The organism is Streptomyces sp. NPDC054975, from assembly GCF_053609105.1.
The window spans coordinates 88,766-203,834 of the sequence record NZ_JBSGWV010000004.1 but is presented as its reverse complement, the minus strand read 5'-3'; the positions used below and the strand labels follow the sequence as shown (position 1 = coordinate 203,834).

General features: G+C 71.7%; 95 protein-coding genes, 4 tRNA genes and 1 pseudogene (1 of these 100 only partly in view). 52 read left to right on the top strand and 48 right to left on the bottom strand.

The window, feature by feature from the left end; all coding sequences use genetic code 11:
* From ACWF79_RS07425 to ACWF79_RS07410, 4 genes are all read left to right on the top strand, one after another.
* Nucleotides 1-215, top strand: partial view of an ABC transporter ATP-binding protein gene (locus ACWF79_RS07425; RefSeq protein WP_453727085.1) — the 3' end only. The gene continues 1,519 nt to the left of window position 1, outside the view; 215 of the gene's 1,734 nt are visible here — the last part of the coding sequence; its start codon lies off the left edge, out of view; its stop codon occupies nt 213-215.
* Complete coding sequence (locus tag ACWF79_RS07420) at nt 212-2,164, top strand: ABC transporter ATP-binding protein (protein WP_453727084.1); 1,953 nt, start codon at nt 212-214, stop codon at nt 2,162-2,164. Before ACWF79_RS07425 ends, ACWF79_RS07420 begins: the two co-directional genes overlap by 4 nt.
* Before the next feature lie 81 nt (nt 2,165-2,245).
* Nucleotides 2,246-2,590 (top strand): divalent-cation tolerance protein CutA, encoded by a 345-nt coding sequence (cutA, locus tag ACWF79_RS07415; protein ID WP_453727083.1) that lies wholly within the window; start codon nt 2,246-2,248, stop codon nt 2,588-2,590.
* Nucleotides 2,587-2,982 (top strand): gamma-glutamylcyclotransferase family protein, encoded by a 396-nt coding sequence (locus tag ACWF79_RS07410; RefSeq protein WP_453727082.1) that lies wholly within the window; start codon nt 2,587-2,589, stop codon nt 2,980-2,982. Before cutA ends, ACWF79_RS07410 begins: the two co-directional genes overlap by 4 nt.
* Here ACWF79_RS07410 and ACWF79_RS07405 read toward each other — a convergent pair.
* The 3 genes from ACWF79_RS07405 to ACWF79_RS07395 all read right to left on the bottom strand — a co-directional run bounded on the left by ACWF79_RS07405 (nt 2,936) and on the right by ACWF79_RS07395 (nt 6,811).
* The gene (locus tag ACWF79_RS07405; protein WP_453727081.1) at nt 2,936-5,161 is read right to left on the bottom strand and encodes a molybdopterin oxidoreductase family protein; all 2,226 of its coding nucleotides are present in this window, start codon (nt 5,159-5,161) and stop codon (nt 2,936-2,938) included. The genes ACWF79_RS07410 and ACWF79_RS07405 overlap by 47 nt on opposite strands.
* Nucleotides 5,162-5,313: 152 nt before the next feature.
* A complete protein-coding gene (locus ACWF79_RS07400) occupies nt 5,314-6,051 on the bottom strand; it encodes a SanA/YdcF family protein (RefSeq protein WP_453727080.1) in 738 nt (245 codons plus the stop codon).
* A gap of 31 nt (nt 6,052-6,082) precedes the next feature.
* Nucleotides 6,083-6,811, bottom strand: a complete 729-nt coding sequence (locus ACWF79_RS07395; protein ID WP_453727079.1) for an aquaporin — start codon at nt 6,809-6,811, stop codon at nt 6,083-6,085.
* Nucleotides 6,812-6,877: 66 nt separating this feature from the next.
* Between ACWF79_RS07395 and ACWF79_RS07390 the strand changes: the two genes are divergently transcribed.
* From ACWF79_RS07390 to ACWF79_RS07365, 6 genes are all read left to right on the top strand, one after another.
* Nucleotides 6,878-7,570 (top strand): hypothetical protein, encoded by a 693-nt coding sequence (locus ACWF79_RS07390; protein ID WP_453727078.1) that lies wholly within the window; start codon nt 6,878-6,880, stop codon nt 7,568-7,570.
* An 89-nt stretch (nt 7,571-7,659) separates the two neighbouring features.
* Entirely contained in the window at nt 7,660-8,700 is a 1,041-nt protein-coding gene (locus tag ACWF79_RS07385; RefSeq protein ID WP_453727077.1) for a sirohydrochlorin chelatase, read from the top strand.
* A gap of 103 nt (nt 8,701-8,803) precedes the next feature.
* The gene (locus ACWF79_RS07380) at nt 8,804-10,114 is read left to right on the top strand and encodes a deoxyguanosinetriphosphate triphosphohydrolase (protein ID WP_453727076.1); all 1,311 of its coding nucleotides are present in this window, start codon (nt 8,804-8,806) and stop codon (nt 10,112-10,114) included.
* A 146-nt stretch (nt 10,115-10,260) separates the two neighbouring features.
* Nucleotides 10,261-11,523, top strand: coding sequence for an NAD(P)/FAD-dependent oxidoreductase (locus ACWF79_RS07375; RefSeq protein WP_453727075.1), 1,263 nt, complete (start codon nt 10,261-10,263; stop codon nt 11,521-11,523).
* A 22-nt stretch (nt 11,524-11,545) separates the two neighbouring features.
* Entirely contained in the window at nt 11,546-13,471 is a 1,926-nt protein-coding gene (gene dnaG / locus ACWF79_RS07370; protein ID WP_453727074.1) for a DNA primase, read from the top strand.
* A gap of 151 nt (nt 13,472-13,622) precedes the next feature.
* Nucleotides 13,623-14,726 carry an RNA polymerase sigma factor gene (locus ACWF79_RS07365; protein WP_453727073.1) on the top strand — a complete coding sequence of 368 codons (1,104 nt, stop codon included), beginning with the start codon at nt 13,623-13,625 and terminating at the stop codon, nt 14,724-14,726.
* A 189-nt stretch (nt 14,727-14,915) separates the two neighbouring features.
* Here ACWF79_RS07365 and ACWF79_RS07360 read toward each other — a convergent pair whose 3' ends face one another.
* From ACWF79_RS07360 to ACWF79_RS07345, 4 genes are all read right to left on the bottom strand, one after another.
* Nucleotides 14,916-16,925, bottom strand: coding sequence for an ABC transporter ATP-binding protein (locus ACWF79_RS07360; RefSeq protein ID WP_453727072.1), 2,010 nt, complete (start codon nt 16,923-16,925; stop codon nt 14,916-14,918).
* Nucleotides 16,925-18,658 (bottom strand): ABC transporter ATP-binding protein, encoded by a 1,734-nt coding sequence (locus ACWF79_RS07355; protein WP_453727071.1) that lies wholly within the window; start codon nt 18,656-18,658, stop codon nt 16,925-16,927. Before ACWF79_RS07355 ends, ACWF79_RS07360 begins: the two co-directional genes overlap by 1 nt.
* A 193-nt stretch (nt 18,659-18,851) precedes the next feature.
* Nucleotides 18,852-20,291 (bottom strand): FGGY family carbohydrate kinase, encoded by a 1,440-nt coding sequence (locus ACWF79_RS07350; protein ID WP_453727070.1) that lies wholly within the window; start codon nt 20,289-20,291, stop codon nt 18,852-18,854.
* A 171-nt stretch (nt 20,292-20,462) separates the two neighbouring features.
* Nucleotides 20,463-20,765, bottom strand: coding sequence for a YtxH domain-containing protein (locus ACWF79_RS07345; RefSeq protein WP_453727069.1), 303 nt, complete (start codon nt 20,763-20,765; stop codon nt 20,463-20,465).
* A 170-nt stretch (nt 20,766-20,935) separates the two neighbouring features.
* Between ACWF79_RS07345 and ACWF79_RS07340 the strand changes: the two genes are divergently transcribed.
* The 3 genes from ACWF79_RS07340 (at nt 20,936) to ACWF79_RS07330 (ending at nt 21,339) form a co-directional block, all read left to right on the top strand.
* A tRNA-Asn gene (locus ACWF79_RS07340) sits at nt 20,936-21,008 on the top strand.
* Between the two features lie 5 nt (nt 21,009-21,013).
* Nucleotides 21,014-21,086, top strand: a tRNA-Asn gene (locus ACWF79_RS07335).
* Nucleotides 21,087-21,262: 176 nt separating this feature from the next.
* Nucleotides 21,263-21,339, top strand: a tRNA-Ile gene (locus ACWF79_RS07330).
* 658 nt (nt 21,340-21,997) lie between these two features.
* Here the strand turns inward: ACWF79_RS07330 and ACWF79_RS07325 are convergent.
* The gene (locus ACWF79_RS07325) at nt 21,998-22,441 is read right to left on the bottom strand and encodes an MmpS family transport accessory protein (protein WP_453727068.1); all 444 of its coding nucleotides are present in this window, start codon (nt 22,439-22,441) and stop codon (nt 21,998-22,000) included.
* A 1,348-nt stretch (nt 22,442-23,789) separates the two neighbouring features.
* On the opposite strand from ACWF79_RS07325, the gene ACWF79_RS07320 reads away from it, so the two are divergent.
* From ACWF79_RS07320 to ACWF79_RS07305, 4 genes are all read left to right on the top strand, one after another.
* Nucleotides 23,790-31,466 (top strand): golvesin C-terminal-like domain-containing protein, encoded by a 7,677-nt coding sequence (locus tag ACWF79_RS07320; protein WP_453727195.1) that lies wholly within the window; start codon nt 23,790-23,792, stop codon nt 31,464-31,466.
* 124 nt (nt 31,467-31,590) lie between these two features.
* Entirely contained in the window at nt 31,591-32,079 is a 489-nt protein-coding gene (locus ACWF79_RS07315; RefSeq protein ID WP_453727067.1) for a hypothetical protein, read from the top strand.
* A gap of 128 nt (nt 32,080-32,207) precedes the next feature.
* Nucleotides 32,208-32,753 (top strand): RNA polymerase sigma factor, encoded by a 546-nt coding sequence (locus tag ACWF79_RS07310; RefSeq protein WP_453727066.1) that lies wholly within the window; start codon nt 32,208-32,210, stop codon nt 32,751-32,753.
* Nucleotides 32,750-33,520 carry a hypothetical protein gene (locus tag ACWF79_RS07305; protein WP_453727065.1) on the top strand — a complete coding sequence of 257 codons (771 nt, stop codon included), beginning with the start codon at nt 32,750-32,752 and terminating at the stop codon, nt 33,518-33,520. The genes ACWF79_RS07310 and ACWF79_RS07305 overlap by 4 nt, the downstream gene beginning before the upstream one ends.
* Before the next feature lie 80 nt (nt 33,521-33,600).
* On the opposite strand, the gene ACWF79_RS07300 is transcribed toward ACWF79_RS07305, so the two are convergent.
* On the bottom strand, nt 33,601-34,017 hold the full coding sequence (locus ACWF79_RS07300; RefSeq protein WP_453727064.1) for an organic hydroperoxide resistance protein: 417 nt from the start codon (nt 34,015-34,017) through the stop codon (nt 33,601-33,603).
* Between the two features lie 116 nt (nt 34,018-34,133).
* Between ACWF79_RS07300 and ACWF79_RS07295 the strand changes: the two genes are divergently transcribed.
* Together ACWF79_RS07295 and ACWF79_RS07290 are read left to right on the top strand one after the other, a co-directional pair.
* Nucleotides 34,134-34,628 (top strand): MarR family winged helix-turn-helix transcriptional regulator, encoded by a 495-nt coding sequence (locus tag ACWF79_RS07295; protein ID WP_453727063.1) that lies wholly within the window; start codon nt 34,134-34,136, stop codon nt 34,626-34,628.
* 100 nt (nt 34,629-34,728) lie between these two features.
* Entirely contained in the window at nt 34,729-35,580 is an 852-nt protein-coding gene (locus tag ACWF79_RS07290; protein WP_453727062.1) for an aldo/keto reductase, read from the top strand.
* Between the two features lie 86 nt (nt 35,581-35,666).
* Here ACWF79_RS07290 and ACWF79_RS07285 read toward each other — a convergent pair whose 3' ends face one another.
* Nucleotides 35,667-36,287 carry an NAD(P)H oxidoreductase gene (locus tag ACWF79_RS07285; RefSeq protein ID WP_453727061.1) on the bottom strand — a complete coding sequence of 207 codons (621 nt, stop codon included), beginning with the start codon at nt 36,285-36,287 and terminating at the stop codon, nt 35,667-35,669.
* Nucleotides 36,288-36,495: 208 nt separating this feature from the next.
* Between ACWF79_RS07285 and ACWF79_RS07280 the strand changes: the two genes are divergently transcribed.
* The 5 genes from ACWF79_RS07280 to ACWF79_RS07260 all read left to right on the top strand — a co-directional run bounded on the left by ACWF79_RS07280 (nt 36,496) and on the right by ACWF79_RS07260 (nt 45,873).
* Complete coding sequence (locus ACWF79_RS07280; protein WP_453727060.1) at nt 36,496-39,795, top strand: AfsR/SARP family transcriptional regulator; 3,300 nt, start codon at nt 36,496-36,498, stop codon at nt 39,793-39,795.
* A gap of 135 nt (nt 39,796-39,930) precedes the next feature.
* Nucleotides 39,931-40,377, top strand: coding sequence for an N-acetyltransferase family protein (locus tag ACWF79_RS07275; RefSeq protein WP_453727059.1), 447 nt, complete (start codon nt 39,931-39,933; stop codon nt 40,375-40,377).
* Nucleotides 40,374-41,642, top strand: coding sequence for an MFS transporter (locus ACWF79_RS07270; protein ID WP_453727058.1), 1,269 nt, complete (start codon nt 40,374-40,376; stop codon nt 41,640-41,642). Before ACWF79_RS07275 ends, ACWF79_RS07270 begins: the two co-directional genes overlap by 4 nt.
* Before the next feature lie 124 nt (nt 41,643-41,766).
* Complete coding sequence (locus ACWF79_RS07265) at nt 41,767-45,480, top strand: S8 family serine peptidase (RefSeq protein ID WP_453727057.1); 3,714 nt, start codon at nt 41,767-41,769, stop codon at nt 45,478-45,480.
* Between the two features lie 192 nt (nt 45,481-45,672).
* Nucleotides 45,673-45,873, top strand: coding sequence for a hypothetical protein (locus tag ACWF79_RS07260; protein WP_453727056.1), 201 nt, complete (start codon nt 45,673-45,675; stop codon nt 45,871-45,873).
* A 28-nt stretch (nt 45,874-45,901) separates the two neighbouring features.
* Here the strand turns inward: ACWF79_RS07260 and ACWF79_RS07255 are convergent, their stop codons facing one another.
* The 6 genes from ACWF79_RS07255 to ACWF79_RS07230 all read right to left on the bottom strand — a co-directional run bounded on the left by ACWF79_RS07255 (nt 45,902) and on the right by ACWF79_RS07230 (nt 53,608).
* Nucleotides 45,902-47,305: a carboxyl transferase domain-containing protein gene (locus ACWF79_RS07255; RefSeq protein ID WP_453727055.1), complete on the bottom strand. Its 1,404-nt coding sequence runs from the start codon at nt 47,303-47,305 to the stop codon at nt 45,902-45,904.
* Entirely contained in the window at nt 47,298-48,770 is a 1,473-nt protein-coding gene (locus ACWF79_RS07250) for an acyl-CoA synthetase (RefSeq protein WP_453727054.1), read from the bottom strand. The genes ACWF79_RS07255 and ACWF79_RS07250 overlap by 8 nt, the downstream gene beginning before the upstream one ends.
* Nucleotides 48,771-48,820: 50 nt before the next feature.
* Nucleotides 48,821-50,008 carry an MFS transporter gene (locus ACWF79_RS07245; protein WP_453727194.1) on the bottom strand — a complete coding sequence of 396 codons (1,188 nt, stop codon included), beginning with the start codon at nt 50,006-50,008 and terminating at the stop codon, nt 48,821-48,823.
* Nucleotides 50,009-50,126: 118 nt separating this feature from the next.
* On the bottom strand, nt 50,127-51,746 hold the full coding sequence (locus ACWF79_RS07240; RefSeq protein WP_453727053.1) for a GAF domain-containing protein: 1,620 nt from the start codon (nt 51,744-51,746) through the stop codon (nt 50,127-50,129).
* 36 nt (nt 51,747-51,782) lie between these two features.
* The gene (locus ACWF79_RS07235) at nt 51,783-52,826 is read right to left on the bottom strand and encodes a rod shape-determining protein (protein WP_453727052.1); all 1,044 of its coding nucleotides are present in this window, start codon (nt 52,824-52,826) and stop codon (nt 51,783-51,785) included.
* A gap of 215 nt (nt 52,827-53,041) precedes the next feature.
* A complete protein-coding gene (locus ACWF79_RS07230; RefSeq protein ID WP_453727051.1) occupies nt 53,042-53,608 on the bottom strand; it encodes a hypothetical protein in 567 nt (188 codons plus the stop codon).
* A 122-nt stretch (nt 53,609-53,730) separates the two neighbouring features.
* Here ACWF79_RS07230 and ACWF79_RS07225 point away from each other — a divergent pair, with 122 nt between their 5' ends.
* Nucleotides 53,731-54,531: an SCO2400 family protein gene (locus ACWF79_RS07225; protein ID WP_453727050.1), complete on the top strand. Its 801-nt coding sequence runs from the start codon at nt 53,731-53,733 to the stop codon at nt 54,529-54,531.
* A 16-nt stretch (nt 54,532-54,547) separates the two neighbouring features.
* Here the strand turns inward: ACWF79_RS07225 and ACWF79_RS07220 are convergent, their stop codons facing one another.
* Nucleotides 54,548-54,988: a MarR family winged helix-turn-helix transcriptional regulator gene (locus ACWF79_RS07220; RefSeq protein ID WP_453727049.1), complete on the bottom strand. Its 441-nt coding sequence runs from the start codon at nt 54,986-54,988 to the stop codon at nt 54,548-54,550.
* Between the two features lie 97 nt (nt 54,989-55,085).
* Between ACWF79_RS07220 and ACWF79_RS07215 the strand changes: the two genes are divergently transcribed.
* The 3 genes from ACWF79_RS07215 to ACWF79_RS07205 all read left to right on the top strand — a co-directional run bounded on the left by ACWF79_RS07215 (nt 55,086) and on the right by ACWF79_RS07205 (nt 57,501).
* A complete protein-coding gene (locus tag ACWF79_RS07215; protein ID WP_453727048.1) occupies nt 55,086-56,105 on the top strand; it encodes an NADP-dependent oxidoreductase in 1,020 nt (339 codons plus the stop codon).
* A gap of 63 nt (nt 56,106-56,168) precedes the next feature.
* On the top strand, nt 56,169-56,591 hold the full coding sequence (locus ACWF79_RS07210; RefSeq protein WP_453727047.1) for an organic hydroperoxide resistance protein: 423 nt from the start codon (nt 56,169-56,171) through the stop codon (nt 56,589-56,591).
* Between the two features lie 94 nt (nt 56,592-56,685).
* Nucleotides 56,686-57,501 (top strand): EI24 domain-containing protein, encoded by an 816-nt coding sequence (locus ACWF79_RS07205; RefSeq protein ID WP_453727046.1) that lies wholly within the window; start codon nt 56,686-56,688, stop codon nt 57,499-57,501.
* Nucleotides 57,502-57,520: 19 nt separating this feature from the next.
* Here ACWF79_RS07205 and ACWF79_RS07200 read toward each other — a convergent pair whose 3' ends face one another.
* The 3 genes from ACWF79_RS07200 to ACWF79_RS07190 form a co-directional block, all read right to left on the bottom strand.
* Nucleotides 57,521-58,261, bottom strand: a complete 741-nt coding sequence (locus ACWF79_RS07200) for a carbon-nitrogen hydrolase family protein (RefSeq protein ID WP_453727045.1) — start codon at nt 58,259-58,261, stop codon at nt 57,521-57,523.
* A gap of 74 nt (nt 58,262-58,335) precedes the next feature.
* Entirely contained in the window at nt 58,336-59,529 is a 1,194-nt protein-coding gene (locus ACWF79_RS07195) for a pyroglutamyl peptidase (RefSeq protein WP_453727193.1), read from the bottom strand.
* A 141-nt stretch (nt 59,530-59,670) separates the two neighbouring features.
* Entirely contained in the window at nt 59,671-60,348 is a 678-nt protein-coding gene (locus ACWF79_RS07190) for a TetR/AcrR family transcriptional regulator (protein WP_453727044.1), read from the bottom strand.
* Nucleotides 60,349-60,505: 157 nt separating this feature from the next.
* Between ACWF79_RS07190 and ACWF79_RS07185 the strand changes: the two genes are divergently transcribed.
* Complete coding sequence (locus ACWF79_RS07185) at nt 60,506-62,938, top strand: beta-glucosidase (RefSeq protein ID WP_453727043.1); 2,433 nt, start codon at nt 60,506-60,508, stop codon at nt 62,936-62,938.
* A 61-nt stretch (nt 62,939-62,999) separates the two neighbouring features.
* On the opposite strand, the gene ACWF79_RS07180 is transcribed toward ACWF79_RS07185, so the two are convergent.
* Complete coding sequence (locus ACWF79_RS07180) at nt 63,000-63,935, bottom strand: aldose epimerase family protein (protein WP_453727042.1); 936 nt, start codon at nt 63,933-63,935, stop codon at nt 63,000-63,002.
* Nucleotides 63,936-63,946: 11 nt separating this feature from the next.
* A complete protein-coding gene (locus tag ACWF79_RS07175; RefSeq protein WP_453727192.1) occupies nt 63,947-64,840 on the bottom strand; it encodes an SGNH/GDSL hydrolase family protein in 894 nt (297 codons plus the stop codon).
* A 259-nt stretch (nt 64,841-65,099) separates the two neighbouring features.
* Between ACWF79_RS07175 and ACWF79_RS07170 the strand changes: the two genes are divergently transcribed.
* Nucleotides 65,100-65,594, top strand: coding sequence for a DUF3145 domain-containing protein (locus tag ACWF79_RS07170; RefSeq protein WP_137989482.1), 495 nt, complete (start codon nt 65,100-65,102; stop codon nt 65,592-65,594).
* A 171-nt stretch (nt 65,595-65,765) separates the two neighbouring features.
* Here the strand turns inward: ACWF79_RS07170 and fabF are convergent, their stop codons facing one another.
* From fabF to fasR, 5 genes are all read right to left on the bottom strand, one after another.
* Nucleotides 65,766-67,028 carry a beta-ketoacyl-ACP synthase II gene (gene fabF, locus ACWF79_RS07165; RefSeq protein WP_453727041.1) on the bottom strand — a complete coding sequence of 421 codons (1,263 nt, stop codon included), beginning with the start codon at nt 67,026-67,028 and terminating at the stop codon, nt 65,766-65,768.
* Between the two features lie 79 nt (nt 67,029-67,107).
* Nucleotides 67,108-67,356 (bottom strand): acyl carrier protein, encoded by a 249-nt coding sequence (locus ACWF79_RS07160; protein WP_453727040.1) that lies wholly within the window; start codon nt 67,354-67,356, stop codon nt 67,108-67,110.
* A gap of 57 nt (nt 67,357-67,413) precedes the next feature.
* Nucleotides 67,414-68,445, bottom strand: a complete 1,032-nt coding sequence (locus ACWF79_RS07155; protein WP_453727039.1) for a beta-ketoacyl-ACP synthase 3 — start codon at nt 68,443-68,445, stop codon at nt 67,414-67,416.
* 16 nt (nt 68,446-68,461) lie between these two features.
* Nucleotides 68,462-69,391, bottom strand: a complete 930-nt coding sequence (locus tag ACWF79_RS07150; protein WP_453727038.1) for an ACP S-malonyltransferase — start codon at nt 69,389-69,391, stop codon at nt 68,462-68,464.
* Between the two features lie 89 nt (nt 69,392-69,480).
* Nucleotides 69,481-70,662: a fatty acid biosynthesis transcriptional regulator FasR gene (fasR, locus tag ACWF79_RS07145; RefSeq protein WP_329120931.1), complete on the bottom strand. Its 1,182-nt coding sequence runs from the start codon at nt 70,660-70,662 to the stop codon at nt 69,481-69,483.
* 130 nt (nt 70,663-70,792) lie between these two features.
* On the opposite strand from fasR, the gene ACWF79_RS07140 reads away from it, so the two are divergent.
* The gene (locus ACWF79_RS07140; protein WP_453727037.1) at nt 70,793-71,452 is read left to right on the top strand and encodes a pirin family protein; all 660 of its coding nucleotides are present in this window, start codon (nt 70,793-70,795) and stop codon (nt 71,450-71,452) included.
* 16 nt (nt 71,453-71,468) lie between these two features.
* Here ACWF79_RS07140 and ACWF79_RS07135 read toward each other — a convergent pair whose 3' ends face one another.
* On the bottom strand, nt 71,469-72,647 hold the full coding sequence (locus ACWF79_RS07135) for an Ig-like domain-containing protein (protein WP_453727036.1): 1,179 nt from the start codon (nt 72,645-72,647) through the stop codon (nt 71,469-71,471).
* 188 nt (nt 72,648-72,835) lie between these two features.
* Here ACWF79_RS07135 and ACWF79_RS07130 point away from each other — a divergent pair, with 188 nt between their 5' ends.
* From ACWF79_RS07130 to ACWF79_RS07110, 5 genes are all read left to right on the top strand, one after another.
* A complete protein-coding gene (locus ACWF79_RS07130) occupies nt 72,836-74,011 on the top strand; it encodes a lipid II:glycine glycyltransferase FemX (RefSeq protein WP_453727035.1) in 1,176 nt (391 codons plus the stop codon).
* Nucleotides 74,012-74,232: 221 nt separating this feature from the next.
* A complete protein-coding gene (gene murJ, locus ACWF79_RS07125; RefSeq protein ID WP_453727034.1) occupies nt 74,233-75,849 on the top strand; it encodes a murein biosynthesis integral membrane protein MurJ in 1,617 nt (538 codons plus the stop codon).
* Between the two features lie 48 nt (nt 75,850-75,897).
* Nucleotides 75,898-76,581, top strand: coding sequence for a response regulator (locus tag ACWF79_RS07120; RefSeq protein WP_453727033.1), 684 nt, complete (start codon nt 75,898-75,900; stop codon nt 76,579-76,581).
* 5 nt (nt 76,582-76,586) lie between these two features.
* Nucleotides 76,587-78,056 carry an ATP-binding protein gene (locus ACWF79_RS07115; protein ID WP_453727191.1) on the top strand — a complete coding sequence of 490 codons (1,470 nt, stop codon included), beginning with the start codon at nt 76,587-76,589 and terminating at the stop codon, nt 78,054-78,056.
* The gene (locus ACWF79_RS07110; protein ID WP_453727032.1) at nt 78,053-78,676 is read left to right on the top strand and encodes a hypothetical protein; all 624 of its coding nucleotides are present in this window, start codon (nt 78,053-78,055) and stop codon (nt 78,674-78,676) included. Before ACWF79_RS07115 ends, ACWF79_RS07110 begins: the two co-directional genes overlap by 4 nt.
* A 20-nt stretch (nt 78,677-78,696) precedes the next feature.
* Here the strand turns inward: ACWF79_RS07110 and ACWF79_RS07105 are convergent, their stop codons facing one another.
* Nucleotides 78,697-79,524 (bottom strand): serine hydrolase domain-containing protein, encoded by an 828-nt coding sequence (locus ACWF79_RS07105; RefSeq protein WP_453727031.1) that lies wholly within the window; start codon nt 79,522-79,524, stop codon nt 78,697-78,699.
* A gap of 52 nt (nt 79,525-79,576) precedes the next feature.
* Here ACWF79_RS07105 and ACWF79_RS07100 point away from each other — a divergent pair, with 52 nt between their 5' ends.
* Both ACWF79_RS07100 and ACWF79_RS07095 read left to right on the top strand, forming a co-directional pair.
* Nucleotides 79,577-79,972, top strand: coding sequence for a MerR family transcriptional regulator (locus ACWF79_RS07100; RefSeq protein ID WP_453727030.1), 396 nt, complete (start codon nt 79,577-79,579; stop codon nt 79,970-79,972).
* Nucleotides 79,969-80,985 carry an aldo/keto reductase gene (locus tag ACWF79_RS07095; protein WP_453727029.1) on the top strand — a complete coding sequence of 339 codons (1,017 nt, stop codon included), beginning with the start codon at nt 79,969-79,971 and terminating at the stop codon, nt 80,983-80,985. The genes ACWF79_RS07100 and ACWF79_RS07095 overlap by 4 nt, the downstream gene beginning before the upstream one ends.
* Nucleotides 80,986-81,026: 41 nt before the next feature.
* Here the strand turns inward: ACWF79_RS07095 and ACWF79_RS07090 are convergent, their stop codons facing one another.
* The 7 genes from ACWF79_RS07090 to ACWF79_RS07060 form a co-directional block, all read right to left on the bottom strand.
* On the bottom strand, nt 81,027-82,223 hold the full coding sequence (locus tag ACWF79_RS07090) for an acyltransferase family protein (protein ID WP_453727028.1): 1,197 nt from the start codon (nt 82,221-82,223) through the stop codon (nt 81,027-81,029).
* Nucleotides 82,220-83,200: an alpha/beta hydrolase gene (locus ACWF79_RS07085; protein WP_453727027.1), complete on the bottom strand. Its 981-nt coding sequence runs from the start codon at nt 83,198-83,200 to the stop codon at nt 82,220-82,222. The genes ACWF79_RS07090 and ACWF79_RS07085 overlap by 4 nt, the downstream gene beginning before the upstream one ends.
* A gap of 202 nt (nt 83,201-83,402) precedes the next feature.
* A complete protein-coding gene (locus ACWF79_RS07080; protein WP_453727026.1) occupies nt 83,403-84,089 on the bottom strand; it encodes a response regulator in 687 nt (228 codons plus the stop codon).
* Complete coding sequence (locus ACWF79_RS07075) at nt 84,086-85,375, bottom strand: histidine kinase (protein WP_453727025.1); 1,290 nt, start codon at nt 85,373-85,375, stop codon at nt 84,086-84,088. The genes ACWF79_RS07080 and ACWF79_RS07075 overlap by 4 nt, the downstream gene beginning before the upstream one ends.
* 237 nt (nt 85,376-85,612) lie before the next feature.
* Nucleotides 85,613-86,479 (bottom strand): DUF4429 domain-containing protein, encoded by an 867-nt coding sequence (locus ACWF79_RS07070; protein WP_453727024.1) that lies wholly within the window; start codon nt 86,477-86,479, stop codon nt 85,613-85,615.
* A 74-nt stretch (nt 86,480-86,553) separates the two neighbouring features.
* Nucleotides 86,554-87,765: an alpha/beta hydrolase gene (locus tag ACWF79_RS07065; protein WP_453727023.1), complete on the bottom strand. Its 1,212-nt coding sequence runs from the start codon at nt 87,763-87,765 to the stop codon at nt 86,554-86,556.
* Between the two features lie 183 nt (nt 87,766-87,948).
* Complete coding sequence (locus ACWF79_RS07060) at nt 87,949-88,578, bottom strand: TetR family transcriptional regulator (RefSeq protein ID WP_453727022.1); 630 nt, start codon at nt 88,576-88,578, stop codon at nt 87,949-87,951.
* Nucleotides 88,579-88,704: 126 nt separating this feature from the next.
* Here ACWF79_RS07060 and ACWF79_RS07055 point away from each other — a divergent pair, with 126 nt between their 5' ends.
* Nucleotides 88,705-90,327: an MFS transporter gene (locus ACWF79_RS07055; RefSeq protein WP_453727021.1), complete on the top strand. Its 1,623-nt coding sequence runs from the start codon at nt 88,705-88,707 to the stop codon at nt 90,325-90,327.
* Between the two features lie 225 nt (nt 90,328-90,552).
* Nucleotides 90,553-90,939, top strand: a complete 387-nt coding sequence (locus ACWF79_RS07050) for a peptidase inhibitor family I36 protein (protein ID WP_453727020.1) — start codon at nt 90,553-90,555, stop codon at nt 90,937-90,939.
* Here the strand turns inward: ACWF79_RS07050 and ACWF79_RS07045 are convergent.
* Together ACWF79_RS07045 and aceE are read right to left on the bottom strand one after the other, a co-directional pair.
* A complete protein-coding gene (locus tag ACWF79_RS07045; RefSeq protein WP_453727019.1) occupies nt 90,920-91,699 on the bottom strand; it encodes a potassium channel family protein in 780 nt (259 codons plus the stop codon). The two genes, ACWF79_RS07050 and ACWF79_RS07045, sit on opposite strands and share 20 nt — an antisense overlap.
* Nucleotides 91,700-91,785: 86 nt before the next feature.
* Nucleotides 91,786-94,518 (bottom strand): pyruvate dehydrogenase (acetyl-transferring), homodimeric type, encoded by a 2,733-nt coding sequence (aceE, locus tag ACWF79_RS07040; RefSeq protein ID WP_453727018.1) that lies wholly within the window; start codon nt 94,516-94,518, stop codon nt 91,786-91,788.
* Between the two features lie 411 nt (nt 94,519-94,929).
* Between aceE and ACWF79_RS07035 the strand changes: the two genes are divergently transcribed.
* The 6 genes from ACWF79_RS07035 (at nt 94,930) to ACWF79_RS07010 (ending at nt 99,318) form a co-directional block, all read left to right on the top strand.
* Complete coding sequence (locus ACWF79_RS07035) at nt 94,930-95,352, top strand: DUF3052 domain-containing protein (RefSeq protein ID WP_453727017.1); 423 nt, start codon at nt 94,930-94,932, stop codon at nt 95,350-95,352.
* 120 nt (nt 95,353-95,472) lie between these two features.
* The gene (locus ACWF79_RS07030) at nt 95,473-95,931 is read left to right on the top strand and encodes a peroxiredoxin (protein WP_453727016.1); all 459 of its coding nucleotides are present in this window, start codon (nt 95,473-95,475) and stop codon (nt 95,929-95,931) included.
* Between the two features lie 114 nt (nt 95,932-96,045).
* On the top strand, nt 96,046-96,621 hold the full coding sequence (locus tag ACWF79_RS07025; protein WP_158986948.1) for a TerD family protein: 576 nt from the start codon (nt 96,046-96,048) through the stop codon (nt 96,619-96,621).
* A 110-nt stretch (nt 96,622-96,731) separates the two neighbouring features.
* Entirely contained in the window at nt 96,732-97,307 is a 576-nt protein-coding gene (locus ACWF79_RS07020; protein WP_453727015.1) for a TerD family protein, read from the top strand.
* Nucleotides 97,308-97,336: 29 nt separating this feature from the next.
* The gene (locus tag ACWF79_RS07015) at nt 97,337-98,482 is read left to right on the top strand and encodes a DUF475 domain-containing protein (RefSeq protein ID WP_453727014.1); all 1,146 of its coding nucleotides are present in this window, start codon (nt 97,337-97,339) and stop codon (nt 98,480-98,482) included.
* A gap of 95 nt (nt 98,483-98,577) precedes the next feature.
* Nucleotides 98,578-99,318, top strand: coding sequence for a TerD family protein (locus ACWF79_RS07010; RefSeq protein WP_453727013.1), 741 nt, complete (start codon nt 98,578-98,580; stop codon nt 99,316-99,318).
* 9 nt (nt 99,319-99,327) lie between these two features.
* On the opposite strand, the gene ACWF79_RS07005 is transcribed toward ACWF79_RS07010, so the two are convergent.
* Nucleotides 99,328-100,395: a TerD family protein gene (locus ACWF79_RS07005; RefSeq protein ID WP_453727012.1), complete on the bottom strand. Its 1,068-nt coding sequence runs from the start codon at nt 100,393-100,395 to the stop codon at nt 99,328-99,330.
* 210 nt (nt 100,396-100,605) lie between these two features.
* On the opposite strand from ACWF79_RS07005, the gene ACWF79_RS07000 reads away from it, so the two are divergent.
* The 5 genes from ACWF79_RS07000 (at nt 100,606) to ACWF79_RS06980 (ending at nt 107,402) form a co-directional block, all read left to right on the top strand.
* Nucleotides 100,606-101,787, top strand: a complete 1,182-nt coding sequence (locus ACWF79_RS07000) for an HpcH/HpaI aldolase/citrate lyase family protein (protein WP_453727011.1) — start codon at nt 100,606-100,608, stop codon at nt 101,785-101,787.
* A gap of 18 nt (nt 101,788-101,805) precedes the next feature.
* Entirely contained in the window at nt 101,806-104,361 is a 2,556-nt protein-coding gene (locus ACWF79_RS06995) for a phosphoribosyltransferase domain-containing protein (RefSeq protein ID WP_453727010.1), read from the top strand.
* Nucleotides 104,362-104,381: 20 nt separating this feature from the next.
* Nucleotides 104,382-105,383: an HAD family hydrolase gene (locus ACWF79_RS06990; RefSeq protein WP_453727190.1), complete on the top strand. Its 1,002-nt coding sequence runs from the start codon at nt 104,382-104,384 to the stop codon at nt 105,381-105,383.
* Between the two features lie 193 nt (nt 105,384-105,576).
* Entirely contained in the window at nt 105,577-106,764 is a 1,188-nt protein-coding gene (locus tag ACWF79_RS06985; RefSeq protein WP_453727009.1) for a sensor histidine kinase, read from the top strand.
* Nucleotides 106,755-107,402 (top strand): response regulator transcription factor, encoded by a 648-nt coding sequence (locus ACWF79_RS06980; protein ID WP_453727008.1) that lies wholly within the window; start codon nt 106,755-106,757, stop codon nt 107,400-107,402. Before ACWF79_RS06985 ends, ACWF79_RS06980 begins: the two co-directional genes overlap by 10 nt.
* Nucleotides 107,403-107,459: 57 nt before the next feature.
* On the opposite strand, the gene ACWF79_RS06975 is transcribed toward ACWF79_RS06980, so the two are convergent.
* The 3 genes from ACWF79_RS06975 to ACWF79_RS06965 form a co-directional block, all read right to left on the bottom strand.
* Nucleotides 107,460-107,675, bottom strand: a complete 216-nt coding sequence (locus ACWF79_RS06975) for an FmdB family zinc ribbon protein (RefSeq protein ID WP_453727007.1) — start codon at nt 107,673-107,675, stop codon at nt 107,460-107,462.
* A gap of 10 nt (nt 107,676-107,685) precedes the next feature.
* Complete coding sequence (locus ACWF79_RS06970; protein ID WP_453727006.1) at nt 107,686-109,029, bottom strand: hypothetical protein; 1,344 nt, start codon at nt 109,027-109,029, stop codon at nt 107,686-107,688.
* A gap of 336 nt (nt 109,030-109,365) precedes the next feature.
* Nucleotides 109,366-110,088 (bottom strand): DUF4097 family beta strand repeat-containing protein, encoded by a 723-nt coding sequence (locus ACWF79_RS06965; protein ID WP_453727005.1) that lies wholly within the window; start codon nt 110,086-110,088, stop codon nt 109,366-109,368.
* A 195-nt stretch (nt 110,089-110,283) separates the two neighbouring features.
* On the opposite strand from ACWF79_RS06965, the gene ACWF79_RS06960 reads away from it, so the two are divergent.
* A tRNA-Val gene (locus tag ACWF79_RS06960) sits at nt 110,284-110,358 on the top strand.
* Nucleotides 110,359-110,421: 63 nt separating this feature from the next.
* On the opposite strand, the gene ACWF79_RS06955 is transcribed toward ACWF79_RS06960, so the two are convergent.
* The 6 genes and pseudogenes from ACWF79_RS06955 to ACWF79_RS06930 all read right to left on the bottom strand — a co-directional run bounded on the left by ACWF79_RS06955 (nt 110,422) and on the right by ACWF79_RS06930 (nt 114,995).
* The gene (locus ACWF79_RS06955; RefSeq protein ID WP_453727004.1) at nt 110,422-111,564 is read right to left on the bottom strand and encodes a tyrosine-type recombinase/integrase; all 1,143 of its coding nucleotides are present in this window, start codon (nt 111,562-111,564) and stop codon (nt 110,422-110,424) included.
* Nucleotides 111,564-111,760, bottom strand: a pseudogene (locus ACWF79_RS06950) (helix-turn-helix domain-containing protein). Before ACWF79_RS06950 ends, ACWF79_RS06955 begins: the two are co-directional and overlap by 1 nt.
* Before the next feature lie 171 nt (nt 111,761-111,931).
* Nucleotides 111,932-113,167 carry a DUF3631 domain-containing protein gene (locus tag ACWF79_RS06945; protein WP_453727003.1) on the bottom strand — a complete coding sequence of 412 codons (1,236 nt, stop codon included), beginning with the start codon at nt 113,165-113,167 and terminating at the stop codon, nt 111,932-111,934.
* A complete protein-coding gene (locus ACWF79_RS06940; protein WP_453727002.1) occupies nt 113,164-113,517 on the bottom strand; it encodes a hypothetical protein in 354 nt (117 codons plus the stop codon). The genes ACWF79_RS06945 and ACWF79_RS06940 overlap by 4 nt, the downstream gene beginning before the upstream one ends.
* Entirely contained in the window at nt 113,514-114,416 is a 903-nt protein-coding gene (locus tag ACWF79_RS06935) for a bifunctional DNA primase/polymerase (protein ID WP_453727001.1), read from the bottom strand. The genes ACWF79_RS06940 and ACWF79_RS06935 overlap by 4 nt, the downstream gene beginning before the upstream one ends.
* 84 nt (nt 114,417-114,500) lie before the next feature.
* Entirely contained in the window at nt 114,501-114,995 is a 495-nt protein-coding gene (locus tag ACWF79_RS06930) for a hypothetical protein (protein ID WP_453727000.1), read from the bottom strand.
* Nucleotides 114,996-115,069 lie beyond the last annotated feature (74 nt).

The window sequence follows — 115,069 nt, the reverse complement described above, 5'->3', positions numbered from 1 at the left end:
ACGCCCTGCTCAGAGAGGCCCTGAAGGAGGAGATCGCCGACGCGACCGTCGTCCTCGTCGCCCAGCGCGTCTCCACCATCCGCGACGCCGACCGGATCGTCGTCCTCGACCAGGGCCGGGCCGTCGGCAGCGGCACGCACGAGGAACTCATGCGGACCAACCCCACCTACCGGGAGATCGTCCTCTCCCAGCTCACCGAGGAGGAAGCGGCATGAGCGACACCGAGAAGGCCGCCGGGCAGCGCCGACCGGGAGGAGCGGTGGAACGAGGCAAGGGGCGCGCCCCGCAGCGCCGGGGGCCCGCCGTGCCGCAGCGCGGACCCGGCATCAGCACCCCGTCCCTCGAACGCTCCCTGGACTTCCGCGCCTCCGGCCTGCGGCTCCTGCGCACCATGGCCCCCGACCGCCCCCGGCTGCTCGGCGTCCTCGCCGCCGCGGCCGCGAGCGTCACCCTGGCCGTCCTCAGCCCGCTGCTCCTCGGCCACGCCACCGACCTCGTGGTCTCGGGCGCCGCGAGCACGGCCGGCGTCGACTTCCGCGCGGTCGGCGAGACGCTCGCCCTCGCCTTCGCGGCCGTCGCCGGATCCGCCGCGCTCAACTGGGTCCAGCAGCGCCTCGCCACGACCGTCGTCCAGCGCGCCGGGCACCGGCTGCGCGCCGAGGCACAGGCCAAGCTGGCCCGGCTCCCGCTCGGTTACGTCGACGGGCAGCCGCGCGGCGAACTCCTCAGCCGCACCACCAACGACATCGACAACATCGTGCAGACCCTCCAGCAGGCCTTCAGCCAGATGGTCCGGGCGCTGCTCACGCTCGTCGGCGTGCTGGTGATGATGTGCTGGATCTCGCCGCTGCTCGCCCTTGTCGCCCTCGCGACCGTCCCCGTCTCGCTGCTGGTCGCGGCCCGGATCGGCAAGCGCGCCCAGCCGCAGTTCGTGAAGCAGTGGGCGGTGACCGGCCGGCTCAACAGCCACGTCGAGGAGATGATCACCGGGCACGCGGAGGTCGTCGTCTTCGGGCGGCGGGACGCGGCCGTGGCGCGCTTCGACGAGCTCGGTGATGAGCTGTACGGGGCGAGCTTCCGCGCCCAGTTCATCTCGGGCTTCATCCAGCCGGCCCTGACCTTCGTCGGCAACCTCAACTACGTGCTGATCGCGGTCGTCGGCGGGCTGCGGGTGGCGAGCGGCACGCTGAGCGTCGGCGACGTGCAGGCGTTCATCCAGTACTCCTACGAGTTCAACGGCCCGATCAACCAGATCGCGGCCATGGCCAACCTGCTGCAGTCCGGGGTCGCCTCCGCCGAGCGGGTCTTCGACCTCCTCGACGCGGAGGAGGAGTCCCCGGCACCGGCCGGATCGTCCGGGCGTCGCGAGCAGGCCGTGGGCCGGGTCTCGTTCGAGAAGGTGGCGTTCCGCTACGAGCCGGAGAAGCCGCTCGTCGAGGACCTGTCCCTGACGGTGGAGCCCGGTCAGACGGTCGCGATCGTCGGTCCGACGGGCGCAGGCAAGACGACGCTCGTGAACCTGCTGATGCGCTTCTACGAGGTCACGGGCGGCCGGATCACCCTCGACGGGGCGGACATCTCGGCGATGTCCCGCGAGGAACTCCGATCAGGGATCGGCATGGTCCTCCAGGACACCTGGCTCTTCGGCGGCACGATCGCCGACAACATCGCCTACGGCGTTCCATCAGAAGGGGCTGCGCGCAGCGCATCGGACAAGGGTGGTGGTGGGCGACGGGAGGGCGTCTCGCGCGAACGGATCGTCGAGGCCGCCATGGCGACCCACGCCGACCGGTTCATCCGGACCCTGCCCGACGGCTACGACACGGTTCTCGACGAGGACGGCGCCGGGCTCAGCGCGGGCGAGAGGCAGCTGATCACGATCGCGCGGGCGTTCCTGTCCGAGCCGGTGATCCTGGTCCTGGACGAGGCGACCAGCTCGGTCGACACCCGTACCGAGGTCCTCATCCAGCGGGCGATGTCCTCGCTCCGGAAGGGCCGTACGTCCTTCGTGATCGCCCACCGGCTCTCCACCATCCGGGACGCGGACGTGATCCTGGTGATGGAGAACGGCTCGATCGTCGAACAGGGCACGCACGACGAGCTGTTGGCGACCGGCGGTGCCTACGCCCGGCTGCACGCGGCCCAGTTCGCGGCGGCGGCGTGAGGGCGCGGGGCGGGGTCGCGGCGCGGGGGCGCGGCGGCCGTGCGGGCGCGGGGCGGCGCGGCGGTGAGTACGGTGGGCCGCGTGACCCTCGCACTGACCGTACTCACCACCACCGACAGCCCCGACAAGGCCCAGGAGCTCGCGCGCGGAGCGGTCGAGGCCCGCCTCGCAGCCTGCGCGCAGATCTCCGGGCCGGTCACCTCCGTCTACCACTGGCGGAAGGCGATCGAGACCGAGGAGGAGTGGCAGGTCGTCTTCAAGACGACGGAGGCGCGCTACGCGGAGCTGGAGGCCCACCTCCTCGCCGCGCACGACTACGAGACCCCGGAGGTCCTCGCCACCCCCGTGGTCCGGGCCTCGGCCGCGTACCTGGCGTGGCTGGAGGCCGAGACGGCCGAGAGCCCGGCCGCCGCTGCCGCCGAATGACCGAACTGCCCTTCTTCGTCTACGGCACGCTGCGGCCCGGCGAGTACAACCACGACCGCTTCCTCCTCGGCCGCACGGCCCGGGAGGAACCGGCGCGTCTGCCCGGGGCTCTGCTGTACGACGGCCCCGGCCATCCGTACGTCGTGCCGGGCGAGGGTCTGGTCGCCGGCGACCTGGTGACCGCCGCGCCGGGCACGTACGCCGAACTCCTCGCCGTACTCGACCGGGTGGAGCTCCCCGCCGGGTACGAGCGGGCGGCGCGCGAGGTGGTACGGGTCGAGGACGGGGCGGCCGTCCGCGCCTGGGTCTACTTCGCGGCGGCCGGCACCCCCTACGGGCCACTCATCAGGGGCGGGGACTGGCGGGCTCGACCCGGACCGCGCACGTCTTGAACTCGGGCATCCGGGAGACGGGGTCGAGCGCCGGGTTGGTGAGGGTGTTGGCGCGGCCCTCGCCGGGCCAGTGGAACGGCATGAAGACCGTGTCCGGGCGGATGGCCGTGGTGATCCGCGCGGGCGCGACCGCCCGCCCCCGCCGCGACACGACGGCGACCCGCTCGCCCTCGGCCACCCCGATCCGCTCGGCGAGCCGCGGATGCAGCTCCACGAACGCGCCGGGCGCGGCCGCGTTGAGCTCGTCCACGCGCCGCGTCTGCGCCCCGGACTGGTACTGCGCGACGACCCGCCCGGTCGTCAGCACCACCGGGTACTCGGCGTCGGTCTCCTCGGCCGCCGGCCGGTGGGCGGCCGCCACGAACCGCGCCCGCCCACTCGGCGTCGCGAACCGGTCGAGAAAGAGTCGCGGGGTCCCGGGGTGGGGAACGGCGTCGCGCGAACGATCCGCCTGGACCGCCTGGGCCTCGGCGGACTTGGCCTCCTCGGCGTCGGAGGACCCGGCCGCCTCGGCCTCGGCCGGCGCCGAGCCGCCCTTGTGCGCGGCGCCCTGTGCGGACTCGTCCGTGTCCTCCGGACACGGCCAGAAGACGCCGTTCTCCTCGCGAAGGCGGCGGTAGCTGATGCCCGAGTAGTCCGCGGGACCGCCCGCCGAGGCGCGTCGGAGTTCGTCGAAGACCTCCTCCGGGTCCGTCGGGAACCCCTTCTCGTGCCCGAGGAGGCCCGCGAGCCCGTGCAGCACCTCCAGGTCCGTGCGGACGCCCTCCGGCGGGGTGATCGCGCGCCGCCGCATCAGCACCCGCCCCTCCAGGTTGGTCGTCGTCCCCGTCTCCTCCGCCCACTGGGTGACCGGAAGGACCACGTCCGCCAGCTCCGCCGTCTCCGAGAGGACCACGTCCGCGACGGCCAGGAAGTCCAGCGAGCGCAGCCGCCCCTCGATGTGCGCGGCGCGCGGCGCCGAGACCACGGGGTTGGAGCCCATGAGGAGGAGCGCCTTCACGTCCCCGCCCAGCGCGTCCAAGAGTTCGTACGCGCTGCGCCCGGGCCCCGGCAGCGAGTCGGGGTCCACCCCCCACACCCCCGCCACGTGGGCCCGCGCCGCGGGGTCGTCCAGTTTCCGGTAGCCGGGCAGCTGGTCGGCCTTCTGGCCGTGCTCACGGCCGCCCTGGCCGTTGCCCTGGCCCGTCAGACACCCGTAGCCGCTCAGCGGCCGCCCGGCCCGCCCGGTCGCCAGACAGAGGTTGATCCACGCGCCGACGGTGTCCGTGCCCTTCGACTGCTGCTCCGGTCCGCGCGCCGTGAGCACCATCCCGCTCTCCGCGTCACTGAACATCCGCATCGCGTCCCGCAGGAGCGGCACCGGCACACCGGTGATCCGCTCGACCAGCTCCGGCCAGTGCGCCATCGCCCCGGCCCGGGCCGCCTCCCACCCCTCCGTACGCTCCCGGACGAACTCCTCGTCCACCCGCCCCTCGGCGACGACGAGATGGAGCAGGCCGAGCGCCAGCGCGAGATCGGTGCCCGGGCGGGGCGCGAGGTGGAGGTCGGCCTGCTCGGCGGTGCGGGTACGGCGCGGGTCGACGACGATCAGCTTCCCGCCGTTCGCCCGCAGCTCGGTCAGGTACCGCAGGGCGGGCGGCATGGTCTCCGCCAGGTTGGAGCCGACGAGGATCACGCAGCCGGTGCGCGGCACGTCCTCCAGCGGGAAGGGCAGCCCCCGGTCGAGCCCGAACGCCCGCTGGTGCGCGGCCGCCGCCGAGGACATGCAGAAGCGGCCGTTGTAGTCGATCTGCGACGTGCCGAGCACGACCCGGGCGAACTTGCCCAGCGTGTACGCCTTCTCGTTGGTGAGACCGCCGCCGCCGAAGACCCCCACGGCATCGGGTCCGTGGTCGGCGCGGGTCCGGCGCAGCCCGTCGGCGACGGCGGCGAGTGCCTCCTCCCAGGAGGCGGGCTTCAGGACTCCTGTGTCAGGGCAACGGACCAGGGGCCCGGTCAGCCTGACCCGGGAGGAGAGTACGGACGGGGCGGTGCGGCCCTTGCCGCACAGCGCGCCCTGGTTGACGGGGAAGTCGGGGCGCTCCACCACCTCCACGGAGCCGCCCGCGGGGCGCAGTGACATGCCGCACTGGAGGGCGCAGTAGGGGCAGTGCGTGGGGGTGGTGACAGCCTCGGACATGGGACGAGTGTGCGACGGGCGTGTTACGGGAGGCGGCGCGCCGGATTACAAGTCCCGCGCGTTCTGCTCCGCCGGGCGGCGCTCCGGGGGTGAGGAGCCGGCGATTCGGTATTCGGCCTGGGGCGTCCGGGGGGCCACGATCCGCCTGGCTCCTAGGGGGTGCCGCCCGACGCCAGCGCCTCCGTCACGCCCTGCTCGCGCTCGCCGAGGAAGTGCGGGTCGGGCCGCAGCGTCGCGTCCAGGGCGGCCTTGCCCGCCGCGACGAGCTCCCGGACGCCGCCGTAGTAGAAGACGGAGTCGTGGGGTTCGACGACCTTCACGCCGTACGACTCGATTCCGGCCGCCCGGCAGAGCGCGACGGCCCGCTTGATGTGGAAGTCCTGGGTGACGAGCACCGCCCGGTCGACCCCGAAGATCCTCTTGGCGCGGACACAGGAGTCCCAGGTGTCGAAGCCCGCGTAGTCGCTGACGATCCGGCCGTCCGGCACCCCGCGCTCGGTGAGGTACGTCCGCATCGCGTCCGGCTCGTCGTACTCGACGCGGCTGTTGTCGCCGGTGACGAGGACGACCTTCACCTTGCCCGCGCGGTAGAGCTCGGCGGCCGTGTCGAGCCGGTGCGCGAGGTACGGCGTCGGCCGCCCCTTCCACAGACCGGCGCCGAAGACGACGGCGACGTCCTGCGCGGGCACGTCGGCGGTGGTGCGCAGCCGGCTGTCGGCGACGGCGTGCGTCCAGGTGGCGGGCGCGAGGGCGAGGACGGCGCCCAGCATGACGGCCTGGACGGTGCGGCGGCGGGCCCGGGGGGTGCGGGGGAGCGCCGTCCCGCGCGTCAGCGCGACTGCGGCCCTCTTCAACCGTGCCGGTACGCGTACGCGTCGCAGGCCGCGCATGGATGAACCTCCGTGGATCTTGTCCGCCCCGTCACCCTGTTCGACGCGCACGCGGGCCGTTCGGTTCGCTCCGGCCGTACAGAACGGTGGCGAGGGCGATGCCGATGAGGGCGCCGAGGAGTTGCGCGCCGACGAACCCGGGCAGCGAGGCGGGGGCGATGCCGGTGAAGGAGTCGGAGAAGGAGCGGCCGACCGTCCCGGCCGGATTGGCGAAGGAGCCCGAGGAGGTGAACCAGATCGCGGCGAGGAGATAGCCGCCGACGGCGACCGGGGCGAGCGAGGAGCGGTCGATGCGGCGCAGGCCCTGGACGAGCAGGACGAGCCCGGCCGTGGCGACCGTCTCTCCGAGCAGCAGATGGGGATCCGAGCGGACGGCGGTGGACCAGGTGCCCGGTGCCCGCCCGAACATGGCCTCGGCGAGCAGCGCCCCGGCGACGGCTCCGGCGAACTGGGCGACGACGTAGACGGCCACCTCGCGTCTGCCCGGGGCGCCGGCCTCGCCCCGTCTCGCCCACCACTCGGAGAGGGTGATCACCGGGTTGAGGTGGCCGCCGGAGAGCGGGCCGAGGAGCGCGACGAGCAGGCCGAGCCCGAGGGCGGAGGCGAGCGAGTTGGCCAGCAGACGCACCCCGACGTCCTGGCTGAGCGCGGCGGCCTGGATGCCCGATCCGACGACGACGGCCACCAGCGCCGCGGTACCGACGAGTTCGGCGACGGCGCGCCGGGGGAGCCCGGGAAGGGAAGAGGGAGTCATTCGCATAGCGGAAAAGATATTCCGCTAGATAAAAGAATGAGGGGGGAAGGGGGAAAGCCGTACGATCCGCAGATGATCACTGAGGCGGCCCTCAACAACGCGGAGTGGTGCGAGGCGATGTGCCGCGCGCACGGCCACCCCGGAAGCTTCGGCCCGCGCGCCTGGACGAACGCCCGCCGCACCCCGCCGTACTACCCGGACGCCGTGACACTGACCGCCGACGCGTCGGTACGGGACGTCCTCGACGACATCGACCGCAGCGCCCCCGGCGCCTCGGTCAAGGACTCCTTCGCCCGACTCGACCTGACCGCCGAGGGGTTCCGGCCACTCTTCGAGGCGCGCTGGATCCACCGCCCCGCCGACCTGCTGGTCCCGGCGCCGACGGACGGGACCCACTGGCGAGCGGTCCGCACCCCGGCGGCGCTCACCGACTGGGCGACGGCGTGGAGCGGCGGGGACGCGGAGACGGCGGCGCTCTTCCGTACCGAACTGCTGGCCGACCCGGCGACGACGGTCGTCGCGGGACACGGGACGGACGGCGGGATCGTCGGGGGAGCGGTGCTCAGCGAGTCCGGCCGGGTCACGGGCGTCTCGAACCTCTTCACCGCCGACGGCGACGACCCTTCGGCGACCTGGTCCGGCTGCCTCGGCCTCGTACGGGACGGCCACGCCGTCGTCGGCTACGAGTCGGGCGACGACCTGCCGCCCGCGCTGGCCGTGGGCTTCGAGCAGCTCGGCCCGCTCCGGATCTGGCTGGCGGTCTGACAGCGCGACCCAGGCGCCCGTGAGCCCACGGAAAACACTCGTGACGCCCACGCAACGGGGAGGCAACGCGGGGCGGTCAGGATCGGGGCATGACGGAGGCGGAGCGGGACAGCACGTTCGACAGCACGGCCGAGCTGCTCGGCACGATCACGACGCGGCTCGGCGCGCAGTTGAGCCACGTCCACCTGAACGGTGTCCCCCGTGCCCGCCCCACCCTCGTGGCCGTCGGCCACGGCAGCCGCGACCCACGCGCCGCCGCCACCCTCGCCGACCTGGTCGAACGCGTCCGCGAACTCCGCCCAGGACTCGACGTCCGCCTCGCCCACATCGAGCTGAACGCCCCCCTCCTCACGGACGTCCTCGCGGACCTCGCGGGGGCGGGACACGCCCCGGCGGCGGGGACGGCCGGGGCTTCCGCCGCCGAGGGCCACGCCCCGCCGCCCGGGGCCCCCGCGGGGGCGGCGGACACGGCGGGCCGCCCCGGACCCGGGCATGCGGCCCTGGCGCGACGCACCGCCGGCAACGCCGTCCTCGTGCCGCTGCTCTTCGGGCCCGGGTACCACGTCAAGCACGACCTGCCGGCCGCTGCCGCCGCGCTCCCCGACGGGCGGATGCGGGTCGCCGCGCCGCTCGGCCCGCACCCGCTGCTCGTCGAGGCCCTCGCCGACCGGCTCGCCGAAGCGGGCTGGACCTCCGCCGACAGCGCCTCGCGCTCCACCGGTGTCGTCCTCGCGGCGGCCGGCTCCCGCGACCGCGAGGGGCTCGACGCCGTCCGCCGGATCGCCGCCGCGCTCTCCGAGCGGCTCGGCGGGGTGCCCGTCGTCCCCGCGTACGCCTCCGCCGCCACGCCCACCGTCCCCGAGGCGCTGCGCGTGCTCGCCGCCCGGGGCCGCCACCGGGTCGCCGTCGCCTCCTGCTTCACCGCCCCCGGCCTCTTCGCGACCCGCGCCACCTCCCATGCCCCCTGGATCGCCTCGCCCCCGCTCGGCGCCCACCCCGCCCTCGCCCGCCTGGTCCTCCACCGCTACGACCAGGCCGCCACCGCCCCCACGCCCGCCCCGACGCCCACTCCCCTGAACGCGCCCACGCCCGCCCCCGTCCCCACCTGGCGAGAACTCGCCTCCGCCTAGGGCCTCCAGCTACGGCCTTCGTTCCACTCCCCGCCCCACCCCGCGGCCGAAAGACAGCCGTTCCACCACCCCCACTGTCCGTCCCGCCGGTTACCTTCGGTGCATGGAAGGCTTCGCGGACACCTCAGGCATCACGGACACCCCCGGCTACGACGACACCGCCACCGAGCGCTGGGCCGCCGAGCCCGACAAGCGCCCAGGACGGACCGCCTTCCAGAGGGACCGCGCGCGTGTGCTGCACTCCAGCGCCCTGCGCCGGCTCGCGGGCAAGACCCAGGTCGTCACCCCCGGCTCGCGGAGCCACGCCTGGGACGCCAGCCCCCGCACCCGCCTCACCCACTCCCTGGAGTGCGCCCAGGTCGGCCGCGAGCTCGGCGCCGCGCTCGGCTGCGACCCCGATCTCGTCGAGGCCGCCTGCCTCGCCCACGACATGGGCCACCCGCCCTTCGGCCACAACGGCGAGGTCGCGCTCAACGAGTTCGCCAAGGACTGCGGCGGCTTCGAGGGCAACGCCCAGTCCCTCCGGCTGCTCACCCGTATCGAGACCAAGCGGTTCATCGCCGACCCCGACACCGGCCGCCCCGTCAGCGTCGGGCTCAACCTCACCCGCGCCGCCCTCGACGCCGCCACCAAGTACCCCTGGCCGCGCGGCGGTCACCCCGAGAACCCCGACTCGTCCAAGTTCGGGGTGTACGAGGACGACCTCCCCGTCTTCCGGTGGGCCCGGCAGGGCGCCGCCGCGCACCGCAAGTGCTTCGAGGCCCAGGTCATGGACTGGTCCGACGACGTGGCGTACTCCGTCCACGACTTCGAGGACGGCCTGCACGCCGGCCACATCGACCCGAACATGCTCTTCGCCGAGCCCGAGCGCGCCGACATCTGGGCCGTCGCCATCGGCCGGTACGTCCCGCACGACACCGACCCGCAGGAGCTCGCCGACGCCCTCGACCGGCTCGTCGACCAGGACTGGTGGCCGCACGGCTACGACGGATCGGCCGTCGCCCAGGCCCGCCTCAAGGACGCCACCAGCGAGCTGATCGGCCGCTTCGCCCTAGCCGCCGAGGGCGCCACCCGCCAGGCGTGGGGATCCGGCCGCCTCACCCGGTACGCCGCCGAGTTGGTCGTCCCCCGCGAGACCCGCAACGAATGCGCCGTCCTCAAGGCCGTCGCCGACCGGTACGTCATGCAGCGCGCCGAGCAGGAGGCCCTCCGCGCCGACCAGCGCATCGTCCTCGCCGAGCTCGCCGAGGCGCTCACCGCCCGCGCCCCCGAGGGACTCGACCCCCAGTTCCGCGCCCTCTTCGACACGGCGGACGACGACAGGTCACGCAAGCGGGTGATCATCGACCAGATCGCCTCCCTCACCGACGCCTCCGCCCGCACCCTCCACGCCCGCCTCACCCACCGCCCCTAGGCCGTGTCTGCCAGGGGCATGGCCCGAACCCGCCCCCTTCCGCCATCACGCTCCGTGCGGGACGCTCGGCTGAGGGGCCGAGGCGCAACGGCTGGCCGAACGCCCGGAGGCGTAGCGTAGAAGCGGTCGCAACGAGGAGGCATCAAGTGGTCGACGCAGATCAGACCTTCGTCATCGTCGGCGGGGGACTGGCCGGGGCCAAGGCGGCGGAGACGCTCCGCTCCGAGGGGTTCACCGGCCGGGTGATCCTCATCGGAGACGAGCGCGACCACCCCTACGAACGCCCACCGCTCTCCAAGGGCTACCTCATCGGCAAGGAGGAGCGCGACAGCGTCTTCGTCCACGAGGCCGCCTGGTACGCCCGCGCCGAGGTCGAACTCCACCTCGGGCAGCCCGTCACCGCCATCGACCGCGAGGCCCGCACCGTACGCCTCGGTGACGGCACCACCATCCGCTACGACCGGCTGCTGCTCGCCACCGGCTCCGAGCCGCGCCGCCTGGACATCCCCGGCACCGACCTCGCCGGCGTCCACCATCTGCGCCGCCTCGCCCACTCCGACCGGCTCCGCCACGTCCTGGCCGCCCTCGGCCGAGACAACGGCCACCTGGTGATCGCGGGCGGCGGCTGGATCGGCCTGGAGGTCGCCGCCGCGGCCCGCGGCTACGGCGCCGAGGTCACCGTCGTCGAGTCCGAGCCCACCCCGCTCCACCAGGTCCTCGGCCCCGAGCTCGGCCAGCTCTTCGCCGACCTCCACGCCGAGCACGGCGTCCGCTTCGTCTTCGGCGCCCGGCTCACCGAGATCGTCGGCCAGGACGGCATGGTCCTCGCCGTGCGCACCGACGACGGCGAGGAGCACCCCGCGCACGCCGTCCTCGCCGCGATCGGCGCCGCCCCGCGCACCGCCCTCGCCGAGGCCGCCGGCCTCGCCCTGGTCGACCGCGCCCACGGCGGCGGCATCGCCGTCGACGCGTCGCTGCGCACCTCCGACCCCGAGATCTTCGCGGCCGGTGACGTCGCCGCCGCCCACCACCCGCTCCTGAACACCCGGCTGCGCGTCGAGCACTGGGCCAACGCCCTCAACGGCGGCCCGGCGGCCGCCCGCGCCATGCTCGGCCGACCCGTCTCGTACGACCGCGTCCCGTACTTCTTCTCCGACCAGTACGACCTCGGCATGGAGTACTCCGGCTGGGCCCCGCCCGGCTCCTACGACCAGGTCGTCCTCCGTGGCGACGCCGGCAAGCGGGAGTTCATCGCCTTCTGGCTCAAGGACGGCAAGGTCCTCGCCGGGATGAACGTGAATGTGTGGGACGTCACAGAGCCGATCCAGAAGCTCATCCGCGCCCAGTCCCCGGTGAACACCGACGCCCTCGCCGACCCCTCGGTCCCGTTGGACAGTCTCGTCCCCTAGTCCGCCCACGTAGACTTCGTGCGTGGCAGGCAGGATCAACGATGACGACGTGAAGGCGGTACGGGACGCGGTCCCGATCGACGCCGTCGTGTCCGAGTACCTCCAGCTCCGCAACGCCGGCGGCGGCAACCTCAAGGGCCTGTGCCCCTTCCACGACGAGAAGTCCCCCTCCTTCCAGGTCAGCCCGAGCAAGGGCCTGTTCCACTGCTTCGGCTGCCAGGAGGGCGGCGACACCATCGCCTTCGTGATGAAGATCGACCACCTCTCCTTCTCGGAGACGGTCGAGCGCCTCGCCGCGAAGGCGGGCATCACCCTGCGCTACGAAGAGGGCGGCTACAACCCCGGCCACCAGCGCGGCGAGCGCATCCGCCTGGTCGAGGCGCACAAGGTCGCCGCCCAGTTCTACATCGACCAACTGGACTCCCCCGAGGCCGAGATCGGCCGGAAGTTCCTCGCCGAGCGTGGCTTCGACCAGGCCGCCGCCGCGCACTTCGGCGTCGGTTACTCCCCGGCCGGCTGGGACCACCTCACCCGCTACCTGCGCGGCAAGGGCTTCTCCGACAAGGAGCTGATCCTCTCCGGGCTCTCCCAGGACGGCCGCCGCGGCCCCATCGACCGCTTCCGCGGCCGGCTGATGTGGCCGATCCGGGACGTCGGCGGAGACGTCGTCGGCTTCGGCGCGCGCAAGCTCCGCGACGACGACAACGGGCCCAAGTACCTGAACACGCCCGAGACGCCGATCTACAAGAAGTCCCAGGTGCTCTACGGCATCGACCTGGCCAAGAAGGACATCGCCAAGGTCAGCCGGGCCGTCGTCGTCGAGGGCTACACCGACGTCATGGCCTGCCACCTGGCCGGTGTCACCACCGCCATCGCCACCTGCGGCACCGCCTTCGGCGGCGACCACATCAAGATCCTCCGCCGGCTCCTGATGGACAACGGCTCGGCCCGCGTGATCTTCACCTTCGACGGCGACGCCGCCGGCCAGAAGGCCGCCCTGCGCGCCTTCGAGGACGACCAGAAGTTCGCCGCCGAGACGTACATCGCCATCGCCCCCGACGGCATGGACCCCTGCGAGCTGCGGCTCGCCAAGGGCGACCAGGCCGTCGCCGAGCTGGTCGAGCCGCGCACCCCGCTCTTCGAGTTCGCGCTGCGCCAGATCGTCCGGCGCTACGACCTGGAGACCCCGGCCGGCCGGGCCGCCGCTCTCGACGAGGCCGCGCCGATCGTCGCCCGGATCAAGAACATCGCCTCCCAGCACGAGGTCGCCGTCCAGCTCGCGGGCATGCTCGGCATCCTCGACACCCAGTTCGTCGTCAGGCGCGTCGCCCAGATCGCCCGCTGGCAGCGCGACCGCGGCGGCCGCGGCGCCCCGGCACCGGCGAGCCCGCAGCATGGGGGCGCCTCCCGTGCCCGAAGGGCTACGGGGGACTACGAGACCACTCACGCACCCGCCGCGACCGGCGGCCCCGCGCTCAACCTGCGCAGCCCCGCCCACCGAACCGAGCGCGAGCTGCTCAAGCTGGCCCTCCAGCGCCCGGAACTGGTCTCCCCGGCCTTCGACGCGTACGGCGCCGACGAGTTCACCGCCCCGCCCTACGCGGCCGTCCGCCAGTGCATCCAGGACGCGGGCGGCGCCACCGGCGCGCCCCCCGACTTCCTGGCCGCCGTCCGCGAGGCCGCCCCCAACGACACCGTCCGCGCGCTCGTCACCGAACTCGCCGTCGAGACGATCTTCGCCAAGGTCGTCGACGAGGTCTACGCGGGCGCCCAGCTCGTTTCGGTCCGGCTGCGCGCCGTCGACCGCCGCGTCCGCGACATCCAGGGCACCCTGGCCCGCCTCGGCCCGAACGGCGACCCGGCCCAAGTGGATGCCGTCCAGAACGAGTTGTGGGTCCTCACCCAGTACGCCCAGTCCCTGCGCACCAACGGCGCCGCCGCGCTCTAGAGCGCCCTGGCGGCGCTCTGACGTTCGGTCACCTCCCGAACTCAAAAAGTCACCGCACGCCCCTCGTGGCGGCGATGTGTCGTACCCCACACTGGGAAGCGGTGCCTGAGCCCCCGGAGCACCGGCAGCGATCACCCTGGAGGTCGCCCCCGTGCAGACCCAGACCCTGTCCCCGACGGATGTCGTGCCCGGGCAGCGCCCGGCCGCCCGCCACCCGGAGGCGCCCGCAGAGGCCGCCCCCGCCGAGCCGGCCGAAGGAGCCGATCCGCCGGAGCCCACCGAGTTCGTCGACGACACGCCCGAACCGGAGCCGTCCCCGCGCCGCGTCGACCTCGGCGGGAACGGGCCTTCGTCCGACCTCTTCCGCCAGTACCTGCGCGAGATAGGCCGCATCCCGCTGCTCACCGCCGCCGAGGAGGTCGAGCTCGCCCGCCGTGTCGAGGCCGGGCTCTTCGCCGAGGCGAAGCTCGCGAGCACCCCCGACCTGGACTCGCAGCTGGCGCTCGACCTGGACCGGCTCGTCGTCCTCGGCCGGATGGCCAAGCGCCGGCTCATCGAGGCCAACCTGCGGCTCGTCGTCTCCGTCGCCAAGCGGTACGTCGGGCGCGGCCTGACCATGCTCGACCTGGTCCAGGAGGGAAACCTGGGCCTGATCCGGGCCGTGGAGAAGTTCGACTACGCGCGCGGCTACAAGTTCTCGACGTACGCGACCTGGTGGATCCGCCAGGCGATGTCCCGGGCCCTCGCCGACCAGGCCCGGACCATCCGCGTCCCCGTCCATGTCGTCGAGCTCATCAACCGGGTGATCCGGGTCCAGCGCCGCATGCTCCAGGAGCGCGGCTACGAACCCACCCCGGAGGAGGTGGCCGCCCAGCTCGACCTGGCCCCCGAACGCGTCGGCGAGGTGCTGCGCCTCGCCCAGGAACCGGTCTCCCTGCACGCCCCCGTGGGCGAGGAGGACGACGTCGCCCTCGGCGACCTCATCGAGGACGGTGACGCGACGAGCCCCGTGGAGTCGGCGGCGTTCCTGCTGCTGCGCGAGCACCTGGAGGCCGTCCTCTCCACCCTCGGCGAGCGCGAGCGCAAGGTGGTCCAGCTCCGCTACGGCCTCGACGACGGCAGGCCGCGCACCCTGGAGGAGATCGGCCGGCTCTTCGGCGTGACACGCGAACGCATCCGCCAGATCGAGTCGAAAACCCTCAACAAGCTCCGGGACCACGCCTTCGCAGACCAACTACGGGGCTACCTGGACTAGGTCCTGTCCGGAAAGTCCGGCCTGGCTCCCTTCGGGCGGACGACCATACCTTCCGGACACTCCCCAGGCCCTCTCGTTCGGATGCCGACGGCACCCAGGAGTCGCCGTCCTTCGTCATGTGACCCATGCCGCACATCAAGCGACATGGGTCACGGACGAGTCGATCACTTCGGGCAGCCGACCCGAGGATCAGTCGACCTCGGCGACCGCCTGCGCGAACTGGGCCGCGTAGAGCCGCGCGTACGCGCCGCCGGACGCCAACAGCTCGTCGTGCGTGCCCTGTTCGACGATCGAGCCGTTCTCCATCACCAGGATCACGTCCGCGTCCCGGATGGTGGAGAGCCGGTGGGCGATCACGAACGAGGTGCGCCCGTGGGCCAGGCGCGCCATCGCCTTCTGGATGAGGACCTCGGTACGGGTGTCGACCGAGCTGGTCGCCTCGTCCAGGACCAGGATCACCGGGTCGGACAGGAACGCCCGCGCGATCGTGATCAGCTGCTTCTCACCCGTGCTGACGTTGCCGCCCTCGTCGTCGATGACGGTGTCGTAGCCCTCGGGCAGGGTCCGGATGAAGCGGTCGGCGTGGGCCGCCCGCGCCGCCTCCTCGATCTGCTCCCGCGTGACCTCGCCGCTCGCGCCGTACGCGATGTTGTCGGCGATCGTGCCGCCGAAGAGCCAGGTGTCCTGGAGGACCATGCCGATCCCGGACCGCAGCTCCTCGCGGGACATCGCCGAGATGTCCGCCCCGTCGAGGGTGATCCGGCCGCCGGTGACCTCGTAGAAGCGCATCAGCAGGTTCACGAGCGTCGTCTTGCCGGCGCCCGTCGGCCCGACGATCGCGACCGTCTGACCGGGCTCCACCGTCAGGGAGAGGTCCTCGATGAGCGGCTTCTCCGGCTCGTAGCGGAACGCCACCTCCTCCAGCGCCACCTTGCCCAGCGCCACCTCCTCCAGCGCAGCCTTGCCCAGCGCCACCGTGCCCTGCGACTCCTTGCCGAGCGCCACCCTGCCGTGCGACTCCGACGGCAGCGCGGCCGTCGCCGTCGGGCCGTCCGGGGTCTGCTCCTCCGCGTCGAGCAGCTCGAAGATCCGCTCGGCGGAGGCCACACCCGACTGCACCAGGTTCGCCATCGACGCCACCTGCGTCAGCGGCATCGAGAACTGACGGGAGTACTGGATGAACGCCTGCACGTCACCGATCGACAGCGTGCCGCTCGCCACCCGCAGACCGCCGACGACAGCCACCAGCACGTAGTTGATGTTCGAGATGAAGAACATCACCGGCTGCATCACGCCGCTGTTGAACTGGGCCTTGAAACCGGCCTCGTACAGCGCCTCGTTCTGCGCGCGGAAGTCGGCGGCCGACTCGTCCTGCCGCCCGAAGACCTTCACCAGCGCATGGCCGGTGTACATCTCCTCCACATGGGCGTTGAGGGCGCCCGTGGACTTCCACTGCTGCACGAAGTGCGGCTGCGACCGCTTGCCGACCCTTGTCGCCACGACCACCGACACCGGCACGGTCACCAGCGCGACCAGCGCGAGGAGCGGCGAGATCCAGAACATCATCGCCAGCACGCCGACGATGGTCAGCAGCGAGTTGATCAGCTGGCCCATCGACTGCTGGAGCGTCTGCGAGATGTTGTCGATGTCGTTCGTCGCCCGGCTCAGCACCTCACCGCGCTTGGCCCGGTCGAAGTACGACAGCGGCAGCCGCGCCAGCTTCGCCTGCACGTCCTCACGCATCCGGTACACGGTCCGGTTGATCACCTTGATCGACATCCGGGTCGACACCAGCATGAGCAGACCGGCCGCCACGTAGATCGCCAGGATCCACAGCAGCACCTCGCCGACGGCCGTGAAGTCGATGCCCTGCCCGGGGGTGAAGTCCACCCCGGAGAGCATGTCCGCCATCCCGGCGTCGCCCTTGGCCCGCAGGCCCTCGATCGCCTGCGCCTTCGTCGTGCCGTCGGGCATCTGCCGCCCGACCACACCCGCGAAGACCAGGTCGGTCGCCTTGCCGAGGATCTTCGGACCGACCACCGAGGCCGCCACGCTGAGCACACCGGCGATCAGCATCAGCCACAGCGCGCCCCGCTCGGGCGCCAGCTGCCGCAGCAGCCGCTTGCCCGAGCCCTTGAAGTCCATCGACCGCTGGTCGGGGCCGCCACCGGCCATCATTCGTCCACCAGGACCGGCCATCAGGCTGCCTCCGCCTCGGTCAGCTGGGAGAGCACGATCTCCCGGTACGTCTCGTTGTCCGCCATCAGTTCGTGATGGCGTCCGGTGCCCACGACCCGGCCCTCGTCGAGGACCACGATGCGGTCGGCGTCCCGGATGGTCGACACCCGCTGGGCGACGATCACCACGGTCGAGTCCGACGTCTCCGCCTTCAGCGCCTCCCGCAGCAGCGCGTCCGTCTGGTAGTCGAGCGCCGAGAAGGAGTCGTCGAAGAGGTAGATCTCGGGCCGCTGCACCAGCGTCCGGGCGATCGCGAGCCGCTGCCGCTGACCACCCGAGACGTTCGTGCCGCCCTGCGCGATCGGCGCGTCGAGGCCGTGCTCCAGCTTCTTCACGAAGTCGGCCGCCTGCGCGACCTCGAGCGCGTGCCACAGCTCCTCGTCGGACGCGTCGGGCTTGCCGTACCGCAGGTTCGTCGCCACCGTGCCGGAGAAGAGGTACGGCTTCTGCGGGACGAGCCCCACCGTCCGCGCCATCAGCTCCGGGGCCAGCTTCCGTACGTCCACACCGTCGACGAGCACCTCGCCGCCGGTCACGTCGAACAGCCGGGGCACCAGGCCCAGCAGCGTCGACTTGCCGCTGCCGGTCGAACCGATGATCGCCGTCGTCTCGCCCGGTCGCGCCACCAGCTCCACGTCCCGCAGGACCGACTCCTCGGCGCCCGGGTAGCGGAAGTCGGCGCTCCGGACCTCCAGGTGGCCGCGCCGCTCCAGCTCGCGCACCGGCTCGGCGGGCGGCACGACGCTGCTCTCGGTGGCGAGGACCTCCTCGATGCGCTCGGCGCACACCTCCGCACGCGGCACCATCATGAACATGAAGGTGGCCATCATCACGGCCATCACGATCTGCATCAGATAGGCGAGGAAGGCGGTCAGCGCGCCGATCTCCATCCCGCCGCTGTCGATGCGGTGCGCTCCGAACCAGACCACCGCGACGCTGGAGATGTTCACGACCGTCATCACGGTCGGGAACATCAGCGCCATCAGCCGGCCCGTCGCCATCGAGACGTCGGTCAGCTCGGTGTTGGAGACCTTGAACCGCTCCCGCTCGTAGCCGTCCTTCACGAAGGCCCGGATCACGCGGTTGCCGGTGATCTGCTCGCGCAGCACCCGGTTCACCGTGTCGAGCCGCTCCTGCATCGTCCGGAACAGCGGGCGCATCTTCTTCACGATCAGCGAGACCGCGATGCCCAGCACCGGCACGACCGCGATCAGCACCGCCGACAGCGGTACGTCCAGACTCAGCGCCATGACGATGCCACCGACGCACATGATCGGCGCCGAGACCATCAGCGTGAACGCCATCAGGACCAGCATCTGGACCTGCTGGACGTCGTTGGTGGTACGGGTGATCAGCGACGGCGCGCCGAACTGCCCGACCTCGCGGGCGGAGAAGGACTGCACCCGGTCGAAGACGGCGGCGCGGACGTCCCGGCCGAGGGCGGAGGCGGTCCTGGCCCCGTAGTGGACGGCGCCGACGTTGCAGACGACCTGGATCACGGAGACGGCGATCATCAGGGCGCCGAACCGCAGGATGTAGCCGGTGTCCCCGTTGACGACACCGTTGTCGATGATGTCCGCGTTCAGGGTCGGCAGGTAGAGGGACGCGCAGGTCTGCAGGAACTGCAGCAGGACCAGCAGGCCGATGGGCTTCTTGTACGGTCGAAGGTGGGTTCGGAGAAGTCGTAGGAGCACGGGTCCTACTATCGCCCGCGCCGCCACGACGTTACGAGCCGGTTTTGTCGAGTCTTGAACGGACTCCGCTACCGGCCGAATGTTCTCCGCTCCGAGCGCGCGGCCGTCACGACCCGAACGTCTGGCCGCCACGCTCCGAGCGCGCGGCCGTCACGACCGAACGCCTGGCCGCCACGCTCAGAGCGGCCGGCGGTCACGCCCCGAACGCGCCCGGGTGGATCTGCTCCCGCGTGGCCACGTACTGCTGCCGTACGGCCCGACCGACCGCCAGCTCCTCACCCGGCTCGAAGATCTGCGCCGCGGCGCCCTGCCAGGCCGGGGGAGCGGTGGGCGACAGCGTCCCCCGGGCGACCCCGAGCGCCCATGCGGCCTGCCGTGCGGCGCCCAGGGCCGCGTAGTCCGCGGGCTGCGGGACGACGACCTGTGCGCCGAAGATCGCGGGGGCGATCGCCTGGACCGCCGGCAGCCCGGCGGCCGCGCCCAGCAGGAACACCCGGCGCACCTCCACACCGCGTCCGCGCAGCACGTCCATGGCGTCGGTCAGCGAGCAGAGCATGCCCTCGAACGCGGCCCGGGCCAGGTGCTCGGGCTTCATCGACTCACGGCGCAGCCCGCTGAGCGTGCCGGCGGTGTGCGGCAGCTGCGGGGTGCGCTCGCCCTCCAGATAGGGCAGCAGGACGAGTCCGGAGGAGCCCGGCGTCGACTTCAGGGCCAGCGCCGACAGCTCCTCCAGGCTCTCGGTGCCGAGCATCTCGGCGGTGCCGCGCAGCGCGCGTACCGCGTTGGAGGTGTGGACGACGGGCAGGTGCATCCCGGTCGCGTCGGCGAAGGAGGTGATCAGGCCCTGCGGGTCGGCGAGCGCCTCGTGGTGCACGGCCATCACCGAGCCGGAGGCGCCGACGGAGACGACCGCGTCGCCGGGCGCGAGGCCGAGCCCGAACGCGGCGGCCATGGTCTCGCCCGTACCGGCGGAGATCAGCAGGCCCTCGGGGGTGGTCCCGGCGGCGTCGGCGGGGCCGAGCACCTCGGGGAGCACGGCCTGGTGGCCGAGGGCCAGCTCGACGAGGTCGGGGCGGTACGCGCCCGCGCCGGCCGACCAGTAGCCGGTGGCGGAGGCGGCACCGCGGTCGGTCGTACGGCGTACGGGGCGGCCGAGGAGCTGCCAGACGAGCCAGTCGTGGGGCTGGAGGAGCATCGCGACGCGCTGGGCGTTCTCCGGCTCGGAGCGGGCGAGCCAGCGGAGCTTGGCGACGGGCTGGCCGGACTGCGGCACGGAGCCGACGGCCTCGGCCCAGGCCTGCCGCCCGCCGAACGCCTCGACAAGATCGGCGGCGGCCACCTGGGCGCGCTTGTCGTTGCCGACCATGGCGGGCCGGACGAGCCCGCCCTGCGCGTCGAGCGGTACGAGCCCGTGCTGCTGGGCGGAGACCCCGATGGCCTGCACCCCTTCGAGCAGCCCGCCGCCGGCGGCCTCGCCGAGCGAGAGCAACCACGCTTGCGGGTCGACATCGGCGGCCTTGGGTTCACCCGGGTGCGGCGCGTACCCCTGACGCAGTACGGCACCCGTGTCCGCGTCGCAGACGACGATGCGTGTGAACTCGGCAGAGCTGTCCAAGCCGGCGACTATCCCCATGGAAGGAGATTCTGCCGCACGCGGAGGAGTAAGGGGAGCGCGCGCGGGGTAGGGGACGCGTTTCGCAGGGCGGGACGGCACCGCGACACCCCGCTACGAGGAGGATGTCCCGGCGCCGGGGCCCAGCCCGGGGGCCTGATCCCGGGCCCCTACGCGTACACGTACGACCGCTCAGGTGTTGCTCACACCCCACTCGTCCTCGGTCACCTGGCCGTTGTGGTGACGGAGGGAGTGGATGCGGTCGGTGACCGAGGCGGGCAGCTTGTCGCCCACCTTGTCGCTCACCACGTGGAACGCCTTGCCGGCGACCTGGCGGCCGGTCTGCGCCGCGGACTCGGCCGCGTTACGGACCGCCGGGTTCTGGGAGAGGTCCCTGGCCGACTTCTTCATCTGCTCGTAGCGCTCGCGCCCGGCGCGCGTGCCGATGACGTAACCGAGGGCCAGACCCACGACGAACGTCAGCTTGTACCGCACGGCGGCACCACCTTCCCTTGAGCTTCCCTGTCTGTCTCACTGGTGCCCACGAGCGCCCACGGCATACCGATTGGCGGAGCACCCCCCTGCTTGCGCTAATGTATGTGTCGCAGCGAGCGCGCGCCGCCCGGGGACACCCGAGGTGGATCCGTTCGGTGCAACCGCAGCAATCCCCTGTAGCTCAATTGGCAGAGCAGCCGGCTGTTAACCGGCAGGTTACTGGTTCGAGTCCAGTCGGGGGAGCGCGATCCCCTGTAGCTCAATTGGCAGAGCATTCGGCTGTTAACCGGAGGGTTGCTGGTTCGAGTCCAGCCGGGGGAGCAAGCGAAAGAGGACCCTTAGGGGTCCTCTTTCTTATGTCCGGGAACCATGCGGCACGCTGCGCGGTCCTCATGGTCGAGCACTCCGCAGCAGACGCCGACCATCCGGAGCAGGAGATCGTATGAGCGGCTATGCTGCGGCAGACGGCGCGCACACATGTACGCGCCACGCGGTGAGGGGCGGTAGCTCAGCCGGTTAGAGCAGCGGACTCATAATCCGTCGGCCGTGGGTTCGAGTCCCACCCGCCCCACCACCGCAGAGTGCAGCAGAATCGTTCTGACCAGGACCTTCCCTGGTCGGACGATCGGCTCCAGCAATCCTGTCGCCTTCGCCGGACGCGTGGTGAAACCAGTCTGAGCCACATCGGCGACAGAGGTCGGGCACATGGGTCGGGCGACACGCCCAAGCCACTCGGATGGCGCACTTTCACCGCCGTCGACCGGCCCTGTGAGCCACCCCACAGCGTCCGAGGCCATGATCCGCCGCAGCGGTACGTCAGCTCCGAGCCGCGCATGGAGCGGGGCGCAGCGCGGACAGTCGGCTGGCCCCTGGACGCGTGCGCCGGTCCGCCGGCGGACCTAGGGTTCGAAGGCGGGGGCCGGACGGCGGCCGGCACGGCCACGGCGCGGCTGGGTACGCCTCGCGAGCAGCGAGGATCATGGCCGAGTCGGTCGTCAATACGTACGCGGAGACGGCGCCCCATGAAGAACTGAAACGCTATTACCCGCATCAGGCCGGCGTGAGCCTGCCGGCTGTCCAACAGCGTCTCTCTCTCACTCAACGACCAGAGACAAGCGGGCAGTTGTCGTCGGTCTCCCCGGTGGAATGGGCTCCGTTTATGCCTGGCGGCGCTCCACCGGGTTCCACCCGCATCAAGATCGAATCGTCGAGCTGAATTCGGTCGGCGCGTATTAGCTTTGTGGGGCCTCGGTCTCTCCCGTACACGTGGCGCGCCCGAATGTGCCCATGGCGGTGGCGCGCTGGACGTGTTTGCCGCGAATCGCCAAGGTGCAGGATGCCTGTCCGCCCTTTCCGTCGAGGACGACGGCGACGGTCGGGGCCTTGCCGAGAGGCACCTGAACCGACTTGCTCCAGGGAAGCGTGACGCCCTTCTCCACCGTGGCCGTGCCGTCCTCGCTGCGGGCGAGGTAGGAGATCTCGGCGGTGCCGGTCCCCGTGACCTCGTACGTCACCTCGGCGGTCGGCACGGCCCGCGGCTTCGGCTGCTCGTCGGTGTCGAGGATGCCGTAGCCGACGAGCCCGAAGCAGGCGAGCAGGGCGATGCCGGCGATCAGCAACCCCCGCCGTTCCGGGGAGCCGCCTCCCGTGCTCTCGTGTTCGTTCTCCTCCCGCACTGCGTTTTCCGCAATTTCATTGGACGACATGAGAGCCCGGCTTTCGGTTGGTAGGCAGAGGAACCGGGTGGTTATACACCACGCCACATGCCGAGTGCGAGCAAGGGGAAGAATCGGGCGAACCCCACTCCCTTCGGCCGATCAATTGTCCTGTATGTCGCAAGGGTTGACCGGGTCTCGCAGGGGTGGTTAGAAAGCCCCGCTGCAATGCCCGTGAGCTCGTGGTTCGTATCATCCGCGCGATCACTGCGCATTGCTCCAAGCTGGGCGGAAACCTCCGCGCCGGCTCGTTCGGCGTACCCATTTCGCTGGAGTGATGCGGGTGCGTCGATGCCGAAAGGTATTGAGGGTGAAAGTTCCGTACAGGAGATATCTCTCCTGTCTTGTCGTGTCGGCGGTGGCGGGCACGCTGTTGCCCCAGGTCGCTTACGCGACTCCGCAGTCTGGGGCGACGGGCGACGACAAGGGTGTCTTCGACACGGTCGCGGGTTGGTTCTCGGACGACGACGAGGGTGAGACGAAGCCTCCGGTCGGGGGGAAGCTGGAGGTTCCCAGCCGGGAGAAGCTGCCGAAGGGTGAGAAGCTTCCGAAGGCCAAGCGGGTCAAGGAACTGACGGCCAAGCGCACGTCGCAGGCGCGTTTCTGGCAGCTTTCCGACGGTCGGGTCGAGGCTGAGCTGACGGCGGTGCCGACGTCCTACCGGTCCGGTACGTCCTGGAAGCCGGTGGAGACCACCGTGCGCGCGACGCAGGACAGGGGTTTCGACTTCGCCAACACCGCGAATGCGGGTAAGAGTTGGTTCGGTTCCGATGCCGGCCGGTTCATGCGTTTCGAGGCGGAGGGCGGCGGGGCGGTCACGTTCGGGCTGGCTGGTGCTGGTGCGCTGAAGCCGGAGGCGAAGGGTGACCGGGTCCTGTACAAGGACGCTGTCTCCGGTGCGGATCTGTCGTTCCGGGTGGGCAATGGTCAGGTGAAGGAGGACATCGTTCTGGCCGAACGTCCGGCCGGTCCTGTGTCGTTCACCTTCACTTTGGACACTGAGGGTGGTCTGACGCCGCAGGCTCGCAAGGACGGTTCGATCGCGTTCTTCGGTGAGGCTCCGGGTACGCCGGTGATGGTGATCCCGGCTCCGTACATGACGGACGCGGCGAAGGTTCCGCAGTCGGTGACGGGTGGCACCTACAGCACGAAGGTCACGCAGAAGCTGTCCCGGGATGCTGAGGGCAAGGGCTGGAAGCTGACGGTCACGCCGGATGCGAAGTGGCTTGCGGCGAAGGAGCGTCAGTATCCGGTCGTGATCGATCCGACGATCACGATCACGCCGATCGCGTCGGTGTCCGAGGACACGATGGTCCTGTCGGATCAGCCGTCGGTGAACTTCAACAACACCTGGAAGCTGTCGGTCGGCAAGACGGACACGGGTATTGCCCGTTCGCTGATCAAGTTCCCGCTGAGTGAGATACCGGCGGGGGTGAAGGTTGATGCGGCGCGGCTGAGTCTGTATTACGACCAGGCGCACACCACCAACGGCAACGTGGTCGCTCTTGAGGCGCACCGGGCTACGGGGGCGTGGAGCGAGGCGGGTGCGACTCCCGCGACCTGGTCCAACACCAGTGCCCTGGTGGGCGAGCTCTCCGGTACCACGGTGTCCCTGGACGAGGGTGATGCCGGTACGGCGGCGGTCGGTGAGTGGCCGCGGTCGACGACGACCGGTGGCGCTGCGACCAACGACGATTTCGCTTACAACAAGAACGCGCTGACGGGTGAGTCGTACACCTGGCAGCCGAGGGTTCCGGAGACCGACAGCTACCGGGTGGATGTGCACTACCCGGCGGCGGCGGATGCGGCCACGGCCGCCCCGTACACGGTCACGCACAACGGCGGTACGAAGAATTACACGGTCAATCAGACCGGTACCGGTGGTGTGTGGAAGACGCTGGACGCGGCGGAGCTGAGCTTCGCCAAGGGCAATGCCGGGAAGATCGTCCTGGGTGACACGGGCTCGGCCACGACCCGCAACCTCGCCGACTCGGTGCGGCTGGTGAACCCGGCCGAGATCACCAAGGCCGCTTGGGACTACAACAAGTGGCATGACTTCCCCGTGGCCGACACGGTTCAGAAGTGGGTCTCCGGTACGGCGGCCAACCATGGTTTCGTGCTCAAGGCGAAGGACGAGTCGGGGACCGCGCCGACCGGTGGCCCGCGTTACGAGGCGGCCGACGGCAACACCTACGGCGGTGAGACCTCCACGTACCCGCGTCTGACGGTGACCTACGGCGCGGTGGGTACGTCGTTGAACTCTCCGACCGTGGTCCACTCCACGGGTCCGGAGCTGTCGTGGCCGGCGTATGCCAACACCAGTGGTGACACAGGCCTGGACATGGTGGAGTATCAGCTGCACCGTTCCACGCAGCAGGTGTTCACGCCGTCCGCGGCGACGCTGATCGCCCCGATCCCGTCGACGGCGACCGCCTACACGGACACGACGGCGGTGCCGACTCCGGACTCCAGCTCCAGTGAGATCGGGAAGTCGTACTACTACCAGCTTGCGGTCAAGGCGAAGAACGGGCAGGTCCTGGGGTCGCCGACGCGGATCGTGGGTATTCCGAAGGCCGGCCGGACGATGAGGATCATCCAGGCGGGTCAGGTCGACACGACGCTGTCCTCGCAGCAGCCGACCGTGAACCATGACGGTCTGGTCTCCGGCAAGGCGCAGACCTGGCTGAGCGTGGGTAACAACTCCGGTACCTACGGCAAGACCCGTGCTGCTTTGAAGTTCCCCACCACATCGATTCCCACCACCGCCACGGTGCTGGAGAACAAGATGTACATGTGGGGTGCGGAGACCACGAGCTCGACCAACGGTGCGATCTACGAACTCCACTCGCTGACCCGGGACTTCACCGAGACCCAGGCCACGTGGAACAACGCGAACTCGACCACGCCGTGGACCACCGCGGGCGGTGACTTCTCCGCCACGGTGTCCGACACCGTTCCGCAGATCACCGACGAGGTCGGCCGCCACTGGTGGGACGCGACCGGGCTGATGCAGTCCTGGGTCAAGACCCCGGCCAACAACAAGGGCGTCCTGGTCAAGCTGAAGGACGAGACCACCACCGGCCCGCAGGAGCGCACGATGTTCCTGTCGTCGGAGGCGCAGGACGTGCAGTTGCGTCCGTACATGCAGGTCATCTACGTCGACGCGACGACCGAGGACACGTACTACGCGCCGACGACTCCGGCGCGTATGACGCCGAACTCGCAGTACACGGTGGAGTTCACGGTCACCAACACGACCGCCGCCGCGTGGGTGGCGGGTGAGCGTCAGCTCTCCTACACCTGGAAGCTTCCCGACGGCACGGACGTGACCACGGGCGGCAACCAGCTTTCCACCGCGATCCCGGCCCTGCTGCCGGGCAAGTCGGCCACGATCCAGGCGCAGGTCAAGACGCCGATCAACTCCGACAACGGCAACAAGCGCAACGAGTACGTTCTTGGCTGGGACATCAGGAAGGTCGCCGACGGCACCTGGCTCTCCGCCGGCACCGGCGCCATCCCCTCGCTGAAGCAGAACGTGGCGGTCGAAGACCCGACCTCCAACCAGATCGGCCTGGAGAAGTTCTACGGCTACACCGGCAAGAACACCGGCGCCGGCGCCAGCCTGATGAACAACCTTTCCTCCGGCAACACCGTCTGGCAGTACAACGCGTTCAACAACCCCGGCCGGGGTCTGAACACGTTCTTCCGGATGGCCTACAACTCCCTGGACACCTCCGACACGGTCTCCGGTCACGGCTGGTCCATGCAGGCATCTGGGCCGATCCGGCTCGGGGCGCCGCTGGACTTCCACCCCAACCCCAACCCCACCGAGGTGCGCCTGCCCGACGGCGACGGCACCACCCACGTGTTCCGTTGGGACTCGGCCACGAGCTCGTGGAAGGCGCCGGCCGGTGTGCACTACAAGCTGGCCGCCAAGGCAGGTCTGGACTGCAAGCCCACCAAGGACCCGGTCCCGGACGCCTGGACGATGACCCGGCCGGACGGCAGCCGCTTCCTGTTCGGTTGCGACGGCTACCTGACCTCCACGATGGACAAGAACGGCAACACCATGCTGTTCACCTACGAGGAGCGGAAGTCCAACAACAAGCCGACCAAGTTCCTGACGTACATCACCGACCCGGCGTCGCGGCAGACGCTGACGGTGAACTACTTCAAGAAGGGTGACTCCTCCTACGAGTACGTGTCGAGCACCGGCACGATCGCCACGGGCTCGAACCTGACCAACTCCAAGATCTACGACCACATCAAGTCGGTCACCGACGTCTCCGGTCGTAAGATCAACTTCTGGTACACGGACAAGGGTCTGCTCGGCCAGCTCACCGACGGCGTCGGATCGACGCAGCCGAAGGTGTTCAAGTTCACCTACGACGCCACGCAGGGCAACAAGAACGTCAAGCTGGTGTCGGCCACCGACCCCCGGGGCAACGCCACCAAGCTGGACTACTACGCCCCGCAGGCCGGTGACGACCCGAAGTACCACTGGTGGACCAAGACCATCACGGACCGGCTGAACAACAACACGACGTTCGCCTACAAGGCGAACACGACGAACACGAAGTTCACCGACACCAAGGTCACCGACGCCGAGTCGCACGCCACGGACTACGTCCTGGACGACTTCGGCCGCCAGGTGAAGGCCACCAACGCCAAGTCCGAGACCGTGGACATGTCCTGGGACGCGGACAACAACGTCATCTTCATGAAGGACGCGAAGGGCGCCCAGACGACCTGGACGTACGACCCGAAGACCGGCAATCCGCTGACGATGAAGGACCCGGAGGCCAACAAGAACGGCACCGCGGGCACGGCCTACACGTACCAGACGCGGGCCGACGGCTTCTCGGCCGATCTGTTCACCAAGACCTCCCCGGAGGGCCGCAAGTGGCAATTCGGCTATGACTCCTTCGGCAACCTGAAGACGGTCACCGACCCCAAGGGTGCCGCCACCACGTCGGTTCCCGACGACTACACCACCAAGTACGACTACGACGTCCACGGGCAGTTGACCAAGGCCACCGACGCCAACGGCAACGCCACCGTCAACTCCGACTTCGACTTCATGGGCTACCCCAAGAAGATCACCGACGCGGAGAACCACGCGACCTCGTTCGTCTACGACGAGCGCGGTCAGGTCACCTCGGTGACCGACGCGCTGGGCACCACCACCACCCAGACCTATGACGTCTTCAAGCGTCCGCTGGTCAACAAGCTGCCCAAGGACCACCTGCTGGGGGTCTTCATCACCACCCCGGCCCCGGTGTACGACGCCAACGACAACGTCACCACCAGCACGGCCGCGGACGGCGTGGTGTCCACCGCGGTCTACGACTCCGCGGACCAGGTGACCGAGGCGACCGGCCCGGACAACAACCTGAGCGGTCGCACGACGCGCTACACCTACGACAAGGTCGGCAACCTCAAGACCACGACCGAGCCCAAGGGTGTGGCGACGACCTCCGTCCCGGACGACTACGTCACCACCAACACCTACGACGCGATCTACCAGCTCATGTCGGTGGTGAACGCCAAGGGCGAGAAGGTCTCCTACGAGTACGACAACGTCGGCAACCCGGTCACGGTCATCGACCCGAAGAAGAACGCCACCGCCGACACGACCGACTACACCACCAAGACCGAGTACGACCTCAACCACCGCGTGACCAAGGTCATCGACGCGGCGGGCAAGTACACCACCACCACGTACGACAAGGACTCCCTGGTCGTCGAGAGCACGGACAAGGAGGGCAACAAGTCCCAGGCCGTCTACGACGAGCGCGGAAAGGTCATCGAGCAGAAGGTTCCCTACGAGGGCACCACGGTCCGGTCGACCAAGTTCGAGTACGACCAGATGGGCAACAAGACCAAGGTGATCAGCCCGCGCGGCACCGCCACCGCGGCCGCGGACGACTTCACCAGCCGGACCGAGTACGACAAGCTCAACCGCCCGGTCAAGCAGTTCCAGCCCTACGACCCGGCGGACGGGCGCTACAACGACCCCAACGTCTACACCCAGACGACCTACGACGCGGTCGGCCGCACCTCGCGGGTCTCCGCGCCGCCGTCGGAGGGGCAGACGGTCCGTAACGACACCGACTACACCTACTTCGACAACGGCTGGACCAGGACGTCCACCGACCCGTGGGACATCGTCACCTCCTACGGCTACAACCAGACCGGTCAGCAGATCTCGCGCACCCTCACCTCCGCCGGCGGCTCCAGCTCGCGGACGCAGGGCTGGTCGTACTACCCCGACGGCAGCCTCCAGGCCCGCTCCGACGACGGCGTGCCGGTCGGCGCCCACGTGGTCGTGGCGGACAACTCCGACACCCAGACCGTCTCGGCGACCGGCACCTGGGCCACGGCTTCGGCCACCGGCCAGCAGGGCTACGACCACCGCACCCATGCGGCGGGGGCGTCGACGGACACGTTCACCTGGACCCTGAACGTTCCGCAGGACGGCACCTACACCGCCTACGCGAAGTACCCGACGACCTCGGGCGCCTCGACGGCGGCGAAGTACACCGTCACCCACGACGGCGGCACCACCGACAAGGCGGTCAACCAGACCACCGGTGGCGGCAGCTGGGTCTCGCTGGGCTCGTTCGCCTTCAAGCAGGGGAACACGTCCAAGATCACCCTGGCGACCGACGCCTCCGGCAAGGTCGTCGCCGACGCGGTGAAGCTCGTCCGCCAGGTCACCGAGACGGACAACGAGAAGAAGGACTTCACCTACTCGTACGACCTCAACGGCAACCTGACCTCGATCACGGACGGCTCCTCGGGCACCAAGATCGACAAGTACACGATGACCTACACCGACCTCAACCAGGTCCAGAAGGTCAGCGAGTCCCTGGCCGGCGTGGAGAAGAAGGCCACGTCGTTCACCTACGACGCCAACGGCCAGAAGGCGACGACGAGCCACCCCGACCAGTACGCGACGTACATCTACGACCTGCGTGAGCTGGTCAAGACGGTGAAGGTCGGCAAGTCCGTCTCGGACACCTCGCCGAAGGTCACCGACTACACCTACACCGACCGCGGCCAGCGGCTGAAGGAGACCAAGGCCAACGGCAACACGGTCGACTACACCTACTACCTGAACGGCGCGCTCAAGACCCAGAGCGAGAAGAAGCCGAACGCCACCCTGGTCTCGTCGCACACCTACGCCTACGACGCCAACGGCAACCAGGCGCAGGACGTCGCGTCCAAGATGAACGCCGACAACCACGGCGCGTACCTGAACTCCACCACGAACTACACCTACGACCCGGTCAACCGGCTCGCCCAGTCCGTGAAGACGGGCAGCGCCGCGGGCACCGAGACCTACGTCCACGACGACAACGCCAATGTCGTCAGCCAGACGATCAAGAACGTCACGACCAACTACACGTACGACCGCAACCGGCTCCTCAGCTCGAACATCGGCGCCGCGACCAACAACTACAACTACGACCCGTACGGACGGCTGGACACGGTCGTCGCCGGCGGCAAGGTGGCCGAGGACCGGGACTACGACGGCTTCGACCACGTGGTCAAGAACTCCAAGCTGCAGGCCGACGGGGTCACGAAGAAGTCCACGACCTACGTCTTCGACCCCCTGGACCGCACGGCGTCCAAGACGGACGCCGACGGCAAGACCACCGACTTCAACTACCTCGGTACTTCCACGGAGGTGCTCAACGAGGCCGTCGCCGGCCAGGTCACCAAGTCCTACCAGTACAGCCCGTGGGGCGAACGCCTGACGCAGCTGAAGCGCAACACCGACGGCTCCGAGGAGCTCGGCGTCTACGGCTACAACAGCCACACCGACGTCGAAACCCTCACCGACAGCAGCGGTGACACCAAGTCCACCTACGGCTACACCGCCTACGGCAACAACAACGACGCCGAGTTCACCGGCATCGACAAGCCCGACACCGCCCAGCCCGACAAGGAGGCGTACAACCCCTACCGCTACAACGCCAAGCGCTGGGACTCCGCGAGCGGCACCTACGACATGGGCTTCCGCGACTACAGCCCCGGCCTGAACCGCTTCACCAGCCGGGACATGTACAACGGTGCCCTGGCGGACATGCGGCTGGGATCGGATCCCTTCACCGGGAACCGCTACGCCTTCACCGGCGGCAACCCGATCAGCGGCGTCGAGATCGACGGTCACTGGAGCGACTGGTGCGAAGGGGGCAACTTCTGCCCCTGGGACGACAACTTCGCCAACGCCTGGGTCGGTACCGTCACGACGGTCGCCGACACGCTTGCCAGCCCCGTGATCGCCGCGGAGCCGCTTCTCCGGGACCAGTGCCCCTCCTGCTTCGGAACCCCCGGCAACCCCAACGGTGTGGACCTGGGATTCGAATGGGTCTCGGGCAGCGGCCCCAAGAAGCGTGACTTCGGCGGAAACGACGCCTTCACGCAGTCACTCATGGACCACTACCACGTCCAGCGCGTGCGGGAGATCGCGACCGACAACATCAACGGCGGAAACTACAATCTGGGCGCGACCGTCTCCCAGTACGTGGACAAGGACACGGGCCGCGTGGAGAACAACGGCCTGAATCACTCGCTGTCCACCAAGACCCTCTACATGGACTTCACGACGAACATGTCCGCGGCGTTCCTTGGTTCGTACAACATGGACTACACCGTGAAGACCATCGACAAGGAGGCCGGGACGGCGACCATCCAGTTCCATGTGACCAACAAGAGCACCATGAACTCCGGAACGCATATCGCCCCGGAGCTCGGCGGGTACAGCGATTGGTGGAGCGAGAACATCGGCGATCCTCTCAACGACTACTACTCCACGGGGCGTTTCGCCACGAAGGAGCAGGAGATCACCTGGACGGAGACGGTCGACCTTGCCGACCCCAAGGCTCCGTCGCAGTCGTCGTCGACGTCCTCATCGTCGTCGGGAGACTCGGGTGGCTTCCTCGACTCCGTGACAAGTTGGCTGGGCAGCCTCTTCTGACGGCAGCCTGACGCCCATGCTCCCCGCCGGTCGTCCGGCCGGGAGGCGCCCTGAGAACGGCGGGTCCGCCCCCAGGAATCCCTGGGGGCGGGCCCGCCGCCCGGAACCACTGAAAGCAGATGGCGTGAAGCCCGACGTATTTCGCATCAGTGCAAGCCTTGCTGCTGCCACCTTGACAGTGCTCGCCTCGACCGCCTGCGGGCCGACCGGGCCCGCCCGCGTCTTTCCGAAGGCCGTGCAGAATTCCGAACTGGTCGGTCGGTGGGACGGAGGGCCGGAATGCAGGGAACCGCTTCCCGTCATTCGACTGCGTGACGACCAAGGCTTCTCGGTCAAGGATTTTCCGATCGAATGGGCCGGCCCCGGCCCGGACGACGACAAGGTGACGCGCCTCACGGTCGACGGGAAATGGCATGCGGTCAACAAGGACCCTGGACTGAAGCCCTATCTGGTGCTTCGTTTCGAGAAGAGGAACGACCACAGGTCTCTGGGGTTCTACGTGGAGAACGGAGAGCTGCGGATGAGCGGGCGTGTCCCGGAGTACGGGGAGCCCGAGGGCGGCTACTCGTGCACCTACAAGCGCACGTCCACCGACCCCGAATCCGGCCTGTAGGGGGTCTGGCCGCTCGGCGACGTTCGGCGCCTGGCGCCGTCACGGGGGACGGCCGACGGCCGACGACTGGCAACCGCGTAGGGTGATGCGCCGGACAGCGTGACGCGGGAAGACCAGAGGAAGATCATTTGAGGGCGGACGACGCCACTCTGCAGCATGCGGTCGAGCGTGCGCGGAACGGTGACGACGCGGCGTTCGCCGAGGTGTACCGGATCGTGCAGCCCGGGATTCTGGGGTACCTGCGCGGGCTCGTCGGCGACTCCGCCGAGGACGTGGCCTCCGACGCCTGGCTCGAGATAGCCCGCGACCTGGGGCGATTCCGGGGAGACGGAGCGGGGTTCCGCGGCTGGACCGCGACCATTGCCCGCAACCGGGCCATGGACCACCTGCGGCGACTGCGCTCGCGGCCGTTCACGGCCCCGTTCGAACAGCACATGCTTGATCTGCCCGCCCCGCGGGAGACAGCCGGCGAGGCCCATGAGGCGATGTCCACCGCCGAGGCGCTGGCCCTGGTCACGGCGCTCCCCCCGGACCAGGCCGAGGCGGTGCTGCTGCGGGTGGTGATCGGGCTCGATGGGCCCGCGGCGGCCCGGGTGCTGGGCAAGCGCGTGGGAGCGGTACGCTCCGCCGCGCACCGCGGACTGAAGCGGCTTGCGAAGGAATTGCTGGGATGAGTGCTGAAAACAGTGGGCGGGAACACGACGAGGTCGAGGCGGCGCTGGCCGCTGCCCTGCGCCCCAGGGACGTGGACGACGCCTCCACCCGGGCCGCCGTCGCCGCGTTCCGTACCGCCCGCGACGCGGGCCTGCACGAGTCTCGGCGCACCGGACGCCGTGAGGACTGGCGTCCCGCGACGGAACGCGGCATGGGGCGTTCGCTGAAAAGCGCACTCGCGGCCCTGGCCGCGAGCCTGACCCTGGGCGGCGTGGCGTTCGCCGCCGTCGCGTCGCACGACCCCTCCGACGGGACCGAGACCCCCGAACCTGAACCCCGCAGCAGCACCTCTGCTCCGCTGCCGTCGAAGCAACCTGAGATCCCGCCGTTCGAGTCCCCGGGATCAAGCTCGCCGACCCCTCACACAGCCCCGACGACACCGCGCGTTCCCGGCATTCCGACCTCCAGGGTTCCCCGCGATCCGGCCCACGTGCCCTGGTCGAACGAGGCCCTCTGCCGCGCGTACGAGAATTCCCTGGGCAGGGGCAAAGCCATGGAGGCCGCGGCCTGGAAGCGCCTGGTCGACGCCGCCGACGGCAAGGATGTCGCGACCTACTGCGACTCCCTCCCGACGCCCGCGGCCCCCGGCTCCCCCGAGGCCTCCGCGAACGGGCGCTCCGCCACCAAGACCCCCTTCGGTACCCATGCGGACCCCGCGACGGGTCGGTCGGACGACCATCCGCCCGCGCCCGCGGCGGACGCGACGGCCGACGGGCAGGGGCGCTGACCACGGCTCGGCAGCCCCGGGACATGGCCGAGGGCCCGTACGCGTAGGGATGCGTACGGGCCCTCGGCCGTGAGCAGGTACTACTCGACGACGAGCTCGACCTGGATGTTGCCGCGGGTGGCCTTGGAGTACGGGCAGAACGCGTGGGTCTTCTCCAGCAGCTCGCGGCCCGGCTCGCCCTGGAGGTGGTCCGGGAACTCGGCGCGCATGACGACCGCGAGGCCGAAGCCGCCGTCCGTCTCGTCCTTGCCGATGGAGACCTCGGCGGTGATCGAGGCGTCCGTGATGTCGATCTTCTCCTGGCGCGCCACGACGCCCATCGCGCTCGCGAAGCAGGCCGCGTACCCGGCGGCGAAGAGCTGCTCGGGGTTGGTGCCCTGACCGTTGCCGCCGAGCGCCTGGGGGTGGGCGAGGGGGAGGTCGATGTGGCCGTCGGAGCTGACGGCGCGGCCTTCGCGGCCGTTGGCGGTGGCGACGGCGGTGTAGATCGCGTTCATGGGGGTCCTCGTTCCGTTCCGAGTGCGGTGCGGTCGGTGTCTGCGGTAAACCGTAGCGTGCAATTCAATTGTGCACAACTCAATCGCTCGTGAGGCGGGTCCCGTACCCTGGAGCCATGGAGACGCTCGACACGACCGCCGACACGAACCGGGACGCGGACTTCCTGCGGCTCGACCACCAGATCTGCTTCTCGCTGCACGCCGCGACCCGCGCCTTCAACGGCGTCTACCGCGCCGCGCTCAAGGAGCTCGGGCTCACCTACCCCCAGTACCTGGTCATGCTGGTGCTCTGGGAGCACCACGAGCTGCCGGTCAAGCGGATCGGCGAGCACCTGCGCCTGGACTCCGGGACGCTGTCGCCGCTGCTCAAGCGGCTGGAGGCGGCCGGCTACGTCGAGCGGCGGCGCAGCCCCGAGGACGAGCGCTCGGTCACCGCGCGCCCCACCGAGGCCGGGACCGCGCTGCGGGAGAAGGCCCTCGACGTACCGAAGCGGATCGCCGCCGCGACCGGCCTGGACCTGGACGAGATCCGCGGCCTGCGCACCCAGCTCAACGCCCTGGCCACCCGCCTCGACGCCGCCGACCCGGACGCCCTGGGGGGCCTGGCGTAGGCGTGGGGGGAGCGGGCCGGGTCCTCGTCGGGGTGCGGGTGGCGTCCGGGTGCGGGAGCGTGGCCGGGTAGGCCGACCGCCCGCACCGAATGGAAGACCGATGGAGTACGTCAGCCTGAACAACGGCGTTCGGATGCCGATCCTCGGCTTCGGCGTCTACCAGATTCCGCCGGAGCGGACCGAGCAGGCCGTCACCGACGCCCTCGCCCTCGGATACCGGCTGCTCGACACGGCCGCCACGTACGGGAACGAGGAGGCCGTCGGCCGCGCGATCAAGAGCAGTGGCATTCCGCGCGAGGAGCTGTTCGTCACCACCAAGCTCTGGGTCCAGGACGCACCCGCGCAGGAGAACGCCGAGCGCGCCTTCGACGCCTCCCTGGCCAGGCTCGGCCTGGACCACGTGGACCTGTATCTGATGCACCAGCCCTACGGCGACGTGTACGGACAGTGGCGGGCGATGGAGAAGGTGAACCGTGAGGGCCGGGCCAGGGCGATCGGTGTCGCCAACTTCTACCCCGACCGGCTCCTCGACCTCCTCCTCAACAACGAGGTCACGCCGGCCGTCGACCAGATCGAGACCCACCCGTTCTTCCAGCGCGCCGCCGACCAGGCGCTCATGCGCGTGCACGGGGTGCAGATCCAGTCGTGGGGCGGGTTCGCCGAGGGCCGGAACGGCCTGTTCACCCACCCCCTCCTCGGCGGGATCGGCGCCGAGTACGGCAAGTCCGTGGCCCAGGTCGTCCTCCGCTGGCTGATCCAGCGCGGTGTCGTCGCCATCCCCAAGTCGGTCCACGCCGACCGCATGGCGGAGAACTTCGCCGTCTTCGACTTCGCGCTCACCGACGACCAGATGGCGGCGATCGCCGCCCTCGACGACGGCCGCTCGCTCTTCTTCGACCACCGCGACCCGGCCGCCGTGGCCCGGCTCAGCACGGTCCGGGTGGACACCTGAGCCGATGACGACCGGGGGAGACCCCCGTCACCGGGTGCCCGGGGCGCGCCCAGTGGGGTTCGGCCGCCGGCTCCGGGCTGCCGTGGTCATCGCGACAGCGCTCCTTCCAGGGCGGCGCCTGCCTCGGCGAGCAGTTTCCGTACCCGCTCCGGGCGCTGGTCCTTCGGCACACCGGAGAGTTCGGTGCCGTGGACGATCCGTACGGACGAGTCCACGATGCCGCAGTACTCGGAGACACCGACGCGCAGTTGGTGGTCGAGGACGGTGTCCAGACCCAGCTTCTCGATCTCCTCCTGGGGGCCGCCCATCAGGGCGAGCCACACCATTTTCTTGCCGGCCAGGCGCGGCTTGCTGCGGCCGTAGGCGAAGCCGTAGTTCCACACCCGGTCGATCCAGCCCTTCATCACGGCGGGCGGCGCCATCCACCAGACCGGGAAGACGACCACGATGTCGTCGGCGGCCAGGACGCGGTCCATGTGGGCGTGGACCTCGGGGCTGTACACCTTCTCGCGGTCCTCCCAGTCCGGTTCGTCGGCCTGACGCAGGACGGGGTCGAACTCCTCGGCGTACAGGTCGAGTACGTCGACGGTGCCGCCCGCACCGGTCAGCCGGTCGTGGACGAGCGTGGCGACCTGGGCGGTCAGCGAGTCGGGGCGGGGGTGGGCGTGGACGAGGAGGGTGTGGCGGGGGCGGCGGGCGTCGGTCATGAGGAGTTCCTTGGGGGAAGGGAGGGAGGGGGGATCGGTTCAGGGGGCGGGGCCGGGGCCGCCGCTCGCGTCGAGGGGCGTGCTGTTCGACGGGGACGACTCTGCGCGCCGACGGTTCGGGTTCGGCCCGGGACGTGTTCGGGTCCGGTTCGGGTCTCGTTCGGCTGGGCCGACGTCCCTGCTCAGAGGGGGGGTTACGGTGGGCGGCATGCGATTCGCGGTGCTGGGGGAGACGGCCGTACGGACCGAGGACGGGCGGGTCGTCCGGGTCCCGGAGCTGAAGGTGCGGGCGCTGCTCGCCTCGTTGCTCGTCGACCCGTCGCGGCCCGTGGCCACGCACCGGCTCGTGGACGACCTGTGGGGCGAAGAGCCGCCCGGCAACCCGGTGCGGTCCCTCCAGGCCAAGGTGTCCCAGCTCCGCCGCGTCCTGGAGGAGGCCGAGCCCGGCGGCCGCGACCTCGTCGTGTCGAGGGCGTCTGGGTACCAACTGGTTCTGCCGGACGAGGCGTTGGACGCGCACCGCTTCACGGCGCTGGCGGCACGCGCGCGTACCGTGGCGGAACCGGCGCGGCGTGCGGCGCTCTTCGCCGAGGCGCTGGAGCTGTGGCGGGGCCCCGCGTTCGCGGACTTCGCGCACGAACCGTTCACCAGGGCGGCCGTGAACGGGCTGGAGGAGGAGCGGCTCGTCGTACGCGAGGAGGCGGCCGAGGCGCGCCTTGAGGCGGGCGAACACGCGTTGCTCGTCGGTGAGCTGGCGGAGCTGGTCGCCCAGCACCCCCTCCGCGAGCGCCTGCGCGCGGCCCACCTCCGCGCCCTCTACCGCTCGGGCCGCCAGAGCGAGGCCCTGGCCGGCTACGAGTCCTTCCGCACCCACCTCGCCGAATCCCTCGGCCTGGACCCGAGCCCCGAACTGGCCGCCCTCCAACGGGCGATGCTCCAACAGGATCCGGCACTCGGAGTGTCGGGTGCGCCGGGAGGCGCCGGGCACGGGGCGGTGTCGGTACGTGGCCGGGAGCCGGGCGTCGAGCCGGCGTCCGGGCCCGAGCCGGCGTCCGGGCCCGCGCCCCTGCCGTCCCCCAAAGGCGCGCCGGGGCAGGACGCGCGGGGGAATCTGCCCGCGCCGGTTGGGGGGTTGGTGGGGCGGGAGGAGGCCGTCGGGGAGGTGGGCCGGCTGGTGGGGGCGCGGCGGCTCGTGACGCTCACCGGGCCCGGCGGGGTCGGCAAGACGCGGCTCGCGGTGGAGGCGGCGCGGCAGGTGCGCGGGCAGTTCGCCGACGGTGCGTGGCTCGTCGAGCTGGCCGGCGCCCGGGGCGAGTTGGCCGAAGTCGTCGCTGCCGCGCTGGAGTTGCGTGACGACGGCGTTCGGGGGCTGCACCCCGAAGGCCCCAGGTTCGGAGCGCAGCGGCTCGCCGGTGTCCTGCGCGGCAAGCGGACGCTGCTCGTCCTCGACAACTGCGAGCATGTGATCGACGAGGCCGCCGAGCTCGTCGCGCTGTTGCTCCGTACCGCGCCCGACCTTGTCGTACTGACGACCAGCCAGGAGCCGTTGGCCCTCGCCGGTGAGACCCTCTGGGCCGTTCCCCCGCTCGCACCCGACAGCGCCGTCGAGCTGTTCACCGCCCGCGCGGCCGCCGCCGCGCCCGGTCTCGCCCTCGACGCGGCGGGCCGCGCCGCCGTGGAGGCCGTCTGCCGCCGCCTCGACGGCCTCCCGCTCGCCCTCGAACTCGCCGCCACCCGCGTCCGCGCCCTCGGCGTCCACCTGCTCCTCGAACGGCTCGACGACCGGTTCCGGCTGCTCAGCGCCGGACAGCGGGGCGCGCCCGCCCGCCAGCAGACCCTGCGCGCGGTGATCGACTGGAGCTGGGAGCTGCTGTCCGAGCCCGAACGGACCGTCCTGCGGCGCCTCGCCGTGCACGCCGAAGGCTGCACCCTGGACGCCGCCGAAAAGGTCTGCGGCGGCGACGAGATCGCGGTCGCGGACGTACTCGACCTGCTCGCACGGCTCGTGGACCGTTCCCTCGTCGTGGTCGTCGACGGCAAGGACGGACCGCGCTACCGGCTGCTGGAATCCGTCGCCGCGTACTGCCTGGAACAGATGGCGGAGGCCGGCGAGACCGACGCCGTACGAGGGCGCCACCTCGCGTACTACACGCGCCTCGCCCGCATCGCCGAACCCGGACTGCGCGGGCACGGGCAGCAGGAGTGGCTGGCGCGCCTCGACGCCGAGAGCGCCAACCTGCGCGCCGCCCTTGATCGGGCCGTGGCGGAGGGTGCGGCGGCCGAAGCGCTCGGGATCGTGGACGCCCTGGCCTGGTACTGGGTCCTGCGGGGGCGGCTCGGTGAGGCGATCCGTTCGGCCATGGCCGCGCTGGGGACCGTCGGGGGCGACCCCGCGCTCCGAGCCCGCGTCGAGGTGTGGCGGACCGGTCTGACCGTCATGAGCGGCGACGGTACGGACCGCCGGCGGAGGATCACCGCCGCCCTCGCGGCGCACGACGCCGCGACCGGCCGCCCCGCCCCCTGGCCGCGCTGGTTCCTGGCCCACGCGCTGTGCGGGACCGGCGGCCGCACCGAGGGCGAGGCGCTCACCGGGGAGGCTCTCGACGGGTTCCGGGCCGAGGGTGACCGCTGGGGCGAGGCGGCGGCGCAGGCGGACCGGTCCGTGCAGCGGCTCCTCAAGGGCGACCTGGCCGGGGCGGAGGCGGACGCGGCTTCGGCCGCCGAGCTGTTCGGGCGGCTCGGCGACGCGTGCGGAGGGCTCTGGTCCGTTCATCCGCTGGCCACGGTGGCGGAGGTGGGTGGCGCGTACGAGCGGGCCGCGCGGCTCAAGCGGGCCGGTCTGGAGACCGCCGAGCGCTTCGGGCTCACGGCCGAGGTGCCCGACCTGCTGTCGGGGCTCGGCCGGACCGCGCTGCTCATGGGGGACCTGGCGCAGGCCCGCGCGTACCACCGGGCGGGGCGGGAGAAGGCGATCGAGGTCGGCTTCCGGGCGGGCGAGATCAACGCGGTCCTCGGCCTCGGGCTCGGCGCCCGTCGCGAGGGCCTGCTCGCGGAGGCCGAGGGGCACCTGCGGGAGGCCCTCGACTGGCACAGGCGCGTCGGGCTCGACGGCGCCAACGCGCTGATCCTCGCGGAGCTGGGTTTCGTGGCGGAGCTGCGGGGCGACGGCGCGGGGGCGCTCGCGCTGCACGAGGAGGGGTACGCGACGGCGCTGACGACCGGGGATCCGCGGGCGGTGGCGCCGGCGCTGGAGGGGCTGGCGGGAGCGGTGGCCTTGGCCGGCCGCGCCGAGGGGGCGGGCCTTCTGCTGGGCGCCGCCGCCGTGCTGCGGTCCTCCACGGGGGCGCCGTTGCCTGCGGGCGAGCGGGGGGATGTGGACCGGGTGGAGGCGGTCGTACGCGCCGCGCTGGGGGACGAGGCGTTCGCGGCGGCCCTTGCCCGAGGGGCCGGCCTTGGGCCGGAGGCGGTCGTGCGCGAGGCGGGGATCACCGGGGGAGCGGCCTCGTAGCGGGAGCCGGCCTCGTGGGTCTTGCCCACCCGTCCCTGGGGGGACCCCCAGCAACGATGGCCCACAACGGCGGCTACCCGTCGCCCCACCCGAAATAGTAAGGACCGAACGACTCCCCAGTCCTATACTCGCCCCATGTCCTCCCTCTCCGTCCGGCGCGCCACCGCCGACGACTCGCGTCGTCTCAGTCATCTCGTCCGGAAATCCGCCGCCTACCGGGGGGACTACGCCGCCATGGTCGACGGCTACACCGTCGGCGGGAGCTACATCGAGCACCACCCCGTATTCGTCGCCGTCGACGCCCACGACCGGGTCCTCGGGTTCTACGCCCTCCTCCTCGACGAGGCCGAGCTCGATCTCGCCTTCGTGGCCGACGAGGCGCAGGGGCAGGGCATCGGGCGGGTGCTCATGGACCACATGCGGGAGCAGGCCCGGGCCGCCGGGCTCGGGTCCATACGGGTCGTCGCGCATCCGCCCGCCGAGGACTTCTACCTCCGTACCGGCGCCCGCCGCACCGGCACCGTCGAGCCCGCCGGGCGGATCCACTGGGCCAGGCCCGAGCTCCGGTACGACGTCGCGTGAGCGCCACCGACAAGGCCGAAGAGGCCGAGCAGACCGACCGGCGCCGCGTCTTCGCCGACCTCACCCCGCTCCGTACCTCCGCCCACTACCGTCGCCTCTGGTTCGGCAACACCATCTCCTGGGTCGGCCAGGGCATGACCGCGCTCGCGGTCTCGCTCCAGGTGTACGAGATCACCCGGTCGCCGTTCTCCGTCGGCCTCGTCGGGCTGTTCTCACTCGTGCCGCTGATCGCCTTCGGGCTGTACGGCGGCGCCATCGCCGACACCGTCGACCGCCGCAAGCTCGGCCTCGCCAGCGCCACCGGCTCCGCCGTGCTGTCCGCCGCCCTCGCCACCGCCGCGTTCGCGGGGTTCCACCAGGTCTGGTTCCTGTACGCGATCGTGGCCCTGCAGTCGGTCTGCGCCGCGCTCAACTCGCCCGCCCGGTCCTCGATGATCCCGCGCCTGCTGCCGCCCGAGCAGCTGCGCGCCGCCAACGCGCTCAACTCGATGACAATGACCTTCGGCACGCTCGTCGGCCCGAGTCTCGGCGGGCTCATCGTCGGCGTCGGCGGCTTCCAGACCGCGTACCTCATCGACGCCGTCGCCTTCTCCGCCGCGCTCTACGCGATGTGGCGGCTGCCCTCGATGCTGCCCGAGCGCACGGGGACCAAGCGCGCCTCCGTCCTCGACGGCCTCCGTTTCCTCGCCACCCGGCCCAACCTCCGCATGACGTTCTTCTCGGACTTCTGCGCGATGATCCTCGCCCACCCCCGCGCTCTGTTCCCCGTCGTCGCCGTCCTCTGGTACGACGGCGACGCCACCACCACCGGCCTCCTCGCCGCCGCCCCCGCCGCCGGAGCGCTCCTCGGCGGAGTCCTCAGCGGCTGGCAGGGCCGCATCCGGCACCACGGGCAGGCGATCCTGCTCGCCGTCGCCTGCTGGGGCACCGCCATCGCCGTCTTCGGGCTCACCCGCAACCTCTGGCTCGGGCTGCTCCTGCTCGCGCTCGCCGGGTACTCCGACACCGTCTCCATGATCTTCCGCAACACGATGATGCAGGTAGCGGCGCCCGACGAGATGCGCGGCCGGCTCCAGGGCGTCTTCATCGTGGTCGTCGCGGGCGGGCCCCGGCTGGGAGACTTCCTCGCCGGGTCCGTCGCCGACCTGACCTCCCCGGCCGTCGCCATCACCGGCGGCGGGATCGCCTGTGTGCTCGCGGTCGGTGTTCTCGCTCTGTACGGGCGCGGTTTCCGCCGATACGACGCGCTCAACCCCACTGCCTGACATGGCGGTTGGCCGCCACGGCACATAGCCGCCAGTCCGTTCCGTATTCAACGGCCTCCGGCAGGAACAGACTCCTCGCGGCACCCGGAACCACCCCTTCCCCCGGGTGCCGAGGAGTGCGTCGATGATCAGACCTTCCGTCGGAGGAAGGGCCGGGCTGCTCGCCGCCGGCATCTCCCTGGTGCTGCTCTCGGCAGGGCAGACCGCCGCTGCCGGAGGCGCCGCCGCCCACGCCGTACCCGCCACCTTCAAGAACGCCGCCGCACAGAGCACCGCCGCACAGAACACCCCCGCGCAGAGCACCACCGTCACGCTCGTCACCGGCGACCGGGTCACCGTCACCGAACTGGGCGGCGGGAAGAAGACCGTCACCGTCGACCGGGCCGAGGGCGCCACCGGAGCCGTACGCAGCGAGATCTCCGACGGCCGGGTCACCGTCGTCCCCGACGAGGCCCGCCCGTACCTGGACGCAGGCGTCCTCGACAAGCGGCTCTTCGACGTCAGCGGCCTCATCGAGCAGGGCGTCACCGACGCGCTGCCGCTGATCGTGACCCACGGTTCGGCCCAGGGCGCCCGCGCCGCCGCGCCGCGCGGCACCCAGACCGTACGCGCGCTGCCCAGCATCGGCGGCGCGGCGGTGGAGGCGACCGACCCGGTCGCGTTCTGGCGGTCGTTCACCTCGACCGCCACCCGTTCCACGGGCGCGGCGGCGGGCGGCAAGGTCTGGCTCGACGGCCGGGTGGAGGCCGCCATGGCCGAGTCCAACGCCCAGATCGGCACCCCGAAGGCCTGGGAGGCCGGGCTCACCGGCAAGGGCGTCAAGGTCGCCGTCCTCGACACCGGCGCCGACCTCGGCCACCCCGACCTCAAGGACCGGGTCGGCGCGTCCAAGTCGTTCATCGAGGGGCAGGAGGTCGCCGACCGCGACGGCCACGGCACGCACGTCGCCTCGACCGTCGGCGGCAGCGGTGCCGGTTCCGGCGGCGTCGAGAAGGGCGTCGCGCCCGGCGCGGACCTCGCCGTCGGCAAGGTCCTCAGCGACGAGGGCAGCGGCTCCGAGTCGCAGGTCATCGCCGGCATGGAGTGGGCCGCCAAGGACATCGACGCGAAGATCGTCTCGATGAGCCTCGGCTCACGCGAGCCCAGCGACGGCACCGACCCGATGGCGCAGGCCGTCAACACCCTCACCGCCGAGACCGGCGCGCTGTTCGTCATCGCCGCCGGCAACAGCGGCGCCCCGGGCTCCATCGGCTCGCCCGGTGCCGCCGACTCGGCGCTGACCATCGGCGCCGTCGACTCCGCCGACCTGCCCGCGTACTTCACCAGCCAGGGCCCCCGCCACGGCGACTTCGCCCTCAAGCCCGACCTCTCCGCGCCCGGCGTCGGCATCCTCGCCGCCCGTTCCCAACTGGCCCCCGGCAGCGGCCTCTACGCCTCCATGAGCGGTACGTCGATGGCGACCCCGCACATCGCCGGCGTCGCCGCCCTGCTCGCCGAGAAGCACCCCGACTGGACCGGCGAACAGCTCAAGAACGCGTTGATGTCCTCGTCGAAGACGCTCACCGACTCCTCGTACGCGCTCGGCGCCGGCCGGGTCGACGTCGCCGCCGCGATCAGCGCGAACGTCACCGCGACCGGCTCCGCCGACCTCGGTTTCTTCTCCTGGCCGTACGAGGCGAACAAGCCGGTCACCAAGACCGTCACGTACACCAACCACTCCGACGCCGCGGTGGAGTTGAACCTCGCCGTCGAGGGCATACCCGCAGCCGTCGCGACCCTCGCCGACACCACCCTCACCGTCCCGGCCCACGGCACCGCGCGGACCACGGTCACCGGCGACGGCACCAAGGCCCCGGTCGGCACGTCCTCCGGCCGGATCGTCGCCTCCGCCGCCGGCACGGCGGTCGCGCACACCGCGCTCGGCCTGGCCAAGGAGGAGGAGCGCTACACCCTCACCGTCCACGTCAAGGACCGTGACGGCGCCGCGACCGCGGCCTCCCTGGGCGTCAAGCGCCTGGCCGCGGGCGAGGACCCGTTCCCGGCCGCCGTCGGCGAGTCCGGCACGCTCGCACTGCGCCTCAGGCCCGGCACGTACACCGTCTCCTCCTTCCTCGACGTGCGCGGCTCCCACGGCAAGGACTCGCTCGGCCTCGGCTTCCTCACCGACCCGGAGATCGTCCTCGACCGGGACCGCGAGATCACCCTCGACGGGCGGCAGTTGAAGGAGATCCGGGCCGAGGTCGAGAAGCGGACCGAGACCCGTCAGCTGCTCATGGAGTTCGACCGGGACGCCGACGGCGGCTCCTACGGCGGCGCCGTCCAGCTGCCGATCACGTACGACTCGATCTTCGCCGCCCCCACGCGCAGGCCCACCACCGGCACCTTCGAGTACCGGACGGTCTGGCGCCTGGGCAAGCCGCTCCTGGAGGCGAGCGCCGACGGCCGCCGGCTCTCCGGCGCCACGCCTCAGCCCGGCACGACCATGCTGGAAGGCAGCGAGCGGCTCGGAATCGTCGACGTCGGCACCGGTACGGCCGCCGAGTACGCCGGCAAGGACGTGAAGGGCAAGGCCGTCCTGGTCCGCGCCGGAGCGCTGACACCCGTCGCGGTCGCCCAGCTCGCCCAGGACGCGGGCGCCGCCCTCCTCTTCGTCACCGACGACGCCCCCGGCCGCCTCAACACCTGGTTCGGCACGGCGGAGTTCGAGGACCGTCCACTGGCCGTCGCGACCGTCAACGCGGCCGACGGGGCCCGGCTGGCCGAGTCCGCCGCCCGGAAGAAGCCGGTCGACGTGACCGGCACGCGCTTCACCCCGTACGTCTACGACCTCTCCGAGGGACACCCCGGCGCGATCCCGTCCGACCTGGTCTTCCGGCCCGACGAGGACGAACTCGCCACCGTCCGCTCCACGTTCCACATGCCGACCGGCCGCAAGGAGCTGGGAGGCGAGTTCCGCTACTCGATCACCGACACCTTCCCCGTGGGCTTCGGCTTCAAGGAGTACATCGCCTTCCCGGCCGAGCGCACCGAGTACGTCTCCACCGGACGCGGCCAGGGCTGGCACGAGTCGGTCGACCTGGAGGACTCGCTCGAACAGCGCGGCGGGATCAACGCCTACCGGGGTGACACCACGGCCCACCGCGAGTGGTTCAAGCCGGTCTGGCGCCCGTGGCTCGGCACCGGACTCGGCTGGGGCCAGCAGCGGGTGGGCAACGACCTGAAGTTCAACACGCCAGGCTGGGGCGACTCCGGCCCCGACCACACCGGCTTCGGCAACGTCTGGAGCGACGACTCGATGACCCAGTTCACCGAGGTGTACGTCAACGGGGTCCGGGTCGACCGCAAGATGAGCTCCGGTGCCTACGCCTGGGACGCCCCGGCGGAGGAGGCCGAGTTCAGGGTCGTCACCGACACCACGCTGGACCCGGAGCGCTGGCGGCTGTCGACCAAGGGCCACGCCGAGTGGACCTTCCGCTCGAAGGAGACCCCCTCCGACCGTCACACCTACCTCCCGCTCATCAACCTCGGCTTCGACGTCGACACCGACCTCAAGGGCGACGTGCGCGGCGGAAGCCGGCTGCCGGTCGGGATCTCGGCGGAGTACGTGCAGGGCGCGACCGGCACCGGCCGGATCGGCGGCGGCACGCTGGACGTCTCGTACGACGACGGCGCGACCTGGCAGAAGGTCACGCTCAAGAAGTCCTTCCGCGGCACGTCCTGGACGGGTGAGCTGCGGGTGCCGGACGGCGCCGCGTACGTCTCGTTCCGGGCGGGCGCGTCCGACGACCGCGGTGGCGCGGTCACGCAGGAGATCATCCGGGCGGTCGGCGTGAGGTAGCGACGCGGCCGGACGGCAGGCGGGCACCCCGGGCCAGGCCTCGGGGTGCCCGTCCGTCTCTCTCCCCCGGTCGGTGGGTGACGCCCGCTCGGATGGGTCAGGGAGTGCCCCGAACGCACGTCAGCGTTTGCCGACGTCCTATGCCGTGGTCAGGCTCCGAGGAGAGCAACCCCGCTCGTTCAGGAGGTTTCCATGCGTAGGACCCTTGTCACGTTCGCCCTGGCCGCCGCGGCCGTCGTCCTCGGCTCCGGTACGGCCCTCGCCCACACCGGCCCGGAATTCGACGGCCCGGACTTCAGCAACGACAACGACGTGGTCGTGTACGACGTCGAGGTCGACCACACGGTCGTCGTCTGCGGCGACTTCAGCCTGTGCCAGGGCGACGCCGACTGATCGTGTCGTGACAGAGCACGTAGCCCCCTCACGCCGAGGGGGCTTCGTGCTGCCCGACGATCCCGCGCACGATCCCCAGCTGGACGAGGTCCTGCGGGCGCAGCCGGAGCTGGTCGGCGGTGACCGGCGCCTGGTCCGGGGAGCGCTTGAGGATGGCCGAGGCGAGTTCGGGCGCGATGACGGAGAAGTAGCCGTCGGGCGTGGTCCAGGTGTTCTCCCGCGCGGCCAGCGCGAGGGCGCCGCCCGAGCCGCCCTCTCCTACCAGGAGCGAGGTCACCGGGACCCGTGCCTCGGCGACCGCCGTGAACGCGTCCGCGATGGCCGGGCCGGCCCCGGCCCGTTCCGCCTCGGCGTCGTTGGCGGCGCCCGGGGTGTCGATCAGGGTGAGTACGGGGATCCCGAGCCGGTCCGCGAGCCGGATCAGCCGGGCGGCGGTCCGGAAGCCGGCCGGGCGCGTCGCGGACCCGTCCTGCGCGGCGTACGCCACCGTCCGCCCCTCGTGCAGCCCGAACCCGCACTCCACGCCGTCGTCCACCCCACCGGCCCTGTCCCCCCGGACGGCCGCCCGCACGCTGAAGTAGGCGTCCAGATAGGCCCCGGCCCGGGGTCGCGCGTCGGACCGGGCCCGTACGACGGCCTCCCACCCGGTCCCGGGCGGGGCGGCCTCGGCGAGGGCGCGGGGCGGGGGAGCGGGGGTGGGCGTCTTCCTCGTGTCGCCGCCGGCGGGTCCGCCGAGCAGGTCACCGGGCTCGTCGCCGCCCGTCAGGAGCCGTAGCCACAGGGCGAGCGTCGTCCGCAGGTCGGCCGGGTCGACGAGCGCGTCCACATGGCCGTGGGCGTACTGCCCCTCCGCCGTGTACGCGGTCGGGTCGGCGTCCTGCGGCCGGACCCGGGAGCCCGCGAAGGCCACCTGCGCGGAGGGGAGGGCGAGGACGACGTCCGCGCCCGCGCCGACCGTGGCCCAGCCGCCGCCGGTCGACGGGTCGCGCAGGACCGTCACATGGGGGACGCCGGTGCTCCGCAGCCGTACCGTCGCCTCGGCCACGCGCTGGAGCTGGGTGAGGGCGATCATGCCCTCCTGCATCCGGCTGCCGCCCGTCGCCACGAGCGACACGAGCGGGGCCCGGTCCGCCGCGGCCGTACGGTACGCGGCGACGAGCCGGTCACCGGCCGACCGCCCGAGGGAGCCGCCCAGGAAGCCGAACTCGAAGGCGACGAGGACCACCGGCCGGCCGCCGATCGTCGCCCTGCCGTACAGGACGGACTCCTCCTCGCCGGTCTTCTCCGCGGCACGCGCGCGTGCCGCGTCGTATCCGGCCCAGCCGATCGGACCGTCCGGGCGCGGCGTCTCGTCCGGGCCCGGGGTGCGCAGCGGCACGAAGTCGTCGGCGACCAGCGCCACGACCTCGCGGGCCGCGAGCCGCTCAGCCACGGCGGGCCTTCGCGAGGGCTTCGGGCAGCGCCTTCTTCAGAAGCTTGCCCATGTCGTTGCGGGGCAGCGCGCCGAGGAAGTGGACCGTGCGCGGGCGCTTGTGCGGGGCGAGGAGCCGGGCGACATGGTCCGCCAACTCCTCGGCCGTCGGCGGCTTCTCCGCGTCCGCCGCCACCACCCAGGCCACGATCCGCTCCCCGAGATCCGCGTCGGCCTCCCCGGTCACGGCGGCCTCGGCCACCGCCGGGTGGTCCAGGAGCGCGTTCTCTATCTCGCCCGCACCGATCTTGTACCCGCCGCTCTTGATCAGGTCCGTGGCCTTGCGGCCCACGATCCGTACGTACCCGTCGGGTTCACGGACCGCCATGTCCCCGGTGCGGAACCACTCCCCGTCGAAGGCGGCGGCCGTCGCGTCCGGCCGGTTCAGATACCCGCTGAACAGGTTCGGGCCCTTGACCTGTATCTCGCCGACGCTCTCCCCGTCGCACGCCTCCAGCTCCGTGCCGTCCTCCTCCACGAGCCGCAGCCCCACGCCCCGCAGGGGCAGCCCCACGGACCCGGGGCGCGGTGGGGACCCGACGGGGACGGACGTGCTCATGAGCGTCTCGGTCATGCCGTACCGCTCGACCACCGTCCGGCCCGTCGCCGCCGCGATCCGCTCATGGTCGTGCACCGGCAGCGCCGCCGACCCCGAGACGAGCAGCCGCGCCTCGGACAGCGCCCGCACCAGCGCCGGGTCGCCGTCGAGCGCGTCCGCGATCCGGTGGTACATCGTCGGTACGCCGAACAGCATCGTGCCGCCGCCCGCGCCCAGCTCCCGGGCCACGCCCTCGACGGAGAACGAGCCGAGATGGCGCACCGAGCCGCCGCGCCGCAGCGGGCCGAGGATCCCCAGTATCAGGCCGTGCACGTGGAAGAGCGGCAGCGCGTGCACGAGCACGTCGTCCGCCGTCCACGCCCAGGCCTCCTCCAGCGCGTCCAGCGAGGCGGCGATCGCCCGGCGGGAGAGCACGACGCCCTTGGGCGGGCCGGTGGTGCCGGAGGTGTAGACGACCAGGGCGGCGGACTCGGGGTCGTCGGGCCCGTCGGAGAAGGCGAAGGCCGCGGGGGCGACCGCCGTCTCGACGTCGATCCGGGGCAGTTCCGCGAGCCCCGCCGGCAGGACGTCGTCCGCGCCCGCGAGCACGACGCCCGGGGTGCTGTCGCCGAGAATGTGCGCCAACTCCCGCTCGCCGGTGCGCGGGTTGAGCGGAACCGCCGGTACGCCCGCGAGCAGCGCGGCGACCACCGCGACCGCCGTCCGGGCGGTCGGCGTGGCCCAGACGGCGACCCGCCCCGCACCCGCGATCCGCGCCGCCACGGCACCGGCCGCCCTGCCCAGGTCCTCGTACGTGAGCGTCTCGGCGCCGAAGCGCAGCGCGGGTCGGTCCGAACCGGCCTTCAGAGCCGGGAACAGCACGTTCAAGGGTCGTCCTCCTCGCGTAGCGGGATGCCGAGAGGCATTCTTCCCGCGTGTCAGGGGCGACGCGCTGCGACCTTGCTCACCTCCGGGGCCCGGCTCTCCTCGGAGCTGGGCCGGATCGTCCGCATCCGGCCGTACGCGTACACGCAGCCCGCGAGCGCGAGGTCGGAGAGGAGCATGAAACCGATCGAGTACGAGTCCTTGGCGCTGTAGATGGCGCCCATCACCAGCGGGGGCACGAACCCGCCGAGCCCGCCCATCGCCCCGACGATGCCGGTGACGCTGCCGACCTGCGGCTGCGGCGTGACCTGCGAGACCAGCGCGAAGACCGAGCCGCTCGCCGTGCCGAGCCCGGCGGCCATGCAGAGCAGGGCGATCGTGCCGACCGGGTCCAGCGACGGGTCGAAGGCCTGGACGATGGAGAGGAGGGCGACGAGGCCGAGCGCGGCGGCCGTGACCAGGGCGGGGTGGACCCGGTCCGAGAGCCAGCCGCCGATCGGCCGGAAGACGACGGTGACCAGGGCGAACCCGGCGGCCTTCGTACCGGCGTCGGTCGGGTCGAGCTCGTACCAGGTCTTCAGGTACGTCGGCAGGTACACCCCGAACGCGACGATGCCGCCGAAGCCGATCGCGTACAGCGCCGACAGCTCCCACGTCACCCGCAGCCGGCCCGCCTTGCCGAGCCGGGTCCCGAGGGAGGCCGTGGGGACCGGACGGTCGGGGCGGTCGGTGATCAGGAAGACGGCGAGGACCGCGTACGCGGCGAGCGCGATCGCGACCACGACGAAGGGCAGGTTCTCGCCGTGCTGGGCGATGCGCGGCGTGAAGTAGCCGGAGAGCGCCACACCGCCCATGCCCATGCCGAAGACACCGAGCGCCAGGCCCCGCTTGGCGGGCGGGAACCAGGAGTTGACCAGGGGGATGCCGATCGCGAAGGTCGTGCCGCCGAGGCCGAGGAGGAAGCCGACGGCGAGCATCGCGCCGTACGAGTTCTTCGCCGGGATCAGCAGGAGGACGGGCACGATCGTGAGCGCCGACACCAGCGGGAACATCAGCTTGGCGCCGTAGCGGTCGGTGAGCGCGCCGACCGGGATCCGGCCCAGCGAGCCGACCAGGACGGGGACGGCGACGAGCAGCGACTGCTCGAAGGAGCTGAGTGCCAGCCGCTCCCCGTACCAGCCGGCCAGCGGTGCGATCAGGTCCCACGCCCAGAAGGTGAGCGCGAACCCGATCGTGGCCATGGCCAGGTTCCGGTAGGCGGCGCCGGAGGGCTTCGCGAGGGTGTCCACGCGACCAGTCAAGGTGGAGCGTCCGCTCGGGGCGCGCCGGATTGGGCCGTACGGGGGCCGCCTGACCGGTCTACGGCCAGTTCACCGTCGTCGGCGGGTGACCGTCGTCCGTGACGCGCAGGCGCGGGCCGTCCGGCGTCGCCGTCACCTCCACCCGGATCGCGGTGACGCCCGGCCGGCGGTGGGCGGCCGCCAGCGCGGAACGCAGGGCGGCGAGCAGCTTGTCCCCTTCGGCGGGCTCGACGAGGGTGTCGACCAGGCCGGCGAAGTGCACCGACGGCTGGAAGCCGAGGAGCGCCGCCGCGCCCCCGGTCTCGCGCAGCACCCGGCCCCGGAACGTCGCCGGGGCGTCGGCGGGAGGCTGCTGGAGGGCGAAGATGGCCGTCCGTACCTCCTGGATGGTGGAGTCCAGCTCGTCCACCGCCCGCCCGAGCAGCACCGTCTCGTCCTCGGAGCCGGAGCCGGAGCCGGAGCCGGAGTCGTCGTACGCGTCGTCGTCCGCGTCGGGACCCGTGTCCTGGGTGGGGCTCTCCGGGCGGGCGTCCGCCGCGCGGCGGCGGGTCGACTCCAGCATCATCTCCGTCGCGAAGAGCCGCTGGACCACGAGGTCGTGCAGGTCACGGGCGATCCGGTCACGGTCCTCGTACACCGCCAGCTGCTCCCGGTTGTGCTGCGCGTCCGCCAGCACCAGCGCGAGCGCCGCCTGGGAGGCGAACTGCGAGGCGAGCAGCCGCTCCACCGCCGTGTACGGGCGTCCGCCGCGCCGCCGGGGGAGCGCGAGCGTGCCGATGAGCCGGCCGCCGCTCTGCAGCGGCAGCATCATCGAGGGCCCGAACCGGGACCGTACGTGCGTGGTCATCCGCGGATCGGTCGCCGAGTCCTCGACGAACACCGGTTCCCCGCCGAGCAGTTGCTCCAGGACCGGAGAGCCCGGGGCGATGGTCGTCCCGACCAGGTCGCCCGGGTCGTCCACCGTGGAGGCCGCCACGATCTCCATCCCGCCCTCCTCGGTGGGCTGCAGGACGACCCCGGCCGAGGCGTCGGCGAGGATCCGCGCCCGCTCGGCGACCGTCGTCAGCGCGTCCGCCGCCGGCTCCCCGGCGAGCAGCGCCGTCGTCACCGCCGCCGCGCCCTCGATCCACCGTTCGCGCTGCCGGACGGTCTCGTACAGGCGGGCGTTGCCGATCGCGATCCCGGCCTGCGAGCCGAGGACCCGCAGCATGGACAGGTCCTGCTCGGTGAACGGGCCGCCGCGCTTCTCGGTGAGGTAGAGGTTGCCGAACACCTCGGTGTGGACGCGGATCGGCACCCCGAGGAAGGAGTGCATCTCGGGGTGGCCCTCGGGCACCCCGCCGGAGCGCGGATCGGTCGTCAGATCGTCGAGCCGCAGCGGCTGCGGGTCCTCGATGAGGACGCCGAGGAGCCCGCTGTGTCCGTCGGGCAGCCGGGGGATCCGCTCCCGCTCGGCGTCCGTCATCCCGGCCGTGAACAGCTCGGTGAGCCGTCCGCGCTCGGGGTCCACGACCCCGAGCGCCCCGTAGCGGGCCCCGATCAGTTCCGTCGCGGAGTCCACGATGTGCTGGAGCGTGGCCCGCAGTTCGAGGTCGGTGCCGACACTCAGGACCGCCTGGAGCAGCATCGGTAGACGGGGTACCGGTTCGGTCTCGTCGTCCGGGTCCATGAGTGACATGGGAACATTGTCATGCAAAACGGTCGAGCGGCACGGTCATTCCGTGTCGGACAGCGGGTCGAGGATCATCGGCTCGATCTTGCCCTCCAGCATCGCACCGAGCCCCAGGATCGCGCAGACGTCGGGGCGTTCGGCGATGTGCACCGGCATCCCGGTCGCCTCGCGCAGCATCTGGTCGAGCCCGGGCAGCAGCGCGCTGCCGCCGACCATCATGATGCCGCGCTCGGCGAGGTCGGCCACCAGGTCCGGAGGGCAGTCCCGCAGGATCTTGCCGATGCCGTCGAGGACGGCGGTCAGCGGGGTGTGGATCGCCTCGCGTACGGCAGCGGTGTCGACGGTCACCGAACGGGCGAGGCCCGTGGCGACGTCCCGGCCGTGGATCTCGGTGTAGCTCGGGCCCTGGAGCGTCAGGCCGTTGCCGCTGAGGGCGAGTTGCAGCGGGCGGACGGACTGGCTGGGCAGCATCAGCTCGTGCTGGTGGCGCAGGTGCTGGATGACCGCGTGGTCGATCGCGTTACCGCCCACCGGAATCCGCTCGGCGGTCACGATGGACCCCAGCGACAGCACGGCGACCTGGGTGGCCGCCGCCCCGCAGACCATGATCATGGTCGCGGTGGGCTGCTCGACGGGGAGGCCGCAGCCCACGGCCGCCGCGATCAGGGTGTCGACCAGCTCGACCCGCCGCGCGCCGAGACCGACGAGGGTCTCCACGGTGGCGCGCTGCGCGAGCGGGTCGCTGTCGTGCGGGGTGCAGGCTGCGGCGCGCAGCCGGGGCTTGCGGCGCAGCTGGCGGCGCAGCTTCTCGCCGAGGAGGTGACGGAGCATCCGCTGCGCCATCTCGATGTCCACGACGGTGCCGCCGGAGACGGGCCGGACGACCCGGATGTAGTCGGGGGTGCGGCCGGTCATCTTCTCGGCCAGGGCGCCGACGGCGATCAGCGCGCCGGTACGGGTGTTCACGGCGGCGACACTGGGCTCGTCGACGACGAGCCCGGCGCCCTTGACGAAGACCCGGGTCCGGGCGGCGCCCAGGTCGACGGCGACATGGCAACGGCGCAGCTGCTCAAGGCTGACGGTCACGGCAGATCCTCCGGAGTGCGGTGCTGGCACGGAGCGAGGTGGGTGGACGCGCTGCTGTTCCGGCGGTCCGTCTCGACGTTCAGTTCCGACGCCCTGGTTCGGGCGTGCTGTCGGGGGCGTTCTGTTTCGGCGTTCTGTTCGCATCGTGCGACCGGCTCCGGCGCGGCGCGCGCTGGGATGCGCCGCCCGGGGGTGCGAGGAGCCCTGACGCCCGGTCAGAGGAGACGCTGGAGCAGGCCCCAGGTGAACTCGGCGGCGCCCGGGGTGCCGCCCGGGAGGGTGAAGTCCAGGCGCAGCCGGGTCGGCGCGCTGCCGTCGCGCGCCCGGGCCGGCGGGAAGGCGTTGCCGACCTCGGCGACGGTGCAGCCCCAGGGCCGTAGGTCCGCCGCGGTACGCAGCTCGGGGGCGGGGCAGCCGGGCGCCCGGACCAGGCCGCAGCCCCAGACGTCCGGCGCCGTCCGGCGGCCGAGCGGGCCCACCAGGACCTCCCAGCGCAGGTCGGGCCAGAGCGGCAGCTCCCACTGGAGGATCTCGGAGGCGTACTCCTCCACCCGGCGGCGCGCCACGGGCTCGCCGAGCGCCGCGCGGTACCGGGCGAGTTCGCCCGGGCCCCTGCGGGCGTGCGCCCAGGCCTGCCAGCGCCGGTTCGCCTCGCGCATCGCGGTCCTCGTGGCCCCGAGGGCGCGGATCGCGTCCTCGACGAGATCCGGCTGGTGGTCGGCCATCCGGCGGAGCAGGACGAGCTGGAACTCGGTGGGCCCGAAAGGCTCGGACGCGGTCATGCGACCATCCTGCCCGAAGCGGGAGAATCGCGACGACACGCCGTCGACCTGGGGTTTCCTCACAGGATCCTCACGTTCCCGCCTACCTGTGGTGTCCCGCCGACACATACTCTGCGGCAGCCATGGACTACTGCCATCAGTGCCGACGGCACCTCAACGGCGCCCTCGCCTGTGCGGGCTGCGGTACGCCGGTCGAGGAGCTGCGGTACGAGCCCCCTCGCGCGACCGAGTACGCGGCCGAGGCCGAGCACGTCTACGAACTGGACGTCGTCGAGCCTCCGCGCCCCGCCTCGGGGGGCGGGCGTGCCGCCAGACGTGCCGCCATGGCGTCGGCCCCGGCCGGGCGCGGGGCCGCGCGCAAGGGGCGCCGGGCGCGCAGCCGCAAGGGGCGAAACGTTCTGGTGGGCACGCTCGGGCTGCTCCTCGCGGCCGGGGCGCTGAGCCTGACGAAGGTGGCCCTCGACCCGCCGGACGAGGGCGGCGAGGCCACCGCCGTGCAGGAGGAGGAGGTCGTCGAGACCTCGCTGCCGCCTGTGCCCTCACAGAGCGTCCGGCCGACGCAGACACCGGGCCCGGTCCGGGTCTCGACCTCGGCCTCCGCGGTGGACGCGGACACGCCCGCGCCCGGGCACACGGGGATACCCGGCGGGTCGGGCTCGGGATCCGGAGGCCGGTCCGGTGCGGGAGTCGGCGGTGACGGACCGGGTGGTGGTGGCGGGCTGGGCTCGGACGGCGGTCAGGGAGGCCCGACGAGCGCCGCGCCGAGCGATTCACCGTCCGCGCCGGGGTCGTCCGAGAGCCCCGGCCCGTCCGACACCCCGTCGGGGCCCGGCACGACCCCGACGGGTCAGCCCACCACCGGGGCGCCGACCACGCCCCCGCCGGCCCCCAGGCCGAGCTGCTTCCTCTGGATCTTCTGCTAGCTGACGGAGGGCGGCGTCAGAGCACGTCCTCGCCCAGCATCCGCTTCAGCAGGTCCCGCAGCAGCGTCCGCTCGACCTCCGTGAGCTGCCCGAGCGGCTCGCGCGCGAAGTCCAGCGACTCCCGCAGCCGACGGGCGGTGTCGAGGCCCTCCGGGGTGGGCGCGGCCAGCTTGACGCGGCGGTCGGCCGGGTCGGGGCGGCGCTCCACCAGACCGCGCGATTCGAGGCGGTCGACGATCCCCGTGACGTTCGACGGCTCGCACTTCAGCTTCTCGGCGATCTTCCGCATCGGCACCGGCTCCAGGGAGAGCAGTCCGAGGACCCGGGCCTGGGCGCCGGTGAGCGTGTGCTCCGAGGCCGCCTGCTCGTACTCCTCGTGGTACCGCGCCACGACCGTGCCGATCAGCTCGACGACTTCGACGGTCAGGGGGTCGGGGTCTGTGCGTGAGGTGGCCATGGGCACCATCGTACCCAGATACTTGACAACATGAAATATCCAAGCGCATGGTTGTTTCAGATGCTGAAGTAATTTCTCGTTCCAGGAGGCAGTCCCGATGTCCGTACTTCCCGCGTCCAGCCGTGAGTGGCACCTCGTCGCACGCCCGCACGGCTGGCCCACGCCCGCGGACTTCGCGCTCCGTGAGACCCCGGTCAGCGCCCCCGCCGAGGGGCACATCCTGGTCAAGAACCTGCACTTCTCGGTCGACCCGTACATGCGGGGCCGGATGAACGACGTGAAGTCGTACATCCCGCCGTTCAAGCTGGACCAGCCCATGGACGGCGGCGCCGTCGGCGAGGTCGTCGCGTCGAACGCGGAGGGCTTCGCCGTGGGCGACCACGTCCTGCACCGCCTCGGCTGGCGCGAGTACGCCGACGTCGCCGCCGAGCACGCGGTCAAGGTCGACGCGGCCCTCGCCCCGCTCTCCGCCTACCTCGGGGTGCTCGGCATGACGGGCCTGACCGCCTACGCCGGCCTCTTCGAGGTCGCCTCCTTCAAGGAGGGCGACGCGGTCTTCGTCTCCGGCGCGGCCGGCGCCGTCGGCGGCCAGGTCGGCCAGATGGCCCGGCTCAAGGGCGCCTCGCGGGTCATCGGCTCCGCCGGCTCCGACGAGAAGGTCAAGCTCCTCGTCGAGGAGTACGGCTTCGACGCCGCCTTCAACTACAAGAACGGCCCGGTCAAGGACCAGCTCCGCGAGGCCGCCCCGGACGGCATCGACGTCTACTTCGACAACGTCGGCGGGGACCACCTCGAAGCCGCGATCTCCTCGCTCAACGTGCACGGCCGCGCCACCATCTGCGGCATGATCGCGCAGTACAACGACACGGAGCCGGTCCCCGGCCCGCACAACATGGCCTTGGTCATCGGCAAGAGGCTGCGCCTCCAGGGCATCATGGTCGGCGACCACTACGCCCTGCAGCCGCAGTTCCTCCAGGAGGTCGGCGGCTGGCTGCGCTCCGGCGAGCTGAAGTACAACGAGACGGTCGTCGAGGGCATCGAGAACGGCGTGGAGGCCTTCCTCGGAATGCTGCGCGGGGAGAACACCGGCAAGATGATCGTTTCCGCGACCCGTTAGTCTTCCCTCAGCCGTCGCGATCGTGGGCGCGAGTCGCGGCGAACCAGCAGAAGGAAGCATCAGATGTCCATCCAGCAGTCTGACGTCCTGTACACCGCCGTCGCCACCGCCGAGAACGGGCGGGACGGCCGGGTCGCGACCGACGACGGTCAGCTCGATGTCGTCGTGAACCCGCCGAAGGCCATGGGCGGCTCGGGTGCGGGCACCAACCCCGAGCAGCTCTTCGCCGCCGGCTACAGCGCCTGCTTCCAGGGCGCGCTGGGCGTCGTGGCGCGCAACGAGAGCGCCGACATCTCGGGCTCGACGGTCACCGCCGAGGTCGGCATCGGCAAGAACGACGACGGCTTCGGCATCATCGTCAAGATCTCGGCGACCATACCGAACGTGGACGCCGAGACCGCGAAGAGCCTGATCGAGAAGGCCCACCAGGTCTGCCCGTACTCCAAGGCGACCCGCGGCAACATCACGGTGGAGCTCGCCGTCTGAGATACGCGTAGGCTGAAGAGGACCGCACTCCGACCGACCGGGGTGCGGTCTTCTTCGTACTGGGCCCCACAAGGCGCCCGATAGGGTGATCGACATGCGCGATTTCGGGGTCGGATTCGGTTTTCTGGTACAGGGGCAGAAGTGGGTGGGCCGGCACGGCCGGTGGTTCGGGTTCGGGCTGCTGCCGGGGCTCGTGACCCTCCTGCTGTACGTGGGCGCGCTCGTCGGTCTCGGCTACGGAGCGGACGACCTGACCGCCTGGGCGACGCCGTTCGCCGACGACTGGACCTCCCCCTGGCAGGGGCTCCTCCGGGGCTTCCTCACCGGCCTTGTCTTCGCCTTCGGGCTCTTCCTCGCGGTCATCACCTTCACCGCCGTGACCCTGCTGGTCGGCCAGCCGTTCTACGAGTCGCTCTCCGAGCAGGTCGACCGCTCCGAGGGCGGCGAGGCCCCCGAGTCCGGCCTGCCGCTCTGGCGCGAGCTGTGGATCTCCGCGCGCGACAGCCTGCGCGTGCTCGCCCGCGTCGCCCTGTTCGGCATCCTGCTCTTCGCCTGCGGGTTCATCCCCGTGGTCGGCCAGACGGTCGTGCCGGTCATCGGCTTCTGCGTCTCCGGCTTCTTCCTCGCCGAGGAGCTGACGGCCGTCGCCCTCCAGCGCCGGCGGGTCGAGCTGAAGGAGCGCCTCCGGATGCTCCGTGGCCGCCGGATGCTCACCCTGGGCTTCGGCGTCCCGCTGACCCTCTCCTTCCTGGTCCCGTTCGTCGCCGTCTTCCTGATGCCGGGCGCCGTCGCGGGCGCGACGCTGATGGCCCGCGAGCTGACGGGCGAGGCGGGCGCGCGGAACGGCGAGACCGGGACCCCGCCGGTGCCGTCCGACGCCCCGCGCCTGCGCAAGCACCAGGACGTCTAGGGGCTGCCTGTCCGGCGGCTCAGGGCCGGACACTCCCTCGGGGCCCCACCTCGGCCAGGGCGAACCCCTCCCTGTCGGGCCCCGCGTCGGCGATCCGCTCGCCGTCCGGGCCCCACGCGCCGCTCAGGCCCACGCACGGGCCCACCTCGCTCGGGCCGACGAGGTCGGCCAGCACCACGTACAGCTCGAAGTCCCTGGCCCGTACGGGGTACACCTTCTCGAACGAGTCGTTGTCGGCGTCCAGCGCCGAGCTCGCCAGATAGACCGTGCAGCCGTCGGCGGCGGCCCGCTCGGCGAGGTCGGGGAAGCGGTTGTCGTAGCAGGTGGCGAGGGCGAAACGGACGCCGTCGAGGGTGAAACGCCCGTCGGTCGTGCCCGGCGCGAAGACCTCCGCCTCGAAGCCGTACAGATGCGTCTTGTCGTAACGGGTGACGAGCCCGCCGTCCGGGCCGATGACGAGCGAGGTGATGCCCGGCCTGCGCTCCGCCCCCGCCGTGAGCACCGGCCCGTTGACGACCGCCGCCACGCCCGCGGCCCGGCAGGCCTCCCGCACCGGTTCGAGCCGGGCGTCGTCCTCGGTGAGGCAGCTGGCCGGAGTCGCCTGGATGAGGGTCGGTTCGTAGCCGGTGAGGGCGAGCTCGGGGAAGACGACGACCCGGGCGCCCTCGGCACCGGCCCGGCGGATCAGGCGGGCCGCCGTCCGCGCGTTGGCCTCGACGTCCCCCGCGACCGGGGCGAACTGAGCAGCTGCGACGATCATGCCCGCCATCATCCCGCCCGCCCGCCGCCGACGGAACCCCGGGACCCGGCCCTCGCGCGTCCTACCGCCCGCGCCTAGCGGGACGCGGCGGCCACCGTGACGATCGCCCGGACCTGGGCGATGATGTCCAGCCGGTTGCGGACGAACTCCGGGTCCGTGACCGTGCCCGTCGCCGGGTCCGTGTTGCCCGCGCCGAACTCCAGTACCGGTGTGTGCACATGGCCGCCGGGCAGCTCCGGCAGACCGAGCCGGTCGCGCAGCAGCGTCGCGCGGTAGGCGATCTCGTTGGAGAGGTAGTTCCCGCCGCCGCCCGCGCGGGCCGTGGAGCCCGGCGTCGGGCCGTCCGGACGGTTCACGGGGCCGGTCCCGCCGGCCGGGATCTCGGTCACCGCCGTGTTGTCCCGTACCGGGAAGCGCCCGGTGTCCGCCGCGACGATCGAGGCGTACGGCAGGGTCGTCACCGTCCACTCCGGCCGCGTGGCCGGGTCCTCCACCGGGACGGCCTCGGTGCGGGAGACGTTCTCGTTGTCGGGGAAGCCGCCCCGCCAGGCCCCGTTGAACCGCTCGATGTCGAAGCGCCCGATCCGGCCCTGGCTGACGGTGGTGAAGACGTCCACCTCCGGCAGGTGCGGACGCAGGGTCCGCTCGACCGTCCCGTCGGCGAAGTCCTGCCAGCGGACGGGGAAGACGGCCGTCTCGATCCGGGCGAGGCTGCCGTCCCGCGTCCGGGTCCAGGTGCCGTCCAGGGCGAGTGCGGTGGCCCCGGACGGGTTGCTGATCCGGATGTCCCGGTCGAGCGTGAACGGGTCGAAGCCGGTCAGCAGGATCCGCTTCACGCCCTTGCCGGCGGGAAACCGGATCGCGTCCTGGCCGCGCGAGGAGCGCTCCAGCCGGTCGAGGAGCCGAGCCCGCCGCTCCGCACCGAGTGCGAACCCCGGCTGCCAGCCGCGCAGTTCGCGGCTCATCGCGAGGCGCGCCCAGCACAGCGGGCGGTCGTCGTCCACGCTGAGGTCCCCGCGCACCCGGCGCCCCTGCGCCCGGTCGACGGCGTCCTTCCAGAGCCGCGCCTCGTGCCGTACGACCGCCCGCTCGGCCTCCTCGTACGACTCCGCCGTGGCGAGCGCGCGGGCGAACTCCGGTGCGACGGAGGCGAATCCACCGCGCCGCAGGATCTCCTGGGCCGCGGCCCGGTCGAGCCGGGCCTCCTCCACGGTGCCGACGGTGGCCGCAGGGGCGGCCGTGGCGGGGGGCGCGACGCCGAGCGTCAGGGTGGCGGTGACGAGCGCGAGACCGAGCGAGGCGTGGCGTATCCGGGAGAGCACGGGCGAGAACACGGGCGGGACCTCCGTCGAGTCGGAAACCGGCCCGCGCAGTATCCCGGCTCACCCGTAACTCCCGCTACGGCGCCCTCACTTGCCGCTCGGGTCCCCAAGGTCCCCAAGGTCCCCAAGGTCCCCAAGGTCCCCGAGGCCCCCGGCGTCCCCGACCTCCCCGAGGTCCCCAGGCTTTCCGGGGCCCGAGGGGGCGCCGCCGTACAGCAGCCGCAGGAAGTCGCGGAACGCCGCCGGCATGTCCACCGCCGCCGGGTCGAGCAGCCACTGGTACTGCAGTCCGTCCATCACGGCTGTCAGGATCGGCGCCGCGCGCTCCGGCGTCAGCCCGCTCGGCAGACGCTCGCCGAACTCCAGGCGCAGCACGGTCGCCATCTCGGTACGAACCTGGGCGTAGCGCTCGGTGAAGAAGTGGCGCGCCGGATGGTCCTCGGTCACGCTCTCGCCCAGCAGCGCCGAGAAGGTCTGCACGATCCCCGGCCGCATCGCGTTGTACTCGACGAGCGAGTCGATCAGAGCGAGCCGCCAGCCCTCCCGCGAGCCCGCGCCGCTCGTGTCCCACTTGTCGCGCTCCGCGAGGACCGCGACGAGCAGGGCCTCCTTCGTGGGGAAGTAGTGCAGCAGCCCTTGCTGCGTCAGCCCGACCCGCTCCGCGACGGCGCCGAGCGACGCGCCACGGTAGCCGCGCTCGGCGATCACCTCGAGGGTCGCGCGCACGATGTCCCCGCGCCGCTCCTCGCTCCTGGCCCGCACCATCGCCGTGGCCCCCTTTCCCTGCCGTCCGCCCGCCGAAGGTCCCTCGTCACGAGGACCGTACGCCATCCAGTAGTAACAAAACGATAACCAAACCTACCGATCTACAGGTAGGGGGTCCACGATGGGCCGCACACGACTTCAACGAGGAGGTACGGCCATGGCGGAGATCAGCGCGGAGACCGTCCGTGAGCAGGCCGTCGAGACGGCGCTCGGCAAGCTCGACCTGGACACCAAGACCCGGCTGCTGGGCGGACAGGACATGTGGTCCCTTCCCGCCGTGCCCGAGATCGGGCTGCGGTCCCTCGTGATGTCGGACGGCCCGATCGGCGTCCGAGGCGTCCGCTGGACCGCCGACGACCCCTCCGTCGCCCTGCCCTCCCCGACGGCCCTCGCCGCCGCCTGGGACCCGGCCCTCGCCCGCCGCGCCGGCCGCCTCCTCGCCCAGGAGGCCCGCCGCAAGGGCGTCCACGTCCTCCTCGCCCCCACCGTCAACCTGCACCGCACCCCGCTCGGCGGCCGCCACTTCGAGGCCTACAGCGAGGACCCGTACCTCACCGGAGCCATCGGCACCGGCTACGTCCAGGGCGTCCAGGACGGCGGCGTCGGCACGACGGTCAAGCACTTCGTCGCCAACGACGCCGAGACCGACCGCTTCACGGTGAACAACACGATCGCCCCGCGCCCGCTGCGCGAGCTCTACCTCGCGCCCTTCGAGGCCATCGTCAAGAACGCGCACCCCTGGGGCATCATGACCGCCTACAACCAGGTCAACGGCGTGACGATGACCGAGCACCACCACCTCGTCAACGAGGTCCTGCGCGGCGAGTGGGGCTTCGACGGCTACAACGTCTCCGACTGGATGGCCGCCCGTTCCACCAAGGGCGACATCGAAGGCGGCCTCGACGTCGCCATGCCCGGCCCGCAGACCGTGTACGGCGAGGCGCTCGCCGCCGCCGTCCGGGCCGGTGAGGTCGAGGAGTCAGCCGTCGACGCGGCCGTACGGAACGTGCTGCGGCTCGCCGCCCGCGTCGGCGCCCTCGAAGGCGCCCCGCCGGTCGTCTCCGAGCCCCCGGCCGCGATCGACGGCGACGCGCTCGCCCGCGAGATCGCCCGGCGCGGCGTCGTTCTCGTACGGAACGAGAACGCGCTCCCGCTGAAGCCGGGCACCGTCGCCCTCTCCGGCGCCGCCGCCCGCGATGCCCGGGTCCTCGGCGGCGGCTCCGCCCAGGTCTTCCCCGACCACACGGTCTCCCCGCTCGACGGCCTCACCGCCGCCCTGCCCGACGGCGCCCTCACCTTCTCCCTCGGCGCCGACCCGAGCGACGAACTCACCCCGGCCGATCAGGGCTTCACCCTCCGCGCCGTCTGCCGCGGCGCCGACGGCACCGTCCTCGGCGAGGGCTCGCTGCCCAACGGTCAGGTCCAGTGGATCGGCGACGACCTCCCGGCCGGCGTCACCCACGAGAGCCTCGCCTCCATCGAGGTCGTCGGAACCTTCACCCCCCGCGAGAGCGGCGAACACTCCTTCGGCACCCGCGGCCTCGGCGCCTACACGCTCACCGTCGCCGGACGGACCCTCTTCGAGGGCGTCCAGGTCATGGGCCCCGAGACCGACCCCTTCGAGGCGTTCTTCGGCTCCCCCGTCGAGCGCGGCAAGGTCGTCCTCACGGCCGGGGAGACGGTCGAGGTCTCCCTCCTCCACACCCTGGACAAGGAGTTCGCGGCCCCGCTGCCCGCCGTCATGTTCTCCTTCGTCCACCTCGGTCCGCGGCGCGACCCCGACGAACTGATCGCCGAAGCCGTCGAGGCCGCCCGCGCCGCCGACACCGCCGTCGTGGTCGTCGCCACCACCGAGCGCGTCGAGTCCGAGGGCTTCGACCGCAAGGACCTCGCCCTGCCGGGCCGCCAGGACGACCTGGTCCGGGCCGTGGCCGCCGCCAACCCGAACACCGTCGTGGTCGTCAACGCCGGCTCCCCGGTCGAGATGCCGTGGCGCGAGGACGTCGCCGCGATCCTGCTCAGCTGGTTCCCGGGCCAGGAGGGCGGCGCCGCGCTCGCCGACGTCCTCACCGGCGCCGCCGAGCCCGGCGGCCGGCTCCCCACCACCTGGCCCGTCGCCCTCGCCGACGTACCCGTCACCGACGTGACCCCCGTCGACGGGGAACTCCCGTACGGCGAGGGTGTGTTCATCGGCTACCGCGCCTGGGACAAGGCCGGCGCCACCCCGGCGTACGCCTTCGGCCACGGCCTGGGCTACACCACCTGGGCGTACGAATCCCTCGAAGTCACCCCCACCACGGCGAAGGTCCGGATCACCAACACCGGCACCCGCACCGGCCGCGAGGTCGTCCAGATCTACCTGGCGCCCGTCTCCGACGACGTGGAGCGCCCGGCCCGCTGGCTGGCCGCCTTCGCGAGCGTCGAGGCCGGCCCCGGCGAGAGCGTCGAGACCGAGATCCCGCTGCCCGCCCGCGCCTTCGAGATCTGGGACGAGAAGCGGAACGGCTGGGCGCACATCCCCGGCCCGTACGAAGTGCGGGCCGCGCACTCGCTCACCGACACGCGCCTCACCGCCACGCTGGACATCTGACGCCCTTCGGGGGGCACCCTCAAGACCAGCCCCGGGACGGAACCTGACAACCGTCCCGGGGCTACCTCGTGCCGAAGCGGTACACGGTCGTGGACGCGTAGACCTCGCCCGGCCGCAGCACGGTCGAGGGGAACTCGGGCCGGTTGGGCGAATCGGGGAAGTGCTGCGTTTCCAGCGCGACCCCGCCCAGCGACGGATTCGCGTACACCTGGAGCCCCGGTTCGGTGGTCTCCACGGTCACCGTCCGCCCGGTGCCGGGCGCGTACAGCTCGCAGGCCGACGAACCGTTCTGGTCGAGGACGAAGTTGTGGTCCAGCGGCATCGACAGCGCTCTGCCGGTACGGAAGTCCAGCTCCGTGCCGATGACCTCGGCGAACTCCCCGGTAGGGATGCCCGTCGCGTCGGTAGGGGTCCAGCGGCCTGCCGAGACCCGCAGCTCGTGCGGCCCGCCGTCTCCCAGGGTCCAGTACGTGTGGTTCGTCAGCGCCACCACCGTCGGCGCGTCGGTCTCCGCCCGGTAGACGATCCGCAGCGCACCGTCCGCGTCGAGCGTGTACGTCGCCGAGACCGCGAGGCGGCCGGGGAAGCCCTCCTCGCCGTCCGGGCTCACCCGGGAGAGCCGTACCCCGTCCTCGACCGCCTCCGCGCCCCACACCCGCTTGTCGAAGCCGTGCTCCCCGCCGTGCAGGCAGTTCGGCCCGCCGTTGCGGGCGAGGCGGTACGTCGTGCCGTCCAGCGCGAAGGACCCGCCCCCGATCCGGTTGGCGTACCGGCCCACCAGGGCACCGAAGTACGGCTCCGGATGCTTCAGATAGCCCGTCAGATCCGGGAACCCGACGACCACCTCGCCCGGAACGCCGTCCCGGTCCGGCGTCATGACCGACTGCACGATGCCGCCGTACGTCAGCACCCGCAACCGCACGGCGCCCCGCTGGAGGGTCCAGCGTGTGACGTCCGCACCGTCGACCGAACCGAAGGGTTCCCCCGTGATCCTCATGATCCGGAACCCTACGCGGGCGGCTCCGGCGCCGTCACCTGCCGGTGGGCCAGCTCCGCGAGGCGCGCCTGCCCGTCCCTGCTGGGGTGGAACCAGTCCCACGGGCTCAGCTGCCGGCCGTCGAAGGGGAAGCCGAACACCGCGCCGCCGTCGTACCGGCAGCGCCGGTCCTTCGCGCAGACCTCCTTCAGGACCTCGTTGTACGCCACCACCCGGTCGCGCACCGCCGTCCGGCGCCGCTCGGCCGAGGCGCTCAGGTCCAGCGGGGCGGCCAGCATCGAGGCGCAGATCCCCAGGCTCCAGACCCGCCGGCTCATCGGACTGTCCTTGCCGCGCGCCCAGAGCCGCTTCAGGTCCGGCACGCTCGACACGTACACCTGCGCCTTCGGCGCGGCGGTCCGCAGGTTCGCCAGCGCCGCCTCGAAGTCGGCACGGAACTGGGCGACCGGCGTCATCAGTTCGGTCCGCGACCGGCAGGCGTCGTTGGCGCCCATCATCACCGTCACCAGCTCCGGCTTCCGTGCCCCCGCGGCCGTCATCTGCGCGGGCAGCTCCGCCATCCGGGAACCCGTCCGCGCCAGGTTCCAGCTGCGCTCGGCGACGCGCTCGGGGCCCAGGAGCCGCAGGGCCAGGCTGTTGACCCCGGTGTCCGTGCCGGTCGCCCAGGACGCCTCAGGGCAGTCCTCCAGGACCGTACAGGCGTCGAAGGCGCGGGTGATGGAGTCGCCGACGGCGGCGACGGAGGCCGGTGTGCGGTCCCAGAGGGGGGTCGGCGTCGGCTTCGGCTTCGGCGCGGTGACGGTTCCGGGGTCGCTCGTGTCACACCCCGTCAGAACGCCCGCGCACAGCGTCGCCACGGCCACCGCCGCGGCGACGCCGGTACGCAATCGTCGGCTGCCGCGCATCCCCTGGCCCTCCTTCGGCGTCCTGGCGAGTGAAAGCTTGGTGTCCACCCGCCCCCGGACCGACCGTACGTCACCCCAAGGGCGGTGCGGCACGGTAGCTTTTCCCCCGTCGAACCACAGGCACCTTTGCCGATCGGCTCCGGTAAATTACATCACGTCACATGCTGTCCCTTTTTCGGGGGTTTACGGAGTTTTACTCCCGATGCTGTTTACTGAGGCCGCTGGGAAAGGCGAACCTCGTCCCACACTGGAGGTCCCGGTGACGACACGTGGAGTCCTGTACGTACACTCCGCACCGCGCGCGCTGTGCCCGCACGTCGAATGGGCGGTCGCGGGTGTCCTCGGCGCGAGGGTCCAGCTCGACTGGATCCGACAGCCGGCGTCGCCCGGCACGTGGAGAGCCGAGTTCTCCTGGCAGGGCGAGACCGGTACGGCCTCCAAGCTGGCCTCCGCGCTGCGCGGCTGGCAGATGCTCCGCTTCGAGGTCACCGCGGAACCCTGCCCGACCGCCGAGGGCGAGCGCTACAGCGCCACCCCCGAACTGGGCATCTTCCACGCCGTCACCGGCATGCACGGCGACATCCTGATCCCGGAGGACCGCCTGCGGGCCGCCCTCGCCCGCTCCGTGCGCGGCGAGACGGAGCTGGAGGCGGAGATCGCCAAACTCCTCGGCAAGCCCTGGGACGACGAACTGGAGCCTTTCCGCTACGCGGGCGAGGGCGCTCCGGTGCGCTGGTTGCACCAAGTCGTCTGAGCCCGTACCGGCACGCGCAAGGCGGTCGGGGCGGCCGCGGTCGTGCTGTGCGGGTCCGCGGTCGGCACGGCCCTCGCGCTGCTCGGGGGATTCCTGTACCAGCGGCATCATCGCCTGGTACGAACCGAGGCCCACCCCGCGAGCGGAGTGGGCCTCATGCGCGACTGCGGGTCACACGGTGCGGAACGCCAGCACCACGTTGTGGCCGCCGAAGCCGAACGAGTTGTTGATCGCGGCGATCGTGCCCTGCGGGAGCTCGCGGGGCTCGTCGCGGACGATGTCCGCGTCGACGTCCGGGTCCAGGTCGTCGACGTTGATCGTCGGCGGGGCCTGACGGTGGTGCAGCGCCAGGACCGTCGCGACGGTCTCGATGCCGCCCGCGCCGCCCAGCAGGTGACCCGTCATCGACTTCGTCGCGGAGATCGCGACGTGGTCCAGGTCGTCGCCGAGCACCTTGCGCAGCGCCTTGATCTCGGCCACGTCACCCTGCGGCGTCGATGTGGCGTGCGCGTTGAGGTGCACGACCTCGGAGGGCTTCAGGTCCGTCGAGTCCAGCAGGTTCTGCATCGCGGCGGCGATGCCCCGGCCGGTCGGCTCGGGCTGCGCGATGTGGTGGCTGTCGGCCGACAGGCCCTGGCCCAGCACCTCGCAGTAGATCCGCGCGCCACGGGCCTTCGCGTGCTCCTCGGACTCGAGGATCACCACGCCCGCGCCCTCGCCGAGCACGAAGCCGTCACGGCCCGTGTCGTACGGACGCGAGGCCTTCGTCGGCTCGTCGTTGTTCTTGGACATCGCCATCATGTTGGCGAAGGCCGCGATCGGCAGCGGGTGGATGGCCGCCTCGGTACCGCCGGCCACGACCACGTCGGCCCGGCCGGTTCGGATCATCTCGACGGCGTAGCCGATCGCCTCGGCACCCGACGCGCACGCCGAGACCGGGGTGTGGACGCCCGCCCGGGCGTTCACCTCCAGGCCGACGTTGGCGGAGGGGCTGTTCGGCATCAGCATCGGCACGGTGTGCGGGGACACGCGGCGGACGCCCTTGTCCTTCAGCACGTCGTACTGGTCGAGCAGAGTCGTGACACCGCCGATGCCGGAGGCGATGACGGAGCCGAGCCGCTCGGGCACGATGCTCCCGTCCTCGCCGGCCGGGGCGGTGTAGCCCGCGTCGGCCCACGCCTCACGGGCCGCGATCAGCGCGAACTGCGCCGAGCGGTCCAGCTTGCGGGCGAGCGGGCGGGGCAGAACGTCACCCGGGTCGACCGCGGCGAGCGCCGCGATCTGGACGGGCAGTTCGGCGAATCGTTCGCCCTCGAGGGGCTTGACGCCGGAGCGTCCCGCGATCAGACCTTCCCAGGTCGATGCGGAGTCGCCACCCAGCGGTGTGGTTGCGCCGATACCGGTGACGACCACGGTGCGATTGGTCGAGCTCACAGGAATTCTTTCTCCACGTGTGTGATGGTCGAAATACGGCGCCACCGCCGGGTGGCTGACCGAGTCAGCAGGGGCCGAATCAGCCCTGGTGCTTCAGGATGTAGTCGGTCGCGTCGCCGACGGTCTTGAGGTTCTTGACGTCCTCGTCCGGGATCTTGACGTCGAAGCGCTCTTCGGCGGCCACAACGACCTCGACCATGGACAGCGAGTCGACGTCGAGGTCGTCCGTGAAGGACTTCTCGAGCGCGACGTCCTCGGTCGGGATGCCGGCGATCTCGTTCACGATCTCGGCGAGACCTTCGACGATCTCTTCCTGGGTGAAGGCCATGTTGGCGCTCCTTCTGTGATTGCTTCGGTAAAGGGCTTCCGGAAGATCCGGAGTTGCCTAGGGGAGAGTAACGACCGAGGCGGCGAAGACGAGACCCGCCCCGAAGCCGATGATGAGCGCCGTGTCGCCGCTCTTGGCCTTGCCGGTCGCCAGCAGCCGCTCCATCGCGAGCGGAATCGAGGCGGCCGAGGTGTTGCCGGTGGTTTCGACGTCACGCGCGACCGTGACGTGCTCCGGCAGCTTCAGAGTCTTCACCATCGAGTCGATGATCCGCATGTTCGCCTGGTGCGGGATGAAGACGTCCAGGTCGTCCGCCGAGATTCCGGCGGCGTCCAGCGCCTGCTGGGCGACCTTCGCCATCTCGAAGACGGCCCAGCGGAAGACCGCCTGGCCCTCCTGCGTGATGGCGGGGAACTTGATCTCGCCCTGCTCGTTGAGGGGGAGCTTGGAGACGTCGCCGACGTGGAACTCGTTCCACGGCACGGTCTGCTTGATCGTCTCGGACTTGTCGCCCTCCGAACCCCAGACCGTGGGGCCGATGTGCGGCTCGTCGGAGGGGCCGACCACGACCGCGCCGGCGCCGTCGCCGAAGAGGAAGGCCGTCGCGCGGTCCTCCAGGTCGGTCAGGTCGCTCAGCCGCTCGACACCGATGACGAGCACGTACTCCGCCGAACCCTCGACGATCATGCCCTTGGCGAGGGTCAGGCCGTAGCCGAAGCCCGCGCAGCCGGCGGAGATGTCGAACGCGGCCGGCTTGCCGGAGCCGATCTTGTCGGCGATCTCGGTGGCGACGGCGGGGGTCTGCTTGAAGTGCGAGACCGTGGAGACGATCACGGCGCCGATCTGCTCCGGGGTGATCCCGGCGTCGGCGATGGCCTTCCCGGAGGCCTCGACCGACATCGCGGTCACGGTCTCCTCGGGGGAGGCCCAGTGGCGGGTGGAGATGCCGGAGCGCGAGCGGATCCACTCGTCGGACGAGTCGATCTTCTCGAGGATCACCTCGTTCGGCACGACCCGGGTGGGGCGGTAGCCGCCGACACCCATGATGCGCGCGTACGGGGCGCCCTTGCTGGGCTTGATCTTCGACATGCTCTACGGCTCCTTCTCAGGCTGCAGTCTGCTCGGCGACGAGCGTGCGGGCCGCGTCGAGGTCGTCGGGGGTCTTCAGGGCGAGGGTCTTGACGCCCGGAAGCGCGCGCTTGGCGAGACCGGTCAGGGTGCCGCCCGGGCACACCTCGATCAGCGCCGTCACGCCCAGCTCCTTGAAGGTCTCCATGCACAGGTCCCAGCGGACCGGGTTGGCGACCTGGCCCACCAGGCGCGAGATGACCTCGTCGCCCGTGGGGACGACCTGGCCGTCCTTGTTGGAGACGTAGCGCACGGCCGGAGCGGAGACGGCCAGCTCCTTCGCGGCGGCCTCGAGCCGCGCGACCGCCGGTGCCATGTGGTGCGTGTGGAACGCGCCGGCGACCTTCAGCGGGACGACACGGCGGACGCCCTCGGGCTTGTCCGCCTCCAGGGCGGCCAGCTGCTCCAGCGTGCCGGCGGCCACGATCTGGCCGGCGCCGTTGACGTTGGCCGGGGTCAGGCCGAGCTTCTCCAGGTGCGGGACGGTCACCTCGGGCTCGCCGCCGAGCAGCGCGCACATACCGGTCTCGGTGATCGCGGCGGCCTCGGCCATCGCCAGACCACGCGTCCGTACGAGACGCAGCGCGGAGAGGTCGTCGAGGACGCCGGCGAACGTGGCGGCCGTGATCTCACCGACGCTGTGGCCCGCGACGGCGCCGGGGGCGAAGCCGGGGACGGCCTCGTCGAGCGCGGCGGCGGACAGCAGGCCGGCGGCGACGAGGAGCGGCTGGGCCACCGCCGTGTCACGGATCTCGTCCGCGTCCGCGTTCGTGCCGTAGTGAGCGAGGTCGAGTCCGATGGCCTCGGACCAGGCCGCGACACGGTCGGCGGCACCGGGGAGTTCGAGCCAGGGAGTCAGGAAGCCGGGCGTCTGAGCGCCTTGGCCGGGAGCGACGAGTACGAGCACCCTCACACTCTCTCTTGGGGACGGCTCCGAGCGCCCGTGGGGACTAGGACGAAGAACCGTCGGGGGAATTGTTGGTGTTCGACAAAAGTCTAGGACTGCGAATCTCCGTCGGCCAAGCGCCCCAGAATGAGGGCGATCCGCAGCGTGAAGGCGGACCGGACATCGGAGGGTGACCAACCGGTGACGTCTGTCACACGTCGAAGCCGGTAGCGCACGGTGTTGGGGTGCACGAAGAGCATCCGCGCCGCCCCTTCCAGACTGCTCGCCTGCTCCAGATAGACACTCAGAGTTTCCAGCAGCGCCGATCCCGCTTCCTCCAGCGGTCTGTAGATCTCCTCCACCAACTGCTCACGTGCAGAAGGGTCTGAGGCGATGGCGCGCTCCGGCAGGAGATCGTCGGCGAGAACCGGCCTGGGGGCGTCCTGCCAGGCCGAACACGCCTTGAGTCCGGCGGCGGCGGCCTGCGCGGACCGGGTCGCGGCGAGCAGGTCGGGGACGACGGGCCCGGCGACGACGGGCCCGGCGGCGTACGGCCCGATCAGCGCCTTGGCGACGGCCAGGGGGTTGTCGTTGCCACCGGCGATGACGACGAGCCGGTCGCCGAGGACACCGGTGAGGACCTGGAGCTTGGCGTGCCGGGCGGCGCGGCGGATCGCCTCGACGGTGAGTTCGCTGTCGCCGTCGGGGGCGGTGCCGAGGACGACGCAGACGTGGTCGGGCGAGTTCCAGCCGAGCGCGGCGGCCCGCGACACGGCGCCCTCGTCGGCCTCCCCGGAGAGGACCGCGTTGACGACGAGGGACTCCAGCCGCGCGTCCCAGGCGCCCCGGGCCTCGGCGGCCTGGGCGTAGACCTGGGCGGTCGCGAAGGCGATCTCGCGGGCGTAGACGAGGAGGGCCTCGCGCAGGATCGACTCGTCGCCGGGTGCGGCGACCTCCTCGATCGCCGTCTCCATGACCTCGATGGTGGTGCGGACCATCTCGACGGTCTGCCGCAGCGTGATGGCGCGGGTCAGCTCGCGGGGCGCGGTGCCGAAGACGTCGGTGGAGATGGCCTGCGGGGTCTCCGGGTGCCGGAACCACTCGGTGAACGCGGCGATACCGGCCTGGGCGACCAGACCGATCCACGACCGGTTCTCGGGCGGCATCGCCCGGTACCACGGAAGCGTCTCGTCCATCCGGGCAATGGCATTGGCGGCGAGCCGCCCGGAGGACTGTTCGAGGCGCTTCAGGGTCGCGGAGTGCGGATGGGAGGCGTTCGTGGGTTCAGACACGGACTAAGGGTGCCTCATCGGGGCACCGGGGCGCGGCCTCGGGGCCGTTTCCCCGACGGGGGCGTGAGCCAGGGCGCCGCCTCGGGTGTGGGCAGACGTTCCGCCCGCAGCGGCTACGGTGGCTGGCGTGATGAGCATCCAGCGCGCCGGGGAGCGCTACCCCGGCGGTGATCCGGACGCCGGGATCGAGACGCGGCACGCGTTCTCCTTCGGGCCGCACTACGACCCCGACAACCTCCGCTTCGGCGCCGTGCTCGCCTGCAACGAGGAGCGGCTCGCGCCCGGAGCCGGGTTCGCCGAGCATCCGCACCGGCACACCGAGATCGTCACCTGGGTCGTCGAGGGCGAGCTGACCCACCACGACTCGGCCGCCGGCCGCACCACCGTCGTCCGCCCCGGGGACGTCCAGCGGCTCAGTTCCGCCGGGGGCGTACGGCACGAGGAGCGCAACGACGCCGACGTGCCGCTGGTCTTCGTCCAGATGTGGCTCGCCCCGCTGGAGCCGGGCGGCGAGCCCGCGTACGAGATCGTCCGGGGCATCGCCGACTCCACCCCGTACGCCCTCCCGGAGGCCGCCGCGATGCTCCACGTCCGCCGCCTGGAGCAGGGCGAGCGCTCGGCCGTCCCGGACGCGGACCTCGTCTACGCGCACGTGGTGCGGGGCACGGTCCGGCTCGACGGCGAGGAACTCGCCCCCGGCGACGCGGCCCGCGTCACCGACGCCCGCGACCTCGCGCTCCTCGCCACCTCGGACGCGGAACTCCTCCTGTGGGAGATGCGACAGCCCTGAGGCGGCCGGGTCCGCCTCAGCGGCCCGCCGCGCTCTTCGCGCGCCACTGCTCCCAGCCCAGGTTCCACGCCCCGTAGCCGTTGCCCTCCGCCACCGTGCCCTTGGTGTCCGCGCCCTTGATCTCGAACGGGTCGCCGGGGCGGACCTGGGCGTAGAACCAGGTCGCGTCCGCGTCGCTCATGCCGATGCAGCCCGAGCTGCGGTTCGCCCGGCCGAAGTGCGCCGCGTTCCAGGGCGCCGCGTGCGCGTACATGCCCGACCACGTCAGCCGCATCGAGAAGTCGACCATCTTGTCGTACGCGTCGCCGAGCCCGACCGTCTCCGAGTTCATGTTGATCGTGCCCTCCTTCGCCATCAGCACCGCCGTCCCCCGCCACGACCGCTTGTCGCCCCCGGGTGTCCCACCCGATACGGGGATCGTGCGCACGGCCCGCCCGTCGCGCTCCAGGACCAGCCGCTTGCTGTCCAGGTCCACTTTGACCACCTGCGCCACCCCGCCGACCGTGAACCCGGTGCGGTAGTCCCGTACGAACCAGCCGCCGCCCGAGTCCGTCCCGTCGAGCGTCGCGTCCAGGTCCACCCGGGTCCCCGGCTTCCAGTACTCCTTCGGCCGCCAGTCCACCCGGTCCTTGCCCGACCAGTCCTTCAGCCAGCCCCACGAGCCGACCGTCCCGTTCGAGGTCGTCACCTTGAGCTGCTTCTCCACCTCGGCCTTGTTCGTCACCGGCCGGTCGAACACGATCGACAGCGGCTGCCCGACCCCGACCGTCGTGTTCTTCCCGGGCGCCAGGGTCAGCTTGTTGACCTGCGCGGCAGGGGCGGTCGTGAACGTCGAGCTGGTCGTCGTCTCCTTCCCGTCCGCCGTACGGGTCGTCGCCTCCACCCGGTACGAGGTGCCCGGCACCGCCTTGCGGTCCGAGACCCAGCTCGTCCCACCGGCCCCGGTACGGCCCGCCAGCACACCGCCCTCCGCGTCCACGACGCGTACCGTCCGCAGCGTGCCGCCGGTCGCCGTGACCGTCACGGTCCGCCCCGCCCCCGGGCTCACGACGGTCACCTTCGCCGCCGCCTCCGAGGCCTCGGCGCTCTCCGTCGTACGGGGCGCGCCCACCGCCCCCGCGGTACACGCGGTGAGCGAGCCGCAGAGAGCGACGGCCGCGAGCGTCTGGCGTATTCGGGTGCGTGCGGGAACCACGGAAACCTCCGGAAAAAAGTGTGGGATGCCCGGACTGTAGGCCGCCGAACCGGTCGCGGAACCTCTGTGACAAGGGGTGGTGAGGAACGGTCATCGTCCGGTCACACACGACGCGCGAACCGGTCAAGGACGGCTGTGAGCATCCTGTGCGCCCCCCGACCGAGGGGCGGAACAAGGAGGCTCACGTTGTGTCAGCTCTGCTCGTGACGGCCGCACCGCCGCAGACCACCCGGCTGGAGCCCGTCACCGTCGAGACGTACCGTGCCGTCCTCGCCCGGACCGAGGCCCGCCCCAGCTTCCTCCAGTGCCCCTCCTGGGCGGAGGTCAAGGACGGCTGGCGCCACCAACTCCTCGGCTGGGGGCCGGAGTCCGGCCCCGGTCCGACCGGTGTCGCCCTGGTGCTCCTGCGCCCCTTCCCCGGCACCCGCAAGTTCTTCGCCTACCTCCCCGAGGGGCCCGTCGCCGACTGGTCCGACCCGGACGTCGACGGCTGGCTCACGCCGCTGCTCCAGCACCTGCGCGCCGCCGGCGCCTTCGCCGTACGCATCGGGCCCTCGCCAGCCTTCCGCCGCTGGAACGCCACCACCCTCAAGGCGCACACCGGGCCGGGGCGGCGGCTCTCCGACGTCCTCGCCGACGAGGTCGACCCGCTCGGCACCGCCGTCGCCGAACGGCTCCGCTCCCGCGGCTGGCGCCGCTGCGGCGGCGACTCGACCAGCGACTCCGACGGCGCCGACGCCCAGCCCCGCCACGTCTACCAGGTCCCGCTCGCCGGGCGGAGCTCCGACGACCTGTGGAACGGCCTCAACCAGGAATGGCGGCGCAACATCCGCAAGGCCCGCAAGTCCGGCGTCGAGGTGGTCGTCGGCTCGGCGGCCGACCTGCCGGAGTTCTTCCGGCTCCTGCGGATCACCGAGGAGCGTGACGGCTTCCGGCTCGGACGCTCCCTTTCCTACTACGAACGTCAGTACGCGGTCCTCAACGCCGAGCAACCCGGACGGATGAAGCTCTACCTCGCCCGCCACGAGGGCGAGACCCTCGCCGCCCACACGATGATCACCGTGGGAAAGCGGGTCTGGTACCAGACCGGAGCCTCCGCCGACCACCGCCGCGAGGTCCGCCCGTCCAACGCCCTGCAGTGGCGGATGCTGCTCGACGCCCACGCGCTGGGCGCGGATGTCTACGACATGCGCGGGATACCCTCCACCCTTGACCCGGACGACCGCGCCCACGGGCTGCTGCGCTGGAAGCTCGGCACGGGCGGGCAGGCCGTCGAGACGCTGGGGGAGTGGGAGACACCGTTGGCCGGCACGACCAACCACGCGCTGTACCGGGCGTTCCAGGCGTACCTGGCCCGCCGATGACGACGACCCTCGCGAAGCCGGAGCCAGGGCAGGAGCCGGAGCCAGGGCAGGGGACAGGGCCAGGGCAGGAGCCGGAGCCAGGGCAGGGGACAGGGCCAGGGCCAGGGCAGGGGACAGGGCCGGGGCAAGGGACAGGGCCGGAACCGGGGGCAGGGCAGGAGCCGGAGCCGAAGGCAGGACCGAAACCGGGCGCGGGCGCCAAGCACCGCGCCACCCCGTCCGTGCTCCGCAGCGGCGTGCTCATGGCCGCCGGGTCGCTCGTCTCGCGCGCCACCGGCTTCGTCCGCTCGGCGATCGTCGCGGCGGCGCTCGGCGTCGGAGGGATCGCCGACGGGTACGCGGTCGCCAACTCCATCCCCACCATCGTCTACATACTGCTCCTCGGCGGCGCACTCAACGCGGTCTTCGTGCCCGAACTCGTCAAGGCCGCCAAGGAACACGAGGACGGCGGCGTCGCCTACACCGACCGGCTCCTCACCGTCTGCGTCTGCGCCCTGCTGGTGATGACGGCCGGCGCGGTGTTCGCCGCGCCCGCGATCGTCGACGCGTACACCGACTACAGCGGAGCGCGGCAGTCGATGACGGTCGCGTTCGCCCGGTACTGCCTGCCGCAGATCTTCTTCCTGGGCCTGTTCACCCTGCTCGGGCAGGTCCTGAACGCGCGGGGCCGGTTCGGCGCCATGATGTGGACGCCGGTGCTCAACAACGTCGTCGTCATCGCCGTCTTCGGGCTGTACCTGGCGACGGCCGTGACGGGCTCCGGCGGACTGACGGCGGGGGAGACCGCGCTGCTCGGCTGGGGCACGACGGCGGGCATCGCGCTGCAGGCACTGGCGCTCGTGCCGTCGCTGCGCGGCGCCGGATTCCGCTGGCGGCCGCGGTTCGACTGGCGCGGCAGCGGGCTGACCTCGCCGATGCGGTCCGCGGGCTGGCTGGTGCTGCTCGTCCTCACCAACCAGGCCGGGTACTGGGTGACGACGAAGCTCGCCACGGCGGCGGGCACGCAGGCGGAGGCGCTGGAGGGCGGCGGGGGCGGCTTCGGATTCGCCGCCTACAACAACGCCTATCTGCTATGGGCCGTGCCGCACGGCATCGTCACCGTCTCGCTGGTGACGGCGCTGCTGCCGAGGATGAGCGCGGCGGCCGCCGACGGCGACCTGGCGGGGGTGCGACGGGACGTCTCCTACGGGCTCCGCGCCTCGGCGGCGGCGGTCGTCCCGGCGGCCTGCGCGCTGTTCGCGCTCGCGGTGCCGGTGATGAGCCTGGTCTTCCAGTACGGCAGGACCGACGCGGCCGACGTCCGGGCGATGGCCTGGATCCTGATGGCCTTCGCCCCGGGACTGATCGCCTTCTCCGGCCAGTACGTCTGCACCCGCGCCTTCTACGCGCTGCGCGACACCAGGACCCCGTTCCTCCTCAACCTGGTGATCGCGGCCCTGAACGCGGCCCTGTCCCTGGCCGCGTACCGGCTCCTGCCCCCGACCTGGGCGGTGGCGGGCATCGCGGCCGGCTACTCGCTCTCGCTGTGGGCGGGCTGGGCCCTGACCGCGTACGCGCTGCGGCGCCGGCTGGGCGGCGCGCGGAGCGGCTCGACGCCCGGGGCCGCGGCCTCGCTCGCGCGGCTGCTCACGGCCGCCCTCCCCGCCACCGGATACGGGCTGCTCGCCACCGACGCCACCGCCCCCGTCGGCGCGCTGCCCGCGGTCCTCGCCGGCGGCCTCGCCGTTCTCGCGGCCTTCGGACTGCTGGCCCGCCCGCTCCGGCTCACGGAGCTGAGCGCCCTGATGACGACCACCGGCCGCCGCCTGCGCGTCGTCCCGCGCCCCCGCAGCGGCTGACCACGGGGCACCCCCACGCCCCCCTTCTCACCTTGGGATACTGCTCGAATGCCTCGCGTGCTGCTCATAGAAGACGACCCCTCCGTCCGCGAAGGGGTCGAACTCGGGCTGCGACGGCGCGGCCACGACGTGCGGGCCGCCGCGACCGGCGAGGCGGGGCTCGCGCTGCTCACGGAGTTCCGGCCGGACCTCGTCCTGCTCGACCTGATGCTGCCCGGCATGAACGGCGTCCAGGTCTGCCACCGGATCCGCGAGACGAGCCAGCTGCCGATCATCATGCTCACCGCACGCGGTGACGACTTCGACGTCGTCGTCGGCCTGGAGGCGGGCGCCGACGACTACATCGTCAAACCTGCCCGTACCGAGGTCATCGAGGCCCGCATACGCGCCGTCCTGCGCCGCATCGAGGAGCCCGGAACGGGCCGCCCCGCCGTCGAGTTCCACGGCGAGCTCGCCATCGACCGCGCGGGACTCACCGTCGCCAAGTCCGGCGAACGTCTCGCCCTCGCCCCCTCCGAGCTGAAGCTGCTGCTGCATCTGACCGCCCACCCCGAGCAGGTCTTCAGCCGCCAGCAACTCCTCGAACACGTCTGGGAGCACAGCTACCACAGCGACGCCCGCCTCGTGGACGCCTGTGTCCGCCGCCTCCGCAACAAGATCGAGGACACCCCGGGCACCCCCCGCTACATACAGACCCTGCGCGGCTTCGGCTACCGCTTCGGACCGCTGTGACGCGCCTGACGCGCCTGACGCGCCGCGAACCGCGCGGGCCGCGTCTTCTGCGCAACCGCCCCCGCCCGTTCGGCCTGCGGACCCGGCTCGTCCTCGCCTTCCTCCTCGTCGCCGCCGTCGGCTGCGGCACCACGGCCGCGCTCACCTACCGCGCCGCCCGCAACGCGATCCTCGAACAGGCCCAGGACAACGCCGTCTCCACCTTCCGCGAGCAGGTCGGGTCCTTGGGCATCTCGCTGCCCGTCGAACCGGAGCATCTGCGCCCGTTGCTGTTCCACATCGCCAAGCAGGGCAAGCCGCGCCCCTGGCGGGTCTACGCCGAGTACGGAGACATGCGGGTCTCCTCGACGGACCGCCCCACCTCCACCGTCCTCGCCCCCGAACTGCGCGCTCGCGCCCAGGGCACCACGCACGCCGGCTTCCAGCGGGTCGTCCGGAACGGCACCGCCTACCTCACGATCGCGGTCCCCGCCCTCTTCAAACCCGGCCCCGGCGCCGACGCCCGCCCCACCGGCCTCGTCCTCTACGCCGTCGTCGACATGAGCAACGAGCAGGCGAACATCGACGCCATGGTGGCCGCGGCCCGCGGCGGCGCCCTGCCGGCCCTCGCCGTCGCGCTCGTCCCCGCCCTGATCGCCGCACGGAGCGTGCTGCGTCCGGTACGGGACCTGAGGCGTGCCGCGCACAGCATGGGCAGGGGTGAGCTGGACACCCGTCTCCACGCCAAGGGCAGCGACGAACTCGCCGACCTCGCCCGGACGTTCAACGAGTCCGCCGCCGAACTCGAACGCTCGGTCGCGGAGCTCCAGCGCGCCGAGGCCCGCGCCCGCCGGTTCGCCTCCGACGTCTCGCACGAACTGCGCACCCCGCTCGCCGGGATGTTGGCCGTCACCGAGGTCCTCGACGAGGACGCCGCCATGCTCGACTCCGACACGGCCCGGGCGGTACGGCTCATCAGCGCCGAGACCGGCAAGCTCGCCGTGCTCGTCGAGGACCTGATGGAGATCTCCCGCTTCGACGCGCGCGCCGCCGAGCTGCACACGGACGAGGTGGACGTCGCGGAAACGATCCGCCGGACCCTGTCGAGCCGCCACTGGACCGACCCGGAGCAGCTGGTCCCCGACCTCCCGCCCGGCATCCGCGCCCGGCTCGACCCGCGCCGCTTCGACGTGGTCGTCGCCAACCTGGTCGGCAACGCGCTGCGGCACGGCCGCCCGCCCGTGACGGTACGGCTCTTCACCGACGGCCCCTGGCTGGTCACCGAGGTCGCCGACCGAGGGCCGGGCATCGCGCCGGAGGTGCTGCCGCACGTCTTCGACCGCTTCTTCAAGGCCGACCCGGCGCGCACCCGCTCCTCCGGCAGCGGACTGGGGCTCGCGATCACCCAGGAGAACGTACGGCTCCACGGCGGCACCGTCCTGGCCGCGAACCACCCCGACGGAGGGGCCGTCTTCACCGTGAGGATCCCGCTGTGAGAGCTGTGCGTACCGTGACCGCGTACCGAAGGATCACGCTCACCGCTGCCCTGGTCCTCGCCCTGGGGGCCTGCGGCGTCCGGGGCAGCGACGTCGTCGAGGCCGGTGACGCGGCGACCCTCGTCGTCCACCCGGCGCCCGCGCTCAGGATGACGCTCTTCTACGTCGGCCCCGACGGCCGCCTGCTGCCGGTCGTCAGGGAGGGCGAGGGCGTTCCGGAGAGCACGCCGGATCCCACCCCCACGCACCCCGACGGGGAACCCGTCCACGACAGGAGTGAGGGCGACCCCGGCAGACCGCTGAAGGCGCTCGCGGCCCTGCTGGCCGGCCCCACCGAGGCCGAACGCGCCGTGGGCCTGCGCACCAGGCTCCCGGTGGCGGAGAACGGCAACCACGCGCTGTTCGTGAGCGAGGACCCGGTCGACCGGGGCGAGGGCGACGTCCCGGTGTACCGGGTGCGGTACATGGGACTGGTGACGGACCTGGATCCGCTCGCCGTCCAGCAGATCGTCTGCACGACGGTCTTCGCGAAGCATCCCGCGGGGCTGGTCTCGGTCGCCCTCACCGGCCCGGACGGCGCCCTGCCGACCCAGTCCTGCCCAGGTACGGAGACGGAATAGGCCCACAGAACGGGCCGGGTTCAGGCCCCGGCGCGCAGCTCCGCGAGGACCGCGTCCGTGAACGGCGGCCACGCCTCGACCGCCCACGGCCCGAAGGCCCGGTCGGTCAGCGCCACGCACGCCGCCCGCGCGTCCGGGTCGATCCACAGGAACGTGCCCGACTGCCCGAAGTGCCCGAACGTACGGGGCGAGGACGAAGCACCCGTCCAGTGCGGTGCCTTGCCGTCGCGGATCTCGAAGCCGAGCCCCCAGTCGTTCGGCTTCTGGTGCCCGTAACCGGGCAGGATGCCGGTCAGACCGGGGTACGTCACCGTCATCGCGTCCAGGACCGTGCGCGGGTCGAGGAGGCGAGGCGCCTGCACCTCGGCCGCGAAGCGCACCAGGTCGTCGACCGTCGAGACACCGTCCTTGGCGGGCGAGCCCTCCAGCGTCGTCGCCGTCATCCCCAACGGCTCCAGAACGGCCTGGTGGAGGTAGTCGGCGAACGGGATGTCCGTGGCCTTGGCGACATGGTCGCCGAGCGCCTCGAACCCGGTGTTGGAGTAGATCCGGCGGCTGCCCGGCGCGGCCATCACCCGCTGCTCGTCGAAGGCGAGCCCCGAGGTGTGCGCGAGCAGGTGCCGGACCGTCGCGCCCTCGGGCCCGGCCGGCTCGTCGAGGTCGATCGCCCCCTCCTCGTACGCGACGAGGACGGCGTACGCGGCCAGCGGCTTGGTGACCGAGGCGAGCGGGAACCGCTGCCCGGTGGGGCCGTGCGCCCCGGCCAGGGTGCCGTCCGCGCGGACGACGGCCGAGGCCGCGGTGGGGACGGGCCAGTTCTCGATCAACGCCAGGCTCTGCAACGACATGGCCCCGAGCCTACTTGCTTGGAGTGCACTCGAAGGTCCTAGCGTGGGGGCCATGAGCGTGATCGAGAGCAGCGCCACCCACTTCACCATCAGCGAGGTCGCCGCCCTGACCGGGCTTTCGGCGCACACCCTGCGCTGGTACGAGCGGATCGGCCTGATGCCGCACGTCGACCGCTCGCACACCGGGCAGCGCCGCTTCTCCCAGCGCGACCTGGACTGGCTGGCGTTCGTCGGCAAGCTCCGGCTGACCGGGATGCCGGTCGCCGGGATGGTGCGGTACGCGGAGCTGGTGCGGGAGGGCGACCACACCCGGGACGAGCGGCGGGAGCTCCTGGAGACCACCCGCCGTGACGTCCTCTCCCGGATCGCCGAACTCCAGGACACGCTCGCCGTGCTCGACATCAAGATCGCCCACTACGGAACCACATGCGGAGGCACGACCTCATGACCAGCAGGATCGACACCGTACGGCTCGGCGGCCAGGACGGACCCGAGATCGGCGTCCAGGGCTTCGGCGCCATGGGCATCAGCGAGTTCTACGGCGACACGGACGAGGCCGCCGCCCGCGACACCCTCGACGCCGCGCTGGAGGCCGGCGTCAACCTGATCGACACCGCCGACATCTACGGCAGCGGCGCCAACGAGGAGTTCCTGGCGCCGTTCCTCGCCCGCCACCGTGACGAGGTCGTCCTCGCCACCAAGTTCGCCATCGAGCGGCGCGCCGACGACCCGCGGTACCGGGGCATCCGCAACGACCCCGCGTACATCAGGAAGTCCGTGGAGGCGAGCCTGCGGCGCCTCGGCGTCGAGACGATCGACCTCTACTACATGCACCGGCGCGACCCGAAGGTCCCCTTCGAGGAGTCGGTCGGGGCGATGGCGGAGCTCGTACGGGAGGGCAAGGTCAAGCAGCTCGGCCTGAGCGAGGTGACCGGCGCGGAGCTGCGCGAGGCGCACGCGGTGCACCCGATCGCCGCCCTGCAGTCGGAGTGGTCGCTCTTCTCGCGCGACGTCGAGCGCAGCGCCGTGGGCGCGGCGGCGGAGCTGGGCGTGACGTTCGTGCCGTACTCGCCGCTGGGCCGGGGCTTTCTGACCGGCGCGTTCGCTGACGCCCAGAAGGACCTGTCGGGCGGCGACTTCCGAAAGTTCCAGCCCCGCTTCACCGGCGAGAACGCGGCCCGGAACGCGGCCCTCCTCGCCCCGCTCCACACGATCGCGGAGAACCACGACGCGACGGCGGCGCAGGTCGCCCTGGCCTGGGTCCAGCAGCGCGCCGCCGTCCACGGTCTGACCGTCGTCCCGATCCCGGGCACCCGCAAGCGCAGCCGTCTCGCCGAGAACGCGGCGGCGACCCGCCTCACGCTGACCGAGTCGGAACTCGCCGCACTGGAGCCGATCGCGGCGCAGGTCGCGGGCGACCGCTACCCGGACATGAGCTTCACGTCGGCGGCGCGCGAGTAGGAGGGACCTGGGACCCTTCGTTTCCCCGGGCCTCTGGGGGCTCACGCGAGCCCCAGGGCGAAGACCGCGAAGCCCGCTGCGAGCAGTCCGGCGACGGTGCGGCGGGCGGGCCCGGTCTTCGTCCAGGGGGACTCGAAGCGGCGCGCGTACCGCCCGATCAGGACCAGCAGCCCCGCGAAGAGCGGCATCCACGCCAGCCGGGCGAGGATCCAGCCGACCGAGTCCGGCGCGCCGACCAGGCCGGTGACCTCACCCGCGTACGAGGCGGGGATCGCGGCGGCGAGCATCGCCGTCTGGTGCCAGCACAGGATCGTCATCGCGGACAGGTTGACGACCACGACCGGCGCCCAGAGTGCGGGCCGCTTCAGGAGTGTGCCGAGGCGGTCGCGGAGCAGGATCGCGGCGCCGCTCTGCGCGGCGGCCAGGGCGAGGACGAGCAGCGACGGCGGGTGGGAGTTGGTGCGCGCCTCCCCCGGTACGCCGACCATCGACGCCGGGTAGCCGAAGGCGAGCAGCAGCGCGGCGAAGAGCGCGGCGCCGCCGAGCAGCAGTCCCCAGGCGTGGCGCCGGGTGAGCCGCCCCTCGCCCCAGGAGACGCCGAGCTGGTAGGCGAAGAGCCAGCCGGGCAGGATGTTCAGGAGGCTCAGCCAGGACGGCATGGCCTCCGCGTACGGCCCGTAGCGCAGGAGGTCGACGACGGCGACGGTGCCGAGCAGCGGCGCGGCGGCCCACACGCCCGCCCGGCGGGCGGCGCGCACGCACAGCGGGGTCAGGGCGGTGACGACCGTGTACACCCCGACGAACCAGAGCGGCTGGATCACCAGCGTGGACGCCGTCCGCAGGGTGTCGCCGGGCACCCCGAACCCATGGTGGAGAACGGGGAGAAGCGCCGCCCAGACGGCGGTGACACCGAGGACGGGCCGGCCGAGGCGCGCGAGGCGCCCCCTGAGCCACGTGCCGGTGCTCCCTTCGTGCCGCCGGTAGGAGAGCACGGAGGCGTACCCGCCGACCAGGAAGAAGATCCCCAGCATCTGCAGGATCCAGCTGACCGGCGCGAGACCGCCGAAGGTGGCGAGCGGGCTGGCGTTGTGGATCGCTCCGTCGGAGGAGAGCGTGAACCCGCCGAGCAGCCAGTGCCCGGTCGGCACGGCGAGCAGGGCGAGGGCGCGCAGGCCGTCGACGGCGCGGTCGCGGTGGGCGGGGGTACGGGCCTCGACGCGTTCGACCAGCGCGTTCATCGGACATCCCCCTGGGCGATGGCGGCGAAGGTACGCAGCGACTGCGTGCCGGGCGCGAAGTAGCCGTCGTGGCCACGGGCGTCGTCGGCGGGGACCCGGCGGGCGCCGAACGCGGGATCAGTGGGGTCCGCGCCGTGCCCCAGCCCCGCGAACTCGACGTTCGGGATCCGGTCGATCCAGTCGGACGGGTCCTTGGCGGCCCAGACGCGGGCGGAGGTGTTCAGCTCGCCGACGTTCGCGGCGCGCATGCCGGGGGAGCCGAAGACGACGAGGTCCTTGGCCTTGAGCCGGTCGGCGGCGAGGCCGCAGACGACGGAGCCGTAGCTGTGGCAGAACAGGGACGGCTCGGGCGCTCCGGCGGCGGCCAGCCCGTCGGTCAGCCGGGCCAGCCGCTCGGCCCCGGCCTCGGCGAGTTCCCCGGTGGCGGCGTCGACACCGACGCCGAGCGGCGTGGTGTAGCCGGCCCAGGCGATGACGGCGGTACGGCCGTCGGTGGCGCGGCGCAGGGACTCGGCCATGTCGGTGAGGGGCCGGACGTTCCCGGCGTCGATGTCGGACCCGGGTACGACGACGGCGACGTGCTCGGCGGTGGCCAGGTCACCGTGGACGAGGGCGACCTGGCCACGCCCCCGGGGGTCGAAGGCGAGCACCTGCTGACCGTCGTACCGCCCGCCGAGGGCGAGGGCGTTCGCCTCGTACCGCAGCCGCGGCGGAACGCCGTCGAGGTTGCCGACGACGGAGGGGTGCGCGCGCACCAGCTCCCGCTGCCGTGCGGGGCTCAAGCCGTCGAAGAAGGCGGCGACTTCGGCGGGGCTCGTCCGCTCGGGATCGGGCAGCCCGTCCGCCCGCCAGGCCTCCGCCCCGACGGGCGCCCCGGTCACGGCCTGCTGCGCACTCCCGGACGCCCATCCCGCGGTCCCGGTCACCACGGTCGTGGCGATCGCGGCGGCGACCAGGGTCCTCGTGTAGCGACGCATGGGGCGCCCTCCCTCTTCGTGTTCTCTCGTCGTTGGCGAGAGGAAGGTAGGAAGAGGGTGGGTGACGGTACGTCACACCGGGGGGCCAAGTCCCGGGTGATACCGGGGTAGGGGCGGGACGAGGAGCGAACCCCAGGCCGGGGGTGGGGTTACCCCCACCGGAGGGGGCACGACCCCCGCCCGGCGGCCGCGCGCCCGCGTGCTAGCGCCCCGCGTCGCCCGGGACGACCAGTCCCGACTCGTACGCGAAGATGACCGCCTGCGCCCGGTCGCGCAGATCGAGCTTGGCGAGCACGCGTCCGATGTGCGTCTTCACCGTCTGTTCCGCCAACACCAGCCGCTCCGCGATCTCCTGGTTCGACAGGCCCCGCGCGATCAGCTCCAGTACCTCGGTCTCACGCGGCGTCAGCCCGTTCAGCCGCAGCGCCGCACGGTCCGCCCGCGGCGCCGGACGCGACGCCGCGAAGTCGGCGATCAGCCGCCGCGTCACCGACGGCGCGAGCAGCGCCTCACCGGCCGCCACCACCCGTACCGCCGCGATCAGGTCCGCCGGCGGCGCGTCCTTCAGCAGGAAACCCGACGCGCCCGCGCGCAGCGCCTCGTACACGTAGTCGTCCACGTCGAAGGTGGTGAGCATCAGCACCTTCGGACGGTGCACGACCCCCACCGGCGGGTCCAGGATCTCCCGCGCCGCCGCGAGCCCGTCCATCTCCGGCATCCGTACGTCCATCAGGACCACGTCCGGGTGCGTCGACCGGGCCACCTCCACGCCCTGCCGCCCGTCCGGGGCCTCGCCCACCACGTCGATGTCGGCCTGCGCCGCCAGCAGCGCCGCGAACCCCGCCCGCACCATGGCCTGGTCGTCGACGATGATCACCCGGATGGTCACGAGCCGTCCTCCGTACCCGTACGCAGCGGAAGCCGGGCCGCGACACGGAAGCCGCCGTCCGGCAGCGGCCCGGTGTCCAGCGTGCCGCCGGTCAACCGTACGCGCTCCCGCATGCCGACCAGCCCGTGCCCCGTCCCGTCCCCGCCCTCGAGCGGCGAAGTGGGCACAGGAGCGGGTCCGTTGACGACCACGACGAGGAGCGCGCCGTCCTCGGACCGTACCGACACCCGGGTCTTCGCGCCCGGCGCGTGCCGGACGATGTTCGCGAGCGCCTCCTGCACGATCCGGTACGCCGACAGATCCACCGCCTGCGGCACCTCCCCGAGCTCCGCCGCCATGGACAGCTCGGCCGGCACCCCCGCCCGTACCGTCGCCTCGATCAGCTGCTGCACCCGGTCGAGGCCCGGCTGCGGCGCCCGCTCGCCCTCCGCGCCCTCGCTGCGCAGCACCACCAGCAGCCGGCGCATCTCGGTGAGCGACTCCCGCGCGCTCGCGGCGATCGAGGTGAACTCCTCGCGCGCCGCCTCCGGCAGATCCGGGATCCGGTACGGCGCCGAGTCCGCCTGCACGGTGATCACGGACATGTGGTGGGCGACGACGTCGTGCAGCTCGCGCGCGATCCGGGCCCGCTCCTCCAGGAGCGTGGCGCGCGCCCGCTCCTCCTGGGTGCGGCGCTCGGCCGCGCCGCGTTCGCGCAGCGTCGCCGTCAGGAGCAGGACGACCCCGCTCAGGACGAAGAGCAGGATGTGGACGCCGTCGTCCCGCCGCGGCGCGATCGCCACGAGCAGGAAACCGGCGGCCCCGGTCGCCAGCCACACCCCGAGCAGCGCCTTGCGGGACTCGCGGAGCCCCAGGGCGAGCATCAGACCGAGGTACCCGACGACGACCATCGGCGTCCACGGCCAGGACAGACTCGCCGTGTCGTCCCTGCCGAGCAGCACGACCGCACCCAGGACGTCGGCGACGCCGATGATCCACCAGGCCTGGAGGGGGCGGGTGACGGCGAGCAGCAGCGGCGCGGTCTGCGCCGTGGCCAGGGCCCCGGCGACGGCACCGTTCACGCCGTAGTCGTGCATGAGGACGGTGATGGTGACGGGGAGCAGCGAGCAGACGAAGGCGAGGGCGACGACGTACGGGAGCAGCCTCAGCCACCGGTTGCGCACATCGGCGAAGAGGGGGGCGCCGGGCTCGGTGGGGGTCGCGAGGGCGACCCCGAAGGCCCGCAGAGCCCCTCGCGCGGGTGCGAACCGCGCGGCGAGGCCGGGGGAGAGGGGTGTCTTCTTCATGGCCCGCCCAGGTTAGGCAGGCCGCGGCGCGCCGTACGTCATACCTGGGGGCCGACCGGCGGGTGATACCGCGGTATGAGACGGGCGTGGCGGTTGGGTGAGAGGACCGTCCCTCACAGCGCCGGGGCAGAGCGGGCCCGTTCCTCACGGCGTCGGGGGAGAGGGGGCCCGTTCCTCACAGCGCCCGGGGAGAGGGGGCCCGATCCTCACAGCGCCCGGGGGAGGGCGGCCCGTTCCTCACAGCTCCGCGAGCAGCTCCGCCTTCTTCGCCGTGAACTCGTCGTCCGTCACCAGGCCCGCCCTGTGCAGCTCCCCCAGGTGCCGGATGCGTTCCGCGATGCCCGCAGGGTCGCGCGCCTCCGGCAGCGCGTCCACGGGGGACGGCGTCGTCCGTCCCGCGCCCCGGACGGCCGCGAGGACCGCCGCGGCGAAGGGCAGCGACTTGTGGACCGGGCCGTAGCCGAGGCCGAAGACGACGGCCGCCGGGTCGTGGTCCGCCTGGGCGGCCCGGGGCTCTCCGGAGCGGGGCAGCAGCCGCAGGTAGCCGTCGAAGACGTCCGGTGAGCGCCACTCGACCCCGCCGAGGTCCCGCACCGAGAACGTCTGGTCGCCGGCCTTCCACTTCTCCGAGGACGCGCCCGTCCAGAACCAGCGGAACGCCACCTCCGACACGCCGTCGAAGCTCGCCGCCCCGTCGTACGCCTTGAAGGACTGCGGCCCCTGGTGCGCCGCGACGAGGAATCCGTCGGCGGGCTCGGCGCCCGGCCCGCCCACCAGCCGCTCCCGCAGCTCGTCGCGGTAGTACTCGGCCAGCGTCTCCCGCTCGGCCGGCAGCACCAGCCGGTACGGGTCGCTCCCCTCGTGCAACTGCCCCGCGGCCGCCTCCATCAGCGGATCGGCGCCGCGCCGCGGCTCCGCGTGCAGTACGACCGTTCCCCGCTTGCCCGGGGTGAGCGTCACCGACGCCAACGCCTCGTACGGGACACGGCGTTCGCCCAGCGCCTGGAAGAGTTTCGGTGTGCGGATCCCCCGTTCGAACCGGATGACGACGGCGTCGCTCTCGAACTCCCAGGTGGCATGAATTCCGGCCAGCACATCACCCATGTGCCTCATCGTAAGCGGCGTGCGCCCGCGCGTCGCCCCTGCGCCGGGGTCCGAAATCAGCCGCTCTACGCGCGTCAGGCTCCGTCCGCGCCGGAAATCCCGTTGCGGCAGGCGCTGCCGGCGCTCGCGCAGGTCAGGTTCTGGTACGAACCAACCCCTATGGCGGCGAAGTTGTCCAGGCTCTTGGTGCCTGGCTCGAAGTAGCCGGTGTGGCTGTTGGCGCCGGCCGCCGAGAGCAGTCGCGCGCCGAACTCCGGCTCCACCGGATCCGCCCCGTGCCCGACCCCGCCGACCGCCAGGTGCGGCACGCCCGCGATCCAGTCGTCCGCGTCCCGCATCGCCCACACCCGTGCCCGGGTGGACAGTTCGGCCGCGCGCTCCACCCGCATCCCGGGGCTCCCGGCCACGACGACGTCCGTGACCCGGGAGGGCAGGTTCGCCGCGGCGACCCCGCACACCACGGAGCCGTAACTGTGGCAGAACAGGCTGACGCGCGAGTCGCCGGGCAGCGCGGCCGCCAGGGAGAGGAGCCGTACCGCGCCGGCCGAGGCGAGCCGCCCCGTCGCCGCGTCGATACCGACCCCGACGGGCGCGGTGTAGTCGGCCCAGGCGATGACGGCCGTACGGCTCCCGGGCGCGACCCGGCGCTCGGCGGCGTACAGCGAATGCGCCATCCCGACGGGGGCCGAGTACCGGCGGGCGGTCTTCTGGAAGGTGAGCAGATTGGTGTCGACGCCCGGCACGATCACCGAGACCCGCCGCGCCCGCTCCAGATCGCCCATGACCTCGGCCATGCGGCCGCCGCCGGTCGGGTCGAACGAGAGGATCTGCCGGCCGGGCTCCATGAGGGAGGCGAACCGGTGGGCCCGTCGCACGGCCTCGCGCCGCCCGTCGGTGGTCAGCGGGGCGTGGTCGATCCTGTTCCGCTCGGCGTCCAGGGCCCGCGCGAGGGACACCCGGTTGGCGCGGTAGCGGAGCGTGACCGGCGCGCCGTCGAGATTGCCGACGACGAGCGGGTGGGCGTCGGCGAGGAAGGCGCCCTGCGAGGGGCCGATCGAGGCGAAGAAGGCGGCGATCGTACGGGCGGGGGCGGCCGGGTCCGGCAGCGCCTGGTGGCCGATCCGGCCGTGCGCCCAGGAGGCGAGTGCGGCCGGGCGGGACTCTCCTGGCCCGCGCTGATGGCTGATCGTGGTCCAGCCGGTGGTCGCCAGCATGACGAACACCACGGACAGCGCGAGCAGCAGGCGCCAGAGGGAGAGCGTGGGGGAGGAGTCGAAGGAAGTCACTGCGCCACACCCTAGGAGACGGGCGCGGCGAGCCGGGTCACCGAGTGAGGCGGATCACGCGGGAAGCCCAGATGTGGTAACACTCCGTACGCGCAGAGGTACGGACGGGGGTACGTGTGGACGTACGCGCCGGCGTGGTGGCTCCGTGCCACGGTGCCACCGAAGAGGGTGGTGGGCGAGGCGTCAGTTCCGCCAGTCGCGGGCCAGTGCGGGGCCCAGGTGGTCCAGATAGCCCTCGGTCAGCGCGCGGATGCCCTCCAGGCTCAGGTCCGTACCGCGCCCCCAGAGCTGACCCGTCACCCGCATGACGCCGCTGAACGCGGCGACCAGGATCCTCGGGCGGGGGTCCTCGTCCACGTCGACGCCCTCGCGCGCGGCGACGAGCCGGGCGATGGCCTCCTCCATCTCCATGGAGCGGCGCAGATGAACGGCGAGCAGCGCCGGCGTCGACTCGATCATCTGGAAGGTCCGCAGGTACAGCTCGACGGGGACGACCTCCATGATCGCCTCGCCGATGCTGTCCCAGGCGCAGAGCACGGCGTTGCGCAGCGCGTCGAGCGGGCCCTCCTCCGGCGGCCGCTCCGCCAGCGCCTGGACGAAGCGCTCCTCGACCAACTGCTGGACGGCGAAGGCGACTTCCTCCTTGGAGGCGAAGTAGCGGAAGAAGGTGCGCTGGGAGACCTCGACGGCGTCGGCGATCTCGTCCACGGTGGTCTGCTCGTACCCCTGCGTCGTGAACAGCTCAAGGGCCACTCGGAGCAGCGCGTTCCGCGTGCGCTGCTTCTTCCGCTCCCGGAGACCGGAAATCGTCACCGACTGGCCCTCTTTCCGCCACTTTCCGTTGCTTCGTGCTGCTCAGCGTACCTGTGAGCTAAGTGACAGTTACTGTCGCATGAATTACTTTGTCAATTGTCAGTCGCTGACATTAGCCTCCTTCGCATGACTAGTCAGACCACCGTGGAAAAGGCCCCGCAGGGTCAGGGGGGTGACCGGAGCCCCGCGTCGGCTCCGGCGAAGGGACTGCGAGGCCACCCCTGGCTGACCCTGTTCGCCGTCGCCGCCGGCGTGATGATGGTGGCGCTCGACGGCACGATCGTCGCGATAGCCAACCCGGCCATCCAGGCCGACCTCGGAGCCACGCTCGACCAGCTCCAGTGGATCACCAACGGCTACCTCCTCGCGCTCGCCGTCGCCCTGATCACGGCCGGCAAGCTCGGTGACCGTTTCGGCCACCGCCAGACGTTCCTCATCGGCATCGCCGGCTTCGCCGCCGCGTCCGGGGCGATCGGCCTCTCGGACTCGATCGGGCTCGTGATCGCCTTCCGTGTCCTCCAGGGCCTCTTCGGTGCCCTGCTGATGCCGGCCGCGCTCGGCCTGCTGCGCGCCACCTTCCCCGCCGAGAAGCTGAACATGGCCATCGGCATCTGGGGCATGGTCATCGGCGCCTCGACGGCCGGCGGCCCGATCCTCGGCGGCTTCCTCGTCGAGCACGTCAGCTGGCAGTCCGTCTTCTTCATCAACGTGCCGGTCGGCGTCCTCGCGCTCGCGCTCGGCCTGGTGATCCTCAAGGACCACCGCGCCGAGAACGCCCCGCGCTCCTTCGACATCTTCGGCATCGTGCTGCTCTCCGGCGCGATGGGCTCCCTGGTCTGGGGCCTCATCAACGCCGGTGCCGAGTGGGGCTGGACCGGCGGCAAGACCTGGGGCTGCCTCGGGGCCTCCGTGCTGCTCTTCCTCGTCTTCGCCTTCTGGCAGACGAAGGCCAAGGAGCCGCTCATCCCGCTGGCCATGTTCCGCTCCGTCCCGCTCACTGCGGGTGTGGTGCTGATGGTCCTGATGGCCTTCGCCTTCATGGGCGGCCTCTTCTTCGTGACCTTCTACCTCCAGGGCGTCAAGGGCCTCAGCCCGATCGACAGCGGTCTGCACCTGCTGCCGCTGACCGCGATGATGATCGTCTCCTCGCCGCTGGCCGGCGCGCTGATCACCCGGTTCGGCCCGCGCATCCCGCTGGTGGGCGGCATGGTCTGCACCGCCGTCGCGATGTTCGGCATGATGACGCTCTCCGCGGGGACCGGCACCTTCACGACCTCGCTCTGGTTCGCTCTGCTCGGCCTGGGCCTCGCCCCGGTGATGGTCGGCGCCACCGAGGTCATCGTCGGCAACGCCCCGCTGGAGCTCTCCGGTGTGGCCGGTGGCCTCCAGCAGGCCGCGATGCAGGTCGGCGGCGCCCTCGGTACGGCGGTGCTCGGCGCGGTCATGTCCTCCAAGGTCTCCAGCTCCTTCGCCGAGAACTGGACGGCGGCCGGGATCCCGGGTGCGCCCGCTCCGGCTCTTGAGGAGGCCGCCGAGTTCGGCATGGTCCCGCAGGAGCTGGCCAAGGCGCCGAACATGACCCCGGACATGTTCGACCGGATCGGGGGCGTCATCCACGAGACGTTCCTGGAGGGCATGGGCCTCGCGTTCACCGTCGCCGGCGTCGTCGCCGTCGTCGCGGCCTTGGTCGCCACGCTGACCAAGCGCGGCGAGAACGCGGAGGCGGGCGCGGGCGCCGCCCACATCTGACCTCGCGTTTCTTGTACGGAGGTGAAAGCCCCGCCGGTCCTGTCCGGCGGGGCTTTCACCTGTCCGGGTGAATCGACCCTTGGCCTCTTCCCAACAGGTGGTGACGTCCGTCAGAGTTCTGATTACGGAGAGTGACGATTTGGGGGGTTCACCACGATGGAGACGAAGCACGCACGACTGGAGAACGCGCAGTCGAGGAACGCGCGAGCGAGGCACGCACGACCGATGTGCGTATGGCTGGCCGCAGTGGCGGCCACCCTGCTCACGGCGCTACCGGCCGTACCGGCCACCGCGGCCCCGAGCGCACCCACCGCCGCGCCCGCGACCAGGCTCGGCGCCTGTGGGCCCGGGCAGCTGTGTCTGTGGCCCAAGGCCGACTTCCGGGGCGCGGCGTGGACGCACGAGCTGGCCGGCACCGACGTCGACAGCTGCGTCGCGCTGCCCCCGGGCACGAGCGCCCAGGCGCTCGCCAACCGGACGGGGCGGCCGGTCACGACGTACCAGTCCGCGGAGTGCGCGGAGACGGGCGAGTTCGAGACCTACCCGGGCCGCGGGACCTGGGTGCCCCAGACGCCGTACCAGGTCAGAGCCTTCAAGATCTGGGAGCGGTAGGGAGCTCGGAGGCCTCGGGGCTTCTGCCCTGCGGCGGCACGGCGCTGGTCGCGGGGGCGGAGAGCCGGGACACCTCGGCGCGCAGCTCCCGGACCTCCCGGGTCAGCGCCTCGAGGAGCTCGGTCTGCCGCCGCTCGGCGGCGTCGTCCCGCTCGAAGCGGGAGATGAACCAGGCGGCGATGTTGGCGGTCACCACACCGAGGAGGGCGATCCCCGAGAGCATCAGGCCCACCGCGAGGACGCGGCCGAGTCCCGTGGTCGGGGCGTGATCTCCGTACCCCACGGTCGTCATCGTGGTGAACGACCACCAGACCGCGTCGCCGAGCGTCTTGATGTTGCCGTCCGGCGCGGTCCGCTCCACATGGAGCACCGCCAGCGAGCCGAACATCATCAGCCCGACCACCGCGCCCGCCACATAGGTGGTGAGCGTTATCTGCGGAGCCATCCGGGCCCGCCGGCCCACGAGGAGGAGCGTCGAGACCAGTCGCAGCAGCCGCAGCGGCTGCACCAGGGGCAGCAGGACAGCCAGCAGGTCCAGCGGGTGGTGGCGGACGAAGTGCCACTTGCTCGGAGCCAGCGTCAGCCGTACGGCGTAGTCGAGGGCGAAGGCGCCCCACACCACCCACTCCACGGCCAGACACAGCTCATGGATCCAGGGGGTGGCGTCCGGCGCCACGATCGGTACGGCATACGCCACGCCGAACGCCACCGCCAGGATCAGCAGGGGCGTCTGGGTGCGCTTCTCCCAGCTTTCCTTCATGCCGGGAATCGTAGGGCGGGTGCGGGGGCGCACTGGCCCCCGCACCCGCACCTCGGGTGTGCGCCGTTACGCGGCGGGTCCTGCCGTCACGCGTCGCCGCCCGCGGGGCCGGGGTCGGCGGCCGCGACGTCGAGCAGCTGGTAGCGGTCGATGGCCTGCTTCAGGGCCGACCGGTCGACCTTGCCGTCACGGGCCAGTTCGGTGAGGACCGCGAGCACGATCGACTGGGCGTCGATGTGGAAGTAGCGGCGGGCCGCACCCCGGGTGTCGGCGAAGCCGAAGCCGTCCGCACCCAGCGAGGTGTACGTGCCCGGCACCCAGCGGGAGATCTGGTCCGGGACCGAGCGCATCCAGTCGGAGACCGCCACGAACGGGCCCTGCGCGGAGGACAGCTTCTGCGTCACGTACGGGACGCGCTGCTCCTCCTCCGGGTGGAGCAGGTTGTGCCGGTCGACCTCCACGGCCTCGCGGCGCAGCTCGTTCCAGGACGTGGCCGACCAGACGTCGGCGCGGACGTTCCACTCCTCGGCGAGGATCCGCTGCGCCTCCACCGCCCACGGCACGGCGACACCGGAGGCCATGATCTGCGCGGGGATCGCGCCGGCCTCGCCCGCCTTGAAGCGGTGGATGCCCTTGAGGATGCCCTCGGCGTCCACGTTCTCGGGCTCCGCCGGGTGCTGGATCGGCTCGTTGTAGACCGTCAGGTAGTAGAAGACGTCCTCGGCGTCGGGGCCGTACATCCTCTTCAGGCCGTCCTGGACGATGCGCGCGATCTCGAAGCCGAACGCCGGGTCGTACGCGACACAGCCCGGGTTCGTCGAGGCCAGCAGGTGCGAGTGGCCGTCCGCGTGCTGGAGGCCCTCACCGGTCAGCGTCGTACGGCCGGCGGTGGCGCCGAGGACGAAGCCGCGCGCGAGCTGGTCGGCCATCTGCCAGAACTGGTCGCCGGTCCGCTGGAAGCCGAACATCGAGTAGAAGACGTAGACCGGGATCAGCGGCTCGCCGTGCGTGGCGTACGCCGAGCCGGCCGCGATCAGCGAGGCCGTGCAGCCGGCCTCGGAGATGCCGTCGTGCAGCATCTGGCCGGTCGGGGACTCCTTGTAGGCGAGGAGCAGTTCGCGGTCCACGGCCTCGTACTGCTGGCCCAGCGGGTTGTAGATCTTGGCGCTCGGGAAGAAGGAGTCCATGCCGAACGTGCGGTACTCGTCGGGGGCGATCAGCACGAACCGCTTGCCGATCTCCTTGTCCCGCATGAGGTCCTTGAGCAGCCGGACGAAGGCCATCGTGGTGGCGATCGACTGCTGGCCGGAGCCCTTCTTCACCGCGGCGTAGGTCTTGTCCTCGGGCAGGACCAGCGGCTTCGCCCGCACGACACGGGTCGGCACGTACCCGCCGAGCGCCTTGCGGCGGTCGTGCATGTACTGGATCTCCTCGGAGTCCCGGCCCGGGTGGTAGTACGGCGGCAGGCCGCTCTCCAGCTGCGCGTCCGTGATGGGAATGTGCAGCCGGTCGCGGAAGCGCTTGAGGTCGTCGACCGTCAGCTTCTTCATCTGGTGGGTCGCGTTGCGGCCCTCGAAGTTCGGGCCGAGCGTCCAGCCCTTGACGGTCTGCGCGAGCACGACGGTCGGCTGGCCCTTGTGGGCCTTGGCCGCCGCGAAGGCCGCGAAGATCTTCTTGTGGTCGTGTCCGCCGCGGCCCAGGTGCAGGATCTGGTGGTCCGACATGGACTCGACCATCGAGCGCAGTCGCTGGTCGTCGCCGAAGAAGTGGTCGCGGATGTACGCGCCGGTCTCGGTGGCGTACGTCTGGAACTGGCCGTCGGGCGTGATGTTCAGCTTGTTGACCAGGATGCCGTCGCGGTCCTGGGCGAGCAGCGGGTCCCAGGAACGGTCCCAGATGAGCTTGATCACGTTCCAGCCGGCGCCGCGGAACTGCGACTCCAGCTCCTGGATGATCTTGCCGTTGCCGCGCACCGGGCCGTCCAGGCGCTGGAGGTTGCAGTTGACGACGAACGTCAGGTTGTCCAGGCCCTCACGGGCGGCGATCGACAGCTGGCCGAGCGACTCCGGCTCGTCCATCTCGCCGTCGCCGAGGAACGCCCACACGTGGGACTTGGAGGTGTCGGCGATGCCGCGCGCCTCCATGTAGCGGTTCATCCGGGCCTGGTAGATCGCGCCGAGCGGGCCGAGGCCCATCGAGACGGTCGGGAACTCCCAGAAGTCCGGCATCAGCCGCGGGTGCGGGTACGAGGACAGGCCGTTGGGGAACTTCGACTTCTCCTGGCGGAACGCGTCGAGCTGCGTCTCGTCGAGCCGGTCGAGCAGATAGGCGCGGGCGTAGATGCCGGGCGAGGCGTGGCCCTGGAAGAAGATCTGGTCGCCGCCGTCGCCCTCGTCCTTGCCCCGGAAGAAGTGGTTGAAGCCGACGTCGTACAGCGAGGCGGAGGAGGCGAAGGTGGCGATGTGACCGCCGACCCCGATGCCCGGGCGCTGGGCGCGCGAGACCATCACGGCCGCGTTCCAGCGGGTCGCGTTGAGGACCTTGCGCTCGATCTCCTCGTTGCCCGGGAAGAACGGCTCGTCCTTGGTCGCGATGGTGTTGACGTAGTCCGTGCTGCGCATCTCGGGCACGGCGACGCGCTTCTCACGGGCGCGTTCGATGAGGCGGAGCATCAGATAGCGGGCCCGCTCGCGGCCTCGCTCGTCCACGGCCGCGTCGAGGGAGTCGAGCCATTCCTGGGTCTCTTCGGGATCGAAATCCGGGACCTGACTGGGAAGGCCGCCAATGATGATCGGGTTGCGATCGGATCCGGAAGCCACGCTGTTCCTTCGCTGTTCGGTGGAGCCCACGGAGGCCGGGACGCCGGCCGGGATGTCCATCGTGTACCCCGTCCGTGCCACACGTCATCTCTACCGAGGGGTAACCCCCACGGGGCGCCTGGTTGGGTCAAATCGCAACCTTACGCCCAACCCGCGCATGCGTTTCGTCAAGACGTTCGGCAGACTGAAGCCGACGGAAGCCCGCAAAGCAGGACGAAGCGTGTGCCATATGTCACGGAGCGGAGTGGAACCGAACCGGGAGATGCGGCGAGACGGCCCCAAACGTCACCGTTTCGGCGGTCTCGGCGGCCGGGTACTTGCGCGATCCGCCCAGCCCGTGTGGACTACGGCCAGCGCCGCGCGTACGCGCGCGGCCCAAGCATTTTCCGATACATGATCAGGAGGCAAGCCGTGAGCGCGACCGCGGACCACGCGGAGGAGCGGACCAACCCGGCAGCGAGGCTGGGGTTCGAGCCCGGACAGGTGGTCCAGGAGATCGGTTACGACGACGACGTCGACTTCGATCTCCGCGAAGGCATCGAGTCCATCATCGGGTCGGACCTTGTCGACGAGGACTACGACGACGTCGCAGACGCCGTCGTCATCTGGTTCCGTGACGAAGACGGAGACCTGACGGACGCCCTGGTCGATGCCATCGGCCTGCTGGAGGACGGTGGGGTCGTATGGCTGCTGACGCCGAAGACGGGCCGTGACGGCTACGTCGAGCCGAGCGACATCAACGACGCGGCCCAGACCGCCGGCTTCTCCCAGACCAAGAGCATCAGCGTGGCCAAGGACTGGGCGGGCAGCCGTCTGGTCGCACCCAAGCGCTGATCCCCCGAGCAGCAGGAGCCCCCGCCGGCGCGAGCCGGCGGGGGCTCTGTGCGTCCTGACCCCCGGCGGGGTCCTAAGCTGGGCCTTCACCCGTTCGGTCCGGTGAAGGGAGCGCACGCCATGGCGATCGAGGTCGGCACCAAGGCCCCGGAGTTCGAGCTCAAGGACAACCACGGCCGCACCGTGCGCCTCGCCGACTTCCGCGGCGAGAAGAACGTGGTCCTGGTCTTCTACCCGTTCGCCTTCACCGGGGTCTGCACCGGCGAACTGGGCGAGCTGCGCGACAACCTGTCGCGGTTCGTCAACGACGACACCCAGCTCCTCGCCGTCTCCACCGACTCGATCCACACCCTGCGCGTCTTCGCCGAGCAGGAGGGCCTGGAGTACCCGCTCCTCTCCGACTTCTGGCAGCACGGCGAGGCCTCCCGCGCCTACGGCGTCTTCGACGAGGACAAGGGCTGCGCCGTGCGCGGCACCTTCGTCATCGACAAGGAGGGCGTCGTCCGTTGGAGCGTCGTCAACGACCTGCCGGACGCCCGTGACATCGAGGACTACGCCAAGGCGCTCGACACTCTCTGAGGATCCGGGCGAATCGTCTGTCCAGGCCGGGAACCCGTCACTAGGATCCAGTCGTTGATCCGAATGCCAACGCACGACGGGGGCGCTGCCCCTGGAAACCACATGGAGGGACTCGTGGGAGTCAGCCTCAGCAAGGGCGGCAACGTCTCGCTGACCAAGGAGGCCCCTGGCCTGACCGCCGTCACCGTCGGTCTGGGCTGGGACGTCCGCACCACCACCGGTACGGACTTCGACCTCGACGCCAGCGCCATTCTGGTCAGCGCGGAGGGCAAGGTCCGCAACGACCAGGACTTCGTGTTCTTCAACAACCTGAAGAGCGCCGACGGCTCGGTCGAGCACACCGGTGACAACCTCACCGGCGAGGGCGAGGGTGACGACGAGCAGGTCAAGGTCAGCCTGGCCACGGTGCCCGCCGATGTCGCCAAGATCGTCTTCCCGGTGTCGATCTACGACGCCGAGAACCGCCAGCAGTCCTTCGGCCAGGTCCGCAACGCGTTCATCCGCGTCGTGAACCAGGCCGGCGGTGCCGAGATCGCCCGTTACGACCTCTCCGAGGACGCCTCGACCGAGACCGCCATGGTCTTCGGCGAGCTGTACCGCAACGGCGACGAGTGGAAGTTCCGCGCGGTCGGCCAGGGCTATGCCTCGGGCCTGCGCGGTATCGCGGCGGACTTCGGCGTCAACGTCTGAGTCGCGCAGCACCGATACGTCCGGCGTCGCACGCTCCGTGCGACGCCGGACGTGCCTCATCAGCAGGACCATCAGCGGGAAGACCGCAGTTCACCGGGGAGGACACACACATGGGCGTCACGCTCGCCAAGGGAGGCAACGTCTCCCTCTCCAAGGCCGCACCCAACCTCACCCAGGTGCTGGTGGGCCTCGGCTGGGACGCGCGCTCCACCACCGGAGCCCCCTTCGACCTCGACGCCAGCGCCCTGCTGTGCCAGTCGGGACGGGTGCTCGGCGACGAGTACTTCGTCTTCTACAACCAGCTCAAGAGCCCCGAGGGCTCCGTCGAGCACACCGGGGACAACCTCACCGGCGAGGGTGACGGTGACGACGAGTCCCTGATCGTGGACCTGGTCAAGGTCCCCGCCCACTGCGACAAGATCGTCTTCCCGGTCTCGATCCACGAGGCCGACAACCGCGGCCAGACCTTCGGCCAGGTGAGCAACGCCTTCATCCGCGTCGTGAACCGCGCCGACGGCCAGGAACTCGCCCGCTACGACCTCTCCGAGGACGCCTCCACCGAGACGGCGATGATCTTCGGCGAGCTGTACCGGTACGGCGGTGAATGGAAGTTCCGGGCGGTCGGCCAGGGGTACGCGTCCGGTCTTCGGGGCATCGCTCTAGACTTCGGGGTCAACGTTTCGTAAAGCCGCGTAATTACACGATGGGGTAGACAGTGGTACTGAAAACCTTCGGCTGGTCGTTCGCCGTCACGGCGCTCGGACTGGTCGCAGCGGTGCTCTACGGGGGGTGGGAAGCGTTCGGGATCGTCGCGATCCTGTGCATCCTCGAGATCTCGCTTTCCTTCGACAATGCGGTGGTCAACGCCGGAATCCTGAAGAAGATGAATGCCTTCTGGCAGAAGATCTTCCTCACGATCGGTGTGCTCATCGCCGTCTTCGGCATGCGACTGGTCTTCCCCGTCGTGATCGTCGCGATCAGCGCCAAGATCGGCCCCATCGAGGCCGTCGATCTCGCCCTGAACGACGCCGAGCGCTACGAGCAGCTCGTGACCGACGCGCACCCGTCGATCGCGGCCTTCGGCGGTATGTTCCTGCTGATGATCTTCCTCGACTTCATCTTCGAGGACCGCGACATCAAGTGGCTCGGCTGGCTGGAGCGCCCGCTGGCCAAGCTCGGCAAGGTCGACATGCTGTCGGTCTGCATCGCCCTGATCGTCCTGGCGATCAGCGCCATGACCTTCGCGACCCAGGCCCACCAGCACGGCGGTTCGCACGTCGACAAGGCGTCGACCGTCCTGCTCTCGGGCGTCTTCGGCCTCATCACGTACCTCGTCGTCGGCGGGCTCTCCGGCTACTTCGAGAACAAGCTCGAGGAGGAAGAGGAGCGCGAGCACGAGGCCGAGGAGGAGGCCAAGCGCAGCGGCAAGAAGGTCGGCGTCGTGCAGCTCGCCGGCAAGGCCGCCTTCTTCATGTTCCTCTACCTCGAAGTCCTCGACGCGTCGTTCTCGTTCGACGGTGTCATCGGCGCCTTCGCCATCACCAACGACATCGTCCTGATGGCGCTCGGCCTCGGCGTCGGCGCCATGTACGTCCGTTCGCTGACGGTCTACCTGGTCCGCCAGGGCACCCTCGACGACTACGTCTACCTCGAGCACGGCGCGCACTACGCCATCGGCGCTCTCGCCGTCATCCTCATGATCTCCATCCGCTACCAGATCCCCGAGGTCGTCACCGGCCTCATCGGCGTGGCCCTCATCGCCTGGTCGTTCTGGTCCTCCCTCCGCCGCAACAAGGCCCTCGCGGCGGCCGAGGGAAAAGCTGACTCCTCGGACAAGACCGAGGTGTCGTCCGGGGTGTGACGCCCCCGGCAATGAGGAACGCTTCACTGCGGGGCGGCCGGTGCACCCGGCCGCCCCGCGGCGTATGAGCAGGTTTCGAGTGGGGGGTGGGGCACATGGGCTTCTGGGACGGCCTGTTTCCGGGGAGGGCGTGGGCGCAGTTCGATTCGGGCAGCGCGGCGAGCAACTCCATCGACCTCACCAAGCGGCGCCCGACGGTCTCCCTCACCCAGCAGGGCGCGGCCACCGGCAATCTGCGCGTCAACCTCTCCTGGCGGATGCGTACCTCCGACATCGAGGGCCGGTCCCGGCAGAGCGGCCAGCTGCTGCGGCACCCCTCGAAGCTCTTCAAGCCCGAGGTCGTCCAGGCGCACACCCAGAGCATGGTCAACGTCGACCTGGACCTCGGCTGCCTGTACGAACTGGCCGACGGCAGCAAAGGCGTCGTCCAGCCGCTCGGCAGCTTCTTCGGCTCGCTGAACGCCCCGCCGTACGTGAACCTGAGCGGCGACGACCGGTTCGGCGGCTCGTCCGGCGAGACGATCTTCGTCAACCTCGACCACCGCGACGAGATCAAGCGGCTGCTCTTCTTCGTCTACATCTACGACCAGACCCCGGCCTTCGACCGCACCCACGCCAAGGTGACGCTCTACCCGAGCAACGGGCCGCGGATCGAGATCGACCTCGACGAGCGGGCCCCGCAGGCCCGCTCCTGCGCGGTGTTCACGGTCGAGAAGGTCAAGGACGAGCTGGTCGTCCGCCGAGAGGTGAAGTTCGTGTACGGCTTCCAGGCCGAGCTGGACCGGTTGTACGGATGGGGCCTGCAGTGGGGGCGCGGCTACAAGACCAAGGCCTGAGCGGGTGCCCTACGGCCCAGGGAGCGCCGCGAGCCAGGCCGATCTTTCCGGGCACGACCTAGGAGCGGACGAACTGCGGGCCCATCGGCGGCATTCGGAAGTTCGGGTCCGGGGCGGGCGCGGCGGCAGCGGCGGGCTGCGGATAGCCGTACCCGGGCCGGTCGCCCCGGGCCCGCGGGGGGGATAACGAACCCGGGACCCGGGCCCCGGGGGGGGGGGGGGGCCGCGGGGCCGGGTACCCGCCCGGGGGGGCCCCGGGGGAGGGGGCCGGGGGGGCCACCGGGGGGGGGTGCCAGGGGGTGGGGTCTCGCCGCCCCGGGCCCGGCCCCCGGGGCCGGGGGGCTTATCGCCGTCCCGGCCCCCGGGCGCCGGGGGAGTGGTCGGCTGCGGCGGCACGGAGACCGGCACGGGGGGCACCGGCGGTACGGGGCCGGGGGTGCCAACGGGCGTGTGGACAACCGTGGCGTCGGGGTCCGGGGCCTGCGTACCGGTGCCCGTCGGGGCGGAGTCCGGCCCGGAGTCGGCCTCCTCGGTGCCCTCGTCGACCGAGATGCCGAAGTCGTTGGCGAGGCCGACGAGGCCGGTCGGGTAGCCCTGCCCGACCGCGCGGAACTTCCAGCCGTCGCCCCGCCGGTACAGCTCGCCGCAGATGATCGCGGTCTCCTCGCCCGTCTCCGCCTTCACGTCGAACAGGGCCAGCGGCTCCCGGTCCGGCCACTTCGCGTCGTAGAGCAGGATCCGCAGGTCGGAGACGCGGCGGAAGGTGTCGCCGTCCGAGGAGGCCGCGATCACCACGCGGTCGACCGACGGGTCGAGCCCGCCGAGATCGGCCTCCACGGTGTCGGTCAGCCCCTCGGCCACCCGCTTCTTGGGCAGCCGACGCACCAGACCCGAGGGGTGGCGTGGCTGGTTGTAGAAGACGAAGTCCTCGTCGGAGCGCACGCGCCCGTCGGCGCCGAGCAGCAGCGCCGAGGCGTCCACGTCGGGGACCCCGGGGCCCGGGGTCCAGCGGAGCACGGCCCGTACGGCCGCGGTGTCGAGAGGGACGTTGGAGCCCTTCAGCATCGCGTGCGTCATGACCGTCATCCTGCCTTCCCGGCCGACCGCCGGACAACGCGGGGGCCGTATCGATCCGCGCGTCGCCCCACCTCGCGAAGCACACGGCATGCGACGGATGCGGACGAGTTACCTGGATTTCATACACGAGGGGAACTAAGGACACCCGTACCTACGTACTATTACCGGCCACATGTCGTCAGGGCCCGTAGAGGCAGTCGGGGGAGTCACATGCGTCATTTCGGGCACATCCCGGCCGCCACACGGGCCGGTCTGTTCCACCAGGAGCCCGCCGAGTTCACGGCGGACTCCCCCGCGAGCACGCTCGCCGTGGCCCTGGGCGCCACGCTCTACAGCCCCGCCACCCGGCCACGCCTCGCCGACGACGTGCGCAAACAGGCCGCACGCGGGGTCGTCTCCATGGTGCTGTGCCTGGAGGACTCCATCGCCGACGCCGACGTGGAGGCCGCCGAGACCAACCTCGTCCGCCAGTTCGCCGACCTCGCCCGCGGCGGCACAGCCGGCGAGGCCGACCCGGACATGCCCCTGCTCTTCATCCGTGTCCGCGAGCCCCACCAGATCACCGACCTGGTCACGCGCCTCGGCGACACCGCCCGTCTGCTGTCCGGATTCGTACTGCCCAAGTTCACCGAGACCCGCGGCCGGGCCTTCCTGGAGGCCCTCACCACCGCCGAGCGGTCGAGCGGCAGACGCCTCTTCGCCATGCCCGTCCTGGAGTCGCCCGAGCTGCTCCACCTGGAGACCCGCGCCGAGACCCTCGCCGGCATCGCCACCACCGTCGACAAGTACCGCCACCGGGTCCTCGCCCTGCGCCTGGGCGTCACCGACTTCTGCTCCGCCTACGGACTGCGCCGCTCACCCGACATGACGGCCTACGACGTCCAGCTCGTCGCCCATGTCATCGCCGACGTCGTCAACGTCCTCGGCCGCTCCGACGGCACCGGCTTCACCATCACCGGACCGGTCTGGGAGTACTTCCGGCTCGGCGAGCGGATGTTCAAGCCCCAGCTGCGCCGCAGCCCCTTCCTGGAGGGCAGCGCGGAGGACCTGCGCACCGCGCTCATCGAGCACGACCTCGACGGGCTGCTGCGCGAGATCGAACTCGACCGGGCCAACGGCCTGCTCGGCAAGACCTGCATCCACCCCACCCATGTGGTGCCGGTGCACGCGCTCTCCGTGGTCAGCCACGAGGAGTACAGCGACGCGCAGGACATCCTGCGGCCCGAGCGCGGCGGGGGCGGAGTGATGCGTTCCGCGTACACGAACAAGATGAACGAGGTGAAGCCGCATCGCGCGTGGGCCGAACGGACCCTCCTGCGCGCCGAGGTCTTCGGCGTCGCCCGGGAGGACGTCGGCTTCGTCGATCTGCTCACCGCCGGCCTGGCCGGCTGACGGAAGGTGAATCGAAACGTGGTGTGGTCGGGAACGTGGGTCGCCGAGCGACTCGGCGTCGAACTGGACGGCGACGAGAAGCTCCTGGGCCTGTTGGGCCTCGCGCTGCGCCGTAACCCCAGGCGGGCGCATCTGCTGGTCTCCAACGTGCTCGGCAAGCACGTTCCGCAGCGGCCGGGCGTCGTCTACGGCTCCGGCTTCTCGCTCGGTCTGCGGGTGCGCGACCTGCTCGGCGCCGAGGAGGCCGCCCGCAGCGTCGTCGTCGGCTACGCGGAGACCGCTACCGGCCTCGGCCACTCGGTCGCCGACGGCCTCGGCTTCGCGCCGTACCTGCACTCCACCCGCAGGCCCGTCGACGGCGTGCCGAGCGCGGGCGGCTTCGAGGAGTCCCACTCGCACGCCACCTCGCACCTCCTCCTGCCCGAGGACCCGAAGATGCTCGCGGGCGACGGGCCGCTGATCCTCGTCGACGACGAGTTCTCCACCGGCAACACCGTCCTGAACACCATCCGCGACCTGCACGAGCGCTACCCGCGCGAGCGGTACGTGGTCGTGGCCCTGGTCGACATGCGCTCCGCCGCCGACCTCGGCCGGCTGGAGGGTTTCGCCCGGGAGATCGGCGCCCGCGTCGACCTGGTGACCGGCGCGGCCGGCACCGTGAAGCTCCCCGAAGGCGTCCTGGAGAAGGGCCAGGCGCTGGTCGCCGCCCACGAGAGCGCGTACCGGCCCGCTCCGGTCCCGCCGCCCAGGGCGCCCCGCACGGCCCCCGTACGGGTCGACCTGGGCTGGCCGACCGCCGTCCCCGACGGGGGCCGCCACGGCTTCCGCGCGCCCCACGCCGCCGCGCTGGCCCAGGCGCTGCCGGGCATGGCCGAGCGCCTGGACACGGCCCTCGGCGGCGCCCGCCGGGTGCTCGTCCTCGGCTTCGAGGAGCTGATGTACGCGCCGCTGCGGCTCGCCGTCGCCCTGGAGCGCGCCGGACGGGACGTCTCGTACTCCACGACGACCCGCTCGCCCGTCCTCGCGGTGGACGACCCCGGCTACGCGATACGCACCCGGCTCGTCTTCCCCGCCCACGACACGCCCGCCGACGGGCCCGGCGAGCGGTACGCGTACAACGTGGCCGGCGCCGGCTTCGACGCGGTCGTGGCCGTCGTCGACTCGGTCGCCGACACCCCGGAACTCCACGCCCCGGACGGCCTCCTGGCCCAGCTGGCCGGCCACATCCCGCAGGTGGTCCTCGCGGTGGTCCCGTCGTACGTGCCGACTGCCGTCACGGAGGCGCCCGTCACGGAGGCTGCCGCCCCGCAGGCTGCCGTGACGGAGGCTCCCGCCCCGCAGGCTGCCGTGACGGAGGCTCCCGCCCCGCACGCGCCCGTCAGGACGGTCACCGAAGCGTCCGCCCCCACCCAAGCTCCCGAAAGGAGCTCCATGCTGCCCGAGCCCCTCCGCGGCCCCGCCTTCTCCTCGTACGCCCCCGAGGAGGTCGGCTGGCTGCTCCAGGACCTCTCGGACGTCGAGCTGGAGGCGCCGACCGAGGAGCGCGAGGAGGCGATCCAGAGCGGCGGCGCCCACTACGCGGAGTCGCTCCCGGTCGAGTACCAGCCGAGCGCCCAGTACCAGGAGCTCTTCCACGCCGCCCTGGAGACATCCGCGGCCCGCATCGCCCGCGCCGTCGGCACCGTCACCGAGACCGTCCTCGCGGAGAAGAAGGGCACCCCCGTGCTCGTCTCCCTCGCCCGGGCCGGCACCCCCGTCGGCGTCCTCATGCGCCGCTGGGCGCAGGCCCGGCACGGTCTCGAACTCCCGCACTACGCCGTCTCCATCGTCCGCGGCCGCGGCATCGACGCCAACGCGCTGCGCTGGCTCGCCGCCCACCACGACCCGGCCGACGTCGTCTTCGTCGACGGCTGGACCGGCAAGGGCGCCATCACCCGCGAACTGGCCGAGGCGCTGCGCGCGTTCCCCGGATTCGACCCGGAGATCGCGGTCCTCGCCGATCCCGGCTCCTGCGTCCGCACCTACGGCACCCGCGAGGACTTCCTCATCCCCTCCGCCTGCCTCAACTCGACCGTCTCCGGCCTGATATCGCGGACCGTCCTGCGCGCCGACCTCGTCGGCCCGGACGATTTCCACGGCGGCAAGTTCTACCGCGAGCTCGCCGGCGCCGACGTCTCGAACGCCTTCCTCGACGCCGTCGCCGCCCACTACGACGAGGTCGGCGAGGACGTCGACACGGCCGTCAAGGAGCTCCTCGCCGCCGACCGCACGCCCACATGGGAGGGCTGGGCGGCCGTCGAGCGGATCAGCGAGGAGTACGGCATCCACGACGTCAACCTGGTCAAGCCCGGCGTCGGCGAGACCACCCGCGTCCTGCTCCGTCGCGTCCCCTGGAAGATCCTCGCCCAGCGGGGCGCGGGCGCCGACCTCGCACACGTACGCCTCCTCGCCGAGCAGCGCGGAGTCCCCGTCGAGGAGGTCGACGGACTGCCGTACACCTGCGTGGGGCTGATCCACCCCCAGTTCACGAGAGGCGCCACGGGCGCCGACGGAAAGGCGGTGGTCTCCCAGTGACCTCGACCCACGGCACCGTGATGGTCGCGAGCGACCTCGACCGTACGCTGATCTACTCCTCGGCCGCCCTGGCCCTCGGCATGCCCGACGCACAGGCGCCCCGGCTGCTGAGCGTCGAGGTGCACGAGGCGAAGCCGCTCTCGTACGTGACCGAGGAGGCGGCCGGGCTGCTGGAGCTGCTGGCCTCCGAGGCCGTCTTCGTCCCCACGACGACCCGCACCCGCAAGCAGTACCAGCGGATCCAGCTCCCCGGCCGCGCGCCGGCGTACGCCATCTGCGCCAACGGCGGGCACATCCTCGTCGACGGCGTCACCGACCACGACTGGCACGCCTCCGTGCTGCGCAGGCTCGCCGAGGAGTGCGCGCCGCTGTCCGAGATCCGCGCGTACTTCACCGCGACCACCGATCTGTCCTGGGTGCGCAAGCACCGGGTGGCCGAGGACCTGTTCGCGTACCTGGTGGTGGAGCGCGAGCGGATGCCGGAGGACTGGCTGAAGCGGTTCGGGGAGTGGGCGCAGGGGCGCGGCTGGACGGTCTCGCTCCAGGGCCGCAAGGTGTACGCGGTGCCGCAGCCGCTCACCAAGAGCGCGGCGATGCGCGAGGTCGCCCGGCGCTGCGGCGCCGAGCTCGTCCTGGCGGCCGGTGACTCGCTGCTCGACGCGGACCTGCTGCTCGCCGCCGACCGCGCCTGGCGCCCGGGCCACGGCGAGCTCGCCGACACGTCCTGGACCGCCCCGCACCTCGACGTGCTCGCCGAGCGCGGGGTGGCGGCGGGGGAGGAGATCCTCCGCCGGTTCCGTGGGGCGGTGGCGGAGCACAGGACGGCGCTCCCCGAGGCGACCGGCTTGCCCGGGGCGCCCCGGCTGCCCGAGGCGGTGGAGCTGGCCGAAGCGGCCCGGCTGCCCGAAGGGGCGGGGCTGCCCCAGGTCGTGGGGCTGCCCGAGGCCGTGGGGCTGCCCGAAGCCCCGGCCCTTCCCGGCCCGCTCAACGGCTCCTCCGCGGCGCTCCCCGACCCGGCCTGACAGCCGGTCCCGAGAGCCCGACAGCCGGACCCTGGGGAACTGACGGCCGGACCCTGGGGGACTGACGGCCGGACCCCGGGGGACTGACGGCCGGGCCGGACGAACCCCAAGATCCTGACGGCCGGGCCCCGAGAGAGGGAGTGCGGTTTTCCGCAGTACGGGCGGCGTCGGACGGCCGATAGCGTGCTGGATCATGAAGAACGCACCTGGTCCCCGTCCCGCGTGGTGGCGGGGGCTCGTGCCGTACCTCGGCCGCTGGATCAGGCTGGGGCTCGGCCTCGCCGTCGGCGCCGGGACGGCCGTCCTGGCGCTGCTCGGCTGCGTTCTCGGCGGCCTCGCCCTGCTGCCCGTGCTCGCCTGGCCGCGCGCCAGGCAGGCCGTACTGCGCCCGGTGAGCGCCGCCGTCCGCGCCCTCACCCGCCTCGAACGCGCCCGCCTGGGCAGCTTTCTGGACGTCCGCCTGCCCCCGGTGCACGACGACGGCGCCGCCGCGCGCCATCTCGCCGCCCGCTGGCCGCTCGGCCTCCTCGGCGCGGTCGTGCTCGGCTGTGCCGCGTACGGACTCGGTCTCGGCACCTTCGTCCTCTACGGCTGGGTGATCACCGACATCGACCACCCCTGGCTCGTCGCGTTCAGCAGCGTCGGCGGGTTCTTCCTGCTCTTCCTCTCGGCCCAGGGGGCGCTCGGCGTCGTCGCCCTGGAGGACGGTCTGGCACGGCACTTCCTCGGCCCCCGCCATGCCGACGCGCTGGAGGCCCGGATCGCCCAGCTCGCGACGAGCCGGGCCGAGGTCATGGACGTCGTGCAAGAGGAGCGGCGGCGGATCGAGCGCGACCTCCACGACGGCGTCCAGCAGCGACTCGTCGCCCTCGGGATGCTGCTCGGCCGGGCGCGCCGGATCCGCGCCCGGGACCCGGAGGGCGCCGACGCGCTGCTGCTCCAGGCCCACGAGGAGAGCCGGCGCGCCCTGGCCGAACTGCGTGAGGTGGCCTGGCGGGTCTACCCGGCCGTCCTCGACGAGGGGGGCCTGCGGGCGGCCCTGGAGACCGTCGCCGAGCGGAGCCCGCTGCCTGTGGGGCTCGGGTACGCCGTGGGGCGGCCGCTCCCGAGGGCGGTGGAGACGGTCGCGTACTTCCTCGTCTCGGAGGCGGTCACCAATGTGGTCAAGCATGCGGGGGCGACCCGTATCGACGTACAAGTAACCCTGGACGGGGAGGAGTTGAATGTACGGGTGAGGGACGACGGGACGGGCGGAGCGGACGCCTCCGGCAGCGGACTGAGCGGTCTTGCGAGCCGGACGGCGGCGCTGGACGGGCGGTTCGTGGTGGACAGCCCGGCGGGCGGGCCGACGGTCGTACGGGCGGTCCTGCCGTGCGCGTGATCCTGGCGGAGGACTCGACGCTGCTACGGGAGGGGCTGGTGCGGCTCCTGGCCGAGGAGGGGCACGAGGTGACGGCGGCGGTCGGCACGGGGGTCGAACTGCTCGCGGCGGTACGGGCGGACCCGCCGGACGTGGTCGTCGCCGACGTCCGGATGCCGCCGACGCACACGGACGAGGGGCTGCGGGCGGCCCTGGAGATCCGGCAGGGGTGGCCGGGTGTCGGGGTCCTCGTCCTGTCGCAGTACGTGGAGCGGCGGTACGCGACCGAGCTGCTGACGGGAGAGTCGGGCGCGGTCGGGTATCTGCTCAAGGACCGGGTGGCGCAGGTGGACGAGTTCCTGGACGCGCTGGAACGGGTGGGCGAGGGGCGGACGGCGTTCGACCCGGAGGTCGTCCGGAGGCTGCTCGTCCGCACCACGCACACCGATCCGCTGGCGCGGCTCACGCCCCGTGAGAGCGAGGTGCTCGCGGCGATGGCGCAGGGCCACACGAACGCGGCGATCGCCGGTCAGCTGCACGTGTCGCAGAGCGCGGTGGAGAAGCACATCAACGCGATCTTCGACAAGCTGGAGCTCACGGGCCGGGGAGAGGGGTACAGCAGGCGGGTCCTGGCGGTGCTGCGCTACCTGGGCAGCTGAGGCGGAGCGGCAGCGGACACAGAGCTGTAGCTGTCGGGGAGGGGGCGGGCGACTCTGTCAGCCGCAGCAGCCGCCCCCGCAGCACCCACCGCCGCCGCCCGATGCCGGCGCGGGGCCTCCCTGGGCGGTCCCGCCGACGGCGACGGCGGAGAGCAGCTTGACGGTGTCCTCGTGCCCGGCGGGGCAGGAGGCGGGGGCGGACGACTCGGCCATGGGCCGGTTGAGTTCGAAGGTGTCTCCGCAGGAGCGGCAGCGGTACTCGTAACGAGGCATGGGAACGAGGTTAGCGGTGCTGCCCGCCGCCCCGCTCCTCCCGGATCTGCTCGACGACGTGGGCGGCGCTGGCGCGGATGGCTTCGAGCTCGGTGAGGAAGTGCCAGTAGTCGGGGTGGCGGCCTTCCTCCAGGGAGTGGATGGCCCGGTCGAGCCGTCCGACGGCGTCGTCGAGGGGGCGGGCGTGGCGGGGGTCGGGCGTGTGGCGGCCGGCCATGGCGAGGCGCTGGGCGTCGCGGACGGCGAAGCGGGCGCGGTCGATCTCGGCCTGCGGGTCTTTGGCGACGGCGTCGAGGCGGCGGAGCCGGTCGCCGGCGGCGGAGACGGCCTCGTCGGTGGAGTTGAGGAGGGCCCGGGCGGTGGCGAGGAGGCTGGTCGCGTCGGGCCAGCGCTGCTCGTCGCGGGCCTTGGCGGCCTCGGTGAGCTTCTCCTCGGCCTTGCGGACGGTCTCGGCGGCCTGGGCGGGGACGTACTGCAGGTCCTGCCAGCAGGCGGCGGAGAAGCGGCGGCGGAGCTCGGAGAGGATGGGGTCGACGCCACCGGCGCGCGTGGTGAGCGCCTCGGCGCGGGTACGGAGGGAGACGAGGCGCTTGCCGGTCTCGGCGGCCCGCTCGGGGAGGCGCTCGGCCTCGGTGCGGACGGCTTCGGCGTCGCGCAGGACACGGTCGGCGCGCTGGAGGGTCTCGGTGACACCGTGGCGGCCCGCGCCCTCGTTGAGCCGGGTCAGCTCGGGCCCGAGAGCGGCGAGCCGGGCGGCGAGATCGTCGGCACGCAGGCCCGCCTCGCGGGCGCTGTCGAGAGCGGTGCTCGCGTTCCGGAGCGCCTGTCGCGCCCGCTCGACGGCGGGGGCGAGCCGGGCGAGCTGGGTCTCGGCGGTGTCGAGGAGCGGCCCGAGCCCCTGGGCGAACCGGTCGAGCTCGCCCTTGACCCGTACGAGCTCCTCCTTGGCCCGCGTCAGCTCGGCACGCGCGCGCTGGGCGGTCGCCGCGTCGAGCTCGTCGCGGTCGAGGTCATGGGCGTCGACGGCGCTGATGTAGGCGTGACTGACCTCGTCGATCCGCTGCCCAAGGGCGGCGAACCCGTCGACGGCGCGGCGGGCGCCGGGGGAGTCGTCGACGGCGGTGATCGTCTCGATGGAGATCCGCAGATCACGCTGGGCGGTGTCGAGCTCGTAGAACGCCGCGGCCGCGTCGTCCTTGGCAGCCTGAGCCTCGGCCCGCTGACTCTCCCCCCGCCCCCCGAACCAGCGCCGATTCCCACCACTGGCAAAGGCGGCGGGAAGAAGGCCAACGGCCAGCAGAGGCACGAGGACGGCAAGGCGCAGGGGGCTGAGGCGACGACGGGGGGACGGCACGGCACCGCCTCCGCGCCCGGACCCGCCTCCACCGCGGCGCCCGAACCCCCCTCCCACTCCGAGCCCGGACCCGGCTCCACCTCGGCGCCCGAAACTCTCCCCCACTCCGAGCCCGGACCCGGCTCCACCTCGGCGCCCGAAACTCTCCCCCACTCCGAGCCCGAAACTTCCCCCGCCTGCCGCTCCGCCCCCCGCTCGTACTCCGCCCCCCGTAGTCACGGCGCTCGTGGACCTGCCCCTAGCGTGAGTCGCCGCCACGTCCCTCTCCCGTGCTCTGTCCGCCCTGCCCCGGTCCGGTTCATTCTCCCACCAGGTAAGGACGAACACACGGGCCCGTCAGTTCGCGCTACGGACGACGACTTCCCCGTTGTTGCTGCGCGCGGTCACGACATGGGGGCTGCCCTCGCGGGTCGGCACGTCGACCCGGACGCTCCCGTTGTCGCTGCGCCCGTCGACGTCGTACGAGGCGTCGGGCAGGGCGATGTCGATGCGCCCGTTGTCGCTGACGGCCTCCACGCGCGTGGGCACGGCGCTCAGCGCGATCCGCACCTCACCGTTGTCGGACCGCGCGAGGACCCGCCCGGAGGTGGTACCGCCCTCGACGACGACCTCGCCGTTGTCGCTGGTCAGATCGAGGGCCCCGGAGGACCCCCGGACGAGGACGGCGCCGTTGTCGGACCGTACCTTCAGGTCGGTGTCGAACCCCTCGGCCGTCACCTTTCCGTTGTCGTCCTCGACGGTCACGGCGACGCCACGAGGCACCTGGATCCGGTGGACGGAGCCGCAGTCGGAGGCGACGGCGTCGCACGTGACCCGCAGGGTGAGCCGCCCGTCCGTGAGCCCCCAGGAGGCCTTGGGCCCCTCACCCATGAACACCCACCCGTCGACCTGCCGACTGACGCGCACGTCCTTGATGTCGGCGGGCTCGATCTCCAGCTCGGAGTCGTCGGAATCGACGACGAGCGTGTCCCCGGAGAAGGCGAAGCTCCTCTCCTCGACGGGCGCACTCCCCGCCTCGGCACTCCCACACCCGGCAACCCCGAGAAGAACTCCACCCACAAGCAGGAGCGTGGAAACGCGACGACGACCGACCATGACGAACCCCCATACAGCGCGGACAGACCCCTCACGCTACGGCCCCCAGGCTCCCCGGACGATCCGGCGACCCACCCACCCGCTGGTGGGGCTATCCCCCGTGAAGAACCGGTTTGCGGGACCCACCCATGCGCCATGTACGCTGTTGCCTCACTCCACGGGTGCGTAGCTCAGGGGTAGAGCGCTGCTCTTACAAAGCAGATGTCGGCGGTTCGAAACCGTCCGCGCCCACCAGCACAAAGGCCCCTCGCCGATCATGGCGAGGGGCCTTTGACGGTAGTAACTGACGGCAATCGCTCACTCGGGCCGGCGCCGCCGTAGCAGTCGGTCCATGTGCCCCATCGCCTCCCTCCGGTGATCGTCGGAGACGTGGGTATAGATGTTCATGGTGACGGCGATCTGCGAGTGCCCCAGGATCTCCATCACCACGCGCGGCGGCACGCCCGCGGCGAACAGAAGCGTGGCGCATCCATGCCGGGCGTCATGCAGCCGGATACGGGGGAGCCCCGCATTCTCCGAGATGCGCTGGAACGAACGGCTGAGGTTCATCGGCTCGATGGTGCGCCCGGTGCGAGTCGTGAACACGTAGTCACTGGCGTGCCACTCCTGTCCGGCCGCCATGCGCTGCGCGTCTTGCCGCAGACGCTGCCAGCGCAGCGGCGGCACGCACATGAGCGGGAGAGGAACGACGCGGGTGCGGCGGTTCTTCGTGGAGTCGGCGTACAGCTCGTTCTGCACCCGCTGGATCTGATTCCGCACGGTGAGCGTGCGACGCTCCAGGTCGATGTCCGACCAGCGCAATCCCAGAACCTCTCCTCGGCGCAGCCCGAGGGCCACGGCCAGGACGAACGCTGCGTACAGCGGATCCGTCCTCGCTGCCTCCAGGAACGTCGTCGTCTGCTCCAAGTCCCACGGCTTCAGCTCCCGCGGCTGCACCCGAGGGGCCGGTACGAGCTTGACCACGTTCCTGCTGATCAGTTCCTCTCGGCAAGCGGCACTGAGCGCACTGCGCAAGACGCGGTGTGACTCCTTGGCCGTGGCCGGCGAGGCCTGCGCCGTCACGGCCGCGAGCATGCGGCGAACATCTGCCCCACCCAGGTTCTCCAGGCGCTTAGAGCCGATGTGCGGGATCAAGTAGAGGCGGACGTGAGTCTCGTACTTGGCGTACGTCGTCTTCTTGCGATCGTCCTTGACGAACTCCTCCAGCCAGTAGGGGAGCCACTCGGAGAGCTTGGCGGAGCGGGTGGGCGTCGGAATGCCCTGGCGGTCGCGCAAAACGAGTTCCTGACGCTTGGCGTCGCACTCCTCCCACGTGGCTCCGTAGACCGTCTTCCTCTTGCGCGTGCCGTCAGGCTGAGGGACGTAGACCCGGGCTTCGTAACGTCCGTCCTTACGCTGCCAGATGCTGCCGGCACCGTTCGGGTTCCTCTTGCGTGCCATCAGGCAGCTGCCTCCAACTGGGTCTCGATAAAGGTGCGAAGTGATTCGGCGGGTACTCGGCGGCACCGGCCGATCTTGATGCTCCTGAGCTGGCGGGAGCGGTGAGGTCATAGACCTTGAAACGGCTGAGGCTCAGCGCCTCCATGACCTCGGGAACCGTGAGCGCAGTGTGGGTAGTGGGCAGGGCTGAACTCACTGCGGCCTCCAAGAGAGCGGGCGCGTGCGTCGGCTTCCTTCTGAGGGATCCGCCACGTCCGCCACGCCGCCACATCGCAGGTCAGAGCCTCGGATGTGTGGCGGATAGCGGTTCTGTGGCGGATCGGTGCCGCCACACGCTGGGTGCGGCGGCACCTGACGGCGAGGCTGGTCAGCCCGCGACCGGGAAGAGTGGTGTGGCGGTTTCCGCAGACATGTGGCGGATGGCCGTGGCGGTATCCGCCACGGATTCGCCCCCGCTGACCTGCGGTGTGGCGGACGTGGCGGACGTGGCGGATTCCTCCAGGGGCGGAGGACAGTAGCGGTTCCACGCGTCCGTGAGGTCCTCTGCGTAGTAGCCCTTCGGGAAGCCCGAGGGAGTGCGGATGCCTCGCGGCTTGATGGGCTTGTTCGCCGGGGTGACGTACTGGCCGAGCAGCTTCGCGAGGGTGCGGGAGTTGAGCGGCTTGTCGTCCAGGTCGCCCCAGGGGGCGTCGTCCATGCGGAGCAGGATTTCGAGAATGACGGCGGTGGGCATCCGGTCGGAACCGCAGAACACCCTGTCGCGCAGGTCGGTCAGCAGCCGGACACCGAGCGAGGCTTCGTCGTTGTCGTGGGCGGCGTGGACCAGCTCGACACACGCGGCGCGGGCCCGAGTGGGCCAGTCACCGCCGGCCGCGTCGGCGACGGCGAGCAGCGGCTCCCACACGTCGGCCGGCCGGTCCGTGACCCCCTCTGGCATGTCGGGCCAGGCGTTCGCGACGCGGTCGCGGACGGTGTCGGCCCACTTGGCGAGGCGGTCCCGCAGAGCATGGCCCTGCTTCTCGTGGATGCGCTGGCGGTAGGGCTCGACCTTCTCGTTCGGGGCGCGCTTGCGCATCCGGACGATGACCGAGCGGGTCAGGACGGTGTCGGGCAGCGAGCCGAGCCCAGCCATGGCCACGGCGCAGTACGAGCCGAAGACCTGCGCGTTCTGGTTGGAGCCGTCCCCGACGCACCGCAGGGCGCCGCCGATGCGTCGGTACCCTGCGTTCAGGAAGCCGCGCAGAGCCTCGTCAGCACCGGCCTTCGGGCCGAAGATGGTGTCCACCTCGTCGAACAGAACGGTGGGTAGGCCCTCTGCGGAGTCGACCAACCGGTAGAGAGCGTTTGCGGAAGCCGACACCGTGCTGACGGGGTGCGGCGTGAGCAGTTCCACGATCTCCAGCGCCCGAGACTTGCCCGACCCCGGCTCCGGGGAGAGGAAAGCGATCCGCGGGGTGGTCTCGAAACAGTCGATCAAGTGGGCGTGGGCGTCCCACAGAACCACGGCGACGTAGGCGGCCTCGGTGGGGAAGACGTTGAACCGGCGGTGGAACTGCTCGACCTTGTCGAGCAGGGCGGCTCCGTTCATGGGCTGCTCGCTCATGCGGCAGTCCTCCCTTCGCTGGGGTTGAGCAGCGGGCACAGGTCCCGGTGGGCGGCGTGTTCGTCGATCAGGGCGAGCACCTTGCGGTGTCCGACGGCGCTGCGGTTGCGCCCGCACTCGCACGTCGAGGTGGCGGTGGGGACGGCGCGTCGGCCGGGTGCGCTGATGTGGAGCATCCCGACGATCCGGGGCCCGTCTGTCGGGTGCGGGTCAGAACCGAGAAGGGACGGCCCAGGGCCGACGACCTTCGAGGCGCCCACGGCCAGCAGGGGGCGCGGCTGCTCGGCGGCTGCCGCGTGGTCGGTGGTCGGGGTGGTGCTTTTCAGGCGGGGGGTCGGGCGGTGGCTCATGCCGTCTCCCGGGGCCGGGCGGTACGGATGGACCAGTTCAGGGCGCTGCGCAGGGTCGAGCGGCACTCGGCCGGCCGCAGACCCGCCGACTCCCCCGCCGCCTGAAAAGCCTCCTCGACCACGTGCCGGTCGAGGTCGCCCCACGCGACGAGGCGCCCCACGGCGCGGGCGGCCCGGAACAACTCCGCCTCCCGCATGCCCTCCTGGGCGGACGCGACCGCGGCCGTCTCGCGCTCCAGCACCACGTCGGCGTACCGGCTCGTACGCGTCGGCATGGCCAACCGGACCGGCCGGGCGGGCTTCTCCGGGGGCGTCAGGGCTTCCAAGAGCCATGAGGGCAGCTCGGCGACCGGAGCGTCGTCGAGAATGTCGTACGAGCCACTTTGGACGAGGGAGCCGGGGGCGACGACGTAGCCGCCCCACCCGCGGGTGTCGACCTTCGGGGCGAGCCTGCCCGCGCTCGACCTCAGCCGGACACCCTCCGGAGCGGTGAAGTACAGGTGCTCCCCACCGCTCGCGGTCCGCACGCGGTAGGTCGCCGGGACGGCGTGCCCGGCGCGCTCGCAGAGCGCCTTGAAGGAAGTGGCGCCGTCAGGCGTCCCCTTCACGTCCTTCGCCTTGATCGTGTCGAGGTCCACCACGAGCAGCCCGGCGGGACCGGCCGCGATGCCGACGTTGTACGGCCGCATGTTCCAGGCGGCCTGAATGAGGTCCGGGTCGGTGGTGGCGCGCTGCTCGGGCACCAGGTGCCCGTTCGCGCACCGGCCGGTACCGGGGCAGCTCGCTTCGGGGTGTCCGGCGGGGCGCTTGTCGCCGGGGCGGAGCGGGAAGACGGGCCAGCCGCGTTCGGCTGCGTCCAGTGCTGCGCGGAGCAGCGCTAAGCGGGGGTCATGGGTCATGCTGGATGTCTCCAGTTCTGTGAGAAGCGCTGGCAGACGAGAGCGGCCTCAGGCTTTGGCGAGACGGGGGCCGCTCTCGGCGTTTCAGCGGTTGTTGAGGGTTCCGCTGGCGCGGCCGAACAGGCCGGTCGCGGTGATGTTCTGTGTGATGTGTGTCGACGGCCCGCTTCCGCCGCCGGTGGCCCGTCGGGCCCCTCGCAGGAGGAGCGGTACGGCGATGACGGCGGCGACGACGAGTGCGGCGGCGGACCAGAGTGCTTGGCTCATGGCGATGAGTCCCGGGGCTGCGTAGGAGAGTCCGATACCGGCGGCGGCGATCCCGCCGCCGAGGGTGGGGGCGAGCAGGGCGGTGGTCTTGGCCCACGCGGGCACCGGCTGACTGACCGGTGCGGCGGCCGGGGGCGGCGTGTTGGGATGGGTGTAGGCGAGGGTGCGTACCCCGTTGGGGAGGGTGACCCAGTCGACGCCGGGCGGGATCTCTGCGGAGAGCATCTGCGGGTGCTGGGTGTGCCGGACCGGTCCGTGGAAGCGGTGCTGGGGGACGGCGGTGGTGATCTCATACGTGGGTTCATGGGCCACGACTCGGGTCCTTTCAGCGCGGCGGGGGGGGGGGCGGACGGGGGGGCCGCCCCCCCCCCCCGGGAAGGGATAGA

Excerpts from the sequence above, each read along its gene's own strand:
- ACWF79_RS07420 (WP_453727084.1), top strand. The coding sequence starts at position 212 with ATGAGCGACACCGAGAAGGCCGCCGGGCAGCGCCGACCGGGAGGAGCG.
- ACWF79_RS07410 (WP_453727082.1), top strand. The coding sequence starts at position 2,587 with ATGACCGAACTGCCCTTCTTCGTCTACGGCACGCTGCGGCCCGGCGAG.
- ACWF79_RS07405 (WP_453727081.1), bottom strand. The coding sequence starts at position 5,161 with ATGTCCGAGGCTGTCACCACCCCCACGCACTGCCCCTACTGCGCCCTC.
- ACWF79_RS07400 (WP_453727080.1), bottom strand. The coding sequence starts at position 6,051 with ATGCGCGGCCTGCGACGCGTACGCGTACCGGCACGGTTGAAGAGGGCC.
- ACWF79_RS07395 (WP_453727079.1), bottom strand. The coding sequence starts at position 6,811 with ATGCGAATGACTCCCTCTTCCCTTCCCGGGCTCCCCCGGCGCGCCGTC.
- ACWF79_RS07390 (WP_453727078.1), top strand. The coding sequence starts at position 6,878 with ATGATCACTGAGGCGGCCCTCAACAACGCGGAGTGGTGCGAGGCGATG.
- ACWF79_RS07385 (WP_453727077.1), top strand. The coding sequence starts at position 7,660 with ATGACGGAGGCGGAGCGGGACAGCACGTTCGACAGCACGGCCGAGCTG.
- ACWF79_RS07380 (WP_453727076.1), top strand. The coding sequence starts at position 8,804 with ATGGAAGGCTTCGCGGACACCTCAGGCATCACGGACACCCCCGGCTAC.
- ACWF79_RS07360 (WP_453727072.1), bottom strand. The coding sequence starts at position 16,925 with ATGGCCGGTCCTGGTGGACGAATGATGGCCGGTGGCGGCCCCGACCAG.
- ACWF79_RS07350 (WP_453727070.1), bottom strand. The coding sequence starts at position 20,291 with ATGGGGATAGTCGCCGGCTTGGACAGCTCTGCCGAGTTCACACGCATC.
- ACWF79_RS07320 (WP_453727195.1), top strand. The coding sequence starts at position 23,790 with ATGGTCCTGTCGGATCAGCCGTCGGTGAACTTCAACAACACCTGGAAG.
- ACWF79_RS07305 (WP_453727065.1), top strand. The coding sequence starts at position 32,750 with ATGAGTGCTGAAAACAGTGGGCGGGAACACGACGAGGTCGAGGCGGCG.
- ACWF79_RS07300 (WP_453727064.1), bottom strand. The coding sequence starts at position 34,017 with ATGAACGCGATCTACACCGCCGTCGCCACCGCCAACGGCCGCGAAGGC.
- ACWF79_RS07295 (WP_453727063.1), top strand. The coding sequence starts at position 34,134 with ATGGAGACGCTCGACACGACCGCCGACACGAACCGGGACGCGGACTTC.
- ACWF79_RS07290 (WP_453727062.1), top strand. The coding sequence starts at position 34,729 with ATGGAGTACGTCAGCCTGAACAACGGCGTTCGGATGCCGATCCTCGGC.
- ACWF79_RS07285 (WP_453727061.1), bottom strand. The coding sequence starts at position 36,287 with ATGACCGACGCCCGCCGCCCCCGCCACACCCTCCTCGTCCACGCCCAC.
- ACWF79_RS07280 (WP_453727060.1), top strand. The coding sequence starts at position 36,496 with ATGCGATTCGCGGTGCTGGGGGAGACGGCCGTACGGACCGAGGACGGG.
- ACWF79_RS07275 (WP_453727059.1), top strand. The coding sequence starts at position 39,931 with ATGTCCTCCCTCTCCGTCCGGCGCGCCACCGCCGACGACTCGCGTCGT.
- ACWF79_RS07265 (WP_453727057.1), top strand. The coding sequence starts at position 41,767 with ATGATCAGACCTTCCGTCGGAGGAAGGGCCGGGCTGCTCGCCGCCGGC.
- ACWF79_RS07260 (WP_453727056.1), top strand. The coding sequence starts at position 45,673 with ATGCGTAGGACCCTTGTCACGTTCGCCCTGGCCGCCGCGGCCGTCGTC.
- ACWF79_RS07245 (WP_453727194.1), bottom strand. The coding sequence starts at position 50,008 with ATGGCCACGATCGGGTTCGCGCTCACCTTCTGGGCGTGGGACCTGATC.
- ACWF79_RS07240 (WP_453727053.1), bottom strand. The coding sequence starts at position 51,746 with ATGTCACTCATGGACCCGGACGACGAGACCGAACCGGTACCCCGTCTA.
- ACWF79_RS07230 (WP_453727051.1), bottom strand. The coding sequence starts at position 53,608 with ATGACCGCGTCCGAGCCTTTCGGGCCCACCGAGTTCCAGCTCGTCCTG.
- ACWF79_RS07225 (WP_453727050.1), top strand. The coding sequence starts at position 53,731 with ATGGACTACTGCCATCAGTGCCGACGGCACCTCAACGGCGCCCTCGCC.
- ACWF79_RS07220 (WP_453727049.1), bottom strand. The coding sequence starts at position 54,988 with ATGGCCACCTCACGCACAGACCCCGACCCCCTGACCGTCGAAGTCGTC.
- ACWF79_RS07215 (WP_453727048.1), top strand. The coding sequence starts at position 55,086 with ATGTCCGTACTTCCCGCGTCCAGCCGTGAGTGGCACCTCGTCGCACGC.
- ACWF79_RS07210 (WP_453727047.1), top strand. The coding sequence starts at position 56,169 with ATGTCCATCCAGCAGTCTGACGTCCTGTACACCGCCGTCGCCACCGCC.
- ACWF79_RS07205 (WP_453727046.1), top strand. The coding sequence starts at position 56,686 with ATGCGCGATTTCGGGGTCGGATTCGGTTTTCTGGTACAGGGGCAGAAG.
- ACWF79_RS07200 (WP_453727045.1), bottom strand. The coding sequence starts at position 58,261 with ATGATCGTCGCAGCTGCTCAGTTCGCCCCGGTCGCGGGGGACGTCGAG.
- ACWF79_RS07190 (WP_453727044.1), bottom strand. The coding sequence starts at position 60,348 with ATGGTGCGGGCCAGGAGCGAGGAGCGGCGCGGGGACATCGTGCGCGCG.
- ACWF79_RS07185 (WP_453727043.1), top strand. The coding sequence starts at position 60,506 with ATGGCGGAGATCAGCGCGGAGACCGTCCGTGAGCAGGCCGTCGAGACG.
- ACWF79_RS07180 (WP_453727042.1), bottom strand. The coding sequence starts at position 63,935 with ATGAGGATCACGGGGGAACCCTTCGGTTCGGTCGACGGTGCGGACGTC.
- ACWF79_RS07175 (WP_453727192.1), bottom strand. The coding sequence starts at position 64,840 with ATGCGCGGCAGCCGACGATTGCGTACCGGCGTCGCCGCGGCGGTGGCC.
- ACWF79_RS07160 (WP_453727040.1), bottom strand. The coding sequence starts at position 67,356 with ATGGCCTTCACCCAGGAAGAGATCGTCGAAGGTCTCGCCGAGATCGTG.
- ACWF79_RS07155 (WP_453727039.1), bottom strand. The coding sequence starts at position 68,445 with ATGTCGAAGATCAAGCCCAGCAAGGGCGCCCCGTACGCGCGCATCATG.
- ACWF79_RS07140 (WP_453727037.1), top strand. The coding sequence starts at position 70,793 with ATGAGCATCCAGCGCGCCGGGGAGCGCTACCCCGGCGGTGATCCGGAC.
- ACWF79_RS07120 (WP_453727033.1), top strand. The coding sequence starts at position 75,898 with ATGCCTCGCGTGCTGCTCATAGAAGACGACCCCTCCGTCCGCGAAGGG.
- ACWF79_RS07105 (WP_453727031.1), bottom strand. The coding sequence starts at position 79,524 with ATGTCGTTGCAGAGCCTGGCGTTGATCGAGAACTGGCCCGTCCCCACC.
- ACWF79_RS07100 (WP_453727030.1), top strand. The coding sequence starts at position 79,577 with ATGAGCGTGATCGAGAGCAGCGCCACCCACTTCACCATCAGCGAGGTC.
- ACWF79_RS07095 (WP_453727029.1), top strand. The coding sequence starts at position 79,969 with ATGACCAGCAGGATCGACACCGTACGGCTCGGCGGCCAGGACGGACCC.
- ACWF79_RS07090 (WP_453727028.1), bottom strand. The coding sequence starts at position 82,223 with ATGAACGCGCTGGTCGAACGCGTCGAGGCCCGTACCCCCGCCCACCGC.
- ACWF79_RS07085 (WP_453727027.1), bottom strand. The coding sequence starts at position 83,200 with ATGCGTCGCTACACGAGGACCCTGGTCGCCGCCGCGATCGCCACGACC.
- ACWF79_RS07075 (WP_453727025.1), bottom strand. The coding sequence starts at position 85,375 with ATGAAGAAGACACCCCTCTCCCCCGGCCTCGCCGCGCGGTTCGCACCC.
- ACWF79_RS07070 (WP_453727024.1), bottom strand. The coding sequence starts at position 86,479 with ATGGGTGATGTGCTGGCCGGAATTCATGCCACCTGGGAGTTCGAGAGC.
- ACWF79_RS07055 (WP_453727021.1), top strand. The coding sequence starts at position 88,705 with ATGACTAGTCAGACCACCGTGGAAAAGGCCCCGCAGGGTCAGGGGGGT.
- ACWF79_RS07050 (WP_453727020.1), top strand. The coding sequence starts at position 90,553 with ATGTGCGTATGGCTGGCCGCAGTGGCGGCCACCCTGCTCACGGCGCTA.
- ACWF79_RS07045 (WP_453727019.1), bottom strand. The coding sequence starts at position 91,699 with ATGAAGGAAAGCTGGGAGAAGCGCACCCAGACGCCCCTGCTGATCCTG.
- ACWF79_RS07030 (WP_453727016.1), top strand. The coding sequence starts at position 95,473 with ATGGCGATCGAGGTCGGCACCAAGGCCCCGGAGTTCGAGCTCAAGGAC.
- ACWF79_RS07020 (WP_453727015.1), top strand. The coding sequence starts at position 96,732 with ATGGGCGTCACGCTCGCCAAGGGAGGCAACGTCTCCCTCTCCAAGGCC.
- ACWF79_RS07010 (WP_453727013.1), top strand. The coding sequence starts at position 98,578 with ATGGGCTTCTGGGACGGCCTGTTTCCGGGGAGGGCGTGGGCGCAGTTC.
- ACWF79_RS07005 (WP_453727012.1), bottom strand. The coding sequence starts at position 100,395 with ATGACGCACGCGATGCTGAAGGGCTCCAACGTCCCTCTCGACACCGCG.
- ACWF79_RS07000 (WP_453727011.1), top strand. The coding sequence starts at position 100,606 with ATGCGTCATTTCGGGCACATCCCGGCCGCCACACGGGCCGGTCTGTTC.
- ACWF79_RS06990 (WP_453727190.1), top strand. The coding sequence starts at position 104,382 with ATGGTCGCGAGCGACCTCGACCGTACGCTGATCTACTCCTCGGCCGCC.
- ACWF79_RS06985 (WP_453727009.1), top strand. The coding sequence starts at position 105,577 with ATGAAGAACGCACCTGGTCCCCGTCCCGCGTGGTGGCGGGGGCTCGTG.
- ACWF79_RS06975 (WP_453727007.1), bottom strand. The coding sequence starts at position 107,675 with ATGCCTCGTTACGAGTACCGCTGCCGCTCCTGCGGAGACACCTTCGAA.
- ACWF79_RS06955 (WP_453727004.1), bottom strand. The coding sequence starts at position 111,564 with ATGGCACGCAAGAGGAACCCGAACGGTGCCGGCAGCATCTGGCAGCGT.
- ACWF79_RS06945 (WP_453727003.1), bottom strand. The coding sequence starts at position 113,167 with ATGAGCGAGCAGCCCATGAACGGAGCCGCCCTGCTCGACAAGGTCGAG.
- ACWF79_RS06940 (WP_453727002.1), bottom strand. The coding sequence starts at position 113,517 with ATGAGCCACCGCCCGACCCCCCGCCTGAAAAGCACCACCCCGACCACC.
- ACWF79_RS06935 (WP_453727001.1), bottom strand. The coding sequence starts at position 114,416 with ATGACCCATGACCCCCGCTTAGCGCTGCTCCGCGCAGCACTGGACGCA.